At 71.6% G+C, this 114549-nt stretch carries 100 protein-coding genes, 3 tRNA genes and 1 pseudogene (2 of these 104 running past the window's edge); 47 read left to right on the plus strand and 57 right to left on the minus strand.

Annotation, left to right across the window (positions count from 1 at the left end; all coding sequences use genetic code 11):
* Positions 1–672: the start of a molybdopterin oxidoreductase family protein gene (locus tag AB0412_RS01010; protein WP_366400309.1), read on the minus strand. 1488 nt of this gene lie to the left of the window's left edge; 672 of the gene's 2160 nt are visible here — the first part of the coding sequence; its start codon is at positions 670–672; its stop codon lies beyond the left edge, outside the window.
* A gap of 105 nt (positions 673–777) precedes the next feature.
* Positions 778–1470 carry an ElyC/SanA/YdcF family protein gene (locus AB0412_RS01015; protein WP_366400310.1) on the minus strand — a complete coding sequence of 231 codons (693 nt, stop codon included), beginning with the start codon at positions 1468–1470 and terminating at the stop codon, positions 778–780.
* Positions 1471–1683: 213 nt separating this feature from the next.
* Here AB0412_RS01015 and AB0412_RS01020 point away from each other — a divergent pair, with 213 nt between their 5' ends.
* From AB0412_RS01020 to dnaG, 4 genes are all read left to right on the plus strand, one after another.
* Positions 1684–2514, plus strand: coding sequence for a sirohydrochlorin chelatase (locus AB0412_RS01020; protein WP_366400311.1), 831 nt, complete (start codon positions 1684–1686; stop codon positions 2512–2514).
* A 147-nt stretch (positions 2515–2661) separates the two neighbouring features.
* On the plus strand, positions 2662–3939 hold the full coding sequence (locus tag AB0412_RS01025) for a deoxyguanosinetriphosphate triphosphohydrolase (protein WP_366400312.1): 1278 nt from the start codon (positions 2662–2664) through the stop codon (positions 3937–3939).
* A 93-nt stretch (positions 3940–4032) separates the two neighbouring features.
* Positions 4033–5298, plus strand: coding sequence for an FAD/NAD(P)-binding oxidoreductase (locus AB0412_RS01030; RefSeq protein WP_366400313.1), 1266 nt, complete (start codon positions 4033–4035; stop codon positions 5296–5298).
* A gap of 46 nt (positions 5299–5344) precedes the next feature.
* Entirely contained in the window at positions 5345–7267 is a 1923-nt protein-coding gene (gene dnaG, locus AB0412_RS01035; RefSeq protein ID WP_366400314.1) for a DNA primase, read from the plus strand.
* Between the two features lie 10 nt (positions 7268–7277).
* On the opposite strand, the gene AB0412_RS01040 is transcribed toward dnaG, so the two are convergent.
* Positions 7278–7568, minus strand: coding sequence for a hypothetical protein (locus tag AB0412_RS01040; RefSeq protein WP_366400315.1), 291 nt, complete (start codon positions 7566–7568; stop codon positions 7278–7280).
* Positions 7569–7670: 102 nt separating this feature from the next.
* On the opposite strand from AB0412_RS01040, the gene AB0412_RS01045 reads away from it, so the two are divergent.
* Positions 7671–8948 carry an RNA polymerase sigma factor gene (locus AB0412_RS01045; protein ID WP_366400316.1) on the plus strand — a complete coding sequence of 426 codons (1278 nt, stop codon included), beginning with the start codon at positions 7671–7673 and terminating at the stop codon, positions 8946–8948.
* A 169-nt stretch (positions 8949–9117) separates the two neighbouring features.
* On the opposite strand, the gene AB0412_RS01050 is transcribed toward AB0412_RS01045, so the two are convergent.
* The 4 genes from AB0412_RS01050 to AB0412_RS01065 form a co-directional block, all read right to left on the minus strand.
* A complete protein-coding gene (locus AB0412_RS01050) occupies positions 9118–11046 on the minus strand; it encodes an ABC transporter ATP-binding protein (RefSeq protein WP_366400317.1) in 1929 nt (642 codons plus the stop codon).
* Positions 11046–12779 carry an ABC transporter ATP-binding protein gene (locus tag AB0412_RS01055; RefSeq protein WP_366400318.1) on the minus strand — a complete coding sequence of 578 codons (1734 nt, stop codon included), beginning with the start codon at positions 12777–12779 and terminating at the stop codon, positions 11046–11048. Before AB0412_RS01055 ends, AB0412_RS01050 begins: the two co-directional genes overlap by 1 nt.
* A gap of 131 nt (positions 12780–12910) precedes the next feature.
* On the minus strand, positions 12911–14362 hold the full coding sequence (locus AB0412_RS01060) for an FGGY family carbohydrate kinase (RefSeq protein ID WP_366400319.1): 1452 nt from the start codon (positions 14360–14362) through the stop codon (positions 12911–12913).
* A 174-nt stretch (positions 14363–14536) separates the two neighbouring features.
* Positions 14537–14842, minus strand: coding sequence for a YtxH domain-containing protein (locus AB0412_RS01065; protein WP_366400320.1), 306 nt, complete (start codon positions 14840–14842; stop codon positions 14537–14539).
* 167 nt (positions 14843–15009) lie between these two features.
* Between AB0412_RS01065 and AB0412_RS01070 the strand changes: the two genes are divergently transcribed.
* The 5 genes from AB0412_RS01070 to dapE all read left to right on the plus strand — a co-directional run bounded on the left by AB0412_RS01070 (position 15010) and on the right by dapE (position 18176).
* Positions 15010–15082 (plus strand) — tRNA-Asn (locus AB0412_RS01070).
* A 5-nt stretch (positions 15083–15087) separates the two neighbouring features.
* A tRNA-Asn gene (locus AB0412_RS01075) sits at positions 15088–15160 on the plus strand.
* Positions 15161–15337: 177 nt separating this feature from the next.
* Positions 15338–15411 (plus strand) — tRNA-Ile (locus AB0412_RS01080).
* 231 nt (positions 15412–15642) lie between these two features.
* On the plus strand, positions 15643–17118 hold the full coding sequence (locus AB0412_RS01085) for an amino acid permease (RefSeq protein ID WP_366400321.1): 1476 nt from the start codon (positions 15643–15645) through the stop codon (positions 17116–17118).
* The gene (gene dapE / locus AB0412_RS01090; protein WP_366400322.1) at positions 17115–18176 is read left to right on the plus strand and encodes a succinyl-diaminopimelate desuccinylase; all 1062 of its coding nucleotides are present in this window, start codon (positions 17115–17117) and stop codon (positions 18174–18176) included. The genes AB0412_RS01085 and dapE overlap by 4 nt, the downstream gene beginning before the upstream one ends.
* A 26-nt stretch (positions 18177–18202) precedes the next feature.
* Here dapE and AB0412_RS01095 read toward each other — a convergent pair whose 3' ends face one another.
* Positions 18203–19825, minus strand: a complete 1623-nt coding sequence (locus AB0412_RS01095) for a helix-turn-helix domain-containing protein (protein ID WP_366400323.1) — start codon at positions 19823–19825, stop codon at positions 18203–18205.
* A 158-nt stretch (positions 19826–19983) separates the two neighbouring features.
* On the opposite strand from AB0412_RS01095, the gene AB0412_RS01100 reads away from it, so the two are divergent.
* Positions 19984–20862 carry a chorismate synthase gene (locus AB0412_RS01100; protein WP_366400324.1) on the plus strand — a complete coding sequence of 293 codons (879 nt, stop codon included), beginning with the start codon at positions 19984–19986 and terminating at the stop codon, positions 20860–20862.
* Positions 20862–21977, plus strand: coding sequence for an o-succinylbenzoate synthase (gene menC / locus AB0412_RS01105; protein WP_366400325.1), 1116 nt, complete (start codon positions 20862–20864; stop codon positions 21975–21977). The genes AB0412_RS01100 and menC overlap by 1 nt, the downstream gene beginning before the upstream one ends.
* A 43-nt stretch (positions 21978–22020) precedes the next feature.
* On the opposite strand, the gene AB0412_RS01110 is transcribed toward menC, so the two are convergent.
* Entirely contained in the window at positions 22021–22716 is a 696-nt protein-coding gene (locus AB0412_RS01110) for an ANTAR domain-containing protein (protein ID WP_366400326.1), read from the minus strand.
* 183 nt (positions 22717–22899) lie between these two features.
* On the opposite strand from AB0412_RS01110, the gene AB0412_RS01115 reads away from it, so the two are divergent.
* Together AB0412_RS01115 and AB0412_RS01120 are read left to right on the plus strand one after the other, a co-directional pair.
* The gene (locus tag AB0412_RS01115; RefSeq protein WP_366400327.1) at positions 22900–23259 is read left to right on the plus strand and encodes an STAS domain-containing protein; all 360 of its coding nucleotides are present in this window, start codon (positions 22900–22902) and stop codon (positions 23257–23259) included.
* Complete coding sequence (locus AB0412_RS01120) at positions 23256–24218, plus strand: sensor histidine kinase (RefSeq protein WP_366400328.1); 963 nt, start codon at positions 23256–23258, stop codon at positions 24216–24218. Before AB0412_RS01115 ends, AB0412_RS01120 begins: the two co-directional genes overlap by 4 nt.
* Positions 24219–24251: 33 nt before the next feature.
* Here AB0412_RS01120 and AB0412_RS01125 read toward each other — a convergent pair whose 3' ends face one another.
* The 4 genes from AB0412_RS01125 to AB0412_RS01140 all read right to left on the minus strand — a co-directional run bounded on the left by AB0412_RS01125 (position 24252) and on the right by AB0412_RS01140 (position 29339).
* Positions 24252–25289: a rod shape-determining protein gene (locus tag AB0412_RS01125; RefSeq protein ID WP_366400329.1), complete on the minus strand. Its 1038-nt coding sequence runs from the start codon at positions 25287–25289 to the stop codon at positions 24252–24254.
* A gap of 269 nt (positions 25290–25558) precedes the next feature.
* Positions 25559–27256, minus strand: coding sequence for a carboxyl transferase domain-containing protein (locus tag AB0412_RS01130; protein ID WP_366400330.1), 1698 nt, complete (start codon positions 27254–27256; stop codon positions 25559–25561).
* The gene (locus tag AB0412_RS01135) at positions 27249–28697 is read right to left on the minus strand and encodes an acyl-CoA synthetase (RefSeq protein ID WP_366400331.1); all 1449 of its coding nucleotides are present in this window, start codon (positions 28695–28697) and stop codon (positions 27249–27251) included. The genes AB0412_RS01130 and AB0412_RS01135 overlap by 8 nt, the downstream gene beginning before the upstream one ends.
* A gap of 3 nt (positions 28698–28700) precedes the next feature.
* Positions 28701–29339, minus strand: a complete 639-nt coding sequence (locus AB0412_RS01140; protein ID WP_366400332.1) for a class I SAM-dependent methyltransferase — start codon at positions 29337–29339, stop codon at positions 28701–28703.
* A 170-nt stretch (positions 29340–29509) separates the two neighbouring features.
* On the opposite strand from AB0412_RS01140, the gene AB0412_RS01145 reads away from it, so the two are divergent.
* On the plus strand, positions 29510–30385 hold the full coding sequence (locus AB0412_RS01145) for a hypothetical protein (RefSeq protein ID WP_366400333.1): 876 nt from the start codon (positions 29510–29512) through the stop codon (positions 30383–30385).
* Here AB0412_RS01145 and AB0412_RS01150 read toward each other — a convergent pair.
* The 10 genes from AB0412_RS01150 to AB0412_RS01195 form a co-directional block, all read right to left on the minus strand.
* Positions 30363–30974, minus strand: a complete 612-nt coding sequence (locus AB0412_RS01150; RefSeq protein ID WP_366400334.1) for a hypothetical protein — start codon at positions 30972–30974, stop codon at positions 30363–30365. The two genes, AB0412_RS01145 and AB0412_RS01150, sit on opposite strands and share 23 nt — an antisense overlap.
* Positions 30940–31776 (minus strand): FkbM family methyltransferase, encoded by an 837-nt coding sequence (locus AB0412_RS01155; RefSeq protein WP_366400335.1) that lies wholly within the window; start codon positions 31774–31776, stop codon positions 30940–30942. The genes AB0412_RS01150 and AB0412_RS01155 overlap by 35 nt, the downstream gene beginning before the upstream one ends.
* Positions 31773–32000: a Trm112 family protein gene (locus tag AB0412_RS01160; RefSeq protein WP_366400336.1), complete on the minus strand. Its 228-nt coding sequence runs from the start codon at positions 31998–32000 to the stop codon at positions 31773–31775. Before AB0412_RS01160 ends, AB0412_RS01155 begins: the two co-directional genes overlap by 4 nt.
* A complete protein-coding gene (locus AB0412_RS01165) occupies positions 31997–32914 on the minus strand; it encodes a hypothetical protein (protein WP_366400795.1) in 918 nt (305 codons plus the stop codon). The genes AB0412_RS01160 and AB0412_RS01165 overlap by 4 nt, the downstream gene beginning before the upstream one ends.
* A gap of 28 nt (positions 32915–32942) precedes the next feature.
* On the minus strand, positions 32943–33680 hold the full coding sequence (locus AB0412_RS01170) for a class I SAM-dependent methyltransferase (protein WP_366400337.1): 738 nt from the start codon (positions 33678–33680) through the stop codon (positions 32943–32945).
* Positions 33681–35048 carry a condensation protein gene (locus tag AB0412_RS01175; protein ID WP_366400338.1) on the minus strand — a complete coding sequence of 456 codons (1368 nt, stop codon included), beginning with the start codon at positions 35046–35048 and terminating at the stop codon, positions 33681–33683.
* Positions 35045–39568, minus strand: a complete 4524-nt coding sequence (locus AB0412_RS01180) for an alpha-(1->3)-arabinofuranosyltransferase family protein (protein ID WP_366400339.1) — start codon at positions 39566–39568, stop codon at positions 35045–35047. Before AB0412_RS01180 ends, AB0412_RS01175 begins: the two co-directional genes overlap by 4 nt.
* Positions 39565–40242: a class I SAM-dependent methyltransferase gene (locus tag AB0412_RS01185; RefSeq protein WP_366400796.1), complete on the minus strand. Its 678-nt coding sequence runs from the start codon at positions 40240–40242 to the stop codon at positions 39565–39567. Before AB0412_RS01185 ends, AB0412_RS01180 begins: the two co-directional genes overlap by 4 nt.
* Before the next feature lie 176 nt (positions 40243–40418).
* Positions 40419–41567, minus strand: a complete 1149-nt coding sequence (locus AB0412_RS01190) for a glycosyltransferase family 4 protein (RefSeq protein WP_366400340.1) — start codon at positions 41565–41567, stop codon at positions 40419–40421.
* 227 nt (positions 41568–41794) lie between these two features.
* On the minus strand, positions 41795–42790 hold the full coding sequence (locus AB0412_RS01195) for a DUF3068 domain-containing protein (protein WP_366400341.1): 996 nt from the start codon (positions 42788–42790) through the stop codon (positions 41795–41797).
* 202 nt (positions 42791–42992) lie between these two features.
* Between AB0412_RS01195 and AB0412_RS01200 the strand changes: the two genes are divergently transcribed.
* Both AB0412_RS01200 and AB0412_RS01205 read left to right on the plus strand, forming a co-directional pair.
* Positions 42993–43145 carry a hypothetical protein gene (locus AB0412_RS01200; protein WP_366400342.1) on the plus strand — a complete coding sequence of 51 codons (153 nt, stop codon included), beginning with the start codon at positions 42993–42995 and terminating at the stop codon, positions 43143–43145.
* 3 nt (positions 43146–43148) lie between these two features.
* Entirely contained in the window at positions 43149–44381 is a 1233-nt protein-coding gene (locus tag AB0412_RS01205; RefSeq protein ID WP_366400343.1) for a helix-turn-helix domain-containing protein, read from the plus strand.
* Positions 44382–44433: 52 nt separating this feature from the next.
* Here AB0412_RS01205 and AB0412_RS01210 read toward each other — a convergent pair whose 3' ends face one another.
* Complete coding sequence (locus AB0412_RS01210; protein ID WP_366400344.1) at positions 44434–46299, minus strand: glycine-rich protein; 1866 nt, start codon at positions 46297–46299, stop codon at positions 44434–44436.
* 235 nt (positions 46300–46534) lie between these two features.
* On the opposite strand from AB0412_RS01210, the gene AB0412_RS01215 reads away from it, so the two are divergent.
* Together AB0412_RS01215 and AB0412_RS01220 are read left to right on the plus strand one after the other, a co-directional pair.
* Positions 46535–47308, plus strand: coding sequence for an IclR family transcriptional regulator (locus tag AB0412_RS01215; protein WP_366400345.1), 774 nt, complete (start codon positions 46535–46537; stop codon positions 47306–47308).
* On the plus strand, positions 47305–48165 hold the full coding sequence (locus tag AB0412_RS01220; RefSeq protein ID WP_366400346.1) for an SMP-30/gluconolactonase/LRE family protein: 861 nt from the start codon (positions 47305–47307) through the stop codon (positions 48163–48165). Before AB0412_RS01215 ends, AB0412_RS01220 begins: the two co-directional genes overlap by 4 nt.
* 209 nt (positions 48166–48374) lie before the next feature.
* On the opposite strand, the gene AB0412_RS01225 is transcribed toward AB0412_RS01220, so the two are convergent.
* From AB0412_RS01225 to AB0412_RS01245, 5 genes are all read right to left on the minus strand, one after another.
* On the minus strand, positions 48375–49775 hold the full coding sequence (locus AB0412_RS01225; protein ID WP_366400347.1) for an FAD-dependent monooxygenase: 1401 nt from the start codon (positions 49773–49775) through the stop codon (positions 48375–48377).
* The gene (locus AB0412_RS01230) at positions 49765–50973 is read right to left on the minus strand and encodes an MAB_1171c family putative transporter (RefSeq protein WP_366400348.1); all 1209 of its coding nucleotides are present in this window, start codon (positions 50971–50973) and stop codon (positions 49765–49767) included. Before AB0412_RS01230 ends, AB0412_RS01225 begins: the two co-directional genes overlap by 11 nt.
* 49 nt (positions 50974–51022) lie before the next feature.
* A complete protein-coding gene (locus AB0412_RS01235; RefSeq protein ID WP_366400349.1) occupies positions 51023–52306 on the minus strand; it encodes an MAB_1171c family putative transporter in 1284 nt (427 codons plus the stop codon).
* Positions 52303–52824, minus strand: coding sequence for a toxin (locus AB0412_RS01240; RefSeq protein ID WP_366400350.1), 522 nt, complete (start codon positions 52822–52824; stop codon positions 52303–52305). The genes AB0412_RS01235 and AB0412_RS01240 overlap by 4 nt, the downstream gene beginning before the upstream one ends.
* A 91-nt stretch (positions 52825–52915) precedes the next feature.
* Positions 52916–54145 (minus strand): DUF6545 domain-containing protein, encoded by a 1230-nt coding sequence (locus tag AB0412_RS01245; RefSeq protein WP_366400797.1) that lies wholly within the window; start codon positions 54143–54145, stop codon positions 52916–52918.
* 193 nt (positions 54146–54338) lie between these two features.
* On the opposite strand from AB0412_RS01245, the gene AB0412_RS01250 reads away from it, so the two are divergent.
* The 5 genes from AB0412_RS01250 to AB0412_RS01270 all read left to right on the plus strand — a co-directional run bounded on the left by AB0412_RS01250 (position 54339) and on the right by AB0412_RS01270 (position 60057).
* The gene (locus AB0412_RS01250; protein ID WP_366400351.1) at positions 54339–55685 is read left to right on the plus strand and encodes an extracellular solute-binding protein; all 1347 of its coding nucleotides are present in this window, start codon (positions 54339–54341) and stop codon (positions 55683–55685) included.
* The gene (locus AB0412_RS01255; RefSeq protein ID WP_366400352.1) at positions 55682–56623 is read left to right on the plus strand and encodes a sugar ABC transporter permease; all 942 of its coding nucleotides are present in this window, start codon (positions 55682–55684) and stop codon (positions 56621–56623) included. Before AB0412_RS01250 ends, AB0412_RS01255 begins: the two co-directional genes overlap by 4 nt.
* Positions 56620–57483, plus strand: a complete 864-nt coding sequence (locus AB0412_RS01260) for a carbohydrate ABC transporter permease (RefSeq protein ID WP_366400353.1) — start codon at positions 56620–56622, stop codon at positions 57481–57483. Before AB0412_RS01255 ends, AB0412_RS01260 begins: the two co-directional genes overlap by 4 nt.
* A gap of 2 nt (positions 57484–57485) precedes the next feature.
* Complete coding sequence (locus AB0412_RS01265) at positions 57486–58451, plus strand: arabinan endo-1,5-alpha-L-arabinosidase (RefSeq protein ID WP_366400354.1); 966 nt, start codon at positions 57486–57488, stop codon at positions 58449–58451.
* Between the two features lie 91 nt (positions 58452–58542).
* Positions 58543–60057: an alpha-N-arabinofuranosidase gene (locus tag AB0412_RS01270; protein WP_366400355.1), complete on the plus strand. Its 1515-nt coding sequence runs from the start codon at positions 58543–58545 to the stop codon at positions 60055–60057.
* A 6-nt stretch (positions 60058–60063) separates the two neighbouring features.
* Here AB0412_RS01270 and AB0412_RS01275 read toward each other — a convergent pair whose 3' ends face one another.
* Complete coding sequence (locus AB0412_RS01275; RefSeq protein ID WP_366400356.1) at positions 60064–62868, minus strand: beta-galactosidase; 2805 nt, start codon at positions 62866–62868, stop codon at positions 60064–60066.
* 267 nt (positions 62869–63135) lie between these two features.
* Here AB0412_RS01275 and AB0412_RS01280 point away from each other — a divergent pair, with 267 nt between their 5' ends.
* Both AB0412_RS01280 and AB0412_RS01285 read left to right on the plus strand, forming a co-directional pair.
* A complete protein-coding gene (locus tag AB0412_RS01280) occupies positions 63136–63789 on the plus strand; it encodes a DUF4360 domain-containing protein (protein WP_366400357.1) in 654 nt (217 codons plus the stop codon).
* A 187-nt stretch (positions 63790–63976) separates the two neighbouring features.
* Positions 63977–65020: a hypothetical protein gene (locus AB0412_RS01285; protein ID WP_366400358.1), complete on the plus strand. Its 1044-nt coding sequence runs from the start codon at positions 63977–63979 to the stop codon at positions 65018–65020.
* On the opposite strand, the pseudogene AB0412_RS01290 reads toward AB0412_RS01285, so the two are convergent.
* Positions 65001–65126, minus strand: a pseudogene (locus AB0412_RS01290) (DUF397 domain-containing protein); the annotation flags it as partial. The gene AB0412_RS01285 and the pseudogene AB0412_RS01290 overlap by 20 nt on opposite strands.
* Positions 65127–65294: 168 nt before the next feature.
* Between AB0412_RS01290 and AB0412_RS01295 the strand changes: the two are divergent.
* Entirely contained in the window at positions 65295–66263 is a 969-nt protein-coding gene (locus tag AB0412_RS01295) for an arabinan endo-1,5-alpha-L-arabinosidase (protein WP_366400359.1), read from the plus strand.
* Between the two features lie 24 nt (positions 66264–66287).
* On the opposite strand, the gene AB0412_RS01300 is transcribed toward AB0412_RS01295, so the two are convergent.
* The 8 genes from AB0412_RS01300 to AB0412_RS01335 form a co-directional block, all read right to left on the minus strand.
* Positions 66288–68018 (minus strand): histidinol-phosphate transaminase, encoded by a 1731-nt coding sequence (locus AB0412_RS01300; RefSeq protein WP_366400360.1) that lies wholly within the window; start codon positions 68016–68018, stop codon positions 66288–66290.
* Between the two features lie 147 nt (positions 68019–68165).
* Entirely contained in the window at positions 68166–69314 is a 1149-nt protein-coding gene (locus tag AB0412_RS01305; RefSeq protein WP_366400361.1) for an aldose epimerase family protein, read from the minus strand.
* A gap of 134 nt (positions 69315–69448) precedes the next feature.
* Positions 69449–70693: a multiple monosaccharide ABC transporter permease gene (gene mmsB / locus AB0412_RS01310; protein ID WP_366400362.1), complete on the minus strand. Its 1245-nt coding sequence runs from the start codon at positions 70691–70693 to the stop codon at positions 69449–69451.
* Positions 70690–72240: a multiple monosaccharide ABC transporter ATP-binding protein gene (gene mmsA, locus AB0412_RS01315; RefSeq protein ID WP_366400363.1), complete on the minus strand. Its 1551-nt coding sequence runs from the start codon at positions 72238–72240 to the stop codon at positions 70690–70692. Before mmsA ends, mmsB begins: the two co-directional genes overlap by 4 nt.
* 46 nt (positions 72241–72286) lie before the next feature.
* Positions 72287–73399: a multiple monosaccharide ABC transporter substrate-binding protein gene (chvE, locus tag AB0412_RS01320; protein WP_366400364.1), complete on the minus strand. Its 1113-nt coding sequence runs from the start codon at positions 73397–73399 to the stop codon at positions 72287–72289.
* 88 nt (positions 73400–73487) lie between these two features.
* Positions 73488–74456 carry a hypothetical protein gene (locus tag AB0412_RS01325; protein WP_366400365.1) on the minus strand — a complete coding sequence of 323 codons (969 nt, stop codon included), beginning with the start codon at positions 74454–74456 and terminating at the stop codon, positions 73488–73490.
* Positions 74457–74600: 144 nt separating this feature from the next.
* Entirely contained in the window at positions 74601–75605 is a 1005-nt protein-coding gene (locus AB0412_RS01330; protein WP_366400366.1) for an alcohol dehydrogenase catalytic domain-containing protein, read from the minus strand.
* Complete coding sequence (locus AB0412_RS01335; protein ID WP_366400367.1) at positions 75602–76765, minus strand: mandelate racemase/muconate lactonizing enzyme family protein; 1164 nt, start codon at positions 76763–76765, stop codon at positions 75602–75604. The genes AB0412_RS01330 and AB0412_RS01335 overlap by 4 nt, the downstream gene beginning before the upstream one ends.
* Before the next feature lie 498 nt (positions 76766–77263).
* On the opposite strand from AB0412_RS01335, the gene AB0412_RS01340 reads away from it, so the two are divergent.
* Positions 77264–77713 (plus strand): hypothetical protein, encoded by a 450-nt coding sequence (locus AB0412_RS01340; RefSeq protein ID WP_366400368.1) that lies wholly within the window; start codon positions 77264–77266, stop codon positions 77711–77713.
* A gap of 309 nt (positions 77714–78022) precedes the next feature.
* On the opposite strand, the gene AB0412_RS01345 is transcribed toward AB0412_RS01340, so the two are convergent.
* Positions 78023–78451, minus strand: a complete 429-nt coding sequence (locus AB0412_RS01345) for a MarR family transcriptional regulator (protein ID WP_366400369.1) — start codon at positions 78449–78451, stop codon at positions 78023–78025.
* Between the two features lie 95 nt (positions 78452–78546).
* On the opposite strand from AB0412_RS01345, the gene AB0412_RS01350 reads away from it, so the two are divergent.
* On the plus strand, positions 78547–79569 hold the full coding sequence (locus AB0412_RS01350; protein WP_366400370.1) for an NADP-dependent oxidoreductase: 1023 nt from the start codon (positions 78547–78549) through the stop codon (positions 79567–79569).
* 94 nt (positions 79570–79663) lie between these two features.
* A complete protein-coding gene (locus AB0412_RS01355; RefSeq protein ID WP_366400371.1) occupies positions 79664–80083 on the plus strand; it encodes an organic hydroperoxide resistance protein in 420 nt (139 codons plus the stop codon).
* Between the two features lie 38 nt (positions 80084–80121).
* Here the strand turns inward: AB0412_RS01355 and AB0412_RS01360 are convergent, their stop codons facing one another.
* Entirely contained in the window at positions 80122–81270 is a 1149-nt protein-coding gene (locus AB0412_RS01360; protein ID WP_366400372.1) for a serine hydrolase domain-containing protein, read from the minus strand.
* Between the two features lie 71 nt (positions 81271–81341).
* Here AB0412_RS01360 and AB0412_RS01365 point away from each other — a divergent pair, with 71 nt between their 5' ends.
* The gene (locus tag AB0412_RS01365) at positions 81342–82136 is read left to right on the plus strand and encodes an EI24 domain-containing protein (RefSeq protein ID WP_366400373.1); all 795 of its coding nucleotides are present in this window, start codon (positions 81342–81344) and stop codon (positions 82134–82136) included.
* Positions 82133–82747, plus strand: a complete 615-nt coding sequence (locus tag AB0412_RS01370) for a LysE family transporter (protein WP_366400374.1) — start codon at positions 82133–82135, stop codon at positions 82745–82747. Before AB0412_RS01365 ends, AB0412_RS01370 begins: the two co-directional genes overlap by 4 nt.
* Here the strand turns inward: AB0412_RS01370 and AB0412_RS01375 are convergent.
* From AB0412_RS01375 to AB0412_RS01385, 3 genes are all read right to left on the minus strand, one after another.
* Positions 82719–83975 carry a pyroglutamyl peptidase gene (locus AB0412_RS01375; RefSeq protein ID WP_366400375.1) on the minus strand — a complete coding sequence of 419 codons (1257 nt, stop codon included), beginning with the start codon at positions 83973–83975 and terminating at the stop codon, positions 82719–82721. The two genes, AB0412_RS01370 and AB0412_RS01375, sit on opposite strands and share 29 nt — an antisense overlap.
* A 51-nt stretch (positions 83976–84026) precedes the next feature.
* On the minus strand, positions 84027–84608 hold the full coding sequence (locus tag AB0412_RS01380) for a TetR family transcriptional regulator (RefSeq protein WP_366400376.1): 582 nt from the start codon (positions 84606–84608) through the stop codon (positions 84027–84029).
* Between the two features lie 192 nt (positions 84609–84800).
* Positions 84801–85715 (minus strand): SGNH/GDSL hydrolase family protein, encoded by a 915-nt coding sequence (locus AB0412_RS01385; RefSeq protein ID WP_366400377.1) that lies wholly within the window; start codon positions 85713–85715, stop codon positions 84801–84803.
* A gap of 260 nt (positions 85716–85975) precedes the next feature.
* On the opposite strand from AB0412_RS01385, the gene AB0412_RS01390 reads away from it, so the two are divergent.
* The gene (locus AB0412_RS01390) at positions 85976–86470 is read left to right on the plus strand and encodes a DUF3145 domain-containing protein (RefSeq protein WP_366400378.1); all 495 of its coding nucleotides are present in this window, start codon (positions 85976–85978) and stop codon (positions 86468–86470) included.
* Between the two features lie 131 nt (positions 86471–86601).
* On the opposite strand, the gene fabF is transcribed toward AB0412_RS01390, so the two are convergent.
* The 5 genes from fabF to fasR form a co-directional block, all read right to left on the minus strand.
* Positions 86602–87873: a beta-ketoacyl-ACP synthase II gene (gene fabF, locus AB0412_RS01395; protein WP_366400379.1), complete on the minus strand. Its 1272-nt coding sequence runs from the start codon at positions 87871–87873 to the stop codon at positions 86602–86604.
* Positions 87874–87961: 88 nt separating this feature from the next.
* Entirely contained in the window at positions 87962–88210 is a 249-nt protein-coding gene (locus tag AB0412_RS01400; RefSeq protein ID WP_004931691.1) for an acyl carrier protein, read from the minus strand.
* Positions 88211–88288: 78 nt separating this feature from the next.
* Positions 88289–89290, minus strand: a complete 1002-nt coding sequence (locus AB0412_RS01405) for a ketoacyl-ACP synthase III (RefSeq protein ID WP_366400380.1) — start codon at positions 89288–89290, stop codon at positions 88289–88291.
* 22 nt (positions 89291–89312) lie between these two features.
* A complete protein-coding gene (locus tag AB0412_RS01410) occupies positions 89313–90236 on the minus strand; it encodes an ACP S-malonyltransferase (protein WP_366400381.1) in 924 nt (307 codons plus the stop codon).
* 89 nt (positions 90237–90325) lie between these two features.
* Positions 90326–91531, minus strand: a complete 1206-nt coding sequence (gene fasR / locus AB0412_RS01415) for a fatty acid biosynthesis transcriptional regulator FasR (protein ID WP_366400382.1) — start codon at positions 91529–91531, stop codon at positions 90326–90328.
* 184 nt (positions 91532–91715) lie between these two features.
* On the opposite strand from fasR, the gene AB0412_RS01420 reads away from it, so the two are divergent.
* Positions 91716–92384: a pirin family protein gene (locus tag AB0412_RS01420; RefSeq protein ID WP_366400798.1), complete on the plus strand. Its 669-nt coding sequence runs from the start codon at positions 91716–91718 to the stop codon at positions 92382–92384.
* Here the strand turns inward: AB0412_RS01420 and AB0412_RS01425 are convergent.
* Together AB0412_RS01425 and AB0412_RS01430 are read right to left on the minus strand one after the other, a co-directional pair.
* On the minus strand, positions 92381–93196 hold the full coding sequence (locus AB0412_RS01425) for a serine hydrolase domain-containing protein (protein ID WP_366400383.1): 816 nt from the start codon (positions 93194–93196) through the stop codon (positions 92381–92383). The genes AB0412_RS01420 and AB0412_RS01425 overlap by 4 nt on opposite strands.
* An 18-nt stretch (positions 93197–93214) precedes the next feature.
* Complete coding sequence (locus tag AB0412_RS01430; protein WP_366400384.1) at positions 93215–93685, minus strand: GNAT family N-acetyltransferase; 471 nt, start codon at positions 93683–93685, stop codon at positions 93215–93217.
* Between the two features lie 97 nt (positions 93686–93782).
* On the opposite strand from AB0412_RS01430, the gene AB0412_RS01435 reads away from it, so the two are divergent.
* Entirely contained in the window at positions 93783–94250 is a 468-nt protein-coding gene (locus tag AB0412_RS01435; RefSeq protein ID WP_366400385.1) for a MerR family transcriptional regulator, read from the plus strand.
* Positions 94247–95263 carry an aldo/keto reductase gene (locus AB0412_RS01440; protein ID WP_366400386.1) on the plus strand — a complete coding sequence of 339 codons (1017 nt, stop codon included), beginning with the start codon at positions 94247–94249 and terminating at the stop codon, positions 95261–95263. Before AB0412_RS01435 ends, AB0412_RS01440 begins: the two co-directional genes overlap by 4 nt.
* A gap of 8 nt (positions 95264–95271) precedes the next feature.
* On the opposite strand, the gene AB0412_RS01445 is transcribed toward AB0412_RS01440, so the two are convergent.
* The 3 genes from AB0412_RS01445 to AB0412_RS01455 all read right to left on the minus strand — a co-directional run bounded on the left by AB0412_RS01445 (position 95272) and on the right by AB0412_RS01455 (position 98307).
* Positions 95272–96117, minus strand: a complete 846-nt coding sequence (locus AB0412_RS01445) for a DUF4429 domain-containing protein (RefSeq protein ID WP_366400387.1) — start codon at positions 96115–96117, stop codon at positions 95272–95274.
* Between the two features lie 66 nt (positions 96118–96183).
* A complete protein-coding gene (locus tag AB0412_RS01450; protein WP_366400799.1) occupies positions 96184–97356 on the minus strand; it encodes an alpha/beta hydrolase in 1173 nt (390 codons plus the stop codon).
* 288 nt (positions 97357–97644) lie between these two features.
* Positions 97645–98307, minus strand: coding sequence for a TetR family transcriptional regulator (locus AB0412_RS01455; RefSeq protein ID WP_366400388.1), 663 nt, complete (start codon positions 98305–98307; stop codon positions 97645–97647).
* A 110-nt stretch (positions 98308–98417) separates the two neighbouring features.
* On the opposite strand from AB0412_RS01455, the gene AB0412_RS01460 reads away from it, so the two are divergent.
* Positions 98418–100037, plus strand: coding sequence for an MFS transporter (locus AB0412_RS01460; protein ID WP_366400389.1), 1620 nt, complete (start codon positions 98418–98420; stop codon positions 100035–100037).
* Between the two features lie 263 nt (positions 100038–100300).
* Complete coding sequence (locus AB0412_RS01465) at positions 100301–100609, plus strand: small hydrophobic protein (RefSeq protein ID WP_366400390.1); 309 nt, start codon at positions 100301–100303, stop codon at positions 100607–100609.
* 68 nt (positions 100610–100677) lie between these two features.
* On the opposite strand, the gene AB0412_RS01470 is transcribed toward AB0412_RS01465, so the two are convergent.
* Together AB0412_RS01470 and aceE are read right to left on the minus strand one after the other, a co-directional pair.
* Positions 100678–101418 (minus strand): potassium channel family protein, encoded by a 741-nt coding sequence (locus AB0412_RS01470; RefSeq protein WP_366400391.1) that lies wholly within the window; start codon positions 101416–101418, stop codon positions 100678–100680.
* Positions 101419–101537: 119 nt separating this feature from the next.
* Positions 101538–104285 (minus strand): pyruvate dehydrogenase (acetyl-transferring), homodimeric type, encoded by a 2748-nt coding sequence (gene aceE / locus AB0412_RS01475; protein ID WP_366400392.1) that lies wholly within the window; start codon positions 104283–104285, stop codon positions 101538–101540.
* 411 nt (positions 104286–104696) lie between these two features.
* Here aceE and AB0412_RS01480 point away from each other — a divergent pair, with 411 nt between their 5' ends.
* The 6 genes from AB0412_RS01480 to AB0412_RS01505 all read left to right on the plus strand — a co-directional run bounded on the left by AB0412_RS01480 (position 104697) and on the right by AB0412_RS01505 (position 109105).
* Positions 104697–105134 carry a DUF3052 domain-containing protein gene (locus AB0412_RS01480; RefSeq protein WP_016826463.1) on the plus strand — a complete coding sequence of 146 codons (438 nt, stop codon included), beginning with the start codon at positions 104697–104699 and terminating at the stop codon, positions 105132–105134.
* A 122-nt stretch (positions 105135–105256) separates the two neighbouring features.
* Entirely contained in the window at positions 105257–105715 is a 459-nt protein-coding gene (locus AB0412_RS01485) for a peroxiredoxin (RefSeq protein WP_366400800.1), read from the plus strand.
* A gap of 113 nt (positions 105716–105828) precedes the next feature.
* Entirely contained in the window at positions 105829–106404 is a 576-nt protein-coding gene (locus AB0412_RS01490; RefSeq protein ID WP_159532298.1) for a calcium homeostasis/redox stress adaptation protein, read from the plus strand.
* Between the two features lie 94 nt (positions 106405–106498).
* Positions 106499–107074 carry a TerD family protein gene (locus AB0412_RS01495; protein WP_366400393.1) on the plus strand — a complete coding sequence of 192 codons (576 nt, stop codon included), beginning with the start codon at positions 106499–106501 and terminating at the stop codon, positions 107072–107074.
* A gap of 50 nt (positions 107075–107124) precedes the next feature.
* A complete protein-coding gene (locus AB0412_RS01500) occupies positions 107125–108264 on the plus strand; it encodes a DUF475 domain-containing protein (protein WP_366400394.1) in 1140 nt (379 codons plus the stop codon).
* 103 nt (positions 108265–108367) lie between these two features.
* The gene (locus AB0412_RS01505) at positions 108368–109105 is read left to right on the plus strand and encodes a Tellurium resistance (RefSeq protein ID WP_366400395.1); all 738 of its coding nucleotides are present in this window, start codon (positions 108368–108370) and stop codon (positions 109103–109105) included.
* 39 nt (positions 109106–109144) lie between these two features.
* Here the strand turns inward: AB0412_RS01505 and AB0412_RS01510 are convergent, their stop codons facing one another.
* Entirely contained in the window at positions 109145–109984 is an 840-nt protein-coding gene (locus AB0412_RS01510) for a TerD family protein (RefSeq protein ID WP_366400396.1), read from the minus strand.
* Between the two features lie 155 nt (positions 109985–110139).
* On the opposite strand from AB0412_RS01510, the gene AB0412_RS01515 reads away from it, so the two are divergent.
* From AB0412_RS01515 to AB0412_RS01525, 3 genes are all read left to right on the plus strand, one after another.
* Entirely contained in the window at positions 110140–111306 is a 1167-nt protein-coding gene (locus AB0412_RS01515) for an HpcH/HpaI aldolase/citrate lyase family protein (protein ID WP_366400397.1), read from the plus strand.
* A gap of 76 nt (positions 111307–111382) precedes the next feature.
* A complete protein-coding gene (locus AB0412_RS01520; RefSeq protein WP_366400398.1) occupies positions 111383–113986 on the plus strand; it encodes a phosphoribosyltransferase in 2604 nt (867 codons plus the stop codon).
* Positions 113986–114549 carry the 5' portion of an HAD family hydrolase gene (locus AB0412_RS01525; RefSeq protein WP_366400399.1) on the plus strand. Its footprint extends 249 nt past the window's final position, so 564 of the gene's 813 nt are visible here — the first part of the coding sequence; its start codon is at positions 113986–113988; its stop codon lies off the right edge, out of view. The genes AB0412_RS01520 and AB0412_RS01525 overlap by 1 nt, the downstream gene beginning before the upstream one ends.

A 114549-nucleotide genomic window follows, 5' to 3' on the forward strand; every position in this document is an offset into this window, starting at 1 on the left:
CAGCGCGAGATCGGTGCCCGGCCGGGGCGCGAGGTGCAGGTCGGCCTGCTCGGCCGTCCTGGTGCGGCGCGGGTCGATGACGATGAGCGTGCCGCCGTTCTCCCTGAGCTCGGTGAAGTACCGCAGCGACGGCGGCATGGTCTCGGCGGGGTTCGAACCGACGAGGACGACGCATCCGGTCCTCGGGATGTCCTCCAGCGGGAACGGCAGCCCGCGGTCCAGCCCGAACGCCTTGGTGCCCGCGGCCGCGGCGGAGGACATGCAGAACCGTCCGTTGTAGTCGATCTGCGAGGTCCCCAGCACGACCCGCGCGAACTTCCCGAGCGCGTACGCCTTCTCGTTGGTCAGCCCGCCCCCGCCGAACACTCCGACCGCGTCCGCGCCGTGGCCGGCCCGCGTACGGCTGAGCGCTCCGGCGATCCGGTCCAGCGCCTCGCCCCACGTGGCCGGCACCAGTGTGCCGTCCTGCGAGCGGACCAACGGCGAGGTCAGCCGCACGCCCGAGGACAGCACCGCCGGCGCGGTACGCCCCTTGCCGCACAGTGCCCCCCGGTTCACCGGGAAGTCCGCGCGCTCGCTCACCTCGACGGTCCCGCCGGCGGCGGGCGTCAGATTCATCCCGCACTGCAGGGCGCAGTAGGGGCAGTGCGTGGGCGTCACGGTGTTCTGCATAGGGTTCAGCGTGCGTCGCCGGTGTTACGCATCGCGCCGACCCCTGTTACACACCCGGTACGGCGACCTCCCCGCGCCCGCGGGCCGACGGTGAGGGCCGCCCGGTCACGACCTGCGGCTCTCCGCCAGCGCCCGCTCGACGCCCGGCTCCCGCGGCCCGAGGAAGCGCGGATCCGGCCGGAACAGAGCATCGGCGGCCGCCTTTCCCGCCGCGAGGACCTCCCGGACGGCCCCGTAGTACCAGGTGCCGTCGTGCGGTTCGTCGACGCCGACGCCGTACGGGGTGACCCCGGCCGCCTGGCACAGCGCCACCGCCCGCCGGACGTGGAAGCCCTGGCTGATCAGGACCGCACGGTCCACGCCGAAGATCTTCTTCGCGCGCACGCAGGAGTCCCACGTGTCGAAGCCCGCGTAGTCGCTGACGATGCGCGCGTCGGGCACGCCGTGCCGGGTCAGATACGCGCGCATCGCGTCCGGCTCGTCGTAGTCGACGCGGCTGTTGTCACCGGTGACCAGGACCACCTCGATCCGGCCCGCCCGGTACAGCTCGGCCGCCGCGTCCAGCCGGTGGGCGAGATACGGCGACGGCTCGCCCTGCCACAGCCCCGCGCCGAACACCACGGCGACCTCCGCACGCGGCACGTCCGCGGCGGTGTGCAGCCGCCCGTCCGCCGCCAGCCGCAGCCACGCTCCCGGCAGCAGCGCGAGCACACCCACCGCCATCACCGCCTGCACCAGCCGGCGCTGCCCCTTGCGGGTGCGCGGCAGACGCGGCGTGCGGACGGTGAAACGGCGCATCGGACGGCCCCCTCCGGGTCGGCTCTCGACCGTCAGAGACGTCCAGGCACCCCCCTCCGGTTCGTCCGGCGCCCTGTGACCAGCTTCACCCCGAACGGCGAAACCCCAGGTCACAACGGCTCACACCCCGCACGGGCGCCACCGTGAACCGCTGGAAAACACCCGTCATGACCGCGCAACGGGGAGGCAACGTGCCGCCGCCACCATCGGTGCATGACGGCGACGCACCTCGACAGTACGGCGGACCTCATGAACCGGATCACCACCAGGCTCGCGGGACAGCTCGGCCTCGTCACGCTGAGCGGCCGTCGCCGCCCGGCACCGCCCGCCCTCGTCGTGGTGGCCCACGGCAGCCGCGACCCCCGTGCGCTGAGCACCGTACGGGACCTCCTCGACCGCGTCCGCGCCCTGCGCCCCGGTCTGCCCGTCCACCTGGGCCACATCGAGCTGAACGCCCCGCTGCTGCCCGACACGCTCGCCGGCCTCGGCACGGCCGAGGCGATCCTGGTGCCGCTGCTGCTCAGCCGCGGCTACCACGTCAAACGGGACATACCCGAGATGGCCGCCGCGTCCGAGGTGCACGCACGCGTGGCCCCGGCACTCGGTCCCCACCCCCTCCTCGTCGACGCCCTGCACGCCCGCCTCACCGAGGCCGGCTGGCCCGGGACGCCCGCCCGGAACAGCGCCGTCGTGCTCGCCGCCGCGGGCTCCCGCGATCCCGAGGCGAAGACCGACACCCAGCGCACCGCCGACCTCCTCGCCGCGCGCCTGGGCGTGCCGGTGCTCCCGGCCTACGCGACCACCGCGACCCCCACGATCCCGGACGCCGTCCGCACACTGGCGGCCCGTGGCTTCACCAGGGTGGCCGTGGCGTCCTACTTCACGGCCCCCGGCCGCTTCGCCACGGAGTGCGCACAGGCAGCTCCGTGGATCGCCTCGTCCCCCCTGGGCACCCACGAGGGGATGGCCCACCTCCTCCTCCACCGCTACGACCAGACGCGGGCAACCCCGGCCGAGACGCTCCCCGAACTGGCCTCGGCTTAGAACTCCGGCACGGGCGAGTGGCCCAAGGGGCGCGGGGACCTGCGCGACAAGCCACCCACGACCCGCACCCGCAAGCTCTCATAACCCGGCGGACGAGTAGGCGAACCACACCCCCCATCTGTCAGCACCCCCTATTACTGTCGGTGCATGCACTACGACGAGTCCGCAGTGGAACGCTGGGCCCCGGAACCGGACAAGCGCCCCGGCCGCACCGCCTTCCAACGCGACCGCGCCCGCATCCTCCACTCCTCCGCGCTGAGAAGACTCGCCGGCAAGACCCAGGTGGTGACCCCCGGCACGACCAGCCAGGCCTGGGACCCCAGCCCCCGCACCCGCCTCACCCACTCCCTGGAGTGCGCCCAGGTCGGCCGCGAGCTGGGCGCGGCCCTCGGCTGCGACCCCGACCTCGTGGAGGCCGCCTGCCTGGCCCACGACCTCGGCCATCCCCCCTTCGGCCACAACGGCGAACAGGCCCTCAACGAGTTCGCGGAGGACTGCGGCGGCTTCGAGGGCAACGCCCAGTCCCTGCGCCTGCTCACCCGCATCGAACCCAAGCGGTTCACCCCGGAGGGCTCCGTCGGCCTCAACCTCACCCGCGCCACCCTCGACGCCGCCACCAAATACCCGTGGCCCCGAGGCGCCCACCCCACCGACCCGGCCTCCCCGAAGTTCGGTGTCTACGACGACGACCGCCCCGTCTTCGACTGGCTCCGCAAGGCCGCCCCCGGCACCCGCACCTGCTTCGAGGCCCAGGTCATGGACTGGGCCGACGACGTGGCGTACTCCGTGCACGACGTGGAGGACGGCCTGCACGCCGGCCACATCGACCCCGGCTGCCTGCACGCCGAGCCCGAACGCCAGGCGGTCTTCGCCGTCGCCGCCGGCCGCTACGCCGGACCCGGCACCGACCCCGCCGAACTCGCCGACGCCCTCGACCGCCTCCTCGCCCAGGAGTGGTGGCCGCACGGCTACGACGGCACCGCCGTCGCCCAGGCCCGGCTGAAGGACGCCACCAGCCAGCTCATCGGCCGCTTCTGCCTCGCCGCCGAGGGCGCCACCCGCCAGACCTACGGCGACGGGGACCTCACCCGCTACGACGCCGAACTCGTCGTACCGAGAAGCACGCGGCTGGAGTGCGCCGTCCTCAAGGCCGTGGCCGACCGTTACGTCATGCAGCGCGACGAGCAGGAGCGGCTGCGCGCCGACCAGCGGATCGTCGTCGTCGAACTGGCCGAGGCGCTCACCGCCCGCGCCCCCCACGGCCTCGACCCGCAGTTCCGCGCGCTGTTCGACGAGGCGCCGGACGACCGGGCCCGCAAGCGGGTGATCGTCGACCAGATCGCCAACCTCACCGACGCCTCCGCCCGCGCGCTGCACGCCCGGCTGACGGGACAGAGGCCGGGAGCAAAGTCCCCTCGAATGTGACGGCCGGTGGCCTGATCGGGTCACTCCCTCTTCCCGCGCCCGGTCGTGTGCGGGACGCTCGCAAGTGGCGGCACCCTTACGAGGAGGCATCAAGTGGTCGACGCGGATCAGACATTCGTCATCGTCGGAGGCGGCCTGGCCGGCGCGAAGGCGGCCGGGACGCTGCGTGAGGAGGGCTTCACCGGCCGCGTGATACTGATCTGCGACGAGCGCGACCACCCGTACGAACGTCCACCGCTGTCCAAGGGCTATCTGCTCGGCAAGGAGGAACGCGACAGCGTCTTCGTGCACGAGCCCGCCTGGTACGCACGCCACGACATCGAGCTCCACCTCGGCCAGACCGTCGACGCCGTCGACCGCGCCGCCCGCACCGTCCGCTTCGGCGAGGACGGCACCACCGTCCGCTACGACAAACTGCTCCTGGCCACCGGCGCCGAGCCCCGCCGCCTCGACATCCCGGGCACGGACCTCGCCGGTGTCCACCACCTGCGCCGCCTCGCCCACGCCGAACGCCTCAAGGGCGTCCTGACCTCCCTCGGCCGCGACAACGGACATCTGGTGATCGCCGGCGCCGGCTGGATCGGCCTGGAGGTCGCGGCGGCGGCCCGCGAGTACGGCGCGGAGGTCACCGTCGTGCACCGCGGCCCGACCCCGCTGCACTCGGTCCTCGGGCCCGAGCTCGGCCAGCTCTTCGCCGAGCTGCACCGCGAGCACGGCGTCCGCTTCCACTTCGGCGTCACCCTCACCGAGATCACCGGCCAGGACGGCATGGTCCTCGCCGCCCGCACGGACGACGGCGAGGAGCACCCGGCGCACGCGGTCCTCGCGGCGATCGGCGCCGCCCCGCGGACCGCGCTCGCGGAGGCGGCGGGCCTGGAGCTCGCCGACCCCGCGGACGGCGGCGGCGTCCTCGTCGACGAACGGCTGCGCACGTCCGACCCCGACATCCACGCGGCCGGTGACGTCGCGTCCTTCCCGCACTCCCTGTTCGGCACGCGGCTGCGCGTCGAGCACTGGGCCAACGCGCTGAACGGCGGACCGGCGGCGGCGCGGGCGATGCTGGGCCGGGAGGAGATCTACGACCGCGTCCCCTACTTCTTCACCGACCAGTACGACCTGGGGATGGAGTACTCGGGCTGGGCGCCGCCGGGGTCGTACGACCAGGTGGTGATCCGGGGGGACGCGGGGAAGCGGGAGTTCATCGCGTTCTGGGTGCGGGAGGGCAGGGTGCTGGCCGGGATGAACGTGAATGTGTGGGACGTCACGGACCCGATCCAGCGGCTGATCCGTTCCCGGGCCCAGGTGGACACGGAGGCCCTGGCAGACCCGCACGTACCCCTCGAAAGCCTCGCGTCCTGACATCACGCCGCACAGGAGTGTCAGTCCGCCCCCGTAGAATTCACGCGTGGCTGGACGGATCAACGACGAGGACGTGAAGGCGGTACGGGACGCGGTCCCGATCGACGCCGTGGTGTCCGAGTACCTCCAGCTTCGAGGCGCGGGCGGCGGCAACCTCAAGGGGCTGTGCCCGTTCCACGACGAGAAGTCCCCGTCCTTCCAGGTCAGCCCCAGCAAGGGGCTGTTCCACTGCTTCGGCTGCCAGGAGGGCGGCGACACCATCACGTTCGTGATGAAGATCGACCACCTCTCCTTCTCGGAGGCGGTCGAGCGCCTGGCCGGTCAGGCGGGCATCACCCTGCGCTACGAGGAGGGCGGGTACAACCCCGCCCACCAGCGCGGCGAGCGGATCCGCCTGGTCGAGGCCCACAAGATCGCCGCCGAGTGGTACGCGGAACAGCTCGCGGCCAGCCCCGAGGCGGAGACCGGCCGGATCTTCCTCGCCGAGCGCGGCTTCGACCAGGCCGCCGCCGTCCACTTCGGCGTCGGCTACAGCCCCCAGGGCTGGGACCACCTCACCCGCTATCTGCGCGGCAAGGGCTTCAGCGACAAGGAGCTGATCCTCTCCGGACTCTCCCAGGAGGGCCGCCGCGGACCCATCGACCGCTTCCGCGGCCGGCTGATGTGGCCCATCCGCGACATCGGCGGCGACGTCGTCGGCTTCGGCGCCCGCAAGCTGTACGAGGCGGACAACGGCCCGAAGTACCTGAACACCCCCGACACGGCGATCTACAAGAAGTCCCAGGTGCTGTACGGCATCGACCTGGCGAAGAAGGACATCGCCAAGTCGTCCCGCGCGGTCGTGGTCGAGGGCTACACGGACGTCATGGCCTGCCACCTCGCCGGCGTGACGACCGCCATCGCCACCTGCGGCACCGCCTTCGGCGGCGACCACATCAAGATCCTGCGCCGCCTGCTCATGGACAACGGCAGCGCACGCGTCATCTTCACCTTCGACGGCGACGCGGCCGGTCAGAAGGCCGCCCTGCGCGCCTTCGAGGACGACCAGAAGTTCGCCGCCGAGACCTACATCGCCATCGCCCCCGACGGCATGGACCCCTGCGACCTCCGCCTGGCGAAGGGCGACGAGGCGGTCGCCGACCTGGTCGAACCCCGCACCCCGCTCTTCGAGTTCGCCCTGCGCCAGATCGTCTCCCGCTACGACCTGGACACCCCGGCCGGTCGTGCCGCGGCCCTCGACGAGGCGGCGCCCGTCGTCGCCCGCATCAAGAACAGCGGCGCCCAGCACGAGGTCGCCGTCCAGCTCGCCGGGATGCTCGGCATCCTGGACACCCAGTTCGTGGTGAAGCGGGTCGCCCAGCTGGCCCGCTGGGCCCGCGACCGTGGCGGCAAGGGCCCGGCGCCGGACCGGCAGCAGCGCGGCGGCGGCCCCCAGCAGCACGCCCCGGCTCCGGCCGCCCCGCGCGGCCCCGCCCTCAACCTCCGCAACCCCGTCTACGCCACCGAGCGTGAGCTGCTGAAACTCGCCCTCCAGCGCCCCGAGTTGGTCTCCCCGGCCTTCGACGCGTACGGCGTCGACGAGTTCACCGCCCCGCCCTACGCGGCCGTACGCCAGGCCATCCTGGACGCGGGCGGCGCCGAGTACGGCATCCAGGACCCGCAGGAGTACCTGATCCGCGTCCGCGACGCCGCCCCCGACGACACCGTCCGCGCCATGGTCACCGAACTCGCCGTCGAGGCGATCATGCTGCACCGGGGCGTCAAGGAGGTCGACGACAACTACGCCGGCGCGCAGCTGGTCACCGTCCGCCGCCGCGCCGTGGAACGCCGCATCCGCGACATCACCAGCCGCCTCACCCGCCTCGGCAGCCACGCCGATCCGGCCGAACTGGCCGCCGTGCAGAACGAGTTGTGGGTCCTCCAGCAGTACGACCAGGCGCTGCGCGAACACGGCGCGGCGGCGCTGTAGGCGGACGGGCTCAGGTCTCCGCGAACGTCGGCGTCGCCGCCCGCACCAGCCGGTCGGCGAACTCCCGTCGGAGCCGTCCGTCGCCCATCGACACATCGCTGTCGTGCAGCACGGACTCCCGCTCCACGCCCAGCACTTCAAGACCGTCCAGGTCCGCCGGCAGCCGTCCCAGGACCCGCCCCGCGCCCTCGGCGTCCGCCCCGTGACTGCGCTGGGTGACGAACCGCTCGTGCCGCGCGCCGGCCCGCACCCGACGGGCGGACACCGGCGGATCGTCCCGGATCACACGGATGTTCGGCATCCGGGTTTCCGCGCCGCGTAACCGCGCGGTCACGGACCGGACGCAAAAAGTCATGGCACGCCCCTCGTGGGGACGATGTGTCGTACCCCACACTGGGGTGCGGTGCCTGAGTCCTCGGAGCGCGGCCGATCCGTCCCTGACGGGTCCCAGACCCCCGCGGTTCCGCTCATCGCGTACGGGACGGACAGCGGCGAGGCCGCCGACTCCGCCCCCGAAGTACCGCTGCCGTCCCCCCTGGCAGCGATCATCCTGGAGGTCGCCCCCGTGCAGACCCAGACCCTCACCCAGACCGACACCAGTACCGTCGGCACGCAGCCGGACGCGGACGTACTGCTGGCGATGCCCCCGCAGAGCCGCGTCATGCACCACCCCGGATCCGAGACCGAGTCCGACCCCCCGGCCGACGCGCCGGAGGCGGCCGAGCCCCCCGAACCGGCCGAGGCGCCGCCCCTCCGGCCCGAGACCGGTGGCCCGTCCTCGGACCTGTTCCGCCAGTACCTGCGGGAGATCGGCCGCATCCCCCTGCTCACCGCGGCCGAGGAGGTCGAACTCGCCCGCCGGGTGGAGGCCGGGCTGTTCGCCGAGGAGAAGCTGCGGCTCACACCCGACCTGGACAGTCAGCTCGCCCTCGACCTGGACCGGCTCGTGGTCATGGGCCGGATGGCCAAACGCCGTCTGATCGAGGCGAACCTGCGGCTCGTCGTCTCCGTGGCGAAGCGGTACGTCGGACGCGGGCTGACCATGCTGGACCTCGTCCAGGAGGGCAACCTCGGACTGATCCGCGCGGTCGAGAAGTTCGACTACGCCCGCGGCTACAAGTTCTCCACGTACGCCACGTGGTGGATCCGCCAGGCCATGTCACGTGCGCTCGCCGACCAGGCCCGCACGATCCGGGTGCCCGTCCACGTCGTCGAGCTGATCAACCGCGTCGTCCGCGTGCAGCGCCGCATGCTCCAGGAACGCGGCTACGAGCCCACCCCGGACGAGGTCGCCGCGCACCTCGACCTGCCACCCGAGCGCGTCGGTGAGGTGCTGCGCCTCGCCCAGGAACCGGTGTCGCTCCACGCGCCGGTGGGCGAGGAGGACGACGTCGCCCTCGGTGACCTGATCGAGGACGGCGATGCGGCGAGCCCTGTGGAGTCGGCGGCGTTCCTGTTGCTGCGGGAGCACTTGGAGGCGGTGCTGTCGACGTTGGGGGAGCGGGAGCGGAAGGTCGTGCAGCTGCGGTACGGGCTGGCGGACGGCCGTCCCCGGACGCTGGAGGAGATAGGCCGCATCTTCGGCGTGACGCGGGAGCGGATACGGCAGATCGAGTCCAAGACCCTGAACAAGCTCCGGGATCACGCTTTTGCGGATCAGCTGAGGGGCTATCTGGACTGACGCCGACTGCGGGTGCGTGGGGGCTGATCGCGCAGTTCCCCGCGCCCCTTCAGGGCGCTTAGCTGCGGGCAGTCGTGCCGCTGGGGCGGCACGGGTGGGCGCAGCGGCACCCCGCCAGCGCGGGTAAGCGACACCCACCCCCGCCCAGCCCCAGCGCCGGGCGCGTGACTCAGTCGACCTCGGCCACCGCAGAGGCGAACTGCGCCTGATACAAACGCGCGTAGGCCCCACCCCCGGCCAGCAACTCCCCGTGCGCCCCCTGCTCCACGATCGCCCCGTTCTCCATCACCAGGATCGTGTCCGCATCCCGGATCGTCGACAGCCGATGCGCGATCACGAACGACGTCCGCCCGTGCGCCAGCTTCGCCATCGCCTTCTGAATGAGCACCTCGGTCCTGGTGTCCACCGAACTCGTCGCCTCGTCCAGCACCAGAATCACCGGGTCGGACAGGAACGCCCGCGCGATCGTGATGAGCTGCTTCTCACCCGCGCTCACCCCACTGCCCTCGTCGTCGATCACCGTGTCGTACCCGTCCGGCAGCGTCCGGACGAACCGGTCCGCGTGCGCCGCCCGCGCCGCCTCCTCGATCTCGCCCCGGGTGACCTCCCGCGCGGCCCCGTACGCGATGTTCTCCGCGATGGTCCCGCCGAACAGCCACGTGTCCTGCAGCACCATCCCGATCCCGGCGCGCAGTTCGTCCCGGGACATACGAGCGATGTCCACTCCGTCCAGCGTGATCCGCCCGCCGGACACCTCGTAGAACCGCATCAGCAGATTCACCAGCGTCGTCTTGCCCGCACCGGTCGGGCCGACGATCGCCACCGTGTGCCCGGGTTCCACCTTCAGCGACAGATCCTCGATCAGCGGCTTCTCCGGCTCGTACCGGAACGACACCCGCTCCAGCGCCACCCGCCCGCGCAGCTCCGCGGGCTTCTCGGCCGGTACCGGGTCCGCCTCCTGCTCGTCGGCGTCCAGCAGTTCGAAGACCCGCTCGGCGGAGGCGACACCGGACTGCACCAGGTTCGCCATCGAGGCGACCTGCGTCAGCGGCATCGAGAACTGCCGGGAGTACTGGATGAAGGCCTGCACATCACCGATGGACAGCGCGCCGGACGCGACCCGCAGGCCGCCGACGACCGCCACCAGCACGTAGTTGATGTTCGACACGAAGAACATCAGCGGCTGCATGATCCCGCTGTTGAACTGCGCCCGGAACCCCGCCTCGTACAGCGCCTCGTTCTCCTCGGCGAACCGCTGCGCCGACTCCTCCTGGCGCCCGAACACCTTCACCAGCGTGTGCCCGGTGTACATCTCCTCGATGTGCGCGTTGAGTCTGCCGGTCGTCCGCCACTGCTGCACGAAGTGCGGCTGCGACCGCTTGCCGACACGCGTGGCGACCACGAACGACAGAGGCACGGTCACCAGCGCGACCAGCGCCAGGATCCAGGAGACGTAGAACATCATCGCCAGCACACCGATGATGGTCAGCAGCGAGTTGATCAGCTGGCCCATCGACTGCTGCAGGGTCTGCCCGATGTTGTCGATGTCGTTCGTCGCCCGGCTCAGCACCTCACCGCGCTGCCGCTTGTCGAAGTACGACAGCGGCAGCCGCGACAGCTTCGTCTGCACGTCCTCGCGCATCCGGTACATCGTCCGGTTCACGGCCCGGTTCACCAGCCGCGTCGCCACCGCCATCAGCAGACCGGCGACGGTGAACACGGCGAGCGCGAGCAGCAGGACGTTCCCCACGGCCGTGAAGTCGATGCCCTTGCCCGGGGTGAAGTCGGTGCTGCGCAGCATGTCGGCGACATCGCCGTCGCCGCGCTCCCGCATCGAGTCGAGGACCTGCTCCTTGGTCGCCCCGTCCGGCATCTCGCGTCCGACGATGCCCGCGAAGACCAGGTCGGTCGCCCTGCCGAGGATCTTCGGCCCGACCACGCTGAGCCCGACGCTCAGCACCACACAGGTCAGCAGACCGTAGAGGGTGAGGCGTTCGGGCCGGAACCGGGCGATGAGCCGTTTGCCCGATCCCTTGAAGTCCATCGTCTGCTGGTCGGGGCCGCCCCCGGCCATCATCCGCGCCGCAGGCCCGGCCATCAGGCAGCCTCCGCTTCCGTCAGCTGGGAGAGCACGATCTCCCGGTAGGTCTCGTTGTCCGCCATCAGCTCGTGGTGCCGTCCGGTGCCGACGACCCGGCCCTCGTCCAGCACGATGATCCGGTCGGCGTCCCGGATGGTCGCCACCCGCTGGGCGACGATCACCACGGTCGCCTCGGCCGTCTCCCGCGCCAGCGCCTCGCGCAGCGCCGCGTCGGTGGCGTAGTCGAGCGCGGAGAAGGAGTCGTCGAAGAGGTAGATCTCCGGGCGCTGCACCAGCGTGCGCGCGATGGCGAGGCGCTGGCGCTGACCGCCGGAGACGTTCGTCCCGCCCTGCGCGATCGGCGCGTCCAGCCCGCCGTCGAGCCGCTCGACGAAGTCCTTGGCCTGCGCCACCTCCAGCGCGTGCCACAACTCCTCGTCGGTGGCGTCGGGATTGCCGTAGCGCAGGTTCGTCGCCACCGTGCCCGCGAACAGATACGGCTTCTGCGGGACCAGCCCCACCGTCCGCGCGAGCAGCTGCGGCTCGACGTCCCGCACGGGCACGCCGTCGACCAGCACCTCGCCGTCGGTCGCGTCGAACAACCGGGGAACCAGCCCGAGCAGTGTCGACTTGCCGCTGCCGGTCGAGCCGATGACGGCGGTCACCTCTCCGGGACGCGCCACCAGGTCGACCGCCTTCAGCACCGGCTCCTCGGCACCCGGATAGCGGAAGCCGGCGCCCCGCAGTTCCAGATGCCCGTGCCGGCGCAGCTCGGTGACCGGCGCGACGGGCGGCACCACACTGGAGGACGTGTCCAGCACCTCGTGGATGCGCTCGGCGCACACCTCGGCGCGCGGCACCATCATGAACATGAACGTGGCCATCATCACGGACATGACGATCTGCATCAGATAGGCGAGGAAGGCCGTCAGATCGCCGATCTGCATCCCGCCGCTGTCGATGCGGTGGGCGCCGAACCACACCACCGCGATGGACGACAGGTTCACCACCGTCATGACCACCGGGAACATCAGCGCCAGCAGATTGCCGGTGCCCAGCGACACGTCGGTCAGCTCGGCGTTGGCCTTCCGGAAACGCTGCTCCTCGTAGTCGTCCTTGACGAACGCCCGGATCACCCGGATACCGGTGATCTGCTCGCGCAGCACCCGGTTCACCGTGTCGAGCCGCTCCTGCATGGTGCGGAACAGCGGACGCAGCCGCCGCACGATCAGCGTCACGCAGATGCCCAGCACCGGCACCACCGCGACCAGCACGCCGGACAGCGGCACGTCCAGCCCGAGCGCCATCACGATGCCGCCGACGCACATGATCGGCGCCGACACCATCAGGGTGAACGTCATCAGCGCCAGCATCTGCACCTGCTGGACGTCGTTCGTCGTCCGGGTGATCAGCGAGGGCGCACCGAACTGACCGACCTCACGCGCGGAGAACGACTGCACCCGGTCGAACACGGCCGCCCGCACGTCCCGGCCCAGCGCGGAGGCGGTCCGGGCACCGTGGTAGACGGCACCGATGTTGCACACGACCTGGGCCAGCGAGATCCCGATCATCAAGGCGCCGTAGGCCAGGATGTAGCCGGTGTCACCTTCGACGACACCGTTGTCGATGATGTCCGCGTTGAGCGTGGGCAGGTAGAGCGTGGCGCACGTCTGCAGGAACTGCAGCAGCACCAGAAGGGCGATGGGTCTGGTGTAGGGACGGAGATGGGTCCGCAGAAGTCGTATGAGCACGCTGCTTCTCTCGGGATGGTCGACGCGGGGCGGTTTGGTTGCCCGTGGCCCCTATCGTCGAACACTCCACCCGCGTTACCTCAAGCCATTTACGCCGACCGCGTGTGCTAGGGAGGCTGCCCGGCCACGCCCTACGGCCGGAACGCCCCCGGATGGGTCTGCTCCCGTACGGCCACGAACTGCTGGCGCACCGCCTGCCCCACCGCCAGCTCCTCACCCGGCTCCAGGACCTGCGCCACCGCGCCCTGCCACACCGGCGGGGTGCGCGGATCGAGGGTGCCCTGGGACACCCCGAGCGCCCAGGCCGCCTGCCGGGCGGCGCCGACCGCGGCGTAGTCGGCGGGCTGAGGCACCATCACCTGCGCCCCGAACAGCGAGGGCGCCGCCGCCTGCACGGCCGGCAGCTCCGCGGCCGGTCCCAGCAGGAACACCCGCCGCACCTCCACGCCCCGGCCGCGCAGCACGTCCAGCGCGTCGGCGAGTCCGCACAGCATCCCCTCGAACGCGGCCCGCGCGAGATGCTCCGGCTTCATCGACTCCCGTCTCAGCCCGGCCAGCGTGCCCGCGGTGTGCGGCAGGTTCGGCGTCCGCTCACCCTCCAGATAGGGGAGCAGCACCAGCCCGTGCGCCCCCGGCGTCGACTTCATCGCCAGATCGGACAGGGCCTCCAGATCGGGCAGCCCGAGCAGCTCCGCCGTCCCGCGCAGCGTCCGTACGGCGTTGAGCGTGGTGACGACCGGCAGGTGCATGCCGGTCGCGTCGGCAAGGGCGGTGATCGCGCCGGTCTGGTCGTAGAGCGCCTCCGGGTGCACGGCCATCACGGAGCCGGACGCGCCGAGCGACACCACCGCGTCGCCCAGCCCGATCCCCAGACCGAACGCCGCCGCCTGGGTCTCGCTGGTCCCGGCGGAGATCAGCAGCCCCTCCGGAGTCGTACCCGCCGCGTCCGCCGGGCCGATCACCTCCGGCAGCATCGCCTGGTGCCCGAGCGCCAGCTCCACCAGGTCGGGCCGGTAGCCGCCGGTGGCCGCCGCCCAGTAGCCGGTGCCGGAGGCCCCGCCCCGGTCGGTGGTCCGCCGCACCGGCCGGCCCAGCAGCTGCCACACCAGCCAGTCGTGCGCCTGGAGCAGGACGGCGGTGCGCGCGGCGTTCTCCGGTTCGGTGCGGGCCATCCAGCGCAGCTTGGTCACCGGCTGCGCGGCCTGCGGCACACACCCCACCGCCTGCGCCCACGCCTCGCGCCCGCCGAGCGCGTCGATCAGATCGGCGGCGGCGACCTGCGCGCGCTTGTCCCCGCCGACCATGGCGGGCCGCACGGTGTTGCCCTGCGCGTCCAGCGGCACCAGCGCGTTCGCCTGCGCGGAGACGCCGATGGCCTGCACGCCCTCCAGCAGCCCGCCGCCCGCGGCCTCGCCCAGCGACAGCAGCCAGGCCTGCGGATCGACGTCGGAGGGGCGGGCGCCGTCGGGGCCCTGCACCGGATGCTGGGCATACCCCTGCCTGAGCACGGCTCCGGTGTCCGTGTCACAGACGACGATGCGAGTGAAATCGGGCGCACTGTCCAGCCCGGCGACTATCCCCATGACCAAAATTCTGCCGTACCGATCCGCTTGGGTTGGGCCGTGGGCGCCGTCGGGGTGCCTGTACGGTCTCGGGCGCGGGTGGTCTGCGGCTGGTCGCGCCCCGCGGGGGAGCCGCATTCGGATACAGCCCCGCGCCCCTGGGTGGGTGCAGTGATCCGGCGTCGATCGTTGCCGTCACGTATTGCTGGTGCCCCAGTCGTCCTCTGCCTGGCCGTGGGTCGCGCGTTCGCGCAGGGTGCGGACGCGCTGGGCGACCGAGTCGGGCATGCGGTCGCCGACCTTGTCGCTCACCGCGTGGTAGGCCTTGCCGGCGAACTCGCGGCCCTGGTGGGCGGCGGTCTCCGCGGTGTTGCGGACGGCGGGGTTCTGCGCGAGCTGCTGCGCGGACTTCTTCAGCTGTTCGTAACGCTCGCGCCCGGCGCGCGTGCCGAGCACGTAGCCCAGGACGACTCCGGCGACGAACGTGAGCCGGTAACGCATGGTGGCCACCCTTCCCTTGCACGGTCTGCGTAGGTCTCCGGTGCGGCGACGGCGCCGGGGAGTACCGATTGGCGGAGCACCCCCCTGCTTGCGCTAATGTATGTGTCGCAGCGAGCGCGCGCCCCCTGGCGAATACCCAGGTAGGTACGTTCGATGCAACGAGGCATTCCTCCGTAGCTCAATTGGCAGAGCAGCCGGCTGTTAACCGGCAGGTTACTGGTTCGAGTCCAGTCGGGGGAGCTCGGTCCTCCGTAGCTCAATTGGCAGAGCAGCCGGCTGTTAACCGGCAGGTTACTGGTTCGAGTCCAGTCGGGGGAGCATGCTGAACGAGGACCCCTCAGGGGTCCTTTTTCATGCCCGCAGGAACCGTGCGGGGCTCGGCGCAGTCTCCATGGTCACGAGGGCCGTGCATGGTCGACCATCCGAGGCAGGAGATCGTATGAGCGGCTATGCTGCGGCAGACGGCGCGCACACATGTACGCGACACGCCGCTATGGGGCGGTAGCTCAGCCGGTTAGAGCAGCGGACTCATAATCCGTCGGCCGTGGGTTCGAGTCCCACCCGCCCCACCCATGCACCCCAGGGCGCAGCATCGATGTCGCCACAGCCAGGCGTGACAGGCCCGCCGCGCCCGTGGCCCCTGCGCTGCTCATGGCACCGAAGCCGACCCGCCTCCTTCCGGCATTGGCCGGAAGGCCAAAGCACCCCTCGCCATCTTGGCCGGCACGCACACCCCTCCTCCTCCCGCCGTTCCGCATCATCGTCGGGCCGGAGTGGGAGCTGTGAGAGGAGTGGGCGCGATGGACACGGTACGGACGAGCTCGCCGAGACCGCCGAGATCCGCGGGTGGGGGCGGGGCCACGAGCAGGCTGACGCGGCGGCGGGATGTCACCGATCTGGTGGCCGAGGCCGGTGGTGGCGAGCTGCGCCGGACGATGGGGCTCACCCAGCTCACGCTGCTCAGCGTGGGCGCCACCCTCGGCACCGGGATCTTCGTCGTCCTCGGCCAGGCGGTGCCCGAGGCGGGCCCCGCCGTCGTGGTCTCCTTCGTGCTCGCCGGGATCACCGCGCTGTTCTCCGCCCTGTCCTACGCCGAACTGGCGGGCATGATCCCGGGCGCCGGATCCTCGTACAGCTATGCCTACGCCACCCTCGGCGAGCTGGTCGCGTGGGTCTGCGGCTGGTGTCTGGTGCTGGAGTACGGCGTCTCGGTCGCCGCGGTCGCGGTGGGCTGGGGCCAGTACGTGAACGAGCTTCTGGAGCTCACCGTCGGCTGGACGCTGCCCGAGTCGCTGGCCGCCCCGCCGGGCGCGGGCGGTGTGCTGAACGTCCCGGCCGCCGCGATCGTCGCCCTCGCCATGGTGGTGCTGCTGCGCGGCGCCCGCGAGAGCGCCGTCGTCAACACGGTCATGGTGGCGGTGAAGGTGGCCGCCCTGGTGATGTTCTGCGCCGTCGCGTTCACCGCGTTCCGCGCCGGGAACTTCCAGCCGCTGTTCCCGCTCGGCATGGCGGGCGTGAGTGCGGGTGCCGCCTCGCTGTTCTTCTCCTACATAGGCTTCGACGCCGCGTCGACGGCCGGTGAGGAGGCGAAGAACCCGCAGCGGGACCTGCCGCGCGCCATCCTCCTCTCCCTCGGGCTCATCACCGCGCTGTACTGCGCGGTGGCCATCGCGGCGGTCGGCGCCATGCCGTGGCAGCAGTTCGCGGGTACCGAGGCGACCTTGAGCGAGGTGCTGGTCCGCTCGGTCGGCGGCGGCAGCCTGTGGCCGATCCTGCTGTCCGTCGGCGCGGTCGTCGCCACCACGAGCGTCGTCCTCGCCGTGCAGTACGGGCAGACGCGCATCCTGTTCTCGATGGCGCGCGACGGCCTGGTGCCGTCCGTGTTCGCCAAGGTCCACCCGAGGACCGGGGTGCCCCGCGCCAACACGCTCATCGTGTCCGCGTTCGTCATGGTGCTCGCCGCACTGGTGCCGCTGGGCGCGCTTGCCGACGCGACCAGCATCGGCACCCTGTTCGCGTTCGCGCTCGTCAACTGTGCCGTCCTGATCCTGCGTCGGCGCAGCCCCGAGGCGCCGCGCAGCTTCCGCGTGCCACTCGCCCCGGTGACCTGCCTGCTGGGCATCCTGTGCTGCGGCTACGTGATGTGGGGCCTCGGTGCCGACACCTGGATCGCGTTCGGCCTGTGGATGGCGGTCGGGTTCGCGGTCTACGCGCTCTACGGCATCAGACACTCCCGGCTCAACCGGCCCGCCCCGCAGGAGGAGACCGCCGTATGACCTCGCTGAACCCGGCCGGCGACCTGGTGGACCTCACCCGGGCCCTGGTGGACACTCCGTCCGAGAGCGGCCACGAGGCCGCTCTCGCCGGCGCCGTGGAGTCCGCGCTGCGCGCCTGCGCGCACCTGACGGTCGAACGCATCGGCAACTCCGTCGTGGCCCGCACCGACGCGGGCCGCGCCGAGCGCGTCGTCATCGCCGGCCACCTGGACACCGTCCCGGTCGCCGGCAACCTGCCCTCCCGGCTGGACGGAGAGCTGCTCCACGGGCTCGGGGCATGCGACATGAAGGGCGGCGTCGCCGTCGCCCTGCGCCTCGCGGCCACCCTGACCGCACCCGTACGCGACGTCAGTTACGTCTTCTACGAGTGCGAGGAGGTCTCCGGCGACCGCAACGGCCTGAACCGGATCGCCGCCGAACGCCCCGACCTGCTCAAGGCGGACCTGGCGATCCTGATGGAGCCGTCCGACGCGGGCGTCGAGGCGGGCTGCCAGGGTGTCCTGAACGCGGAGATCACGGTGCGCGGCGAGCGCGCGCACACCGCCCGATCCTGGATGGGCGTCAACGCCGCGCACCGAGCGGCCGCCGTGCTCCGGCGCCTCGACGACCACGCCCCCGAGCGGATCGTCATCGACGGCCTGGAGTACCGCGAGGGGCTGAACGCGGTGGCCGTCCGCGCGGGCGTCGCCGAGAACGTCGTCCCCGACACCTGTGTGATCACGGTCAACCTGCGCTTCGCGCCGAGCCGTTCGGCCGGGCAGGCCAAGGCGTATCTGCGCGGCCTCTTCCCCGAGTACGAGGTCGAGGTCACCGAGGTCGTGCCGGGAGCCCTGCCCGGGCTCGGACAGGGCCCGGTCGCCTCGCTCGTCGAGGTCCTGGGCAGGGCACCCCGCCCCAAGCTGGGCTGGACCGACGTCGCCCGCTTCGCCGCGCTCGGCACGCCCGCGCTCAACTACGGCCCGGGTGACCCGGCCCTCGCGCACACCGCCGGGGAGTACGTGCGCGTCGGGCAGCTGCGCGAGTGCGAGGCCCGGCTCGCGGCCTGGCTGAGCGGCTGACCCTCACGAGGCAGAGGCGGCTGACCTCAGCGGGACGTGCGGTCCCGGCCGGCGGACCGCGCGGCGCCGGCCGCCGGGGAGCCGCGCAGGCCTCCGAGCGTCCGCAGCTGCAGCCACAGCACCAGCCGCTCGTCCGGGTCGTCCAGGTCGATGCCGAGATGCTGCTGCGCCTGCCTGACCCGGTACCGGCAGGTGTTGGGGTGCACGGCGAGCAGCTTCGCCGCCCGCGCCATGTCGCATCCGCTGTCCAGCCAGCACACCAGGGTTCTGGCGTACTCGGTGCCGTGCTCGGCGTCGTACGCCAGGACCTCCCGCCAGGCACCCGCCGTCAACGCCCGCTGCTCGCCGATGAGTTCACGCAGCCGCAGCAGAGTGACACGGGCGCGTACGTCGGTCGCGGCGGCCACGTCCTCGTCCGGGCCGAGCACCCGCAGGACGAGGTCGGCGTCGTCCCGTGAGTCGCGTACGGCCGCCAGGTCCGGGACCACGTCGCCCAGCCCGGCCCGCACCGGCACCCGCAGCGCCTGTCCCGCGCGCCGCACGATGTCCTCGGCGAGCCGTCGGTGCCGCTCCCCACCGCGCTCATCGGTCACCGGCAGCAGCGCGTACACATGCCCGTCGACCAGCACGCACGCGTGCCGCCCGTACCGTGCCTCGCACTGGAGCCGCACCAGGTCGAGCAGCCGCAGCGCGGTCTGCTCCCCGTCGGGCGCGGACACCGCGCTGTCGAGGGTGAAGGCCGCGACGCGGACCGGGGTGCCGACGGCGAGGCCGAGGCGGTGCCCGGCGCCGGCGGGGTCGGCGGTGCCGTCGAGCAGACGGCGCAGCAGGTCGCTCGTCAGGTGCCGGGACAGTTCCTCGCTCGCCCGTGCCCGCAGCAGGAGCAGGGCGGCCGTGGACGCGCCCTGGGTGAGCGCGGCCTCGGCATCGCGGCCGAGCCGCCCGTCGTCGACGACCCATATCGACCCCAGCGTCTCGCCGCCCGCGCGGATCGCGACGGCGAGCCGCGGCAGCTCGTCGCCGTCGAGTGCGGCCAGGCGCAGGGGGCCGGGGGCGGCGAACAGGGCGCGGTACTGCTCGGTGTTCTCGGGGCTGCTCGGCACCTGCCGGCCCAGGATGCTCTGCCGCCGGGCCTCGTCGACGGCCTGTCCGGGGACGGTGGAGTAGGCCAGGATCCGCTGGCGGGCGTCCTCGACGACGGTCGCGCCGCCCACGGCCGCGGCCACCGCGTTGGCGAGCGCGAACAGGTCGCCGAAGGCGGCCCCGCCGCCCGCCGCGCCGGGCCGGGAACCGACCGCGGAGGCCAGCAGCAGATGCACGTGGTGCCAGGCGGCGTCCTCGTCGACGGCGAGCAGCGCGAGGCCGTGGGCCTGCGCCGCAGCCACCGTGTCGGGCTGCCCGTCCCCGTCCCGTACGACGAGTCCGGCCATCCGCGCCTGAGCGGCATCGCGTGCCAGCGGGCCGATGTCACCCGCTCGGGCCCCGACCGCCAGCAGCAGGGCGCCGGGGGCGCGGCGCGGGAACGGGGCCCCGGCGTCGTGCAGCAGGACCTCGGTGACGGGTGTGGTGAGGCCGGCCGGGGCCGCGAGCACCCGGAGCACCGGCTCGCCGAGGGTGTCGAGAAGTTCCTCGAGGGTGCGGGCGTCCATGGGCGTTCGGGCTCTCCGGTGGGGCGGGGCACAGGGGGATGAGGGGCGTTCTATCGGCCGAGAGCCGCTCGGAGCCTTGGCCGATCGGCACAGAAGCACGGGCTCTCATTGTGCCAGGCGACAAGGGGCGGCCGGCTGTGTCCCTGGAGACTCGGGGCATGACACCAGTGACGATCTCCGCCGCCGGGTCCGCGGCGGCGGCCGGCGCCCCGAACGCCGCCGAGGCCGCGGCCCGCACCGCCGGAGTCGCGGTCCGTACCGTGCACGACGTGCCCGGGATCCGTGCCGTGGCCGACTTCCTCGCCGATGTGTGGCAGACGCCACGCGCCACCCCGCCCTACCCCTCCGAGGTGCTGCACAGCCTGGTGCACGCCGGTGGCGCGGTGCACGCGGCGTACCGCGCCGGGCCGTCGGGCGAACGGCTCGCCGGGGCGGCTGTGGCGGTGTTCGGGACGCCCGACCAGCGGGAGGTGTACTCGCTCGTGGCGGCGGCGAACGCCTCCGGCCGGGGCGTCGGCTTCGCGGTCAAGCAGGCGCAGCGGCTGTGGGCGCTGGAGCGCGGCGCCACCACCATGCGCTGGACCTTCGACCCCCTGGTCGGCCGCAACGCCCGCTTCAACCTGGCCAAGCTGGGCGCCACCGGTGGCGAGTACCTGGTCGACTTCTACGGGCCGATGAGCGACGGCGTGAACAACGGCGACGAGAGCGACCGCCTGACCGTCGAGTGGGACCTGGTGACGGGGACCACGGGGACGGACGACCCCGCCGACGGCCGCTCGGCCGCCGACGTCGTCCGCCGCGCACCGGACGGCGGCCCGCTCGCCCTGCGCGACGGGGACCGGCTGTGGTGCCGGGTGCCCGAGGACATCGTCGCGCTGCGCGCCGCCGACCCGGCGCTCGCCCTCCACTGGCGGCACGCCGTGCGTGAGGTCTTCACCGAGGCGTACGCCGAGGGCCTGCGCGCGACGGCCATGTCCCGCGACGGCTGGTACCTGCTGACCCGCCGCGAGAACGCCTCTTCCCGCGAGGAGCACTGATGAAGCTCGAACGCGTCGAACTGCTCCACGTCGCCATCCCGCTCGTCACCCCGTTCCGCACCTCGTTCGGCACGATGACCAGCAAGGACACCTTCCTGCTGCACGTGGTGACCGACGAGTCCGAGGGCTGGTCGGAGTTCGCCGCCGACCCGGAGCCGCTGTACTGCCCGGAGTTCGTCGCCGGCGCCGAGATGGTCGTACGGGACTTCCTGCTGCCACGCGTCGCCGCTCTGCCCGCGCCGACGACCGCGGCCGTCGCCCCCGCCATGGCCGCCGTCAAGGGCCACGAGCTCGCCAAGGCCGCCCTGGAGACCGCCCTCCTCGACGCCGAACTGCGCGCCTACGGGATGTCACTGGCGACCTTTCTCGGCGCGGTCCACGAACAGGTGCCCGCCGGGGTCTCGGTCGGCATCAAGAACTCCGTCCCGGAACTGCTCGACGACGTCGAGCGGTACCTCGCCGAGGGCTACCTCCGCATCAAGCTGAAGATCGAGCCCGGCTGGGACGTCGAGCCCGTGCGCGCCGTACGCGAACGCTTCGGCGACGCACTCCCGCTCCAGGTCGACGCCAACACCGCCTACACCCTCGCCGACGCCGAACACCTGCGCAGACTCGACGACTTCGGGCTGCTGCTGATCGAGGAGCCGCTGGAGGAGAACAACCTCCACGCCCACGCCCGGCTCCAGAAGCGTCTGGCCACCCCCGTCTGCCTGGACGAGTCGATCCACTCCGCTCGCGACGCGGCGGCCGCGATCGCGATGGACGCCTGCCGGGTCGTCAACGTCAAACCGGCCCGCGTCGGCGGCTATCCGGAAGCCCGGCGCATCCACGACGTGGCAGCCGCCCACGGCGTGCCGGTGTGGTGCGGCGGAATGCTGGAGACGGGCATCGGCCGCGCCCCCAACCTGGCGCTCGCCGCCCTCCCGGGCTGCACCCTCCCCGGCGACACCTCCGCCTCCAGCCGGTACTTCGCCGAGGACATCACCGAACCGTTCGTCCTCCGGGACGGCCACCTGCCCGTGCCCACCGCGCCGGGCATCGGCATCGACCCGCTGCCGGACGCACTGGCCCGCTTCACGACGGCGACTCGGGAGCTGTACGCGCGACGGCGCTGACCACCCGGACGGCCGGGACGGGGGTGCTTCAGGACACGCGCCCCTACGGGGGACCGCCCCCTGTCCCGGAGCGTCGGCGGGACAGGGCGCGGGACAGGGCCTGCCGTAGCTTCTCCGGTGGGCGGGGGCCGTCGGGTGTGGCGCCCGCGGTGACCGCCGCCGCTATCTCGCGGAGCTTGGTGTTGGAGAGCTGGGAGGCTTCGCGCAGGACGTGCCAGGCCTCGTCGGACGTGCAGCCGTGGGTCGCCATGAGGATGCCGCGGGCCTGGTCGATGACCGGGCGGGAGGCGATGGCGTGGCGGAGCTGTTCGATCTCCTCCTGAAGGACGTGGAGTCGCTCCGCCCGCTCCTGGGCCACGGCCGAGGCGAGCGGCGCCGGCTGTGCGGGGGTGGGGGAGTTCAGGGGGTCCGTGGTGTTCAGGCCGGCCAGCTCCAGGATGCGGCGCGGCTGGCCGTTCCAGCGGGTGGCCGTCACCGGCAGGCGGCGTCGGCGGCCGAAGTCGCGCAGGACGTCCAGGAATTGCAGCGCGGCCGTGTCCATGAAGTGCACGCCGCTCATGTCCACGTCCACCCGCGCCGTGGTGGCGGGCAGTTGCGCCAGCTTCTCGGCCAGGGCGTCCGCGCACCCGTGGACCAGCTCACCGCGGGGCGTGAGCAGGGCCCGGTCCGCGTCGATGCGCCCGCCGATGACCAAGGTGTTCAGCCTTCCCGAGTAAGGGGGTGGTGCCGCGAAGGTCATGTCACCGCCTAAGGGCCTGTCGCTCTGGTGGGTCGTCGCCGGATCCGGGGCGGTAGGCTGCGGACCGTCCCGGCTGCGCTGGGGGTGCGCCTGCCCACCCCGCGGCGTACTACACGCCGGGGCGGGGAATGACCGGGATCCGACGGGGTACACGCGTGATCGTCCGGACGTGAGGAGACGGCGTTGAGCACTGACGGCACGGGCAGACCGCCGCCGTGCGAGACCGGACCACCGGCGCGTCTCACGGTACGTCCGCTGGACGGACGCCGGGGTGTCCGCGCGGCCGGCGAGATCGGCCTGGCCACGCGCACGATATGGAACCGCGTGCTGGAGCAGGCGGTGCGCGAAGGTGAGGGCGTGTACTACCTGGAGCTGTCCGAGGTGACGTTCGTCGACGTCGCGGGCGCCGGAGCGCTCGCGGCCGCGGCCGAGCGGCTGCCGGACGGCGGGCGGTTCGTGGTGCACCGGCCGCCGCCCGCGCTGCGACGGGTCCTGGAGATGTTCTGGCCCGACCTTTCGACGATCGAGGTGTCGATGTCATGAGTACAGCGGCCCATCACGTCGAAACCGGTCAGGACTCATCCGAGCCCTTCGTCCATCCCGCCCTCTTCTACCGGGACGAGCAGCAGTACCTCGACGGGACCGTCTCCTTCGTCCGCGAGGGCCTCGCCGCCGGCGAGCCCGTGGCGGTCGCCGTGCCCGGTGACAACCTGCGGCTGATCCGGGACGCGCTCGGCGACGACGCCACCTCGGTGCACCTGCTGGACATGCGGGAGGCCGGACGCAACCCCGGCCGGATCATCCCCGGCGTGCTGCGCAAGTTCTTCGACGCCCAGCCGGACGGGCGGCGCGTGCGGATCATCGGCGAGCCGATCTGGGCCGGTCGCTCCGCGACCGAGTACCCCGCCTGCGTCCAGCACGAGGCGCTCATCAACGCCGCGTTCCAGGGCCGTACGGCCACGATCCTGTGCCCCTACGACGAGCGGCGGCTGCCGGAGCACGTACTCGCCGACGCCTACGCCACCCACCCCACCGTCATCGCCGCCGGCTCCGGACCGGAGCGGGACAGCGCCGCGTACGCGCCCGAGGAGATCGTCGCCCGCTACAACGAGCCGCTGCCGGCGGCACCGGACGCGCTGGTCTTCCCGTTCGAGGCCGAGACGCTCACCCAGGCCCGGCACACCGCCGCGGACGAGGGGCGCCGGCTCGGACTGACCGGGATGCGGCTGGAGGACCTGGCGCTCGCCACGGCCGAGCTGACCACGAACAGCGTGGTGCACGGCGGCGGCACGGGAGTGCTGCGGGTGTGGGCGGACGACGGGCACGTGGTGTGCGAGGTGCGCGACCGGGGGCGGCTCACCGATCCGCTCGCCGGACGCCGGCCCGTGCCGCGTGAGCAGCGTGGCGGACGCGGGCTGCTGCTGGTCAATCTGATCGCCGACCTGGTGCGCGTCCACACCGGCGACGAGGGCACGACGATCCGCTGCTGGTTCGCGCGCTGAGAACCCCCTGGCCGGGGGCGGTCCCGGCCCGGCTCAGGTCGCCAGCGGGTCCAGCACCAGCGGGGTGATCTTGCCCTCGAGCATGGCGCCCAGGCCCTGTACGGCGCACACGTCCGGCCGTTCGGCGATGTGCACGGGCATGCCCGTCGCCTGACGCAGCATCTGGTCCAGGCCCGGCAGCAGGGCGCTGCCGCCGACCATCATGATCCCCCGGTCGGCGAGGTCGGCGACCAGATCCGGCGGGCAGTTGCGCAGCACCTTGCCGATGCCGTCCAGGACGGCGGTGAGCGGTGTCTGGATGGCCTGCCGCACCGCGGCCGTGTCCACCTTGACGGAACGGGCCAGGCCCGTGGCCACGTCCCGGCCGTGGATCTCCGTGGACTCCGGGCCCTGCGGGGTGAGGCCGTTGCCCGACAGGGCGAGCTGCAAGGGCCGTACGGACTGGCTGGGGAGCATCAGTTCGTGCTGGTGACGCAGGTGCTGCACGATCGCGTGGTCGACCGCGTCACCGCCGACGGGGATCCGCTCGGCCGTCACGATCGAGCCGAGGGACAGCACGGCCACCTGGGTGGCCGCCGCCCCGCACACCATGATCATGGTGGCTTCGGGGCGCTCCACCGGCAGACCGCAGCCGACGGCGGCGGCGATCAGCGTGTCCACCAGCTCCACCCGGCGGGCGCCGAGGCCGACCAGCGTCTCGATCGCGGCGCGCTGGGCGAGCGGATCGGCGTCGTGCGGGGTGCAGGCGGCGGCGCGCAGCCGGGGCTTGCGGCGCAGGTTGCGGCGGATCCGGTCGCCGAGCAGATGCCGGAGCATGCGCTGCGCCATCTCGATGTCCACGACCGTGCCGCCGGAGACGGGCCGGACGACCCGGATGTAGTCCGGGGTCCGCCCGGTCATCTTCTCCGCGAACTCGCCGACCGCGATCAGCGCGCCGGTGCGGGTGTTGACGGCGGCGGCGGAGGGCTGGTCGACGACCAGCCCGGCGCCCTTGACGTACACCCGGGTGCGGGCCGCGCCCAGGTCGACGGCGAAATGGCAGCGGCGCAACTGCTCCAGACTGGCGGTCACGGCAGATCCTCCCGAGTGCGCGGACCAACGGCCCACCGGACGGCGGACCTCACCGCCATCGTGCGCGGCGGCCGGGGTGGGCGCCCTTCGTGGGGGGCCGGGCGGGGGGCCGCTGAATGGGGGGTGCGGGGGGAGTGCGGGTGGGCGCACGAGAGCGGCGCCGGCTCCCTGGGACGGGGAGCCGGCGCCGCGGTCGCTTCGTGACTACGGTCTGCAGCTCGCCGCTCGCACACCGTAAACATCGTCAGGCGCACCGGCCTCATGCGTCCTCATGGGCGACGGTCACCCGTTCCAGGGAACAGCTGATCCCTTGTTCGGTCGGAGATCCCCCGCACCACTCCCAGCTCCGTCAGATCCTGTGGTCTCAGGCGGAGTTGACCGGCCGTGGACTCCACCTCGCCGGGCGGGCGCTTGAGGATCGCGGCGGCGAGCTCCGGGGCGATCACCGAGAAGTAACTGTCGGGCGTGGCCCAGGTGTTGCCGGGCGCGGCCAGGGCGAGCGCGCCACCGGAGCCGCCCTCGCCGATGACGAGCGTGGTGACCGGAGTGCGGGCGGCGGCCACGGCGCCGAACAGCTCGGCGATCGCCGCCCCCGCGCCGTGGCGTTCCGCCTCCGCGTCGTTCGCCGCACCCGGGGTGTCCACCAGCGTCAGCACCGGGATCCCGAGCCGGTCCGCGAGCCGGATCAGCCGTGCGGCGGTCCGGTACCCGGCCGGCCGCGTCGCCGCCCCGGTCTGCGCGGCATAGGCGACGGTACGGCCCTGATGCTCGCCGAAGCCGCACAGCATGCCGCCGGGATCGGTGCCCCCGCAGCGGTCGCCGCTGATCGCGAGCCGGTAGGTGAAGTAGGCGTCCAGGTAGGCGTGCGCGCGGGGACGCTCGGGGGAGCGCGCCCGGCGCACGGCATCCCATCCGGTGGCGGGCAGCTCCGCGCTGCCGAGAGCGGCGGGGACGGGGGCGGGGGCGATGTGCCGGTCCTGGGGGCCGGAGGCGGGGGGTGCGGCCCGGTCCGGGGCGGAGTGTTCGGCCGAGGGCGCGGCCCGGTCCGGGGCGGAGTGGCCCGCCGAGGACGCGGGGCCGGGAGGGCCGGCGGACGGGCCGGTCGTCCGCGCCTCGGTCGTGGCCGCGTCGGTCGGCGGGGCGTCGGTCGTCGGCGCCTCGGTCGTGGCCGCGTCGGTCGTCCGCGCATCGGTCGTGGCCGCCTTGGTCGTGGCCGCGTCGGTCGTCGCCGCCTCGGTCGTCCGCGCATCGGTCGTCCGTGTGTCGGTCTGCGCGTCGGCGGGCCGTCCGGCCGGCTCCTGTGACAGCAGCCGCAGCCAGCGGCCCAGGGTCTTCCGCAGTTCCTCCGGGGGGACCAGTGCGTCCGCGGCGCCCGTCGCCACCTGGGCCTCCGCCGTGTACGCCGTCGGGTCCGCGTCCGGGGGGCGGACCCTCGATCCGGCGAAGCCGACCTGGGCTCCGGGGAGAGCCAGGACGATGTCGGCGCCCGCGCCCAGGGTGGCCCAGCCGCCGCCCGTCGTCGGATCGCGGAGGACCGCGATCTGGGGAAGACCGGCCTCGCGGGTGAGCGCCGACTCGCGGGCCACGCGCTGGAGCTGGGTGAGTGCGAGCATGCCCTCCTGCATACGGCTGCCGCCGGTGGCGACCAGCGGCACCACCGGCAGCCGGTGCTCGCGGGCGTGGGCGTACGCCGCCACGAGACGGTCGCCGGTGCGCTCGCCGAGGGAACCACCCAGGAAGCCGAACTCGAAGGCGATCAGCACCGCCCGGGTGCCCTCGACCCGCCCGGTGCCGCAGACCACGGACTCCTGCTCGCCGGTGCGTTCGGCGGCCCGGGCGCGGGCCCCGTCGTAGCCCGGCCAGGCGAGGGGGCCGCCGGGAGCGGACTCCCGTATGGGGGAGGGGAGTTCGGTGAAGTCGTCGGTGATCAGGGCGAGGATCTCGCGGGCGGAGAGACCGTCAGCCATGGGTCAGCGCCCGCTTCATGATCTTCCCCATGCCGTTGCGGGGGAGCGTGTCGAGGTGGTGGACCACGCGCGGGCGCTTGTGCGGGGCCAGGCGGCGGGCGACATGCTCGGCCAACTCCTCCAGCCCGGGCGGCGACTGCGGATCCGCCGGCACGACCCACGCCACGATCCGCTCGCCCAGATCGGCGTCCGGTTCCCCGGTCACCGCCGCCTCCCGCACCCCCGGGTGTTCCAGCAGCGCGTTCTCGATCTCACCGGCGCCGATCTTGTACCCGCCGCTCTTGATCAGATCCGTGGCCTTGCGGCCGACGATCCGGACGTAGCCGTCGGGCTCGCGCACCGCCATGTCGCCGGTGCGGAACCAGCCGTCGGCGGTGAACGCGCCCGCCGTGGCGTCGGGCCGGTTGAGGTACTCGGTGAACAGGTTCGGTCCGCGCACCTGGATCTCGCCGACCGCCTCCCCGTCGTACGAGGTCACCGGCGAGCCGTCCTCCTCCACCAGCCGCAGCTCCACGCCCGGCAGCGGCACACCCACCGTGCCGGGGCGGGCCTCACCGTCCGCCCGGACGCTGGTGTTCATCAGCGTCTCCGTCATGCCGTACCGCTCGATCACGCGCCGGCCGGTCGCCGCCGCGATCCGCTCGTGGTCGTGCACGGGCAGCGCGGCGGAGCCCGACACCAGCAGCCGGGCGCCGGACAGCGCCTTGGCCAGCTCCGGCTCGGCGGGCAGCGCCTCCGCGATGCGGTGGTACATCGTCGGCACACCGAACAGCATCGTGGCGCCGGAGTTCAGCTCCCGCGCCACGCCCTCGGTGGTGAAGCGGCCGAGGTGGCGCACGGAGCCGCCGCGCCGGAGCGGGCCGAGCACGCCCAGCACCAGCCCGTGCACGTGGAACAGCGGCAGCCCGTGCACGAGGACGTCGTCACCGGTCCACTGCCAGGCGTCGGCGAGCGCGTCCAGGGTGGCGGCGACGGCCCGGCGCGGGATGACGGCGCCCTTGGGCGGGCCGGTGGTGCCGGAGGTGTAGACGATCAGGGCGGGGTCTTCGTCGAGGGCGCGGTCCTCGGGGAGGCGGGGTGACGTGGCGGTCACGTCGACATCGAGGCGGGGCACGTCGCCGAGCGGGGCGGGGAGCTGCGCGCCCGGCGCGGTGAGCAGGAGGCCGGGCGCGCTGTCGGTCAGGATGTGGCCGAGCTCCTTCTCGCCCGACCTGGGGTTCAGCGGCACGACGGGCACACCGGCGAGCAGCCCGGCCGTGACCGCGACGGCCGTCTCCAGCTCCGGTGTGGCCCACACGGCGACTCGCCGAGCTCCCCGCAGGCCGTCCGTCACGGCGGCGGCCGCCGCGCCGAGCTGCCCGTAGGTCAGCGCGCGGTCGCCGAAGCGCAGGGCGGGCCGGTCGGGCGGGCCGTCGGTCAGGGCGGGGAAGAGAGGGGACACGGGTCAGGCTCCTTGGGGTGCGGTGCCGGCCGCCGAGGCGGCACGGCGGCGTGTTCCGACCAGTGTGGCCAGGTCTTTCGCGAGGGGCAGTTCCACCGTGTGGAGATCGCGGTGCTCCAGCCAGTGCAGCCGAGCGTGATCGACCTCCCCGTCCAGCAGCGGGGGCCAGGCGGTGGCCGGGGTGAAGTCGTCGACGACGATCCGCCCACCCGGCCGCAGCAGCCGGTCCGGCTCGGCGGGTCGGTCACCGGCACGTTTGCCGTTGCCGCCCCCGTCGAGCACCAGCAGGTCGTACGGCGCGTGCTCCTCGATCCGTCGCCAGTCACCGGTGATGATCTCGACCTCGGGGACGTCGGCGAACACCTCCGCCGCGATCCGCGCCCGCTCCGGGTCCAGCTCCACGCTGACGAGCCGCACCCCCGCCCGCGCCCCGGAGGCCAGCCAGGCCAGCCCCACCCCGCAGCCCGTGCCGGTCTCCCCGATCGCCTCCTGCGCCCCGGCGGCCAGCGCCTGGAGCAGCCTGCCCTGTTCGGGGCGGCAGGACTTGGCGAAGCCCTGCGCCCGCGCGGCGGCCACGGCACGGGCGACCAGCGGCGGCAGGTGGGTCTCGGAGTCGTATGCGTCCGTTCCTGAGCGCGACATGCCACTGATCCTGCCCGGCTCACGACACCGCCGACACCACCCCCGACTGTGACATGCGACCACCTCACCCGACCTCGAGACGCGGAGTCGTGGTCGAGCGGGCTGTTCCCGTTCCCGGGGGCGTTGTTAGCCTGCGCGTCGGTCGGGTGTTCGTAGGAGGAGGGGGCGTCGTGGCTCGGATTGCGCTGGTTACCTGTCGGCCCGGGGACGAGGTGGCCGAGGACCGGGATCTGCCGGAGCTGGTGCGGGCGCTGGAGGCGGCCGGGGCCGAGGCGTCGGCGGTGGTGTGGGACCACGACGGGGTCGACTGGGGGCGGTTCGATCTCGCCGTCATCCGGTCGACGTGGGACTACAGCTGGCGGGCCGCGGAGTTCACGGCGTGGGCCGAGCGGTGCGGGAAGGCCACGCGGCTGGCCAATCCGGCGGACGTGGTGCGCTGGAACGCCGACAAGCGGTACCTCGGGGAGCTCGCGGCGGCGGGCGTGCCGGTGGTGGAGACCCGGTACATCGCGGCGGGGGATCCGCTCGGCCTTCCCTCGGACGGCGAGTTCGTCGTCAAGCCCACGTCCGGGGCCGGTGCGCGGTTCGCCGCGCGCTACACGCCCGACGAGCACGACACGGCCGTACGGCAGCTGCGGCGGATGCATGCCGAGGGGTTCACGGCGATGGTGCAGCCGTATGTGCGCAGCATCGACACCGCGGGGGAGCGGGCGCTGCAGTTCTTCGGCGGCAGCCTGCTGCACGCCAGCCGCAAGGGCGCGGTGCTGGCGCCCGGCACCGCCTACGACGCGCGCAAGGTGCCCCACCCGGGGCTGACGTCCTGGACCCCGACGGCCGCCGAACTCGCCGTCGCGGAGCGGGCGCTGGCGGCCGTGCCCGGCGCGCCCGAGCTGCTGTACGCACGCGTCGACCTGGTGGACGGTGACGACGGCCGGCCGCGGGTGATGGAGCTGGAACTGGTGGAGCCGAATCTGTTCCTGTCGCTGCACACCGAGTCGGTGCCGCGTGTGGTGGACGCGATCCTCAAGGCCGCCGAGGCGGGCTGACCGCCGTCCGTTGCAGCAGTCCCCAGGTGAATTCGGCGACGACCTCGTGGGGTTCGCCGTGCGCGTCCGGTGCCGTGAAGGCCAGGCCCCAGCGCGTGGGGGCGGAGCCCTGGAGGGGGCGGGCCGGGGCGTAGGCGCGGGCGGCCTCGTCGACCGTGCAGGACCAGGGGGTGAGGTCCTCCACCGTGCGCAGCCGAGGCGGCTCGGCGTGCGGGGCGCGGACCAGCCACTCGTTCCACACGGCGCCCCCGGGAGCGGTCAGCACCTCGAAGCGCAGGTCGGGCCAGAGCGGCAGCGGCCACTGCCAGGCCTCGCAGTCCAGGTCGCCGACCCTGCGCGGGGCGCGGGACTCCGGTTCGCCCAGCACGGAGCGGTAGCGCGAGAGCGCCGACCGGGAGCCCGGTGAGCGGACCATCGCCTGCCATCGTTTGTTGGCCTCGCGCATCTGTGCCAGGGAGACGCCGAGGGCATGACGGGCGTCCTCCACGAGGTCCGGGTTGTGGTCGGCCATGCGGCGCAGCAGGACCAGCTGGAAGTCGAGTCGGGTGAAGGGGCTAGCGGGGTGTTTTCCGGTGGGCACGGGCACCATCGTCGCGCACCGGGAGGCCGCCGGGGCGGCGGCCGTCCGGCAGGAACAGCACCGAGTTGACGTAGCGGGGACCCCGGAGGATCCCGTACGGCAGGACGCGGCGGAGCAGGCCGTGGGTGACGACGTAGGACGCCTCGGCCTGGTGGGCCTCCAGGGGGAAGCGGGACAGCGGGAGCCAGGCGTCGCCGGGCAGGACCCAGCCGTCGTAGCCGAGCAGCGACAGATACGTCACGACCGGGGCCACGGGCTGGATGCGCGACTCCAGTTCGACGAACAGGGCCGGGCGGTCGCGGGCCAGCAGACCCGTCGCCCCGCGCAGCACCGCCGACTCGCTCCCGTCGACGTCGATCTTGATGAAGCCGACGTTCTTCAGGCCGAGTTCGTCCAGCGTGACGCAGGTGACGTCCAGGGCCTGCCCGTGGATGTCCCGGCGGACCAGGGAGGACACGCCCCGGTCGCCGCCGTCGTCCGACGGCAGCCACAGGCGGGCGATGCCCGGGCGGTCGGAGGCGGCGGCGCGGATCACCTGCACGTTCGGCGGGGAGGTGGCGGCGAGCAGCCGGGCCAGGTGCGGGACCGGTTCGACGGTCACCACGCGCCGGGCGCGGCCGGCCAGCCGGCGCGTCCAGGGGCCGTACCAGCCGCCGACGTCCACCGCCGTGTCGCAGTCGGGCGGGCACAGGTCGGCCAGCCGCGCCAGCTCCGGTTCGAAGCGGGGGTAGACCGCGCGGGCCGCGGCGGCGACGAGCCGGGTGGGCAGGAGCGACGCGACGCGGGCCGCGAGGGTGGGACGGGCGGTCATGGGGTGGGTTCCTCTGGGCCGATGAGCGTCATCAGTTCCTCGTGCTCGGCCTCCGAGACCTGCTCACCGGAGGACGGCAGCAGCTGCGGGATGCCGTCGACGATCGGATAGCGGCGGCGCAGCCGCGGGTTGTACAGCGCCTCGCGGTCCCCGGACAGCAGGTGCAGCGGGCCCTTGTCGAGCGGGCAGGCCAGGATCTTCAGCAGCGGGTCGTCGGTTTTCACGGCGGGGTCAGCTCCTTCGCGCCGGTGGGGGAGGGTGGGGCGGCGGTGTCGTGTTTCGGCATGGCGAGGAGCACGGCGACCGCGAGGACGGTGCCCGCGACGCGCAGGGCCAGCCGCAGCGGCTCGTCGGGCAGCTCCTCGCCGAACGACAGGGTGCCGAGCACCGCCGTGTACAGGCAGGTCACGGTCGTGCACACCGGCACGATCAGCGAGGCCCGGCAGCGCTGCAGCGCCGCCTGCGACATCACCAGGCCGAACGCGCCGGTGAACAGCAGGAGATACGGATACGGGGAGCGCAGCAGATCCAGCAGCGCCCCGCCGATGCCGCTGGTCGTCAGATGGCTCGAGACCCCCTTGATGGCGAGGGAGCTCACGCCGTAGAGCAGGCCCACGGCCACGCCGTACTCGACGCCGGTCGTGGGCAGCCGGTGCCGGTGGCGGGCGTTGCGCTCGGCGGAGCTGTACAGCCACACGCCCGCCGCGAGCGACGGCACGCACACCAGCAGGATCAGCGGGTACGGCGCCTCCTGCCCGACCGTGTCCGCGCCGGGTCCGGCCTCGCGCAGCGACAGCACCACCATCAGCAGCGCGAGCAGGATGGCGCCGAGCGCGTACCGCTCCCGCCCGCTGGTCCGCTCGCCGAGCAGCCGCGCCGACAGCAGCACCAGGAGCACCAGGCCGGAGACGAAGATGCCCTGCGCGGCGGCGATCGGCAGCGTCGCGTACACCGCGAGCTGCGCGGCGAAACCGGCGGCGAGGGCCAGTGAGCCGCCGATCCACAGGGGGCTGCCGAGCACCAGCCGCAGCAACCGGGCCGGCTGCCGGATCGTTACTGCGGGCAGCGTGGCGAGCGCCCGCTTCTCCAGGACGAACCCGCCGCTGTACAGGACGTTCGCCAACAGGGCCGCGGCCACTCCCCACCACATGCTCCCCGTCCCCCCTTCACGTCCTTCGCGCGTGCAGCAGCAGGATCGACGCGAGCGGTGGTCTGACACAGGCCAGCCGGTCCAGCGGACGCAGGGGCCGCGGCACGCCGTGGAAGGGCGCGCCCTCCAGCCGTACGACGGTGAAACCGGACGCGGCGACGAACTCCCGCAGCGCGCGGGCGGTGTAGAGCCGCAGATGCCCGACGACCTCCGTGCCCGGCCGCCCGTGGATCCCGCGCAGGCTGACCTCGGAGAACACCGGCTGCACCCCCGCCAGCAGCAGCGCCCGGTTGTACCAGGCGGCGAGATTCGGCGTGGACAGCATCAGATGGCCCCCGGGCCGCAGCACGCGGCGGATCTCGTCCAGCGCCGCGTCGGGGTCCACGAGATGCTCGATCACCTCGCTGAACAGCACCGCGTCGGCCGACGCGTCGGCGAACGGCAGCCCGCCGCCGGTCAGTTCACCGCGCACCGCGTACGGGATGCGGGTACGGGCGCGGGCGAGCGCGTCCTGGGACCAGTCGACGCCGACGATGCGGTGGCCGCGCAGGAAGGGAGCGGCGGTCGCGGCGGCGGTGCCGTCGCCGCAGCCGATGTCGAGCACGGTCCGCGCGCCGCCGCGGTCCGCCGGGCCGAGCGCGCGGGCCAGCATGCGCGCCTGGCGGCGGCTGCGGGCGGGGCCGGAGGCGACGGGGACGGCGGGGTTCTCGTAGAAGTCACGCAGGTCGCGGGGCGCGGGTGCGGTGGCCGTCACTTAAGTCGCCTCCGTGGTGTGCAGATAGTGCTCGAACAGGTCGCGCAGATGGGCGCCGTCGCCGTGGCTGAGCAGCGCGCGGGACCAGCGCAGCGCCAGATGGAGCCGGCCCGCCGCGGAGGCGGTGGTGACGGTGAGGCCGCGCGGCATCCGGGCGGGCGCCGAGAACCACACGGCGTGCGCCCGGCCCGCCTCCTCGCCGAAGTCCAGCGGGTAGGGGACCCGGCCGATGTTGCTGAGCAGGGTGGTCGACGTCCAGGGCGCCGCCGCTCTGCGCAGCGCCCGGGTGAGGGCGGCACGGCAGGCGACCGGCGCCCAGGGCGCGGTGAGCAGGGCGGCACCGTGGCCGAGCTGGGGCCGGGGCAGGGACTTCAGCGCACGCGTCCGCAGGGCGGTCCGGCGCAGCAGCTCCGGCATCTCCGCCGGGTCCAGCTCCTCGGGCGCGAAGGGGACTTCGACGAGCCGGGTGCCGTTGCCGATGGGCATCGTGGCGTCGCGGGGCCGGTCGTCGACCGGCATGGTGATGCGCAGGGGGCGCGGCCTCGCCCCGTGCTCCCTGTTCCAGTGGGCGATCGTCAGCGCCGTGGTCACCATCAACTGGTCGTTGACGGTGTACGGCGCCCCCTGCGGCCGGCGCGGCAGCGGCAGCTCGGTGACGAGCAGCCCGTTCCCCGGTGACGGCTCGGGCGTTCCGCGTGCGACCCGTGCGGGCGGCGCCCAGTTGGAGGGCATGTCCGACGGTCCCTGCGGTGTCTCGGGGGGCCGCACGGGCGGCGCGGCGGCGGAGTTGTCCCGGCCGCCGTACAGCTCGCCGGCGGTCGCGAGCACCCGGAGACAGGCGGGGCCGTCGAGGGCGGTGTGGTTGATGGTGAGGAAGAGGACGGTGCCGCCGGTGCCGCGGGAGCCGACGGTGAGGGCGTCCGAGGGGAGCCGCACACCGCCGCGGCCTCCGCCCACCTCGGCGCCGACCGCGTCGCTCGCCTCGCTGCCCTCCGCCGCGTGGGCGCCCGCCACCACCTCCAGGCGGACCGGCGGGGACGCGGTGAGCGGGGGAGCCTGGGTCAGCGCGCGGGTGCGGGCGTCGCGGAGGGCGTCACGTCCCGGGGGCGGGAAGGTCACCACCTCCACGTCCGGGTCCTCGGTCAGCTCCCATTCGTAGCGGCGCCGGTACCAGGGGCCGGGCGCCTCGCGCATGAGGATGCGCGGGTGCCTGCGCAGCGCCTCCGTGAACGCCTTGCGCAGCCGGGCCTCGTCCAGCGGGCCGGGCAGGTGCACCTCGATGTGCACCGTCTCCGGCTCCTCCTCCTGGAGACAGTGCCGGGCGACCTCGTCGACCACCGGGAAGGGGATGCGCGGGGGTGCGGTCATGCGGAGCCGTCCCTCCCGCTGTCGCCCGGCGTCCGGGGCAGCCGCCGCGTGGGCGGGTCGGAGACGGCGGGCGGCGGCTGTTCGGCGCCGGGCGCGGATCCGCCCGCCGACGAGGCCCCCGGCGGCGGCACGGCACCGGGCGGCACCGAAGCCGAGGGTGACGCGGAAGCCGGTGGTGACCCGGGAGCCGGCGACGACGCGGAAGCCGACGATGGCCCGGAAGCCTGCGGCGCCCCGGAAGCCTGCGGTGACCCCGGAGCCGGCGGTGACGTGCGCGGCGGTTCCGGGGCCGGCCGGAATCCCGGCGGGTGCGGTCCGGCCGCCGGGGCGGGCGCCGGCACCGGAGGCAGTACCGCCGTAGACCCGGGGTCCTGCGCACCCCCGTCCTCCGCACGCCCCTCGCGTCCGCCCAGCTCGCCGATGCTCACCAGAGCCGCGAACAACCCGAGCAGCGCCAGCAGTTGGGCCACGTGCCCGAACGCGCCCTCGCCCGCGCCGACCGGCTCGCCCGCACCGAGCGCCGCCGCGACGCTCGCTCCCGCGAGGGCCGCGAAGGCGACCGGCACCAGCAGAGCAGCCCTGCGCCACGCCACCAGCGCCAGCGCCGGGACCAGCAGCGCCCACCAGCCCGCGACGACCACCCCGATCAGCGTCAGCGCCACCGCGCCCAGCCACAGACCCGGCGCCGGCGGAACCGGCTGCGGCTCGTCGGGGTTCTCGGCCCTGCGGCGCCACAGCACCAGCCCGATCAGCGCCGCGATCCCCACACCGCTGCCGATCAGCGCGGCGTCGTACGTCGTGGCCGGCTCGTAGGACAGCTTCACCGTGCCGCCCGCGCCCGCCGGGATCCGCCAGCCCTGCTGCCAGCCGTCCAGCCGCAGCGGGGTGAGCTCCTCGCCGTTCAGCGTGGCCTTCCAGCCCTCGTTGTAGTTCTCGAACGTCGTCAGGTACGAGGCCGCGCCCGAGCCGACGCTCACCTCCCGGCGGTCGCCCAGCCAGTCCCGTATCCGCAGCTCACGCCCGGACGTCGCCGCTTCCGGCACGGTGCCGCGGGTCAGCGTCACGTCGGTCAGCGCCAGCGGCCCGGCGTCACCGCCCTCGACCCGGTGCGGGCCCGCGGACAGCTCCAGCTGCTCCTCCCCGCGTCCCTCCTGGCACAGCGTCACCTCCACCGGGCGCCGCTCCACCAGGTCCCGGACCGTGCCCTTGACGCTCGTCTCGTACAGCTCGCCGTCGACCGCCAGCACCGGCCCCTTGCCGCACGGCAGGGAGAACTCCCGGTCGCCGGACGGCTGCGGGGTGCGGTACTGCTCGAGCGCCGGGACGTACGCCTCGGTCAGCCCCACCGGCAGCTGGAGGTCCTCGTCGACGACGGGGTTGTGCAGAGTGAGCGGCGCGGTCTGGGTGATGGTGATGTCGAGCCGGTCGGTGGTGATCGGCGGGAAGCGGACGATGCCGTTCTCGTCGACGCCCGCGATGGCCGCGCCGTCCGGGGAGCTGATGTGCACCTCGGCGGCCCGGGTGGACAGGCCGCCCGCCGGGGCCAGCACCACTTCACCGACGGGCTGCTTGCCCTCCCAGCTCAGGTGGATGGTCGGCCGGTCGCCCGCGATCCACGCCGTGGTCAGGTCGCCGTCGGTGAGGTTGCGGGCGGACAGCCCCGCACCCAGCCGGGCCACGGAGTCGGCGGTGGCGACGACCTGGTCCCGCTGCTCGGGCGCCACCTCGTACAGCAGCCGGTCCAGCGCCTCGCCGGGCACGGCCACCGCGTTGGCCCGCACCTCGTAGGTGCCCGCCGTGCCCGTGGTGAACCGGCGGTGCAGCCCGGCCTCGGTGCCGGTGGCGGACAGGCCGGTGGGGTCGGCGGCACGGTGCAGCGAGACGATCTGTGTGGCGGCGGTGGAGCTCTCCGCGTCGGTGGGCAGCCGCAGCAGCCGGGTCACCTGCACGTCGGGCAGGTCGATCTCGGAGAAGCCCGCGCCGGCCAGACCGGCGGTCCGCGCCACCGAGTCGACGATCGTCAGCTTCATCCACCGCGTCCCGCCCTCGGGCGCCTTCACCCGCTGCTTGGTGCCGTTGGCCTGGAGGAAGCTGGTCTCGGAGCCGTTCTCCGTCTCCACCCGCACCTTGGTCGCCGCGGCCCGCACGCTGTTCTGCGGCAGCGGGGTGATGCCGATCGAGTCCGGCATGTCGTAGCGGCCGTCGAAGCCGATTCGCAGCCACTGCCCGTCCGGCGAGCCCGCCGAACCCTCCGCCCACGCGGTGGCCGGGTCGCCGTCGAAGGCGTTCACCGGGTCGAACTGCGGCAGGTGGAACAGCCAGTTGCCGTAGGAGGAGGCCGTCACCGAGCGGGCGCCGCGCAGCTCGGCCACCGTCTGGTGCACCTGGCCCTCGGTCGGCAGGATCTGGTGCGGCGCCTCACCCGCGTCCTGCGCGGCGTCCGGCGCGTTCCGCTCGTCTCGCGTGTAGGTGTACGACGTGTTGGCGTTGACCAGCCCGAACCGGGTGTCCGCGCGCCGCATCCCGTCGCCGATCACCTGCACCGGCGGGGTGCCGAGCCCGGGGTGGTGGTCGCCGGTCAGCACGGCCGGCCGGCCACGCAGCTCGCCCGCCAGCGGCAACAGCGCCTCCGGGCCGCCGGAGACCACGGCGGTGTCCGCGACCGGTGCCAGCGCGGCCTGCCCCGGACGCGGCACGTCCTCGCCGGCCGGACGGTAGATCTCCACCGCCCGCTGCCGCGGATACAGCCCCTCGACCTGCAACGGAGTGTCACCGGCGATCCGTCCGCCGGTCGTCACCGGCCCGAGCCCGGTCACCCGCTCGTACCCGGACTGCTCCAGCGTCCGCTTCACCGTCGTCGTCGGTACGTACCCCAGCTGATCCGGGTCCAGATCATTGCGGACGACCACATAGAACACGCCCGCACGGCTCAGGTAGTCGGCGAGTCCTGGCACCTCGGCGCCCGTCATCAGCGCCTGCTCGACCGCGTCCATCGCCCGCCGGTTGCCCGGCGTGCCGAACGGCACGTAGTCGCGCTGCGCCCAGCGGGACTCGGCGACCACGTCCAGCGGCTGGTCGATGGTCGAGCCCCAGGTGTACACGCCGTGCGCGGTGGCCGGCACGACCAGGGCCCGCGCATCGGGGGAGTACTTCTCCAGCCAGTCGGCCGTGGCCTGCCAGTACTTCGGGATCTCCTGGAACGACCCCGGGCTGAGGAGCGACCCGTTGAGATACGGCCACACCAGCCCGGGAAGAATCAGCACCGCGGCCACCAGCGGCGCGAACCGCCGCCCCCGCACCGGCCGCCCCGCCCCGCGCCGCTCCGCGGCCACGCCCACCAGATGGGCGAGCCCCAGCACGAGCGCCAGCGCGAGCCCCGTCTGGAACTTGTAGATGTTCCGGAACGGCGCCAGCCAGCCGTCCAGCCAGTCCTGCACCACCGAGTGGAACGGCGCCCCGAACGCGCCCCCGTACCCGGCGAGCAGCACCAGCGCCGCCACCAGCACCGTCAGCACCAGCCAGCGCCGCTCCGGCATGTCGCGCCGGGCCAGCCCCGCGAGCCCGAGCCCGGCCGCGAGGGCCGAGCAGACGATCACGACCACCGAGGACGCCACCGCCCAGCCGGCCGGCAGCCACGCCTCACCGAAGTGCAGATACGCCACCCAGTTCCCGGCGCCGCGCAACGCCTCCGTCGCCGCCATGGTGTCGGTGGTCGTCTGCGCGCTCTCGATGTACGGCAGGAAGTTCTCGCCGTAGACGCCCAGCAACAGCAGCGGAATCCACCACCACGCCGTCGCCACGATCACCGCGGGCACCCACCAGGCGATCAGCTTGCGCTGCCGCGGCCCCGGCGGCCGGGACAGCAGATACAGCCCGACCGGCACCAGCGACGCCAGCGTCGACGCGGCATTGACCCCGCCCATGAACGGCACGAGCAGCGCCGACCGCAGGGCGGCGACCCGAGCCGCGTACCGCTCGTCGGCCAACGGCAGCAGCACCCACGGCAGCAGGGCACCGGGCAGCGCGGCAGCCGACGTGGAGCCGACCACGGTCGTGAACACCGGCCACAACGCGTAGGCGACCGCGGCGAGCAGCCGCGAGGCACGGCTCCCCACCCCCAGCCGCTCGGCCAGCCGCAGCGCGCCCCAGAACGCCACCGACACGATCAGTGACATCCACAGCCGCTCGGCCAGCCACACCGGCACCTGCACGAGATCGCACAGCCAGTAGAACGGCAGCATCGGCCACAGATAGCCGACGTACTGGTCGGATATCCCGCCGAACGACCCCCGGTCGTGCCACAACTGCCCCAGGTCGGCGAGGAACTGCCCCGGGTCGACGGTCACACCGAGCTTGGTGTCGAAGGTCTGCCGCCCCGGCTGCACCGCGACGAACAGGACGAACACCACTGCCCAGAACCCCAGCAGCCAGCGCCGCGACCGCGGGCCCTCGGGGGGACCGGAGGCGGTCGCGGTGAGAGGGACGGCTGCCGGAGGGGGAGCCTGGACCGTGGTCGTCATTCGGGACACCGCCGGAGGATGAGGAGGAGGTTCCAGGTGGCGAACTCACGCAGGACCGGCGCCTTGACGACGGCCTCGGTGAGGAAGGGCCAGTAGCGGGAGCGCGCCGAGACGATCCGCACGTCGTCGCGGGCGCGCACCTGCCGCAGCGTGGTGCCGATGTGCACGGGGAAGAGGTTCTCGCCGAGCGTGTGCTTGGCGTCCTTGCCGGTACGCCGCCGGTAGCGGGCGCGGGCCCGCTCGGCGCCGAAGTAGTGCCACGGGGCCCACTCGTGACCGCCCCACGGTGAGAGCCAGTTGGTGAACGACACGTAGATCAGCCCGCCGGGCCGGGTCACCCGGACCAGCTCACTGAGAAAGGTCTGCGGATCGGACACGTGCTCCAGCACATTGGAGGAGAAGGTGACGTCGGCGACCCCGTCGGCCAGCGGCAGTAGATACCCGTCGGCGATGACGGCTCCGTCGGGCGGCTTCTCCCCGAGCTCCCGCGGATCGGGCTCGAAGAGATAGGCGAAGGCCCCCCGCCGCCGGAACTCCTCGGTGAAGTACCCGTTCCCTCCACCGACATCCACGACGACCCGCCCGGCAACGGCCCGGTCGTACGCCTCGACCTGATCGACGGCATCACGGGCGAGCAGCGAGTAACAGCCCTCGGGATCGTCCTGCTCCCGCAGGAAGGCCCGGAAGAGAGCAAGAGACCGCCGAAAAGAAGGGTCCTTGTGAACACGGGCCCGATCAGCGCCCCGATAGGGGCGCGGGGCTGGATCCGTTTGCGGCTTCGCCGCGGGGCGCGACCAGCCACGGACAACCGGCACTCGCGCGACGACCTGACCGAAACGGCGTTGAGGCGTCACGCCCACCCCCGCACCGCTTCCGAAGCAACCGCCCTGAACTGCCGAACCGTCCGATCCCAGCGATAGCGTGCGGCCCGGTCCCGCGCAGCCTTCCCCATCAGCTCCCGCCGATGAGAGGACAAGGCCAACGTGCACCAGGCCGCGGCGAACGACGACTCCCCCCGAGCCAGCACCCCGGTCTCCCCGTCCACCACGGAGTCCCGAAGCCCCGGCACGTCGAACGCGATCGCCGGCGTCTCCCGGGCCGCCGCCTCCGTGACGACCAGCCCCCACCCCTCCACGGCGGACGGATGCAGCAACAGCCACGCCGCACACAGCAGCCGGTGCTTCTCCGCCTCGGACACGTGCCCGGTGAACTCGACGCCCGGACCGGCCATCCGCTCCAGCCGCTCCCGCTCGGGCCCGTCCCCGACGATCACCAGCCGGCCGCCGGTCACGGGCCGTACCCGCTCCCACAAGCGCAGCAGCAGATCGATCCGCTTGTACTCGACCAGCCGTCCCACCGCCAGGAATAGCGGCTCATCGGATCGCCCGGTGAACGGACCCGGCTCCTCGACACCGTTGTGCACAATCCGGATCCGCTCCCGTGCGACGCCGATCCCGCGCAGCGCCTGCGCCGTCGACGGTGAGACGGCGACCATCAGCCCGCTCGGCCGCGCAGCGCCCAGCGCCCAGTGTTCGAGTCTTCGCCCGAGCCGTGCGGCCGGGGCCAGCGGCCCGCCGAAGCGCATGCTCCACAGATCGGTGTGCACGTGGTTGACCAGGCACAGCGTGGGTCCGTGGTGCCACAGCGGGGCCAGGTACGGCATGCCGTTGCACACCTCGACCAGCAGATCGCAGTCGCCGACCTGCCGGGCGAAGGCGGACCGGGCGCGCAGGTAGTGGCCGTAGGTGCCGCCCGCCGACACGACCCGGTAGTCGCGGAAGGCGGCCGGCCCTCCGCACAGCAGGGTCACCTGGTGCCCGAGGCGGGTCAGCCCGTCGGCGAGTCGGTCGACCAGCAGCTCGGAGCCGCCGGCGGAGGGATTCCCCAGGTCGCGGTGGGCGAGGAAGACGATCCGGCGGGGATGCGGGGGGAGCGCCGGAGGGTGCTGCGGCGCGCTGGGGGACGCGGGGCGCAGCTTGGACGGTACGTGCTGGGGCATCGGTGCTCCAACTCGTGTCAGGGTGCGGAACTCAGCGTGGGGTCGGTGAGAACGGTGGGGTGGGTGAATGATGGGGTGGATGAGAACGGTGGGGTGGGTTTCAGACCGGTGAGGGTGGGGTGGGGACACTGTGTGCTCGGGTGGGGATTGGACAGTTTTCGCCCACGCGTTCCCCACGGCTACTCACCGGTGTGACAATTTCCCGCTTTGTTGTAGCTGACGTCACGTCATTTCGTGAGGGTCGGCTGGGGCACATCCGGCATCTCGGGTGTTTCCGGCGTTCCGTCTTCCTTCCGTCCACGTGCCACCAGAACCCCGCCCACGACCGCCAGGACGAATCCCGCCACCGCCGCCCCGATCGGCAACGTCTCGCCGACGAGCCGCAGTTGACCGCTGTCCCGCTCGGCCTGGCGCACCGCTTCCCGCTGCGTCTCGGTCGTGAACGCGATCTTCTCGGCGTCCAGCAGCACCGCCGCGTCCTTCTCCCCGCCCGGTGCGCGCAGCGTGCGCTTGGGGCCGGTCTGGGCGTAGATCACCCGGCCGGTGGCCTGGTCGACGACCAGCTCGATGCCGTGGTTGGAGTACCACTCCTCGGCCAGCACCTGCGGGCGGTCCGGCTGGTCGACGATGCTGCCCGGGACGAGCCGCGTGCCGGCCTTCGTCGGCGGGACGGAGCCGGTGAACCTGTAGCCGGTGTAGCCCTGGACCTTCTCGGTGCCCCGGTAGCGCAGCACGACCGTGTCGCCGAGGGTGTTGTCCCACCACTGGTAGGACCGTTTCTGCACGTCGAAGGGGAATTTCAGATACGCCTCGCCCTCGATGTACGGCTTCTCCTCGCAGCAGTGCACGGGCTTGGTGGTGCTGCGGTCCAGCACCCAGCGGTGGACGTTGACGTCCAGCGCGTCGTGCGGGTCGGCGGCCGGCAGGGACTTGTCCGTGTCGACCGTCGTGATCACGTCCCACACGGCGTTTCCGCTGCGTTCGCTGTCCTCGACGTTGCCGCGGACCCGCTGGGTGACGGTGATCTTCTGGTCGGGGACCGTCTCGATCTTCTCGGTGTCGAAGACGCTGCCGCGACCGGTGTAGACGGCGGTGGTGTCGATGTCGATCGGGTTCACCGCTGCACGCGGTTGCACGTACCACGCCAGCAGGGGCGCCAGCACCAGCAAGAACGTGCCGAGACCCAGTATGACCAGGGAGAAAGGGGAAGCTGTACGGCGCATCCGGGCACTCCAGAGGCTTGGGACGGCGCGACGGGTCAGGCCGGCGCCGTGAGGGAAAGTGCGCATCCGGTATTGGGGCGGGAACCGTAGGCGCCCCTTGACGGAGTGTCAATGTCATGTCGACACTGTGGGCACGACTGGCAGGGATGAGGACACAGGTGCCGGGGGTGGGGAACCTCCCGACAGAGAGGCTGACCCTGCGATGTCCAGACTGCTTGCCGCGGCGCTGACCGTCGCGCTCGGCGCGGCCCTCGCCGTGGGCGCCGCGCTCGGTGTGGTGGCCCTGCTCGAAGCCGGGCCCGACCAGCCGAACACACCCCTGATCACCTACGAGCAAGCCGGTCAGGGGAGCTGAGCCGTGCCGGCGTCCCGAACCCTCACGACCCGCTCGGCCTGGCACGACGTACCGCGCTACCAGGTGCGTCAGTTCGCCGAGATCGCCATGGCCGAGGCGCCCGCGCTGGCCGAGCAGATCATGAGCGAGATCCAGCGCGAGTACCCTCATCTGCCCGTCGTCCTGGACGACTCCGGCGAGCCCATGGCCCTGGTCGGCATCCGCCGCGCCATCGAGGTGTTCGTCCAGCACCTGGAGAACTCCGAGGGCCGGCCGACCGTACCGCCCGGCGTGTTCCAGGAGTTCGGGCGCGGCGAGGGCCTGCACGGGCGGTCGCTGGACTCGCTCCAGGCGATCTACCGGATGGGGGTGCGCCTGGCCTGGCGCTGCTTCGCGGAGATCGGCCAGCGCGTCGACATCCCGCCCCCGGCGATGTACGAACTGGTCGACGCGGGCTACGAGTACCTGGACGGCCTGGTCGACCAGTCCGTACGGGGATACGCCGAGGCCGCCGCCCGCCAGGCGGGCGAACGCCTGCGGCTGCAGCGCAAGCTGATCGAACTGCTGCTCGCCGAGCACCACCGGGGCGATCCGACCGACGCGCTCGCCGAGCGGGCCGCCCGGATCGGCTGGCCCCTGCCGACGAAGGTCGCGGCCGGTGTCCTGCTGCGCCCGGCGCGGGAGGCGATGGCACCGGCGGTCGGGCAGGGCGTCCTGCTCGACATGGAGTACGAGCAGCCCCGCATGGTCGTCCCCGAACCGGACGCCGCGGGCCGCCCCGAGCTGCTGCACCGCGCGCTCACCGGCTGGTCCGGCGCGATCGGCCCGCCCGTGCCGCTGGCCGACGCGGCGAAGTCGCTGCGCTGGGCGGAGGCCGCCGTACGCCTGATGGAGCGGGGTCTGCTGCCGGCCGGGGAGGTGCTGCACTGCACCGAGCACACCGAGGCCCTCGTCCTGCTCCAGCCCGAGGAACTGATCGACGACCTCGCCCTGCGATGCCTCGCCCCGCTGGCCCACTGCGGCCCCACCCACGGGCGCCGCCTCGCGGAAACGCTCCTGGCCTGGCTGGAGACCCGCGGCGGCGCCCCGGAGGTCGCCGCCCGTCTGGGGGTGCACCCGCAGACCGTCCGCTACCGCCTGCGCCAGATCCGCGAATTGTGGGGCGACGAGATCGACGACCCGGACCGCCGCTTCGAACTGGAACTGGTCCTGCGCGCCCAGCGTCTGCGCGGAGCCCTGGGCGAGGTGCGCCGCTGAGAAGGGCCGGGGTGCGCAACGCGTCACGCGTGCCGCGCCCCGGCCCGGAGGGTCAGCGGCGGCCCTGGAAGCGCGTGCGCAGCCGCGGGGAGAGACGGACGGCAGCGAATCCGACGGCGGCCAGGGCGACGGCCACGGTCACCAGCAGGGCGATGCCGCCCGCGCCTGTGTCGGCCAGACCGCCCAGGACGCCGGTCGCGGAGTCGCCGCCCCCGGAACCGCTGCCCGCGCCGTCACCGTTGCCGTCGGTACCCCCGTCACCGTCCGTGCCACCCGTGCCGGCGGAGGCACCCGGGCTGGGAGTGGCGGACGGGTCGCCCTTCTTCGCGACCTCGACCGTGAAGGTGGCGCCGGCGCCGCCGGTGACCTTCGCGGTGATGGTGTACGTGCCCGGGGCGTCACCGGCGACGATCTCCGGGGCGGTGGCGATGCCCTCGGCGTCGGCCGTCACCCGCGCGCCCTCGGCGCCGCCCTTGAACGTGGGACCGCCGTCGAAGCGGCTCGCCTCGATGCGGAAGTCCACCTCCGCGCCCGCGGACGGCTGGCCGTCGTCGGTCACCTGCGCCTTGAGGGCCTCGGGGAACGGCTGGCCCGGCTCGGTCCTCTGGCCGTCGCCCTCGATCACCTTGACCTCGTTGGCCAGGGGCTTCACCCGCAGCGTGAACACCTTCGTCAGCCCCGCGGAGGTGGCGCGCACGGTGAACTCGCCCTGGCGGGAGGTGGTGCTGATGGGCGAGGTCTGGGCGCGGCCCTGCGCGTCGGTGGCGATCGCGACCTTCTTGGTCTCGTAGCTGGGGTCGAAGACGACACCCAGTCCGGCCGGGTCCTCGATCGCGAACGTCACGGAGGCGTCCTCGACCGGCTTGCCGTCCTTGTCCCGGACCGTCACGGCCAGCGGTGCCGACTCGGAGCCGGGGTCGATGGTCTGGTCGTCACCGGAGACCGCGCTCAGCTCCGTGGGGACGGTGCCCTTCCACTGGAGCACCACACGGCCGGGGCCGCCCGGCGCGTTGGGGCCGCCCTCGGCGACGCCGGAGTCGATCGGGTTGTCGGAGGGCGCCCAGAACGGGTCGTCCTTGCCGGGCGCCTTGGTGCGCTCGCCGACCAGCAGCTGCACGTCGCTCACCCGGTCCGGGTCGGCGTAGCTGGAGCCGCCGCCACCACTGCCGGTGAGCCGGTCGTCGTCGGCGGACCCGGCTCCACCGCCGCCGCCCGCGTATCCGGCACCGCCGCCGCCACCGCCGTAGCGGCTGGTCTTCTCGCCGTCGCCGCCCGCGCCGCCCGCCGAGGCGTCGGCCCCCGCTTCACCCTTGCCGCCGCCGGCCCCGCCGACGCCCTTCACGGCGCCCTTGCCACCGCGCTCGCCCTCGGACGCGTCCTGGCCCGCCTCGCCGCCGGCGACACCGGCCTGGCCGGTGCTGACGTTGCTTCCGCCGCCACCGCCGCCACCGGCGATGACGAGCGCCTTGCCGTCGCTCGTGCGGATGGCGCTGCTGTTGCCGCCGCGGTTGGCCCAGCTGCCACCGCCTGCGCCGCCGAGCGCGTCACCGGTACGCGCCGGCCCGCCGACCGCCACGGACAGCGACTCGCCCGGCGTGACGTCGAGCGTGCCCCGGACGAACCCGCCGGCGCCGCCGGAGGCACCGGGGCCGCCGGTTCCGCCCTCGCCCCAGACCCGCACGTCCAGGGCGTCCACGTTCGCCGGGACGGTGAAGGTCGCCTTGGCCCCCGCGGTCGTGGGCGGGACGAACAGGCGGCAGCCGACGAAGCCCTCGGTCGGCGTGCACACCGTGCCCGTGGGCGCGTCGGCGGCCGCGGCCGGCACACTCGCCCAGCCACCCGTCGCGCCCAGCGCGACGAGGGCGACGGTGGCCGCACCGCGTCTGAGACGGGCACGGTGAGGAGACGTGTGCTTCATTCACCACTCCACAGCTCGGAAAGCTCCCCCCAGGGAGCTCATGAAGGTGATCAGACGGCGTCACCCTATCCCCCCGATCACTGGAGCATCAGGCCCCACTCCGGCCACACCTCGGGCCACAGCTCGGACGCACCCATTGCCCGCATCGACGCGCTGTGGCTAGCCTGTGTTCGTCATTCCGATCGTCTGTTGAAATATCGAACACAGGCAAAGACTCACAGGGAGGGGGCCGGCCGTGGGACGCCTCGTACCTGCCGTGACCCGGGCTCTCGACATTCTCGAGCTCTTTCTCGACGGGGACGGCACGCTCTCCGCCCCCGACATCGTGCGCAAGCTGCAGCTGCCGCGCACCACCGTCCACGAGCTGGTGACCACGCTCGCCGCCCGGAAGTACATCGTCCCGGTGGCCGGCCAGCCCGGACGCTACCGGCTCGGTGTACGGCCGTACCAGCTCGGCGCCCGCTACGCCGAGCACCTCGATCTCGCCGCCGAGGGCCAGCAGGTCGCCCGCTCCGTCGCCGAGACCTGCGACGAGACGGTGCACGTGGCGATCCTGGAGGACACCGACGTCATCTACATCGCCAAGGTCGACTCGACCCACGCCGTCCGGATGGTGTCCGCGGCCGGCCGCAGGCTGCCCGCCCACTGCACCTCCGTCGGCAAGATGCTGCTGGCCTCCCTCCCCGAGCAGGAACTCGCCGCCCGCATCCCCGACGGCGCCGAGCTGGCCGCGATGACCCCCAACAGCATCACCGACCCGGCCGCCCTGCGCGAGGCCCTCGCCGAGATCCGCACCCGGGGCATCGCGGTGGAGTCCCGCGAGTCCAACCCGGACGTCTCCTGCGTCGCCGCCCCGGTGCGCGACCGCACCGGACGGGTGGTCGCCGCCCTGTCCATCTCGGTGCCGATGATCCGCTGGAGCGAGGAGCGCCGCGCCGAACTGGAGCAGCTCGCCGCGAAGGGCGCCGCGGAACTGTCCGAACGGCTCGGCCACCGGAGCGCCGCATGACGAACTCCCCGGCGTACGAGGTCGCGGTCCGCGCGGAGGCCACCCTGGGCGAGGGCCCCACCTGGGACCCGGCGACCGGCCGCCTGCTGTGGATCGACATCCTCTCCTCCCGCATCCACACCTACGACCCCGCAACCGGCCACCGCACCCTGCGCCGCACCGAGCAGCACATCGGCGCGGTCAAGCCACGCACCGGCGGCGGTCTGGTCCTCAACCTGCGTGACGGCGTCGGCCTGCTCGACCCCGACGACACCTTCCGCTGGCTGCACCGCGAGGTCGTCCCCGGCCGCCGCGCCAACGACGCCGCCGTCGCCCCCGACGGCACCCTGTGGGCCGGCACCATGCGCTACGACGAGGCGCCCGGCGGCGGCACCCTGTCCCGTATCTCCCCGGACGGCCGGGTCACCACGGTCCTCGACGACGTCACCGTCAGCAACGGCACCGGCTGGAGCCCCGACGGCCGCCTGATGTACTACACCGACACCCCGACCCGCCGCATCGACGTCTTCGACCACGACCCGGCGACCGGCGCCGTCTCCGGCCGCCGCCCCTTCGCCGAGATCGAGGAGGGCGCCGGCTTCCCGGACGGCCTCACCGTCGACGCCGACGGCTGTGTCTGGGTGGCCCTGTGGGACGGCGCCGCGATCCGCCGCTACACCCCCCACGGCACCCTGGCCCGCGTCATCCCCCTCCCCGTCCCCCGCGTCACCGCCTGCGCCTTCGGCGGCCCCGACCTCACCGACCTCTACCTCACCACGGCCCGCGTCGGCCTGCCCGCCCCGCACCCCCTGGCCGGCTCGCTCCTGGTGCTCCCGGGCATCGGCAAGGGCGTCGCGCAGCCCGCGTTCGCCGGGTGACGCCGCCCTAGGGGGTGTCCGCAAAGTCCCGCCTGCCCTGCGACGCCCGGCACGCCCTCTCGCCGCACCGGGCGGACACCCGAGTACAACCAGTACGCGGATGTCCGCCCGGCACTCCCCCAGCCTCCGGCCGGGGGGACCCCCAGAGCACGCACCGGACGCCGCAGGGCCCGCCCTTCGGGCGGACGACGCGACTTTGCGGACACCCCCTAGGCCCCCGTACGGTCCAGCCCCCGCAGCAGGTCCCGCTCGCGCGGTGTCAACGGTGGCTCCGTCGACGGGGGCAGCGGGGATCCGGCGACGGCGGCCAGGACCGCGCTCGGGTGGAACATGCGGGTCGGGGGTGTGCGCATGCTGGTGACGTCCCAGATCGCGGAGGCCGCGGCGTAGGAGCCGGTGGCCGCCTTCATCATGCGCCGGGTGTAGGCCGTCACCACCCGGTCGGCGACGCTCGGCCGCCCCCCGCGCACCTCCGGATACAGCACGTCCTGACCGACCGCCATCGACCACGCCGCGTCCACCGACCGCGCCGCCCCGCGCAGCACCCGCCGGGCCAGACCCGGCGCGGTCGGACCGCTCCGCGCCAGCTCCCGGCCGAGGACCTGCGCGCCGAACGCGGCCACCGTCATGCCCTGCCCGTAGGCCGGGTTGAACGTGCCCAGCGCGTCCCCCAGGACGACGAACCGCTCCGGCCACCGCGGGGCCTTCTCCAGATACCGCCGCACATTGCTGGTGGACCGGCTCAGATGCACGTCCGTGAGCGGTTCCGCGCCGGAGATCAGCCGCCCCACGATGGGGTCCGGCAGGTCGAGCGTGTACCGCAGGAAGCCCTCCGGATCCGCGGGCGGCTCACCGCCCCGGGTGCCGCCGCAGCTCACCATCCACCGGTCGCCCTCGATCGGCATGACCATCGCGCTGCGCCCGGGCCGGGACACGAACGGGTCGGCCTGCACGATCGTCAGCGGGAACCTCTCCGCGCCGTCCGGTATCCGGAACACACGCGTCGCGTTGACCAGACCCGAGTCCACGGTCCGCTCCCGGACACCGGACACCCCGAGCCCGTCCAGCCAGGTGACGACCCGCGTCCCGCGCCCGCTCGCGTCGACGACCAGGTCGGCCTCGATGTCCGTGTCCCCGCCGGGCGCCGCGATCCGCACGCCGGTCACTGCCCGCGCGGAGCCGGTCAGTCTCACCGCCGTAGCCCTGCGCACCTCGACCGAGGTCTGCTCCAGCACCGCCGTCCGCACCGCCCAGTCCACCAGCGCGCGACTGCACGTCAGCATCACCGGCCCCTCGCGCTTCCACCGCCGCAACCAGCCCTCGGGCGTCAGCGCGAGCATTCCGGAGCTGAGGGATATCTCGTGCGCCCCGGCCGCCAGCAGCCGTTTGCGCAGGCTCACCCCCGGCACGAGCTCCTCCATGGCGTCCATGCCGCCGGCCATCAGCAGATGCGCATGGCGCCCCTGCGGCAGGCCCCGGCGGTGCTCCGGGCCCTCGGGCAGCTCGTCGCGGTCCAGCACGATCACCTCGTCCACACCGGCGGTGGACAGGACGGCCGCGGCCAGCATCCCGGCCAGTCCGGCACCGATGACGACAGCTCTACGCGACATGGGGCTCCTCGGGTTCTGCCATGGTTCCGGCCATGGGCGGCGGCACCGCGCCTTCGGGCGCGGCGGGTGCGGGGGGCAGGCGGTCCAGCGCCTGGGCCAGCTCCACCAGCCCGCTCGTGCCCGAGACCTCGGTGGCGTACAGCCGGTAGCTGCGGCCGGTCTCGGGCGGTTGCTCGCGGGCGGCGGCCCGGCGCGCGGCGTCGGCCAGCATGGCCGCCTCCGCCGCCAGACGGGCCTCGTGGGGGGAGCGGCCCGTGCGCAGGGCGGCGTCCCGCACCCGCTCACGGACCCGGTGGTCGAAGTAGGGCGCCAGGGTGAGCAGGGCGTCGTGGATGGACACCTCGCGCCACTGGAGCCGCGCCTGGGGCAGCTGCCACCAGGCGGTGGGGGGTCTGGGGGCGGTGGACACCGACTGCACCAGCGACCACAGCGGACTCAGCCGCCGGTAGTCGCCCAGCCCGCGCCAGTGGGATCTGACCGACGGCACCAGCCGCGGCAGCACGAACCCGACGGAGCACACCAGCGCACCCAGCGAGGCCATCGGCGGGGCGACGTCGGTGGACAGGAAGTCCAGGTCGTGACCCGACCAACGCGCCACGACCGCCGTGTACTTGGTCAGCTGGAACCCCACCACGTCCAGCAGCACGCCCAGCAGGATCAGCCGCAGACCGGTGCGCAGCAGACCGGTGACCTCGCGGCCCCACTTCACGCACACGGCGCACATCGCCAGCATCGCCGCGCTGTGCCCGGCGAGGTACAGCAGGATCATCTCCCGCATGAACGGGGTGTTCGCGTAGTAGGTGTCCAGATCGCGCAGCCGCTCGGTGTCCGCGTCGGCGAGCGCGAACAGCCCGACGATGGCCAGCACCAGCAGCCCGTACGCGGCGATGCTGCGCAGCACCAGGCGCCGCACCAGGACGCGGGGGCCGCCCCGCCAGTTGATCAGCAGAACGAGCACGCTGCAGCTGTACGCGGAGAGCATTCCGTAGGTCAGCGGAGCACCGAAGTTGGGGATGCCGGTGAGCGCGTTGACCGCGGACAGGGTGGGGGGCGCGGCGCACACGAAGACCAGGGCGCCGAGGGCGATCGCCACGCACGTGGACAGGTTCAGCGGATTCCGCACGGCCGTGCGCGGACGGCACAGCAGCACGGCGGACATGCCGAACACGAAGGCGGCCAGGTACACGACGAGACTCATGTCGGCCGACTCCCCTCAGCCGAACGGCGGTTCACCCCGGCCGTGCGCATCATCCGGTGCCCGTCGTCGTGACGCTCGGCACGGGCCCCGCCGGCGAAGCCACGGCCGGATCGGCAGCGGCAGCGGCGTCGGCGAGAGCGGCCGGCACATCGGCGGGACCGGCCGGAGTGGCCTCGGCAGGACCGGTCGGCACACCGGCGGCACCGGCCGGTGCGGCCAGTGCGTCGGCGATTCGGGCCAGGAGGGCCGTTCCCGGCACGCGGTCGGCAAGGCAGCCGGTGCCGTCGGGGTGTGGCGCCTGCCGCCCCGGGGCCGCCTCCTCCCGTGCCGCCGCCGCGATCACCGCGGCCCAGGCCGCCGCCACGGCCCCCTCCGGATCACCCGTCGCGTCGAGCGCGCTCTGGCGGGTCCGCTCGTACAGGGCACGGTCGAAATAGGCGTCCAGGTGGCTCAGCGCGTTGTGGATGCTGGTCTGCCGCCACACGAGCCGGGTGGCGGGAGAGGCGAACCGGGGCCGGGGCAGCCGCAGCGTACGGCGCGTGAGCAGCTCGTCGAGCGCCTGCTCCAGGGGTGCGAGACGCGCGTACGTCCGCCGCGCCTGCCGTACTTCCGTCACCCAGGGGGCGAGCAGCGGGACCAGCACTCCGACGACCGTCAGCAGCGCCCCGAGACCGGCGGCCGCCGGGGAGACGGCGGTGCCGAGCGCCGACCAGTCCCGCCCGGACCAGCGGGCGACCACCGCGGTGAGTTTGGCGACGCTGTAACCGGCGCCGCACAGCGAACCCGTGCCGAGCAGGGTCAGCCCGACCCGCAGCCCGCCCCGCACCCGGCGCGCCCAGCGCAGCGACGACACCGCGGTGACGGTGGCCGCGACGAGATGCGCGACCAGGTACAGCACGATCATCTGGGCGATGAACGGAGTGGTCGCGTAGTAGGTGTCCAGATCGGTACGGCGCTCCACCGGTGCGTCACCGAGGGCGAACGTCACCGCGATGCCGACGACGACACCGGCGTAGGCGAGGATCCAGCGGCGGGCGGTGCGGTGCACCCGGGGCCCGCCGCGCCAGTACACGATGAGGACCTGGGAGGCCGCGCAGTACGCGGTGATCGCCGCGTACGTCAGGGGCGCGGCGAGGTTCGGCGTGCCGCCGAGCCGGTTGACGACGCCGACCGTGGGCGGCGCCCCGAGGAAGAAGCACAGCCCCGCCAGTCCCAGCACCACGCAGATGGCCCGCAGATACGGGTCACGCCGGTGCCGCAGCAGGTCCGGGGCCTTGACCAGCAGGCCGAGCCACAGTGCCCCGCAGCTGAGGTAGTTGATCAGCCCGCTCATCTCTTCGTCCCGCGGTAGTTGAGCGCGGCGCCGATGCGTCCGGCGAGGTCCTGCGGGTCCTCCGGGTCACCGGCCTTTGCCGCGAGCACCGAGTCGGCGGAGGCGTCGAGCCAGGTGCGCAGCCGACGGCCCATCAGCATGCCGAAACGGTCCGCCTCCTGCTCCTCGGCCAGGCTGAAGTCGGTTCGCGCGGCGACGGGCCTGCCCGTGTCGTCCGAACTCCCGGCGGAGGGACGCCGGTTCATGTGCCACACCTCGTGGCACAGAATCACGATCTGGTGCCAGACCGCCGCCCGCTCGTCCACCACGATGTCGTCGTGGTGCTCGCGCTCCAGCCACAGCCCGCTCGCGGTGTGCGGCGGGAACGCCGCCCGGTGGACGACGACTTCACGCCCCCGCCAGGCGCTGACGGACGCGACCAGCGCCTCGAACAGGACCTCGGGGTCGGCCGGGACCGGCACCCGGATGGGGTCGATGAGGGCGTCAGCGAGACGACGCATCTCCTTCCTGGTACGCACCGCTGTCTCCCTGTTCCCCTGGGCGTCGCTCGGTCACCTGTGCAATATGCCAAGTCCGGTGCCGTTCCTGCCACTGTCCCCGCGTGCGGCGTCACTCGGTGACCGCCGCGGTGTCCTCGAGTGCGGCGGCGCGGGCGCGGACCGCCCGGATGTCGTCGGGGCGGCGCAGGGCCCGTGAGACGGCGCCGATCTCCCGGAGCAGATCGGTGGTGTCGCTCGTGCCGTCACCGTCGCTCGGGTCGGGGCGCCTGTCCACGGCGTCCAGGATCGCCACCGCCGCCGCGAGCGCCTTGGCACGCTCCGGGGCGAACCCCAGGGCGAGGGCGGCGTCGTACGACCGCCGGTGCAGGGGCTCGTCGATGCGCCGGACCAGCGGGAGCAGTACGTCCCGGATGAAGGTCTCGCGGCGGGTCAGGCGCAGTTCCGGGCTCGCGCGGAGGAGGAACGGCACCCCGGTGCCGTTGACACTCCTCATCAGCAGGTAGAGCGGACGCAGTTGGTGGTGGGCGAGGCGGATCCACCAGCGTTCGTGGAGGTACTGGCCGGCGTGCGGCAGGATGAAGCCGACCGCGATCGACACGGCGGACAGACACGCCAGCGCGGGTGCCACGTTCAGGTTGAGCCAGTCCAGGTCGTTGCCGGTCCAGCGGGCCACCACGGCGGTGAGTTTCGCGGCGTCGAAGCCCAGGTTCAGGGCGTAGCCGGCGCCCAGGAACTTCAGCCCGCCGCGCAGCCAGGCGTCGAGTCCGTCGGTGCGGATCCAGTTCCAGATCAGCTTCGAGGTGATGAGTGCCGCGGTGGTGTGGGCGAGGAGGTAGAGCAGGATCTCCTCGCGCATGAACGGCGTGTTGGCGTAGTACGTGTCTAGGTCCCGGGTGCGTTCCACGGGGACGTCCGCGAGGGCGAACAGCACCCAGAGCGCGACGATGACGCCGCCGTAGGCCGCGACGACCCAGCGGGTGGTGCGGCGGGTCGAGGCGGAGTGGTCGGACAGCCCGTTGCGCCAGGCGATGATCAGCACCAGGCAGGAGCCGCAGAACGCGGTCAGCAGCGAGTACACCCAGGGCGCGGAGATGTTCGGCACGCCGGTGACGCGGTTGACCCACACGATGGTCGAGGGCGCGACGAAGACGAACACCGCGCAGGCGAGCAGCAGCAGACCGCCGACCGCGCGCAGCAGCGGGTCGGTCCACAGCCGGATGATCGTCGGCAGTTTGATCGCCAGCGCGGCGGCCAGGACGCCGGCCGGGATCCACCAGAAGGATGTGTAGAACTCGCTGAGGAACGAGGCCGGACCCAAGGCCGCGTCCGCGAACTCCATCGCGCCCCTCGCTCTCATGTCCCGCTGTCCTCAGGGACGTTCGAGACTACGCGCCTGGATGTGTCCGCGTCATGCGCGCACGAGTTCTTGTCCGAACCATTGACGTGCCTGCCCTCCCCCCTTACGGTCCCGTTCGAAGTTACGAGCGTCATCCGAAATCTCGAACAATACCAGCGTATAGATGGGGCAGGGCATGGGACGACCTGGCCTGAGTCGCAGGCACCTACTGACCGCGGCCGGCGGCCTCGCGGTCGCCGGCAGTTTCGGATTCGCCGCCCTCGGCACCGGCGCCGACGCACTCGCGTCCAGCGCGAGCACCCGCGTGCGCTACTGGAACCTCTTCAGCGGCGGCGACGGCTACAACATGATCGCGATGCTGGACTCCTTCCGCGAGGACCAACCGAGCATCGACGTGAAGGACTCCACCCTCCAGTGGGGCAACCCGTACTACACCAAACTCGCGATGGCCGCCTCGGGCAACCGCGCCCCCGACCTCGCCGTGATGCACCTCGGCCGGGTCCCCGGCTTCTCCCCGGGACGCCTGCTCGACCCCTGGGACGTGAACCTGCTCGCCGAGTACGGCGTGCACGAACGGGACTTCAACCCCGAGCTGTGGAGGCGCGCCGTCGTCGACGGCAAGCTCTACGCCCTGCCCCTCGACATCCACGTCCAGCTCTGCTTCTACCGCAAGGACGTACTGAAGAAGGCGGGCCTGCTCGGCGACGACGGCCACATGGTCCCGGTGACCTCCACCGACGACTGGTTCGACGTCCTCAAGGAGGCCAGGAAGGCCACCAGGAAGGGACTGCAGACCCTCGGCCTGCACGTCAACGACCTCAACATCCAGTGGTGGATGTTCGTCGCCTTCTACACCCAGCTCGGCGGCACCTGGTTCGACGCGGCCGCCACCGAGGTCACCTTCGACACCGGCAAGGCCACCCAGGTCCTGGAGTTCCTGCGCCGCCACATCACCGACGGCTACGCCATCGCGGGCGCCGCCGACGCCGAACAGTTCGTCAACGGCGCCCCCTTCACCCTGGAGGGCAACTGGTCGGTGCCCGTCTTCGACGGCGCGGAACTCGACTACGGCGCCACCCCGCTGCCACCCGTCTTCGGCAAGCAGGCCACCCACGCCGAGTCCCACGCCTTCGTCCTGCCCCACCAGTCCGGCCGCGGCGGCGCCGCCAACGACGCCGCCCACCGGCTCGCCGCCTACATCGTGCGGCACGCCCAGCAGTGGGCCGGCGGCGGCCACATCCCCGCCTACACCCCCACCCTCACCTCGGCCGCGTACCGGAAGCTCCAGCCGCAGAGCGAGTACGTCTCCGCGATGGACCACCAGGCCACCGAACCCAAGGTGTGGTTCGCGGGCTCCACCGGACTGCTCGCCCAGCGCACCGGTCCCGTCGTGATGGCCTCCACCGCAGGCTCCGCCAAGCCCGAGGCCGCGGCCCGCCGCATCAAGGGCGTCCTCGGTCAACTCCTCGCCATGAAGAACCCGATGGACGGCAGGACCGCAGCAGAGGGAGGTGCGGCATGACCACGACCAGTGCCGAGACCGTCATCGCGACGGCGCCCGCGAAGACCGCCGCCGACACCACCACCGTCCGCCGCAAGCAGGGCTTCCAGCACGGCGTCTGGTTCGTCGCCCCCTTCCTCCTCCTCTTCACCCTCTTCATCATCTGGCCCCTGCTGCGCGGCCTCTACCTCAGCTTCACCGACGCCAACATCTCCGGCGAGGGCGCCCACTTCATCGGCCTCGACAACTACCGCGAGGCCCTCCAGGACGACCTGATGTGGGACTCCCTCGGCCACAGCGCCTACTTCACGCTGCTGGTCGTCCCCTGCATCACCGTCCTCGCCTTCCTCCTCGCGATGCTCGCCCACCACATCGAACGCGCCCCATGGCTGTGGCGGCTCTGCTTCTTCATGCCCTTCCTGCTGCCGTCCACCGTCGCGGCCAACCTGTGGCAGTGGCTGTTCAACCCCGGCACCGGCATGATCAACCACGTCTTCGGCATCGAGACGCCGTGGCTGTCCGACAAGTCGTACGCCATGCTCGCCGTCGTCATCTGCACCCTGTGGTGGACCGTCGGCTTCAGCTTCCTGCTCTACCTCGCCGCCCTCCAGGGCATCCCCGCCCACCTGTACGAGGCGGCCAAGCTGGACGGGGCGGGCGCCTGGCACCGCATGGTCCACATCACCCTGCCGATGCTCCGCAACATCACCGGCCTGGTGCTCACCCTGCAGATCCTCGCCTCGCTCCAGGTCTTCGACCAGGCCGTCGTCATGATGGACTTCGGCCCCGGACCCGAGGACTCCACCCGCACCTTCGTGCAGTTCACCCTCGAAGAGGGCTTCACCGCCTACCGCGTGGGCTACGCGTCCGCGATCTCCGTCATCTTCTTCGTGCTCATCGCGGCCGTCGCCCTCGCGCGGATGTGGCTGCTGCGCAACCGTGAGGAGGCCGGCCGATGACCACCGCCGCACCCCGGATCCGGGTCAGGACCCGCAGGCCCTGGACCCCCAGCCAGATTCTGCTCACCCTGCTCGGGACCGCCGTCTCCGCGGTGATCCTCTCCCCGCTCCTGTGGGCCCTGTTCACCTCCCTGAAATCGGAGACCGAAGCGGTCGAAGTCCCCCCGCACTGGCTGCCCAAGGACTGGACCGGCCAGGCATGGTCGGCCATCTTCGAGACCGGCAACATCACCAACTGGTTCGTGAACTCCGTCGTCGTCTCCGTCTGCGTCACGACCGTCGTCCTGATCGTGTCCGCCCTGGCCGGATACGGATTCGCCCGCACCGAGTTCCGTGGCAAGAACGTCCTCATGGGCATCGTGATGGCGGGCCTGATGATCTCCCCGGCCGTGCTCGGCGTGCCCCTGTTCACCACCGTCCAGCAGATGGGCATGGTCGACACCTACTGGGGCATGATCCTGCCCCAGTGCGCGCCCGCCGCCATGCTCTACATCCTCTACAAGTTCTTCCAGGGCATCCCCCGGGAACTCGAGGAGGCCGCCTTCATCGACGGCGCCGGCCGCTGGCGGGTCTTCTTCACCATCGTCCTGCCGCTGTCCCGCCCCTCCCTCGCGGCGGTCGGCATCTTCACCTTCATCAGCTCCTGGAACAACTTCCTGTGGCCGTACATGGTGACCAACAACCCCGACCTGATGACCATGCCGAACGGCATCGCGACCGTCATGAACTCCTACGGCATCCAGTGGGCCCAGCTCATGGCCGGCGGCCTCATGGCGGGCCTCCCGCTGATCATCGTCTTCGTCTTCTTCCAGCGCCAGATCGTGGCGGGCGTCGCCCACACCGGACTGGCAGGACAGTGACCATGCGCAGAATCCTCACAGCAGCGGCGACGGCGATGCTGGTGGCCCTGCTGCCCCACACGGCCCAGGCCGCACCGAGTTACCCGGACCCCCGCCCCATCACGGGCCAGGAGATCATCCACGACCCCACGGTGATGCGCCTCAAGTCCGGTGGCTACGTGGCGTATTCGACGGGCGGCATCATCGGCGCCCGCCTCTCCGACGACGGCACGCACTGGGACGACGCGGGCAACGCCTTCGCCGAACCGCCGAGCTGGTGGTACGAGTACAACGACACCGGCGACCCCTGGGCCCCCGACCTCACCTACCGCGCCGGCCGCTACTGGCTCTACTACGCGGTCTCCTCCTGGGGCACCAACCACTCCGCGATCGGCGTCGCCACATCGAAGACCGGCCTCCCCGGCACCTGGACCGACCACGGCAAGGTCTTCACCTCCGAGACGACGGACGAGTGGAACGCCATCGACCCGTCGATCATGCAGGCCGACGGCAAGCTGTGGATGAGCTTCGGCTCGTACTGGACCGGCATCCGCATGGTCGAACTGGACCCGGAGACGGGCAAGGCGAAACAGCACGCCACCGTCCACCACCTGGCCACCCGCCCCGACGCCCCCTACGCGGTGGAGGGCCCGGAGATCGTCAGACACGGCCGCCACTACTACCTCTTCGCGTCCTACGACGCGTGCTGCCAGGGCGTGAACTCGACCTACAAGATCAAGGTCGGCAGATCGACGTCCATCAAGGGCCCCTACGTCGACAGCACAGGCAAGCCGATGCTGGAAAGCGGCGGCGACCTGCTCCTGGAGGGCCATGGCCGCTACATCGGCACAGGCGGCCAGTCGACCTTCAAGGACAAGGGTAAGGACTGGCTGGCCTACCACTACTACGACGCAGAAGACGAAGGCACCCCGAAGCTGGGGCTCAACAAGCTGAATTGGTCAAAGAACGGCTGGCCCAACGTCCTTTAGGGGCGCGGGGCTGTATCCGATATGCGGCTCCGCCGCGTGGGCGCGACCAGCCACAAACCACCCGCACTCGGCAACGCATCGAAAGGACCCCATGCGTACCGCTCGCTTCACCCTCGACCCTGCTTTCACCACCGGCAAAGTCAACCCCCGCCTCTTCGGCTCCTTCGTAGAACACCTCGGCCGCTGCGTCTACACCGGCATCTTCGAACCCACCCACCCCACCGCGGACGAAGCCGGCCTCCGCCAGGACGTCCTCGACCTGGTCCGCGAACTCGGCGTCACCGCCATCCGCTACCCCGGCGGCAACTTCGTCTCGGGCTACAAGTGGGAGGACTCGGTCGGACCCGTGGAGGACCGTCCCCGCCGCCTCGACCTCGCCTGGCACTCCACCGAGACGAACCGTTTCGGCCTCTCCGAGTACATCGACTTCCTCAAGAAGCTCGGCCCCGAGGCCGAACCCATGATGGCCGTCAACCTCGGCACCCGGGGCGTCGCCGAGGCCCTGGAACTCCAGGAGTACGCCAACCACCCCGCCGGCACCGCCCTCTCCGACCTCCGTGTGACCCACGGCGACAAGGACCCGTACGGCATCAGGCTCTGGTGCCTGGGCAACGAGATGGACGGCCCGTGGCAGACCGGCCACAAGACCGCCGAGGAATACGGCCGCATCGCCGCCGAGACGGCCCGCGCGATGCGCCAGCAGGACCCCGGCGTGGAACTGGTCGCCTGCGGGTCCTCCGGCCAGTCCATGCCCACCTTCGCCGAGTGGGAGGCGACGGTCCTCGCCGAGACGTACGACCTCGTCGACTACATCTCCCTCCACGCCTATTACGAGCCCCTCGACGGCGACATCGACTCCTTCCTCGCCTCGGCCGTCGACATGGAGTCCTTCATCGAGAACGTCGTCGCCACCTGCGACCACATCGGCGCGCGGCTCAAGTCGAAGAAGAAGATCAACCTCTCCTTCGACGAGTGGAACGTCTGGTACATGTCCCGCTGGCAGGAGCAGGCGACGACCTTCGCGCAGGACGACTGGCCGGAGGCCCCGCCACTGCTGGAGGACAACTACAGCGTCACCGACGCGGTCGTCTTCGGCTCGCTCCTCATCGCCCTGCTGCGGCACGCCGACCGCGTCACCGTCGCGTGCCTCGCGCAGCTCGTCAACGTGATCGCCCCGATCATGACCGAGCCGGGCGGCCCGGCCTGGCGGCAGACGACGTTCTTCCCGTTCGCGCAGGCATCCCGGCACGGCCGCGGGGAGGTCCTCGACGTCCGCGTGGACTCACCGACGTACGAGACGGCCAAGTACGGCGAGACGGACCTGCTGCACGCCACCGCCGTACGCGCCGACGACGGCACGGTCACCGTCTTCGCGGTCAACCGCAGCCGCACCGAGCCGCTGCCCATCGAAGTCGCCCTGAACGGCCTCGATCTGAGCACCGTCGTCGAGCACAGCGCCCTCGCCGACGCCGACCCCGACGCCCGCAACACCCGGGAGAACCCCGAGCGGGTCGTCCCGCACACGGTCGACGGCACCACCGTCGCCGACGGCCGGCTCACCGCCGTACTCGAGCCGCTGTCCTGGAACGTGATCCGGCTCGCCTGAGCGCGCTCACCGGCCGGGGGAGTCCACCGCTTCCACCGGAACTCCTCCGGCCGCCGCGCCCAGCAGCGTCAGCCGTACGTCACCCGGCCCCGCCGGTGTGGTCCCGTCCGACAGGACGGCGAGCGCCAGTGTGTTGGAACCACGTGTGCGGAGGATCCCGTTCGGCAGGGCGAAGGTGTGCTGCGGGCCCACATCGTTGATGTACTGGCCCAGGTTCCAGCCGTTGAGGAAGATCTGCACCCGGTAGGCGCGCTCCCGGTCGTCGTCCAGCACCAGCCCCACCGAGGCATCGAGATCCTTCGGCACCGACAGCTTGAACTCGGTCCGGTACCAGGCCACTCCCTGCCGCCGGTCGGCGCGCGGGAACTCGACGGACTCCCAGTCGCCGTCGTCGCCGTCGTCGTGCCCGGGCAGATGCCAGCCGTGCCGCTCGCCGTACAGCCCGCCGTTGTTCAGCGGCCCCCGCACCCGGTCCGGCTCCCCGGCCCCCCGGATCCGCCAGCTGACCGACGGCGAGGCGCCCTCGAACTCGACGGCCATCAGCCCACGCGCCGCCTTGTACGCGCCCTCGGCCGCCTCGTCGCCCGCACGCTGCATCCGCCGCACCAGCACCGACAGCACATGCGTCCCCGGCTCGCGCAGCCGCTCGGGCACGTCGAAGGTGGCGGTGGCCGTCCAGGTGCCGCGGTCCGCCGTGTCCTCGTCCGGCTCCGGCATGCGGTGGGTGCCCAGCGGCTCCCCGTCCAGCCACGCCATCAGCAGGCCCTGCGTGCCGGTGCTGTAGGACAGCGACACCTGCTCGACGTCCCGCGCGTCCTCGAACCGTCCCCGGTACCAGACGTCGCCGTAGTGGAAGCCGTAGTCGTCCGCGAAGAGCACCGGCCCGCCCTCGGGCACGGGCGTGGAGCTGCGCGACGACGTGCGGTCCGCGGCCGGCCAGTCCGAGTCGTCGAAGTCCGGGTCGGACTCCGGGTTCTCGGTCCGCCGCCGCCAGCCGTCGAGCGCCGGGAGCGTGACGGTCGGCGCGGCCGGCATCAGCCCCTCCAGCACCAGGCTCCCGGTGCGGCCGACCTGGGTGCGCAGCAGCCGTCCGTTCCAGGTGACGGCCGTGACACCGCGCGGCGCCCACACCTCCAGTCCGGTCTCGCCGACGACGTCACCGGTGAGGTGGACGGTCGAGCCGCGCACGGTGGCCGTCCGCAGCAGGGCGGGGCCGTAGACCAGCAGGGAGCCGGACGGGGTCTCGCAGGGCCACAGCCGCAGCGCGGTCGCGTCGTCGGCGAACAGCAGCAGCATGGGCGTGTCGGAGTCCCCGCCCTCCACCAGCACACGGGCCAGCCAGCCCACGCCGAGCGGCACCACGACGTTCAGCCTGCCCTGCTGGTAGGACCAGGCGGGCTCCAGGTCCAGGCGGGTGGTGGTCGGCTGGGTCTCGCAGTCCAGGGCGAGCTGTGCCGTCTCGCCCTTGCGGCCGGTGAACACCACGATGTCCTGCCGCCCGGCGGTCAGACTCACCATGGGCTGCGCGGTCGTGTAGGCCAGCTTGCGCCGCCCGAGCTCCAGGTTGGCCGCGAGCAGTCTGGTGTCCCCGGCCGCCACCGTGACCGGCACCTCGATGCCGGTGTCCGGCAGGGTCGTGGTGACCGGCTCGTCGGCGTCGTTGCGCAGGACGTAGAAGTCGGCGTCGGTGTCCGGGTTGGTCAGGTGGCGCACCGTCAGCCGCTCGTCGTTCACCCGCACCTCCCGCGCCCGGTCGAGCCGGGCGAGCTCGGGCACGGTGCGCAGCAGATGCCCGAGCTGGTGCGTGGCGGCGGCCTTGGACGTCGGGCGGCGCCCCTCGTTCACCGGCGCCCCGTAGTCGTACGACGTGTAGACGCCCGGTCCGGGCAGCCATCCCCACGAGGTGCCGCCGAAGGCCATCCGGACGTCGTGGACGGTGATCCCGTCGGCGAGGTGGGTGAGGGCGGTGCGCCGCAGGGAAGCGGGGCCCTGGTCGGCAAACACCTGGGTGTACCCCTTGCCGCCGGAGCCGGCTCCGCCCCACGCGTCCGGCCGGCCGGTCTCGACGGCCTGCGGCGCCCACAGTCCGTCCAGTGCGCCGCCGCGGTGGAGCACCGGCACGTCGATACGGTCGTCGCGCATCTTGCGGGACAGGTGCTCCTGGTGGGCGGGCCCGCCGTGACCGTCCTCGACCCGATAGAGCAGTACGGTGCCGCCGCCCGCCGTGTAGAGGTGGCGGACGGCGATGGCGTTGACGGCGCTGAGCCACTCGTCGACGTGCCGCAGATACGCCGGGTCGGCGGTCCGCGCGGTGCCGTCGGCGACCGTCAGCCAGCCGGGGAGACCCCCCGCGTCCACATCGGCGCCGATGTACGGCCCCGGATCCAGCACGACGTACAGCCGCTCCTCGGCAGCCGTGCGCAGGAACAGATCGAGGTCACGCACCCCGCTGAAGTCGTACTTCCCCGGCGCGGGGGAGTGGTGGTTCCAGGCGACGGGCACGGTGACGGCGTTGTGCCCGAGCGCACGCAGCTTCTGCAGCACGTCCCGCCACAGGGACGGGCTGGGCAGCCGGAAGAAGTGCACTTCCCCGGACCACAGCACCAGGCGCCGCCCGTCGACCAGCAGCGAGTGCCGGTCGTGGCCGACCCGGTGCCGCCTCCCGTCCGCGCGCGGCGGAGCGGGCGGCGGACCCGTGGGCACGGTGCGGGCCGTGCGCGGGCCGGTCGCCGCCCCGCCGCTGCCGGCCAGCGCGAGACCGAGCGCCGCCGTACCGGCCAGGGCGGTGAAGGTACGCCTGCTGAGCTCCAAGGGAGCGCCTCCTGTTGGGGTGCCACAAGGGGTGCTGGTGGGCCATTGTCTACGAAGGGGCCGCACGCCGTTCACACGGGGACCCGATACGCACCTTTCGCCCGGGGTTGGCGTGTCGGAAGTGAATGGCCGGAGATGGCTCTGTCCGTGGCGCGCACCACTCCATACGATGCGAGCGCTCCCGGCCTTCACAGCGTCTTCATGCCTCCTTCACGAGGGCCGGGAGCGCATGCGTGACTTCACCCCCCACCGATTGGACGGAAACCCATGGCTACGGGCCTGCTCCTGACCGCCGCGGCGGCGTCCGCGCTCCTCACCGCCGCGTTACCCGCGCACAACCCGTCCTCCGGGTTCGAGGACCCGCCCCCGGACAAGATCGTCATCAAGGTCGCCACGGTGAACGGCTCGGGCTGCCCCCAGGGGACGACCGCGGTCGCCGTCTCCGAGGACAACACCGCCTTCACGGTCACCTACAGCGAGTACCTCGCCCAGGCGGGCGGGGACTCGGCCCCGACCGCGTTCCGCAAGAACTGCCAGCTCAGCCTGATCGTCCACGTCCCCCAGGGCTTCACCTACGCCGTGGCCAGCGCCGACTACCGGGGCTTCGCCTCCCTCCAGCCCGGCGCGAAGGGCACGCAGAGAGCGTCGTACTACTTCCAGGGGTCCCCGAACACGGAGTACCGCAGCCATCCCTTCGCGGGCCCCTACGAGAACAACTGGCAGGCCACTGACACCACCGACTGGGCCCAGCTGGTCTGGGCCCCCTGCGGAGTCCAGCGCAACTTCAACATCAACACGGAGCTGCGCGTGAGCGCGGGGTCGGACCCCGACGAGGTCAGTTTCATGACGATGGACTCGACGGACGGGGACATCAGCACGATCTACCACCTGGCGTGGAAGGAGTGCCCGGAGAAGTCCTGACGGTGTGAGAAGGCGGCCCGCGAGCGTCTGCGGGCCGCCCCGGCGTGCGCCGTCGAGCCCACCCGGCTTGCCGGGGTCCGGCAACGGGCTGGTGCGGGGCGCTGCCGTGCCGGGGCCTGACGTGTGTTGCGTGAAGGCAGGTACCTTTCCTGCTCCACCGACCGGCAGCCCGACCGTGGGAGGAACGTTGCCGAGAACGCCCCGCGCCTGGCAGACGACGCTGCCCGTCGTCCTCGGCCTGATCGTGCTGCTGGTCTCCGTCTGGATGTTCGTCATCGTGCCCGTGCGCCAGGCCGAGGAGCGCGCGTACGACACCGCCCGTGTGACCTCCGTACCGGCCACCGTCGAGGCCAGGGTCGACGAGCACCGCTACCGGAGCGTCCGGCACTGGCTGCACGTCACCGAACGCGGCTCGGACACCGAGCGGCGGCTGCGGATGGACGGCACCGGCAGCGAGGCCGTCTACGAGTCCGTGCGCCCCGGCGACCGGGTGACCCTCGCGTACTGGCGTGGCGAAGTCCGCGCCGTGACCTTCGACGGCCGCACGCAGCAGACCCACGCGTCCCCGCGCGGCGACTGGCGGATGCCGCTCGGCATCGGCCTGGGCCTCCTGCCCGCGGGGCTGCTCCTGGTGTGGACCGCGTGGTGGTACCGCCACCGCTTCCCGGCCGCCCCCAGAGGGCGGCACAGCCTGGGCCCCGCCGCGCTGTGGGTGGCCGGCGTCGTGGAGGGCACCTTCGCCTTCTTCGCGAGCGCCGCCGGGGACGGAGTGACCGACGTCCTCCTGGTCGCCGCGTGCGGCATCCCGCCGTCCGCCGCCCTCGGCGCGCTCAGCATGTGGCTGGTGTGGCGGCGGCTCCGCAAGGCGGACGACACCAGCGACATCGTGCCGGCCGTCCCGGCCGCCCGGGTGACGGTACGTGCGACCGTCCACGGCGACGTGCCGTACAGCCGCCCCGGCTACGGCCTCCTCGTGCTGGGCGACGGGCCGCCCGCCGCCACCCCCGACCCCGCCGGCCGCGTCGCCCGCGCGGCCCTGCCGGAGGCGCTCGCCGTGGAGCGGGTACGCGGCTGGCGGCTCGGCGAGGACCCCGACGACTGGCCCGGCATGTACAAGTTCAACGGCATCGTCATCGAGTGCCGCGACGGTGACCAGGAGGTCCTGATCGCCACGCGCAGGCGCGACGCGCCGCTGATCCTCGGAGCGCTGCTCAGCCCCGCAGCCGTGTGAGGACGTCCGTCCAGGCGGTGGGGGAGAGGGCCAGCTGGGGGCCGTCCTCGTCCTTCGAGTCGCGCACGTGGATGGTGGCGGGGCGGGCCGCTACCTCGACGCAGTCGTCGACGCCGCGCCGCCCGCCAAGACCGTCCGGCCGAGATCGATCTCAACGGGGGCAACGGCCACTGAGCGGGGTCGTGTGAACCATTGACGCGCAAGGGGTTCGATTCTACGTTCCCGTCCGATGTAGCGATCGCTGTTCGATATGCCGAACCGAACAGGAGCCCCCATGAGCCGCAAGAGGACCGCACTCCTCGCCCTCCCCGCCGCCGCCCTCCTCGCCCTCGTCCCGAGCACGGCGTCGGCCTACCCCGACCCCGGGCGCGTCACCGGATCCGTCATCACGCACGACCCGTCGATGATCCGCACCTCGTCCGGGCAGTACCTCCTCTACGCGACCGGTGGCGGGATCGCCCACAAGACCTCCGGCGACCGCATCGCCTTCTCCGCCGGTGCCGACGCCTTCTCCTCCCGCCCGAGCTGGTGGCGCACCTACTCGTCCGTCCCCGAGGCGTGGGCGCCGGACATCTCGTACCACGGCGGCAAGTACCTGATGTACTACTCGGTCTCGTCGTTCGGCTCGAACACCTCGGCCATCGGGCTGGCCACCTCCAGCACCGGCCGGCCGGGCAGCTGGAGCGACCACGGCATCGTCTACACCTCCGGCTCCTCCAGCGACTTCAACGCCATCGACCCGAACCTGTTCGTCGACGACGACGGCAAGTGGTGGCTGTCCTTCGGCAGTTGGTGGACCGGCATCAAGATGATCCGGATCGACCCGTCCACCGGCAAGCAGCTGTCCTCCCACACCACCCGCTACTCCCTGGCCTCCCGCCCGACCGGGACGAAGGCCGTCGAAGCACCGTTCATCGTCAAGCGGGGCGGCTACTACTACCTCTTCGCCTCCTACGACACCTGCTGTGCCGGCACCAGCTCCACGTACAAGGTCAAGGTCGGCCGCGCCACCAGCGTCACCGGGCCCTACCGCGACAAGAACGGCGTCTCGATGATGAGCAACGGAGGCACTGCGGTGCTGGAGTCGCACGGCAGCGTCATCGGACCGGGCGGTCAGTCGATCCTCGGGGACGTCGACGGCGACCTGATCGTCTACCACTACTACGACGGCAACGACAACGGCACACCCAAGCTGGGCATCAACCTGCTGAACTGGAGCAGCGGCTGGCCCGTCGCCTACTGACCGACGGCGGCAGCGGCACGCGCCTCAGCCCGCCTGCTGACCCATCCCGGCCGCGTTCGGCCACGTCTGCGCGCCGGGCCAGCCGCTCGCCGGGGCTGGGGAGAGGCCGTTGGTGCCCCGCACCTGCGCGGCCGTCAGACCACCGCGGGCGGGCACGCCGGGCGGGGTGGGACCGGTGGGCGGCGGCATCTGAGCGGGGGACGGGAAGGGGGCCGCGGCGGCCGGCGCGGGCACGGGCTCCGGTACCGGCACGGGAGCCGGAGCCGGTACCGGCTGGGGCGCCGACCGCGGCGCGGGCTGAGCATAGGGCTGCGGCACCCCCTGCATCCCCTGCGACATCCCTTGCTGCATCCCCACCGCGGCCGCCGCGGGCACCGGCGCCCCCGTCGGCACGGATGCTGCCGCCGGCATCGGCATCCCGTCGCCCACGCCCGCCGGTGCGGCGGACGCGGCGGCGGGGAGCGGCATGCCGGTGCCGGCGGCCGGGGCGGCGGCGAGCCCCGGGGCACCGGCACCGGCGGCTTGTGCGGCCAGCCCCCGCATGCCTCCCCCGTTGGTCTCGCTCACCAGGCGGTCCACCGCCGCCGTGCCCGAGCTGTAGCCGGTCCCTGTGCCCGGCTCGGGCACGGCGGCTCCCCTCCTGGACGTCCCGTAGAGCACCTGTTCCAGGCCGGACACCAGGCGACGCACGTCCACCTGGGGGCGCACCACGAGACGCAGGAAGCGACTGGAGGAACCGATCTTGTTGCCGCACTCGCGGACCAGGATCCGGTGCTCGGTGAGCATCCTGTCCCGCACCACGGTGCCCTCGGCGCCCACGGGGAGGCGCACGAAGAGGAAGTTGCCCTGCGAGGGGTAGACCGTCAGACCGGGCAGGGAGGAGAGCTGGCCGGACATGTCCATACGGTCCCGGCGGACCTGGTGGAGGCTCTGGGCGTACTCGGCGCCGTGCTCCTTCAGCATGAACACCACGTGCTCGGCGAAGGAGTTGAGGTTCCACTTGGGCAGCATCGCGCGGATACGGCCCGCCAGCGCCGGGTTGGCGACCAGATAGCCGAACCGTATGCCGTGCAGGCCGAAGTTCTTGCCGAGGCTGCGCAGCACGATGACGTTGGGACGCAGCATCGCCTCCTGCACCACCGACGGCTCGGCCTCCGCGTCGGCGAACTCCAGGAAGCTCTCGTCGATCACCACCAGATCCAGGTCGGCCATCGCGTCCATGAACTGCACGATCGCGTGCTTGTGCAGGAAGCCGCCGTCGGGGTTGTTCGGGTTGCAGATGACCGCGACCCTGGTGCCCCGCGCCCGGATGAACTCGGCGTACTGCGCGAGGTCGAGGGCGAAGCCGCTGGACTCCTGGAGCGGGAACATGTCGACCCGCTTGCCGGTCTCCATGGGCTGGTCGGTCCAGCGGCCGAAGGTGGGGACGGGGACGGCGAGGGACTCCCGCACCATCAGGTGGTCGATCCAGGTGATCAGCTCCGTGGAGCCGTTGCCCATGGCCACGCACTGCGGCGGCAGTTGCAGCAGGCTGCACAGCTCGGCCGTGATGGTGTCGGCGCTGCTCGGGTAGTACGTGATGATGTCCCGCAGCCGTACCGCCATCTCCTCGAACATGGCCGGGGTGGGGAAGTACGGGTTGCAGGGAATGCAGAAGTCCACCGGACCGGCCCCGTCGCTCTCCCGTGCCAGCGCCGCCATCGACGGGCTGTGCGCCGCCGTGGTGCGGAAGAGCGAGGTGACGTTGTCGGCCAAGGGAACCTCCGGGTGCGGCGGACCCGCCGGGGAGGAACGGGCCCGTCATGCGTGGGTGGCCCGCGCGGGGGAGCACGGGCCACCCAGGAGTACGGAGTCGGCCGGGAGACCGTTCAACTCATGTGAGGAAAATGTGACGGCTGCGGCTCACGAGCCGAACGAGTGAACCGTCGTCGTCCGGTAGGTCTCGCCCGGCCGCAGCACGGTCGACGGGAACGTCGGCTGGTTCGGCGAGTCCGGGAAGTGCTGCGTCTCCAGGCACAGCCCGTCACCCTGCCGGTAGACCCGCCCGCCGGTGCCCACGAGGGTGCCGTCGAGGAAGTTGCCGGAGTAGAACTGCAGGCCCGGCTCGTTGGTGCTGATCCGCAGGGAGCGCCCGGAGGACGGGTCGCGCAGGGTCGCGGCGTGCTCCGGACGGCCGGTGATGCCCTTGTCGAGCGCCCAGTTGTGGTCGAACCCCTGCCCGAACAGCACCTGCTCGTGCGCGCTGCGGATGTCCCGGCCGACCGGCTTGGCCCGGCGGAAGTCGAACGGTGTGCCCGCGACCTTCGCCAGCTCGCCCGTGGGGATGAGCCCCTTGTCGACCGGCGTGAACCGCGACGCGGCGATCGACAGCTCGTGGTCGTAGATCGTGCCGCTGCTCTCGCCGGCGAGGTTCCAGTAGACGTGGCTGGTGAGGTTGACGACGGTGGCCTTGTCGGTGGTGGCCTCGTAGTCGATGCGCCAGTCGCCGTCCCGGGTGAGCGTGTACGTCACCTTCGCCCTGAGGGTGCCCGGGTAGCCCATCTCGCCGTCGACGCTGGTGTAGTGCAGGCGCAGCCCGACGTCGGACCCCTCGGCGAACGGCTCGACGTCCCACACCCGCTTGTCGAAGCCCTGCGCACCGCCGTGCAGGCTGTTCTCACCGTCGTTGACGGACAGCTGGTACGCCGTGCCGTCCAGGGTGAAGCGCCCCTTGTCGATGCGGTTGCCGTAGCGGCCGATCAGGGCGCCGAAGTAGGGGCTGGAGGCGACGTAGTCGTCCAGGTTGTCGAAGCCGAGGGAGACGTTGGCATACCGCCCGCGGCGGTCGGGGACCTCCAGCGACTGCACGATGCCGCCGTAGGACAGGACCTTCATGCGGGTCCCGCCGTTCTCCAGCGACCACCGGTACACCTTCGTACCGTCGCCGAGCTTCCCGAAGAGTTCCTTCACCGGCTTCCTGCCTCCAGCGGCGTGTGCGGTGCCGCCCACAGCGGCAGCAGTGAGACCGGCGGCGGCAGCCCCGGCGATGACGGTGCGTCTGCTCAGTTCCATACGGCAGCTCCTAAACGGGGAGTCGGGCAACACCGCTCAAGGGCGCGGGGCAGTGCCGATATGCGGCTCCGCCGCGTGGGCGCGACCAGCCACAACCAGCCCGCAGCCACCCCACGACCGAAGCGACCTGCCCCCTATGAACCGACCTTGCGCTTGTTCCACACGTCGAACCCGACCGCCGCCAGCAGCACCAGTCCCTTGATGACCTGCTGCCAGTCCGTGCCGATCCCGACGAGATTCATACCGTTGTTCAGCACACCCAGGACCAGACCGCCGATGATCGCGCCGAGCACGGTCCCGACCCCGCCGCTCATCGACGCACCGCCGATGAACGAGGCCGCGATCGCCTCCAGCTCGAAGTTCAGGCCGGCCTTGGGAGAGGCCGCGTTGAAGCGGGCGGCGAACACCAGACCCGCCAGGGCCGCGAGCATGCCCATGTTCAGGAAGACCAGGAAGGTCACCTTCTTGTCCCGCACGCCCGAAAGCTTCGCCGCGGGCAGGTTGCCGCCGATGGCGTAGATGTGGCGGCCGATGACGGCGTTGCGCATCACATAGCCGAAGCCGACGAGCAGCACGCCCAGGATCAGCAGCACGATCGGCGTGCCCTTGTAGCTGGCCAGCAGCAGCGTCACCGTGAGGATCGCCGCCCCGAGCGCGACCAGCTTCAGCAGGAACAGCTTGGCCGGCAGCACCTCCAGGGCGAACTCCTGCTGCCGCCGCCGGTCGCGGACCTCCTGGAACACCACGAACGCGATCAGCGCGAAGCCCAGCAGCAACGTGAGGTTGTGGTAGTTGGTCTCCGGCCCGACCTCCGGCAGGAAGCCGTTGGCGACCTTCTGCAGGCCCTTCGGGAACGGGCCGAGGGTCTGGCCCTCCAGGAAGATCTCCGTCAGACCGCGGAAGGTCAGCATGCCCGCGAGGGTCACGATGAACGACGGTATGCCGCCGTACGCGATGAAGAACCCCTGTATCGCGCCCGCGAGGGCGCCCACGGCCAGGCACAGCACGACCGCCACCGGCCACGGCAGGTCGTTCCTGACCATGAACACCGCGGCCATGGACCCGACGAACGCCGTCAGTGAACCCACCGACAGATCGATGTGGCCGGCGATGATGACCAGCATCATGCCGATCGCCAGGATCAGGATGTAGCTGTTCTGCAGCACCAGGTTGGAGACGTTGCGCGGCAGCAGCAGGTCACCGTCGGTCCACACCGCGAACAGCGCCACGATCAGACCGAGCGCGATCAGCATGCCGTACTGCCGCATGTTGCGGCGCATGCCGTCCAGCATCAGCCGGAGCAGGCCGTCGCCGCCGGCCGGCCCGCCCTTCCCGGCCGGCGCGGGGGCCGGTGTCTTGGCGGTCACATCCGTACTCATCGGGATACCTCTTTGTCCTTCGTCATCTGACGCATCAGCGCTTCCTGGGAGGCCTCGGCCCGCGAGAACTCACCGGTGAGCCGCCCGGCGGCCATCGTGTAGATGCGGTCGCACATGCCGAGCAGCTCGGGCAGCTCGGAGGAGATGAAGACGACCGCCTTGCCCTGGGCGGCCAGCTGGTCGATGACCGTGTAGATCTCGTACTTGGCCCCGACATCGATGCCACGCGTCGGCTCGTCGAGGATCAGCACATCGGGACCGGCGAAGATCCACTTGCTGAGGACGACCTTCTGCTGGTTGCCGCCGGACAGCTTGCCCACCGGCTCGAAGACCGTCGGCGCCTTGATGTTCATGGACTTGCGGAAGCCCTCGGCGACCTGCCGCTCCTCGTGCTCGTCCACCACGCCCCGCCTCGCGACCTTCTTCAGGGCGCTGAGCGAGATGTTGCGGTTGATGGTGTCGATGAGGTTCAGCCCGTAGTGCTTGCGGTCCTCGGTGACGTACGCGATCCCGTGCGCGACCGCCTCCGGGACGGTCTTCGTACGGATCTCCTTGCCGTCCTTGAGGACCGTGCCCGCCGCGTGCCGGCCGTAGGTGCGGCCGAAGACGCTCATCGCCAGCTCGGTGCGGCCGGCGCCCATGAGACCCGCGATGCCGACGATCTCCCCGCGCCGCACCGCCAGCGACACGTCGTCGACGACCTTGCGCTGCTGGTCGATCGGGTGGTGCACGGTCCAGCCCCGGATCTCCAGCGCAGGGGCGGCGCCCTCCTCCGGCTGGTGCGGGGTCCGCTCCGGGAAACGGTGCTCCAGGTCGCGGCCCACCATGCCGCTGATGATCCGGTCCTCGGTGGTCTCCGGGGCCTTCACGTCGAGCGTCTCGATGGTCCGCCCGTCGCGCAGGATCGTCACCGAGTCGGCGACCCGGCGGATCTCGTTCAGCTTGTGGGAAATGATGATCGAGGTGATGCCCTGGTCCTTCAACTGCAGGATCAGCTCGAGGAGTTTGCCGCTGTCCTCGTCGTTGAGCGCGGCGGTCGGCTCGTCGAGGATGAGCAGCTTCACCTTCTTGGAGAGGGCCTTCGCGATCTCCACGAGCTGCTGCTTGCCGACGCCGATGTCGGCGACCCGGGTCTCCGGGTGCTCGTCGAGGCCGACGCGGCGCAGCAGTTCGGTGGCGTGCCGGAGTGTCTCGTTCCAGTCGATCAGGCCGCGGGTGGCGTGCTCGTTGCCGAGGAAGATGTTCTCCGCGATGGACAGATACGGCACCAGGGCCAGCTCCTGGTGGATGATCACGATGCCGTGCTGCTCGCTGGCCCTGATGTCCTTGAACCGGCAGACCTCCCCCTCGAAGAGGATCTCCCCCTCGTAGGTGCCGTGCGGGTGGACGCCGGAGAGGACCTTCATCAGGGTCGACTTGCCGGCGCCGTTCTCCCCGCAGATGGCGTGGACCTCGCCCTGCCGGACGGTCAGGCTGACGTCCGACAGCGCCTTGACGCCGGGAAAGGTCTTGACGATCGAGCGCATTTCCAGGACGGGTCCCGCCATGGTCGTGCCTTCCAGTCAGTGGTGAGTCGTCGGTCGATGGCGGGGGCTACTTGAGGTCGCTCTCCTTGATGTAGCCGGAGTCGACGACGACCTTCTGGTAGTTCGCCTTGTCCACCGCGACCGGCTCCAGCAGGTAGGCGGGCACGACCTTGGCACCGTTGTCGTACGTCTTGGTGTCGTTGACCTCGGGCTTCTTGTCGTTCAGCAGCGCGTCGACCATGTTCGAGGCCACCTTGGCGAGTTCGCGGGTGTCCTTGTACACGGTCATCGACTGCTCGTCGGCGATGATCGACTTCACCGAGGCGACCTCGGCGTCCTGGCCGGTGACGACCGGCAGCGGCTTGGCCTTGGAGCCGTAGTCGTCCGACTTCAGCGCCGACAGGATGCCGATGGAGATGCCGTCGTACGGCGAGAGCACCGCGTCGACCCGGTCGGTCTTGTAGGCGGAGGTCAGGATGTCGTCCATGCGCTTCTGCGCGGTGCCGCCGTCCCAGCGCAGGGTGGTGACCTGGTTCAGCTCGGTCTGGCCGGACTTGACGACGAGCTGCTTCTTGTCGATGTAGGGCTGCAGCACCTTCATGGCGCCCTGGAAGAAGTAGCGGGTGTTGTTGTCGTCGTTGGAGCCGGCGAACAGCTCGATGTTGAAGGGGCCCTTCTCGCTGCCGTCCTTCAGGCCCAGCTTGTCGACGATGTAGTCGCCCTGGAGCTCGCCGACCTTCTCGTTGTCGAAGGAGGCGTAGTAGTCGACGTTCTCCGTGCCGAGGATCAGGCGGTCGTAGGAGATCACCGGGATGTCGGCGTCCTTGGCCTGCTGGAGGACGTTGTTCATCGACTTGTTGTCGATCGCGGCGACGATCAGCGCCTTGACGCCCTGCGTGATCAGGTTCTCCACCTGGGAGACCTGCTGGTCCGGGTCGTCCTCGCCGTAGACCAGCTTGGTCTTGTAGCCCTTGGACTCCAGGTCCTTCTTGACGTTGTTGCCGTCGGCGATCCAGCGCTCGGAGGACTTGGTCGGCATCGCGATGCCGATGGTCGCCCCCTCCGAGCTTCCCTCGCCCTCCTCGCTGCCGCCCTCACTGCTCTGGCCGCAGGCGGTCAGCGTGAGGGCGAGGGAGGCGGCGGTGGCTATGGCGGCGAGGGCGGCTCTGCGGTTACGCATGATCATCATCCTTGATGAGAGACCGAGAAGAGGTGTGTGGGATTCTGCGCGGCTGTGAGCGCTTGTGTGAAGTCGAGTTTCCGGAACGTTATGACGAAGTTTCGAACCGGCACAGATCGCCCGGAAGCCGCGAACCGAGCGGCGCCATGTCGCCGTCGGCACCGTGCCGCGCCAGCAGGTCCAGGGCCAGCCGGCCGCGCCGCACCCGCTCCTTCGCGGTCGCCAGGGTCAGCTCGCGCAGATGGTGGCCGTACGGGTAGATGCCGGGTGCCTTGGACAGACCGAACTTCAGATACAGCGGTGCGCCCCGCCGGATGAGCTCGGCGACCTCGTACATCCGCACATAGCCGCCGAGGTCGTCCGGCGCCTCGATGTACATGTCCAGCGGTGCGGCCGAAACTCGCCGTATCTCGGTGAGATGGTCGAGCGTCAGATCGCTGGGCACGTTGATCGAGTCGGCGCCGAGCCGCTCGTACACCGCGTACGCCGCCGGATTGACCGGTCCGACGAGCGCGGAGACCTTCAGGGTGGTGTCGGCCGGGAGCAGTCCCTGCGCCCGTGCCCGGTGCAGCGTCCACAGCACGCCCTCGTCCGCGACGAGCAGGCACTTGACGCCCAGCTCCGTGGCTCGCACGGCGTCCTCGACACAGCCGGCGACCGCGTCGTGGCCACGGGCGCGCAGTCCGGCGCCCCGCGAGTCGGTGCGCGTCGAGCCGCCGATGTCCCAGGTGCCGCGCGGGCCGGTGAACAGGCACAGCTCGATGTCACGTGCGGCCGTGGCCTCCACCATCTCGGTGATCTCCGCGTCCGTCAGCATCCACACGCCGCTGCCCTGGCTGATCCGGTGGATCGGCACGTCCAGACGCGAGGACTCCTTGAGCACGACGGCCAGCGCCTCGGGGCCCTCGCACGAGGGGATCTCGGTGCGCCAGCGGCCACCGCCGGGGAAGACGTGCGGCGAGGCGTCGGCGGGATCGGGGGCGGGCGCGCCCAGGCCGAGCGCGGCGAGCACCTGCTCACCGGGCCTGCGGGGCGCCTTGGCGGAAGGGTCGGTCACAGGGTGTCCTTCGTGGTCGTGTCGTCGATGTGCCGCGTGCGGCGGCGTGCCGTGCAGGCGATGTTCGATATGTCGGACGAGGTTCGCGACGGTGGGTGTACGCCGGTACGGAGACCGTCAGGTCGCCCCCGTACCGGCGTACGGCTAGGGGCGGAGCAGGACCTTGCCGACCTTCGGATCCCCCGACCCCACCAGCTCGATGGCGTACGGGAATTCGGCGAGCGGCAGCTCGTGCGTGACGAGCGGCAGCGGATCGAGGAGCCCGGCCGCGAAGACCCGCACCGTGTGCGCCCAGGCGTCCGGCGGCGCCCCGAAGACGGTGTGCACCTCCAGTTGCCGTACGACGAGGTCCGTGGGGTCGAGTCCGTCGGCGCCGGGCGCGGGGATGCCGGTGAGCACCAGCCGGCCGCCGCGGCGGAGCAGGCCGGCGGCGGTGCGGGCCGCGTCCGCGGAGCCGGCGGTCTCGATCACCACGTCGAAGCCGCCGGGGAGGTCGTCGTCCTTGGTGCGGAAGTGCGTCGCGCCGAACTGGCGGGACAGGGCCTCGCGGTCGCGCCGGGTGCCCACGACGAGCAGTTCCGAGGGCGAGTTCGCCCTGAGGAACTGCACCGCGAACATGCCGAGGGTGCCGGTGCCGACGACCGCGACCCGCTCGCCGGGGCGGGCGTTCGCCTTGAGCGCCGCGGCCGCGATGCAGGCGGCCGGTTCGAGGAGGGCGGCGGCGGTGAGGTCTGCGGCGTCGGGGAGGGGGTGCAGGAGGCGGGCGGGGAGGGTGAGGGTGGGGGCCATGGCGCCCGGCTGGGTGAAACCGGTCTCCTCGTAGCCCGCGCCGCACAGCGTCGTCTCGCCCGCGTGACAGCGGTCGCAGACCTGGCAGTTGCGGAAGCCCTCTCCGACGACCTTGCGGTGGAGAAGGGAGGCGGGGACGCCGGCGCCGACCTGCTCGACGGTGCCGGACCACTCGTGGCCCGGCGTGAGCGGGTAACGGACGTAGCCCTCGGGGCGGTTGCCCTGGTAGACCTCGCGGTCGCTGCCGCAGATGCCGGCCGCGTGCACGCGGACCAGGGCCTCGCCGGGGCCCGGGTCGCGGGGGGTGTGCGGTGCGAGGCGGTGGACGCCGGGGGCCTCGATCAGGACCTGGGAACTCATGTCGTGCCCTTCGGCTTGCGCTGTTCCCAGCCCTCGGCCCACAGGTCGAAGCGGGCCTGCTGCTGCGGGAACTCGGCGGCGGCGTCCACGTCCAGCTCGACACCGAGGCCGGGGGCGTCGGAGAGGTGGAAGCAGCCGTCCTCCGGGTTCACCTGCGGCGCGCCCTTGACGACCTTCTTGATCTCCGCGTCGGCGAAGTCGTTGAAGTGCTCCAGGATCTTGAAGTTCGGGGAGGTGAAGCCGACCTGGAGGGAGGCGGCGGTGAGGACCGAGCCGCCGACGTTGTGGGGTGCGACCAGCATGTAGTGGGTCTCGGCGGTGGCGGCGAGCTTGCGCGTCTCCCAGATGCCGCCGATGTGGCCGACGTCCGGCTGGATGATGTCGACGGCCTGGTTCTCGAACAGCTCGCGGAACTCGATGCGGTCGTGGATGCGTTCACCGGTGGCGATCGGCATGTCGACCTTGGCGGCGACCTTTTCGAGGGCCTTGAGGTTCTCGGGCGGACAGGGCTCCTCCAGCCAGGCCGGGTTGAAGGGGGCGAGCTCGCGGGCGAGGCGTACGGCGGTGGCGGGGGAGAAGCGGCCGTGCATCTCCAGCATCAGCTCGGCCTCGGGGCCGATGGCGTCGCGGACGGCCTCGATGAGGGAGACGGCGTAGAGCGTCTGGTCGTGGTCGAGTTCGAAGTGGCCGGTGCCGAAGGGGTCGATCTTCAGGGCCCGGTAGCCGCGCTCCATCACCTGCTGGGCGGCCTTGTGGTAGGCCTCGGGGGTGCGTTCGGTGGTGTACCAGCCGTTGGCGTACGCCTTGACCTTGTCGGTCACCTTTCCGCCGAGGAGCTGCCACACGGGGACGCCGAGTGCCTTGCCCTTGATGTCCCAGCAGGCCATCTCGACGACCGCGATGCCGGACATCACGATCTCGCCCGCGCGGCCGTAGTCGCCGTACTTCATGCGCTTGACGAGGTCCTCGACGGCGAAGGGGTCGGAGCCGAGAATGTGGTTGACCTCGGCTTCCTTCAGATAGCCGAGGAGGGCGTCGGTGTGGCCGAGCATCCTGGTCTCGCCGACACCCGTGAGTCCCTCGTCGGTGTGCACCTGGACGTAGGTCAGGTTGCGCCACGGCGTTCCGACCACGTGGGTGCTGATTCCGGTGATGCGCACGGTTGTTGCCCCTCTGGGTGTTCGATATTTCGGCACGCGTTCGAAATGCTGGCGTGACAGTAAGGACGGGGTGGTGGGGGTGTCAATGGGTCACGCGCATAACGGTTTCGGCAGTTTCGAAACCATTGAGTCGGGGGTGGGTCCTCACCCCTACGAAACCTTCACAGCAAGGGCTAGGAAGACGACGTGAGCGGAACCTAACCTTCCCGCGTCATGGACTACTGCCACCCGTGCCGACGGCACCTGAACGGCGCCCTTGCCTGTCCTGGGTGTGGGGCGCCTGCGCCGGTTTCGGTTCATCAGCCGGTTCCTGAGTCTGTCGTGCGGATGGAGAGGGGGCAGGATGCCTCGGAGCCGGGGCGGGAGGCTTCGGAGCCGGAGCGGGAGGCTTCGGAGCCGGAGCGGGAGCGCGGGCCGGAACTGGAGCCGGAAGCGCGGGGGTTCAGTCGGCGGGACCGGAAGGCGGCGGCGCATCGGCGTCGGCGGCGGCGGACGTTGATGGTGGCCGCGGGGTTCGTGCTGGCGGCGGGTGGGTTGAGTCTGGCGGAGCTGGGGATCGACGCGCCGGGGTCGTCGCCGAAGCCGGCGGCGGCCGGGGACGAGACGGCGGACGGTGGCGCGACCGAGGTGGAGTCGGAGGAGTCACCTACGGTCGCGGGTGCGGGCGGTGGCTCGTCGAAGGCTCCCTCGGAGGGGGTGTCGGGGTCGCCCTCGGGGTCGGAGTCGCCGGGGGACGAGGAGTCGGAGACGCCGGAGAAGGACGCGCAGTCGGCCGCGCCTACGGCGGTTCCGGAGCCGGCCCCTACGACGACACCGGCGCAGCAGCCGCCGCCGGCCGAGGAGGCGCCGCAGGCGCCGGAGCCGGAACCGACGACGAAGAAGCCGGACGCGAAACCGAAGCCGACGCCGACGGAGACGTGTGACCGCTTCTTGTGGTGGTGCGCGTAGCGGGTGCGGCTTCGGTGGGGGTGCGCGCCTTATGCCTGCGGCGCCACCGCGGCTTCGGTGGGGGCTTGTGCAGCGCCTACGGGTGGTGGGTGGGGCGGGGCCGGGGCGGTGGTGTCCGTCCTCGGTCTGGCGCGGAATCGGTCACTCAGGAAGCGGGGGTGTTGACGCGCCAGCCGCTGCGGGCGGACACCACCGCCCCGTCCCCTCCCCGCCGTACGCGTGCGCGCCAGGCCCAAGGTCCGTCGCGCGTGGCCGCCGATCCCGCGACACATGCCCAGCACCAGCACCGGGCCACCAGGCAACCCCGGCTCAGCCCTCCAGCATCCGCCGCAGCGCATCCCGCAGTGCGATCCGCTCCGGCTCCGACAACCCCGCCAACGGCTCCCGGGCGAACCGCAGTGACTCCTGAAGGCTTCGGACCACTTTTCGCCCTTCTTCTGTGGCTACTGCCAGCTTCACCCTCCGGTCCGCAGGGTCCGGCCGGCGCTCCACCAGCCCCCGGGCCTCCAGGCGGTCCACGATCCCGGTGACGTTCGACGGCTCGCACTTCAGCCGCTGCGCCAGCTTCCGCATGGGCAGCGGCTCCAGCGACAGCAGGCTCAGCAGCCGCGCCTGCGCCCCGGTCAGCGCGTGTCCCGCCGCCGCCGACTCGTACTCCTCGTGGTAGCGGGCCACGACGGAGCCGATGAGGTCGACGACCTCCAGGGTGAGGGGGTCGGGGGTGCGGGATGTGGGCATGGTCTCCAGCCTACCCACTTGCTTGACAGCATGAAATATTCAGGCGCATCGTTGTTTCAGGTACTGAAGTATTTGCGACCAAGAAAGGCGCCCTCATGTCCGACAGCCCCGTACTCCCCACCCGCGGCCGCGAATGGCATCTGCTGAGCCGGCCCGTCGGCTGGCCGAAGCCCGAGGACTTCGCACTCGTCGAGGCCGAGGTTCCCGCGCTCGGTGAGGGTCAGGTGCTGGTGCGGAACGAGTACCTCTCCGTCGACCCGTACATGCGCGGACGCATGAGCGCCGCCAAGTCCTATGTCGCCCCCTTCGAGCTCGGCAAGGTCATGCAGGGCGGTGCCGTCGGCGAGGTCATCGCGTCCGACGCGGAGGGGATCGCGGTCGGCGATCACGTGCTGCACTTCTTCGGGTGGCGCGAGTACGCCGTCGTCGCCGCGAAGAACGCCGTCAAGGTGGACCCCGAGGTCGCACCGCTCTCGGCGTACCTCGGCGTGCTCGGGATGACCGGGCTCACCGCCTACGCGGGGCTGCTGCGTACGGCGTCCTTCAAGGAGGGGGACTCGGTCTTCGTCTCCGGGGCGGCCGGGGCCGTCGGCAGTCAGGTGGGGCAGATCGCGAAGCTGAAAGGCGCCTCGAGGGTCGTGGGGTCGGCCGGGTCCGACGAGAAGGTGAAGCTGCTCGTGGAGGAGTACGGGTTCGACGCCGCCTTCAACTACAAGAACGGGCCGGTGAGCGAGCAGCTGCGGGCTGCTGCTCCCGACGGTGTCGACGTGTACTTCGACAATGTGGGCGGCGAGCACCTGGAGGCCGCGATCGGGGCGCTCAATGAGGGGGGTCGTATTGCTGTCTGCGGAATGATCTCCGTGTACAACAACACCGAGCCTGCTCCCGGGCCCCGGAACCTCGCGCGTCTCATTCAGACGCGGGGACGGATCGAGGGCTTCCTCGTCGGGGATCACTACGACCTTCAGCCGCAGTTCGTGGAAGAGGTCGGGGGCTGGGTGCGGTCCGGTGAGCTGAAGTACCGGGAGACCGTCGTCGAGGGGATCGAGAACAACCTCGAGGCGTTCCTGGGAGTGCTGCGCGGGGACAACACCGGGAAGATGATCGTCAAGCTCTGACCGCTTCCCGGGGTTTTCGGTATGCGGTAAGTTCTTTCCGGAATCGTCGTGATCGTGGGCGCGAGTCACGGCGGACCTAGGAGGAACGCACCGTATGCCCATTCAGCAGTCCGACGTCCTGTACACCGCCGTCGCCACCGCCGAGAACGGCCGGGACGGGCGGGTCGCCACCGACGACGGCAAGCTCGACGTGGTCGTGAACCCGCCGAAGGAGATGGGCGGCAGCGGCACCGGTACCAACCCGGAGCAGCTGTTCGCCGCCGGGTACAGCGCCTGCTTCCAGGGCGCCCTCGGCGTCGTCGCCCGCCAGGAGGGTGCCGACATCTCCGGCTCGACCGTGACCGCCAAGGTCGGCATCGGCAAGAACGACGACGGGTTCGGGATCATCGTGGAGATCGAGGCGAACATTCCTGGCGTGGACGCCGGCGTCGCCCGCTCGCTCGTCGAGAAGGCGCACCAGGTGTGCCCGTACTCCAAGGCCACCCGCGGCAACATCAGCGTGACGCTGGTCTGAGAGGCCGGGTGTGAGGGTCGCTTCCGCGGAGGCGACCCTCATGCGTGGGTGGCCGCTCGGTGGACCGCCCTGACCAGGCGGTCGTTCTCCGGGGCCGCGCCCGGGGGGTGGGGGCAGCGGCGCCTGGTGTAGCCGTAGGCGAGACCGCTGCGGGGGTCCGCGAACGCCTGGGAGCCTGCCGTGCCGCTGTGGCCGAACGTGCCGGCACCGAGGAAGGGATGCCAGGTCTCAGCGGTGGCCTGGAAGCCGAGGGCGTAGGCCCGGTGCGTGCGGGTCACCAGGTCGTGGCCGGTCGCGTGCAGCTGGCCCAGCTCCGCGATCGTGTCCGGTTTCAGCAGCGCCTCGCGCTCACCGGTCTCGCTGATCGCCGCCGCGTACATCCCGGCGAGCCCTCGTGCCGAGGCGACACCGCCCACCGACGCCGGGCCCCGGGCGCGGATCAGCGGATCGTTCGGGAGGGTCGCCAGGTCGGTGGGGGCGGGGGCGTTGCGGTTGTAGGCGATCGCGTGCAGGGCGCCGGGGCCGTCCGGGCGTGCGTCGCGTTCGATCCGCTGGGTGGGGGTGGGCTCCGGCGGGCGCGTGGGGCGGAAGCGGGGCTCGTGGGCCGAGGGCAGGCCCAGGTGGACGTCCAGGGCGTAGGCAGCGCGGACCCGGTCCTCGTAGACCTGCTGGAGCGTGTGGCCCGTGGCGCGGCGCACCACCTCGCCGGCGAGTGCGCCGATCACCAGGGCGTGGTAGCCGAAGGCGGTGCCCGGGCGCCAGAACGGGCGCTGATCGGCCAGGCGCTCGGCGACGGCACGGTCGTCGGCCAGCTCGGCGACGGTGAAACCGGTGTCCGTGCCGACCACGCCCGCACGGTGGGTGAGCAGGTCCCGCAGGGTCAGCGCGCCCTTGCCCTCCGCGGCGAACTCCGGCCAGTAGTAGGTCACTTTGCGGTCCAGCTCCAGGGTGCCGTCCTGCACGAGCACGGCCACCACCAGGAAGGCGGCGCCCTTGGTGGAGCCGTGGACGGCGTAGAGGGTGTCGGGTCCGCTGCCGGCCGACCACAGGTCGACCACTCTCCTGCCGTGCACGTAGGCGCACAACTGGCCCTCGTAGTCCGGCCGTTCTGCCGCCACGAGCGCCGCGAACTCCTCCCGTGCCGCCTCGAAGCCGTCGGCCACGGTGCCATGGATCTCCTGCGTCATCCGCCACCTCCAGGGCTCTGTACACAGCGGTACGGAGGCGAGAGGCCGTTCGACTCACCTATGGTTCTCCCATGCGCGATCTTGGGGTGGGTTTCCGGTATCTGCTGAAGGGGCAGCGGTGGGTGGCCCGGCACGGCAAGCAGTTCGGGTTCGGACTGCTGCCGGGGCTGATCACCCTCGTGCTGTACGCGGCGGCGCTCGTCGCGCTCGCCCTGTGGGGCGTGGACCTCGTTGCCTGGGCGACACCGTTCGCCGACGACTGGTCCAGCCCGTGGCCGGGGCTGTTCCGCGGCTTCCTCACCGCCGTGCTGTTCGCCCTCGGCCTGCTGCTGTCCGTGCTCACCTTCACCGCGGTGACGCTGCTCGTCGGCCAGCCCTTCTACGAGAGTCTCTCGGAGAAGGTCGACGAGGACGTGTCGCCCGACGGTCACGCGCCCGAGTCGGGGCTGCCGCTGTGGCGGGAGCTGTGGATCTCCGGGCGGGACAGCCTGCGGATCGTCCTGCGGGCGCTGCTGTGGGCCGTGCTGCTCTTCGCGCTCGGCTTCATCCCCGTCGTGGGGCAGACGGTCGTTCCGGTGATCGGTTTCTTCGTCACCGGCTTCTTCCTCACCGAGGAACTCACCTCCGTGGCCATGCAGCGGCGCGGGGTCGAGCTGCGGGACCGGCTCGCTCTGCTGAGGGGCCGCAAGACGCTGGTGTGGGGCTTCGGTACGCCGCTGGGGCTGGCCTTCCTCGTCCCGTTCGTCGCCGTCTTCCTGATGCCGGGCGCGGTCGCCGGTGCCACCCTGATGGCGCGCGACCTGCTCGGTGAGGAGATCGCCGGGGACGGGGCCGAGGAGACGGACGAGGAGGGCGTCGCCCCGTGACCGAGGTGCTCGCCGTCGCCGTCATCACCGTTCTGGCCGTCATCGCGCCCGGCGCCGACTTCGCCATGATCGTGCGCAACAGCTACCTCTACGGCCGGCGGACGGGACTGCTCGGCGCGGTCGGTGTCGCCGCCGGCGTCCTCGTGCACGTCACCTACACGATGCTCGGCGTCGGCCTGCTGATCGCCTCCTCCACCTTCCTGTTCACGGTCATCAAGCTGGTCGGCGCGGCCTACCTGGTCTACATCGGCGTCCGCACTTTCCGCACCCGCGGCGAGGTCACCGTCGACCTGGAGAACGGGACCGGTCTGACGCCGCTCGCCGCGCTGCGCACCGGCTTTCTGACCAACGTGCTCAATCCCAAGACGACCCTCTTCGTCGTCTCCACGTTCGCGCAGGTCGTCAGCCCGGGCACACCGGTCGTCCAGCAGGTGGGCTACGGGCTGTTCATGTCGCTGGCCCACCTGCTGTGGTTCGGCGTCGTCGCGGTGTTCTTCTCGCACGACCGCATGCGCACCCTGATGCTGCGCGGCCAGAAGGTCCTCAACAAGGTCATCGGATCCGTCCTGGCCGGCCTGGGCATCAGCCTCGCGTTCGCTCCGTCGCACTAGCGGACGCGGCGACCGTCACGATCGACCGCACCTGCGCGACGATGTCGAGCCGGTTGCGCACGAACTCCGGATCGGTGACCTCGGTCGTGTTCCCGGCGCCGAACTGCAGCACGGGCGTGTGCACATGCCCGCCGGGCAGCGTGGCGCCCAGGCCGAGGCGGTCGCGCAGGAGGGTCGCCCGGTAGGCGATCTCGTTGGAGAGGTAGTCACCGCCGCCGCCCGCGCGGGCCGTCGAGCCGGGCGTGGGCCCGGCGGGGCGGACGACGGGCTCGGTGCCTCCCGCCGGGATCTCCGTCACGCCGGTGTTGTCGTAGACCGGGAAACGTCCGGTGTTCGCGGCCACGATGTCCGCGTACGGCAGGGTGGTCGTCGTCCACTGGGGCTGCGTGGCCGGGTCGGTGACCGGGATCGTCCCGGTGCGGGAGACGTTCTCGTTGTCCGGGAAGCCGCCGCGCCAGGCCCCGTTGGTCCGCTCCACGTCGAAGCGGCCGACCCGGCCCTGGCTGACCGTGGTGAACACATCCACCCGGGGCAGATGCGGCCGCAGCGTCCGCTCCACGGTCCCTTCGGCGAAGTCCCGCCAGCGCACCGGGAACACGGCCGTCTCGATGCGCGCCGGACCGCCGGCGGTCTCGATCACGGTGCCGTCGAGAGCGAGCGCGGTGGCGCCGGACGGGTTCGAGATGCGGATGTCCCGGTCCAGGGTGAACGGGTCGAAGCCGGTGAGCAGGACGCGCCGCAGGCCGTCGCCGTGCGGGTAGCGGATCGTGCTCTGCCCGCGCGAGGTGCGCTCCAGCTCCTCGATCAGCCGGGACCGCTGGTCGTCCGTCAGCCCGAAACGCGGCTCCCAGGTGCGTACTTCACGCGTCATGCCCAGCCGCGCCCAGTACAGCGGCCGGTCGTCGTCCCGGCTGAGATCCCCGCCCGCCGGGCCCCGCCCCTGCGCCCGCGCGACCGCCCGGCGCCACAGCTCCGTCCCCTCCCGTGCGACGACCCGGCGGGCCTGCGCGTAGGACCCCGCCCGGTCCAGCGTCCGGGCGAACTCCGCTGCCACGGAGTCGAATCCGGAGCGTCGCAGGATCTCCTGCGGGGCGGCTCTGTCCAGGCGCTGTTCCTCCACGGTGGGGGAGGGGGCGGCCGGCCGGGCGGCGGCCGCGGTCGTGGGGGCGGTGAGGGAGGTCAGCAGGGCCAGACCGAGGACGCCGATGCCAACGCGTGCAGGTATCAAGGGACTTGGGCCTTCCGTCGCAGTGGGGTACGTGCCGGAGGCCGCAGTATGTCAGTCGCCCGTCTCGCCGAGCAGGGTCAGGAAGTCACGGAAGGCGCCGGGCATGTCCACCGACTCGGGGTCGAGCAGCCACTGGTACTGGAGGCCGTCCAGCAGCGCCACCAGCAGGGGTGCGGCACGCTCGGGGGTCAGGCCGCTCGGGAGGGGGTCGCCGTACTCGGCGCGCAGCACCTCCGCCATGCCGGCGCGGACCTGGACGTAGCGCTCGGTGAAGTACGCGCGGGCCGGGTGCCCCTCGGTGACGCTCTCGCCGAGCAGGGCGGAGAAGGTCTGGATGATGGCGGGGCGCATCGCGTTGTACTCGACCAGCGAGGCCAGCAGGTCCAGCCGGAACTGATGGGCGGGCAGCGCGTCCCAGCGGTCGCGTTCCTCCAGGACGGCGACGAGCAGCGCCTCCTTGGTCGGGAAGTAGTGCAGCAGCCCCTGCTGGGTGAGCCCGACCCGCTCCGCGACCGCCGCCAGGCTCGCCGCCCGGTAACCCCGCTCGGCGATCACCCCCAGGGCGGCCTGCACGATCTCCGCACGCCGCGCCTCGCTCCTGGCCCTGGTCGTCATGTCGTCACCGTACGACATTCCGCAGCAGGCAATGTCACGCGTACATAACAAAACCTACCGTCTCACTGCGGCCAGGTGTGTGAAGGGTTCGTACGGATCCCGGCCACTGACCCGATCGCGGGCCGCGGGCCCAGCGCGGCGATTAACGTCGGTACCCCGGGGGCATCCCATGAGCAGCCCCGGTCCGGGACCCTGACCCCGGGCCGGGGCTCATGGACGCGGCGGCTGCTTCGCCGTGACCGTCCGATACGCGATCTCCGCGAGCCTCGCCTGCCCGTCGACACTGGGGTGGAACCAGTCCCAGCGGCTCAACTGCGCCGTCCCGAAGCGGTACGCGTGCACCGCGCCGCCGTCGTACCGGCACCGCCGGTCCTTCGCGCAGACCTCCGCCAGCACCTCGTTGTAGTCCTCCACCCGCTGGGCCACCGTCTCGCGCCGCGTGGTCGCCGCCGCGTCCAGCGCGTCCGGGTCACCCAGCATCGACGGGCAGATGCCCAGCTTCCACACCTGCTTGCCCAGCGCACTGGTCCGCCCCTGCGACCACAGCCGCTTCAGATCCGGCACGCTCGCCACATACACCTGCGCCTTGGGAAGCGCCTCGCGCAACGTGCGCATCGCCTCCTCGAAGTCGGCGCGGAAGTCGGCCACCGGCGTCATCGCCGAGGTGCTGACCCGGCAGGCGTCGTTGGCCCCGGCCATCACCGCCACCAGCTGCGGATCGCGCCGCACCGCCCGGGCCATCTGCGCCGGCAGATCCGCCATGCGCGCCCCGGTCACCGCGTAGTTCCAGCTCCGCTCGGCCGCCCCCGCCTTCCCCAGCAGCCGCACCGCGAGACTGTCCACCAGCTCGCTGCCGCCCGTCGCCCACGACACCTCCGGACAGTCCGTCAGCACCGCGCACGCGTCGAAGCCCCGCGTGATGGAGTCACCCACCGCCGCCACCGAGGACGGGCTGGTGTCCCACACCGGCGTGGGCCTCGGCGACGGCCTGCCCAGCTTCGCCTCCGTACCCGACGGGGCCGGCGCGTCACCACCGACGGCATCGCACCCCGCGACGCCCAGCACGCCGGCCGTCACCGCGGCGAGAACGGCCCACGAGCGGCGCCTCCGCGTCCCCTGGTCCAATTCCGTCGCCTCCCCGTGCGTCGTGACATCACCGTCCCCCACCCATTAACAACGCACAGGGGTTCCCGCTCGACCGGAGGGAACGTCTCGCACCCGTACAAGCGTCCTGCCGGGTGAATGGTGAAAGTTTCCGGGCACCGGGACCGACGGTACGTCACACTCCTTGCGCCGCCGCAGGGTAGCCTCGCCATCAACGTGGCCTGCCCGGTCACGGCCGTTCCGCCCGTTGTCAAGATGTCCCGCTCAGCCCGGAGGTTCCGGTGACGACACGTGGAGTTCTGTACGTGCACTCCGCGCCGCGCGCGCTGTGCCCGCACGTCGAGTGGGCCGTCGCCGGGGTGCTCGGCACGCGCGTCAGCCTGGACTGGATCCGCCAGCCCGCCGCCCCCGGGACCTGGCGCTCGGAGTTCTCCTGGCAGGGCCAGCCCGGCACCGCCTCCAAACTCGCCTCCGCGCTGCGCGGCTGGCACCTGCTGCGCTTCGAGGTCACCGCCGAGCCGTCCCCCAGCGCCGAGGGCGAGCGCTACAGCTGCACCCCGGACCTCGGCATCTTCCACGCCGTCACCGGCATCCACGGCGACATCCTGATCCCCGAGGACCGCCTGCGCGCAGCCCTGCAGCGCTCCAAGGCCGACGAGACCGACCTGGAAGCAGAAATCGCCAGACTCCTGGGCAAGCCCTGGGACGACGAACTGGAACCCTTCAGATACGCGGGCGAGGGCGCCCCGGTCCGCTGGTTGCACCAGGTTGTGTGAAACCCCCTAGGGGCGCGGGGAACTGCGCGACCAGCCACAACGGCGCAGCACTCGGCCGACAACAGACACCACCAACGGCGATGGCCCGAACTCCACCAAGGAGTCCGGGCCATTCTCAGCTGACGGCGTTCTCACACCGTACGGAACGCCAGCACCACGTTGTGCCCACCGAACCCGAACGAGTCGTTCAGCGCAGCGATCCTGCCCTCGACCGGCAGCTTCCGAGCCTCACCGCGAACAACATCCGCGTTCGCCTCGGCCTCAGGATCGATGTTCTCCACATTGATCGTCGGCGGAGCCACCCGGTGGTACAGCGCCAGCACCGTGGCCACCGACTCCACACCACCGGCACCACCGAGCAGATGCCCGGTCATCGACTTCGTCGCCGACACCGCCATGTGGTCGGCGTCGTCCCCGAACACCTTCCGCAGCGCCTTCAGCTCGGCGATGTCACCGGCCGGCGTCGACGTCGCGTGCGCGTTCACGTGGACGATCTCGGACGGGTCCAGATCCGTCCGGTCCAGCAGGTTCTGCAGGGCGTGCGAGATGCCCCGCCCCTCCGGCTCCGGCTGCACGATGTCGTGGCTGTCGGCGGACACGCCCTGCCCGACCGCCTCCGCGTACACCCGCGCCCCACGCTTCGCCGCGTGCTCCGCGGACTCCAGGACGATGACGCCCGCGCCCTCACCGAGGACGAAGCCGTCACGGGCCACGTCGTAGGGACGCGACGCGCCCTGCGGGTCGTCGTTGTTCTTGGACATCGCCATCATGTTGCCGAACGCGGCGATCGGCAGCGGGTGGATCGCCGCCTCGGTGCCACCCGCGACGACGACATCGGCGCGGCCCGTGCGGATCATCTCGATGGCGTAGCCGATGGCCTCCGCGCCCGACGCGCACGCCGAGACCGGCGTGTGCACGCCCGCGCGGGCGCCCACGAACAGGCCCACGTTGGCCGAGGGGCTGTTCGGCATCAGCATGGGCACGGTGTGCGGGGAGACGCGGCGGACGCCCTTCTCCTTCAGCACGTCGTACTGGTCCAGCAGCGTCGTCACACCGCCGATGCCGGAGGCGATGACCGCGCCCAGCCGGTCGGGGTCGACGCTCGCGTCCTCGCCGGCCTTCGCCTCGAAACCGGCGTCGGCCCACGCCTCCTTCGCCGCGACCAGCGCGAACTGCGCCGAGCGGTCCAGGCGGCGGGCCTGCGGCCGGGGGATGACCTCGGTGGGTTCCACGGCCACCGGGGCCGCGATACGGACCGCCTGCTCGGCGGCCCACTCCTGCTCCAGGGGCTTGACGCCGGAACGTCCGGCGACCAGGCCCTCCCAGGTAGAGGCTGCGTCGCCACCCAGCGGTGTGGTTGCGCCGATACCGGTGACGACCACGGTGCGATTGGTCGAGCTCACGGGAATTCTTTCTCCAACGGATACGAGGATTCGTACGGCGCCACCGCCGGGTGGCGGGGCAGTCAGCCCAGAGGCTTTGATCGGGTGATCAGGCCTGGTGCTTGAGGATGTAGTCGGTCGCGTCGCCGACGGTCTTGAGGTTCTTGACGTCGTCGTCCGGGATCTTGACGTCGAAGCGCTCTTCGGCGGCGACGACGACCTCGACCATGGACAGCGAGTCGACGTCCAGGTCGTCGGTGAAGGACTTGTCCAGCTGGACGTCCTCAACCGGGATGCCGGCGATCTCGTTCACGATCTCCGCGAGACCGGCGACGATCTCTTCCTGAGTGGCGGCCATGATGGCGCTCCTTCGTTGTGATTCCAGAGGGTGTGGCGTTTCCGACCGTGCCGAACCGAATGATCCGGCACGGAGTGCCTAGGGGAGGGTAACGACAGTCGCGGCGTAGACGAGACCCGCCCCGAAGCCGATGACGAGCGCGGTGTCGCCGCTCTTCGCCTCGCCGGTCGCCAGGAGCCGCTCCATCGCGAGCGGGATCGAGGCGGCCGAGGTGTTGCCGGTGGTGCGGATGTCACGGGCGACCGTGACGTGCTCCGGCAGTTTGAGGGTCTTCACCATCGAGTCGATGATCCGCACATTGGCCTGGTGCGGGATGAAGACGTCCAGGTCGTCCGAGGAGATACCGGCCGCGTCCAGCGCCTGCTGGGCGACCTTCGCCATCTCGAACACGGCCCAGCGGAACACCGCCTGGCCCTCCTGCGTGATCGCAGGGAACTTGTCGACCGTGCCGTCGCGGTAGTCCGTCCACGGAACGGTCTGCTTGATGGTGTCGGACTTGTCGCCCTCCGAGCCCCACACGGTCGGGCCGATCGCCGGCTCCTGCGAGGGACCGACGACCACCGCGCCCGCGCCGTCGCCGAACAGGAAGGCCGTCGCCCGGTCCTCCAGGTCGGTCAGGTCGCTGAGCCGCTCCACGCCGATGACCAGGACGTACTCCGCCGAACCCTCGACGATCATGCCCTTGGCGAGGGTCAGGCCGTAGCCGAAGCCCGCGCAGCCCGCCGAGATGTCGAACGCGGCGGCCTTGTCCGTGCCCAGCTTGTCGGCGATCTCGGTGGCGACGGCCGGGGTCTGCTTGAAGTGCGAGACCGTGGAGACGATCACGCCGCCGATCTGCTCGGCGGAGATGCCCGCGTCGGCGAGGGCCTTGCCGGACGCCTCCAGCGACATCGCGGTGACGGTCTCCTCGTCGGACGCCCAGTGCCGGGTCTCGATGCCGGAGCGGGAGCGGATCCACTCGTCGGAGGAGTCGATCGTCTCGAGGATCACCTCGTTCGGCACGACCCGGGTGGGCCGGTAGCCGCCCACGCCGAGGATGCGCGCGTACGGGGCGCCCTTGCTGGGCTTGATCTTCGCCATGCGGGTGGGCTCCTTAAGGCGATCAGGCGGCGTGCTCGGCGATGAGCTCGCGGGCCGCGTCGAGGTCGGCGGGGGTCTTCAGGGCCAGCGTCCTCACGCCGGGCAGCGCACGCTTGGCGAGGCCGGTCAGGGTGCCGCCCGGGCAGACCTCGATCAGGGCGGTGACCCCGAGCTCCTTGAACGTCTCCATGCACAGGTCCCAGCGGACCGGGTTCGCCACCTGGCCGACCAGACGCTGAAGGACCTCGGCGCCCGTCGCGACGGCCTGGCCGTCCTTGTTGGACACGTAGGTGACCTCAGGGTCGCCCGGGGTGAGGTCCGCGGCGGCCTTCGCCAGCGTGTCGACCGCGGGAGCCATGTGGTGCGTGTGGAAGGCGCCGGCGACCTTCAGCGCGACGACCTTGCGCACGCCCTCGGGCTTGTCCGCCTCCAGCGCGGCCAGCTGCTCCTTGGTGCCGGCCGCGACGATCTGGCCCGCGCCGTTGATGTTCGCCGGGGTCAGGCCCAGCCGCTCCAGGTGCGGCACGGTCACCTCGGGGTCGCCGCCGAGCAGCGCCGCCATACCGGTCTCGGTGATCGCGGCGGCGTCGGCCATGGCCAGACCCCGCTTGCGCACCAGGCTCAGCGCGGACTTGTCGTCGAGGACACCCGCGAAGGCGGCGGCGGTGATCTCACCGACGCTGTGACCGGCGACCGCGCCCGGCGCGATGTCGGCGATGTCACCGAGTGCCGAGGCGGACAGCAGTCCGGCGGCGACCAGCAGCGGCTGGGCGACGGCCGTGTCGCGGATCGCGTCCGCGTCGGCCTGCGTGCCGTAGTGGGCGAGGTCGAGGCCGATGACGTCGGACCAGGCGGCGACGCGGTCGGCGGCACCGGGGAGGTCGAGCCATTCAGTCAGGAAGCCGGGCGTCTGGGCGCCCTGGCCGGGAGCGACGAGTACGAGCACTCTCACACTCTCTCTTGGGGACGGCCGAAGCCGCCCGTGAGGACAAGGACGAAGAACACGAAGGGGTTTTGTGGAGCCCCGACAAAAGACTAGAGCTGAAGATCACCGTCGGCCAGACGCCCCAGGATCAGGGCGATGCGCAGTGTGAACGCAGAGCGTACGTCGGAGGGCGACCAGCCGGTGACGTCAGTCACACGTCGGAGCCGGTAGCGAACGGTGTTGGGGTGCACGAACAGCATCCGCGCGGCGCCCTCGAGACTGCTCGCCTGCTCCAGGTAGACGCTGAGCGTCTCCAGCAGCGCCGCCCCGGCCTCCTCCAGCGGTCTGTAGATCTCCTCCACCAACTGCTCGCGGGCGCTGGGGTCTCCGGCGATCGCGCGCTCCGGCAGCAGATCGTCCGCCAGCACCGGGCGCGGCGCGTCCTGCCAGGCGGAACACGCCTTCAGGCCCGCGGCGGCGGCCTGCGCGGAGCGGGTCGCGGCCAGCAGGTCCGGCACCACCGGGCCCGCCACCACCGGGCCGGGCGCGTACGGGCCGATCAGCGACTTGGCGACGGCCAGCGGGTTGTCGCTGCCGCCCGCGATCACCACGAGCCGGTCGCCGAGCACCCCGGTCAGCACCTGGAGCTTGGCGTGCCGGGCGGCCCGCCGGATCGCCTCCACGGTCAGCTCGGAGTCACCGTCGGGCGCCGTGCCCAGCACCACGCACACATGCTCGGGCGAGTTCCAGCCGAGCGCCGCGGCCCGCGACACGGCCCCCTCGTCGGCCTCGCCGCTCAGCACCGCGTTCACGACCAGCGACTCGAGCCGCGCGTCCCAGGCACCGCGTGCCTCGGCGGCCTGCGCGTACACCTGCGCGGTGGCGAACGCGATCTCCCGGGCGTACACGAGCAGCGCCTCGCGCAGCACGCTCTCGTCCCCGGGCGCCGCCACCTCGTCGATGGCGGACTCCATCACCTCGATCGTGGTCCGCACCATCTCCACGGTCTGCCGCAGCGTGATCGCCCTGGTCAGCTCGCGCGGCGCCGTGCCGAAGACGTCGGTGGAGATCGCCTGCGGGGCGTCCGGGCGCCGGAACCACTCGGTGAACGCGGCGATACCGGCCTGCGCGACCAGCCCGATCCAGGAACGGTTCTCCGGTGGCATGGCCCGGTACCAGGGCAGCGTCTCGTCCATCCGCGCGATCGCCTGCGCGGCGAGAGAGCCGGACGACTTCTCCAGCCGCTTCAGGGTCGCGGCATGCGGATGAGCGGACCGTGCGGCGGCATGGGTCTTGCTGGTCTCTGGTTCGGGCACGGGACAAGACTGCCTTATCGGGACGGGCAAACGGATAGCAGGGCTGTGCTTGACGGCTCGGTCGCCTCCCGGCGCGCCCCCTGCGGCTCCCTCGCGGCCGGCGCGTGGGTGACAGCGGGGGTGGGACGGCCCTTGCCCCTTGCTGGTCCGTGGCGGGCGCCGGCGGGGCTACCGTGGGTGCGTGATGGACGTACGGCGTGGTCGTGAGCGGTATCTGGGTGGGGATCCGGGGGCCGGGATCGAGTCCTGGCATGCCTTCTCGTTCGGGCCCCACTACGACCCCGACAATCTGCGGTTCGGGGCGGTGATCGCCTGCAACGAGGAGCGGCTGGCGCCCGGGGCCGGGTTCGACGAGCATCCGCACAGCCACACCGAGATCGTGACGTGGGTGGTGGAGGGCGAGCTGACCCACCGGGACTCCGCGGGGAACGAGAGCGTGGTGCGCGCCGGGGACGTGCAGCGGCTGAGCGCCGCGTCCGGGGTGCGGCACGTGGAGCGCAACGACGGGGCCGGGCCGCTGACGTTCCTGCAGATGTGGCTGGCGCCGCTGGAACCCGGCGGGGAGCCCTTCTACGAGGTCGTCCACGGCATCGCGGACTCCACGCCGTACGCCCTGCCGGAGGCGGGCGCCATGCTCCACGTACGCCGGCTCACGACGGGGGAGCGGACCGCCGTCCCGGACGCCGCGTACGTGTACGCCCACGTCGTACGCGGCGAGGTGACCCTCGACGGCGAGACCCTGACCGCCGGCGACGCGGCCCGCATCACGGACGCCAAGGACGTCGAGGCGGTCGCGGTGACCGCACCGGCCGAACTCCTCCTGTGGGAGATGCAGCCGGCCTCCGAGCCCTAGAGCTCCGCCAGCACCGCGTCCGTGAACGGGGGCCACGCCTCGATCGCCCAGGGCCCGAAGGCGCGGTCCGTCAGGGCCACGCACGCCGCGCCCGCGTCCGGGTCGATCCACAGGAACGTGCCCGACTGGCCGAAGTGACCGAAGGTGCGGGGAGAGGAGGAAGAACCCGTCCAGTGCGGGGACTTGGCGTTGCGGATCTCGAAACCGAGACCCCAGTCGTTGGGGTTCTGGTGGCCGTACCCCGGGAGCACGCCCTTCGTGCCCGGGTACTGCACGGTCATCGCCTCGGCGACCGTGCGGGGGTCCAGCAGGCGCGGCGCCTGCACCTCCGCCGCGAACCGCAGCAGATCCCCGGCCGTCGACACCCCGTCCTTCGCGGGCGAGCCCTCCAGTGACGTGGACGTCATGCCCAGCGGCTCCAGCACCGCCTGCCGCAGATACTCCCCGAACGGGATCTCCGTCGCCTTCGCGACATGGTCCCCCAGCTGCTCGAACCCGGCGTTGGAGTACAGCCGCCGCTCACCCGGCGCGGAGGTGACCCGGTGCTCGTCGAAGGCCAGCCCCGAGGTGTGCGCGAGCAGATGCCGCACCGTGGAGCCCTGCGGTCCCGCCGGCTCGTCCAGCTCGATCGCGCCCTCCTCGTACGCCACCAGCACCGCGTACGCCGCCAGCGGCTTGGTGACCGAGGCCAGCGGGAAGCGCCGGTCGACCGGCCCGTGGGTGCCCAGGACCGTCCCGTCCGCCCGCACGACACCCACCGCGGCGGCGGGAACCGGCCAGTTCTCGATCAACGCGAGGCTCTTCAACGACATGCCGTCGAGCCTAAGCGCTCACAGATACAGCTCCAGCAAGGGGTCGGGCTTCGGCCGGAAACCCAGCGACGCGTACAGCGGCTCCGCCTCCGCGGACGAGGTGAGACGCACCCGCCGCACCCCGCGCTCCCTGAACCACTCGAGAAGCGCCTCCATACAGGCCCGCGCATACCCCCGCCGCCGGGCGACCGGATCGGTCGCCACGCTGAAGACGAAACCCGCCGCGCCGTACGGATCGCGGGCGTTCCCGATCCGGTAGTCGACCGTTCCCGCGACCAGCGCGGCCAGCGCACCCGGCCGCTGCGGATGGTCGACCACGAACGCCGCGAAAACCCCGTCCGCCTCCGCCAGCTTCGCCCGCAGCAGCGGCAGCGACTCGCCGTGCCAGTCGGTGGACGAGCCGGAGCCGGCCATCGAGTCGATCATCACCTGACGCAGCCGCAGCACTTCCTCCGCGTCCCCGGGCACCGCACGCCGTACAAGACTCATGTCCCGCACGGTAGCCACGCCGTGCCCGCCGGGTCCTGCCGATTTCTTACCGCCGTCGCTTGCTTGGAGTGCACTCAAGGGATCTAGCGTTGAGGCCATGACGGTGATGGAGACCACGGGTACCAGGACCGACACCTGCGCAGGACCGCCGGAGCGCGGCAGCCGACGGCCGGACGGCGCGGACAAGTACACGATCAGCGAGGTCGCGGCCCTCACCGGGCTCACGGCGCACACCCTGCGCTGGTACGAGCGCATCGGGCTGATGCCGCACATCGACCGCTCTCACACGGGCCAGCGCCGCTACACCAACCGCGACCTCGACTGGCTCGCCCTGGTCGGCAAGCTCCGCCTGACCGGGATGCCGGTCGCCGACATGGTGCGCTACGCGGAACTGGTGCGCGAGGGCGACCACACGTACCCCGAGCGCTTCGAACTGCTCAAGGCGACCCGCGAGGACGTCCTCGCCCGGATCGCCGAACTCCAGGGCACCCTCGCGGTGCTCGACCGAAAGATCAGCTTCTACGCGGACGCCGGGCAGCCCCTGGCGTCGGAGAGGTCCCGATGACGGACGGCAGGATCAGCAAGGCACACCTCGGCACCGACGGCCCGGAGGTGGGCGTCCAGGGCCTCGGGTGCATGGGCATGAGCTTCGCCTACGGCCCCGTGGACGCGGACGCCTCCCGGGCCACCCTGGAGCGCGCCCTGGAACTCGGCGTCACGCTCTACGACACGGCCGACATGTACGGCGCGGGCGAGAACGAGCGCTTCCTCTCCCCGTTCTTCAAGGCCCACCGCGACGAACTCCTCATCGCCACCAAGTTCGCCCTGTCCCTCGACCCGGACGACCCGACCCGCCGCGTCATCCGCAACGACGAGCCCTACATCCGCCAGGCCGTCGAGGCGAGCCTGAAGCGCCTCGGCGTCGACGTGATCGACCTCTACTACATGCACCGGCGCGATGTGAACGTGCCGATCGAGGAGACCGTCGGCGTCATGGCCGACCTGGTCCGCGAGGGCAAGGTCAAGCAACTGGGCCTGAGCGAGGTCACCGCCGACGAACTGCGCGCCGCCCACGCCGTGCACCCCATCGCCGCGGTGCAGTCGGAGTGGTCGCTGTTCAGCCGCGACATCGAGGCGAGGGTCGTACCGGCCGCCCGCGACCTGGGCGTCACCCTGGTCCCGTACTCCCCGCTGGGCCGCGGCTTCCTGACCGGCTCCTTCACCGACGCCGCCCAGGACCTGACCCCCGACGACTTCCGCCGCCAACAGCCCCGCTACACCGGCGAGAACGCCACGGCCAACGCGGCCCTGCTCGCCCCGCTGCGTGAGATCGCCGAGTCCCATGGCGCGACCCCGGGCCAGATCGCCCTGGCATGGGTCCACCAGCAGTCACAGGTCCACGCCGTCCCGGTCATCCCGATCCCGGGCACCCGCAAGCCGGAAAGGGTGGAGGAGAACACGGCGGCGACACGCATCGACCTCACGAAGGACGAACTGGCCCTCCTGGACCCGATCGCGGCACAGGTGGCAGGCAACCGCTACGCGGACATGACGTTCACCTCTGCAGGCAGGGAGTAGAGCAGACGCTAAAGCTCCGCCAACAACTCCGCCTTCTTGGAAGCAAACTCCTCATCCGTCACCAGCCCCGCCTGATGCAGTTCCCCCAGGTGACGAATCCGTTCAGCAATATCCGCAGGGTCACGCCGCGGCGCGGCCGCAACCGCAGGCACCGGCTCACACGTCCGCACCGCCGCCAACACAGCCGCAGCGAACGGCAGTGACTCATGCACGGGCCCGTACCCCAACCCGAACACCACCGCCGCGGGATCCTGATCGGCCTGCGCCGGGGTCGCCCCCGCGTCCCGGCGCAGCAGCCGCAGATGCCCTTCGAACACCTCCGGCGACCGCCACTCCACCCCGCTCAACTCGCCGACGGCGAACCGCTGGTCCCCGGCCTTCCACTTCGCCGACGACGCCCCCGTCCAGAACCACCGGAAGGACACCGCCGAACCGTCGAAGGACGCCTTCGCGTCATACGCCTTGAACTGCAGCGGAGCCCCCGGCGCCGCCACCAGATGACGCTCGGCCGGCCCGGACTCGGTCAGCGCGGCGCGCAACTCCTCGGCGTAGTACTCCGCGAGCGTCTCGCGCTCACCCGGCAGCACCAGCCGGTACGGATCGCAGCTCTCCTTCAACTGCCCGGCCGCCGCCTCCATCAGCGGATCCGCGCCGGGCCGGGGCTCCATCCGCAGCACCACCGTGCCGCGCCTGCCCGGAGTGAGGGTCACCCCCTCCACGGCCTCCAGCGGAACACGACGCTCCCCGAGTGCCTGGAACAGCTTGGGTGTTCGAATCCCCCGTTCGTAACGGATGAGCACGGAGTCGGACTCGAACTCCCAGGCGGCATGAAATCCGGCCAGTACGTCACCCATGCGGCTCATCGTATGCGGCACGAGCTTCTTCGTCCCCTCCCCGCGCATACCGCAGTTTCTCCGTCTCTACGCGCGTCCGGACGCCGTCGCGCCGGACAAACCCGTCCGGCAGACCCCGTCGTCGTCGGCACAGGCCACCGCGCGGTACGCGCCAACACCGATCTCGGCGAAGTTCCGCAGGCTGTCCGTGTTCGGTTCGAAGTACCCGCTGTGCCCCTTCGCCTCGCGCGCCGACAGCACTCGCGCCCCGAAGCCCGTGGACACCGGGTCGGCGCCGTGGCCCAGCCCGCCGACCTCCAGGTACGGCACGTCCTGGACCCAGTCGTCGGCGTCGCGCATCGCCCACACCTGGGCGGAGGTGTGCAGCTGCGAGGCCCGCTCCACGCGCATGCCGGGGCTGCCCGCGACCGCGATGTCGGCGACCCGGCCCGGCAGTTCGCGGGCGGCGAGTCCGCACACCACGGAGCCGTAGCTGTGGCAGAACAGCGAGACCGGGGACGTGCCGGGCAGTCCGCGCAGCATCGCGTTCAGGCGCACCGCGCCGTCCTTCGCGCGCATCGCCGTGGCGGCGTCCATGCCGAGACCGCTGGGCGCGGTGTAGTCGGCCCACGCGATCACGGCCGTACGGGTGCCGGGGTCGGCCTCGCGTTCGGCCGCGTAGAGGGACTTGGCCATGCCGACGGGCGCCGAGTACTTGCGGTGGGTGCGCTGGAAGGTGAGCAGGTCGGTGTCGACACCGGGGACGACGACCGAGACGCGTTCGGCCTTGCGGAGACTGCCGAAGACCTCGGCGACGCGGCCGGAGCCGGACGGGTCGAAGGCGAGGATGTGGCGGCCGGGGCGCATCAGCGCCTCCAGACGGTCCAGCCGGCGGGCCGCCTGCCGCTGCCCGTCGGGGGTGAGGCGCTCGTCGTGGACGCGTGCGCGTTCGACCGTGCGTGCCTGCCCCAGCGCGATGCGGTTGGCGCGGTAGCGCAGCTCGACGGGGGCGCCGTTCATATTGCCCACGGCGAGCGGATAGCGGCGGGCGAGGGTGGTGCGCTGTCCTTCGGTGAGCGAGGCGAAGAACCGGGCGAGCCGGGCCGGTGCCGCATCGGCGTCCGGCAGCCGGTGCCCCGCTATCCGGCCGCGGTCCCAGGCCTGCAGGGATTTCTCCAGCTCGGTGGCCTCGCGATGGTGGCGCATCGCGGTCCAGCCGGTGGTCGCCAGCATCACGAAGACGACGGCGAGCGCGAGCAGCGCGCGCCAGACGTTGAGGGTCTGCCTCGGGTTCTCCCGCGGAGGAAGGAGCGGCGTTCGGTGCGTGCTCTCGGTGTGCCGGACGGCCTTCGGCGTGGCGGAGCCACGTCGGAGGACGGCCGGTGCAGCGAGAGTGCGTGCCGGGCGTCGCGACGCCGCGGGAGCACCCGAGGCAGGCCCTAGCGGGGTGGTGTCGAAGGAAGTCACTGGGAGGACACACTAGGAGAACGAGAGGGTCTCGCGTTAACCAAGTGACTGGGATCACGTTTCAGTGTGTCGATACGGGGATCAACCCGTACGCCAGTTCCCGGCGAGGGCCGGCCCCACGTGGTCCAGATACGTCGTCATCAGCTCGCGCATGGCCGCGAGGCTGAGGTCGTCACCGGTCGACCACAGCCGTTCGGTGACCCGGATCACCCCGCCGAAGGCGGCGACCAGGATGCGGGGCCGGGGGTCGGCGTCGATGTCGAGGCCCTCGCGGTCGGCGATGATGCGCGCCAGCTCCTCCTCCAGTTCCGTCGCCCGGCGCAGGTGGGCGGCGAAGAGCGGCGGCGTCGACTCGATCACCCGGTAGACCCGCAGGTGCAGTTCGAGGGGGACGAGCTGTTCGACGGTCGCGTTGATGTCGTCCCAGCTGTCCAGCACGGCCCGGCGCAGCGTCTCCAGGGGCGGCTCGCCCGGCGGGCGCCCGCGCACGGCCTCGACGACCTGCGACTCGGCGAGCCGCGGCACGAAGAACGCGACCTCCTCCTTGCTCGCGAAGTAGCGGAAGAAGGTGCGCTGGGAGACGTCGACGGCGGCGGCGATGTCGTCGACGGTCGTCCCCTCGTACCCGCGGGTGGCGAACAGTTCGAGGGCGGCGCGGACCAGGGCGTCCCGGGTGCGCTGCTTCTTGCGCTCCCGCAGACCCGGCCGCGGCAGCCCGCCCACGACGGTCCCGGCCGTCTCCATGGCTCCTCCTCGAACTGTTTCCCCAGTTCAGGCTATACGCGTATGTCGTGTCAGTTACCGACTAGTGAATTGGTTTGTCAACTGTCAGCGGCTGTCATTAGCCTCGAAGCATGACTAGTCAGACCACCATCGACAAGACGGGGCCGGGGGACAGCGCACCAGTCGCCCCGTCGGACGCGACGCCGGGCAAGGGGCTGCGCGGCCACCCCTGGTTCACGCTGATAACCGTCGCCGTGGGGGTCATGATGGTGGCCCTGGACGGCACCATCGTGGCCATCGCGAACCCGGCGATCGGCAAGGACCTGGGCGCCAGCCTGGCCCAGCTGCAGTGGATCACCAACGCGTACTTCCTGGCCCTCGCGGTCTCCCTGATCACCGCGGGCAAGCTCGGTGACCGCTTCGGCCACCGCCAGACCTTCCTCATCGGCGTCGTCGGCTTCGCCGCCGCCTCGGGCGCGATCGGCCTGTCCGACAGCATCGCGCTGGTCGTCACCTTCCGGGTCTTCCAGGGCCTGTTCGGCGCGCTGCTGATGCCCGCCGCGCTCGGTCTGCTGCGGGCCACGTTCCCGGCCGAGAAGCTCAACATGGCGATCGGTATCTGGGGCATGGTCATCGGTGCCTCCACCGCGGGCGGCCCGATCCTCGGCGGTGTCCTCGTCGAGCACGTCAACTGGCAGTCGGTGTTCTTCATCAACGTGCCGGTCGGCATCCTCGCCGTCGCCCTCGGTGCGTGGATCCTGCTCGACCACCGCGCGGAGAACGCGCCGCGCTCCTTCGACGTCCTCGGTATCGCCCTGCTGTCGGCGGCGATGTTCTGCCTGGTCTGGGCGCTGATCAAGGCCCCCGAGTGGGGCTGGGGCGACACCAAGACCTGGGCTTTCATCATCGCCTCGATCGCCGGCTTCGCGCTCTTCGCCGTCTGGGAGAAGAAGGTCGCGGAACCGCTGGTCCCGCTGGCGCTGTTCCGCTCCGTGCCGCTGTCCGCCGGTGTGGTCCTCATGGTCCTCATGGCCATCGCGTTCATGGGCGGCCTGTTCTTCGTCACCTTCTATCTGCAGAACGTGCACGGGATGGGCCCGATCGACGCCGGTCTGCACCTGCTGCCGCTCACCGGCATGATGATCGTCGGCTCGCCGCTCGCCGGCGCGATGATCACGAAGGTGGGCCCGCGCATCCCGCTGGCCGGCGGCATGGCGCTCACCGCGCTCGCCATGTACGGCATGTCCACCCTGGAGACGGACACCGGCAGTGGCGTGATGTCGCTCTGGTTCGCCGTGCTCGGTCTCGGTCTCGCCCCGGTCATGGTCGGCGCCACCGAGGTCATCGTGGGCAACGCGCCCATGGAGCTCTCCGGTGTCGCCGGTGGTCTCCAGCAGGCCGCGATGCAGATCGGCGGCAGCCTCGGTACGGCCGTCCTCGGCGCAGTGATGGCCTCCAAGGTCGACGGCGACCTCGAGGGCAACTGGAAGGAGGCCGGTCTCCCGCCGCTCACCCCCGAGCAGGCCGGCCAGGCCTCCGAAGCCGTCCAGGTCGGCGCGGCGCCGGTTCCCCCGGGCACCCCCGAGGCGATCGCCACGAAGATCACGGACGTCGCCCACGACACCTTCATCTCCGGCATGAGCCTGGCGTCCCTGGTCGCCGCCGGAGTCGCCGCCGTGGCGGTGCTGGTCGCGTTCCTCACCAAGCGGGGTGCGAACGCGGAGGCCGGCGCGGGCGTCGGCCACATCTGACGGACCCTCGGGACCGGGTTCGCCCATCAGGGTGAACCCACGCGGTGATCCCTCCCCCGCGGAGGGCACCGCAGGTCACAGTGGGTCAAGTCCTCCGCAGGGCTGGAGGACAGCGGCTGCGGCGCGCTGCTGGAGGGGGGCAGCGCGCAGGCAGCACCTCTCCTCCTGCCGTGCCCCCGGCGTGAATTCACCGCCGAAGCGGGGGTACCCGCCATGTCAAGAACCCCGAAACACCCCAACCGACTACGGGGATCAGGGAGTTGATGATGGCGAGCTTCGGACACGGCACGCGCAGGCACCCCCGCTCACGTGGCCGGACGTGGTCACGGACCGGGCCGGATCGCGCGACGCTCGGGATCATCGGACTCGTGTGCGCGGTCGCCGGATTCTTCGTCCTGGGGATCATTCTCGGCCCCGTGGCGATGATCTGCGGCTGGCTCGCGATGGGCCGCACGTGGGCGGGTTCGCGCCCGGTGCCGGCCCTGGTCGCCCTCGTCCTGGGCGCCATCGACACACTGCTGGCCATCGTCTGGCTGGCCGGGGCCACCGGTCCGGGCTACGGGATGTTCTGACCGGCAGTGAACACGGAGCGGGCCCCCGGCAGCGACAGCCGGGGGCCCGCCCGGCCCTCGCAGGCGCGCTACTCGACCCGCACCGCGGCCGACTTCAGCTCGGCCACCTCGGCCCTGAGCAGCCGCACCTCCTCGACCAGGGACGCGATCGCCTCCGTCTGCCGTCGCTCCTCGGCGTCGTCCTTCTCGAACCGCGCGATGAACCAGGCGGCGATGTTCGCGGTCACCACACCGAGCAGCGCGATGCCGGACAGCATCAGCCCGACCGCCAGCACGCGGCCCAGACCCGTCGTCGGGGCGTGGTCGCCGTACCCCACGGTCGTCATCGTGGTGAACGACCACCACACCGCGTCGCCCAGGTTCCTGATGTTGCCGTCCGGCGAGTCCCGCTCCACCGACAGTACGGCGAGCGAGCCGAACATCAGCAGCCCGACCACCGACCCGGCGACATACGTCGTGAGCCTGATCTGCGAGGCCAGCCGGGCACGCTGCCCGACCAGCAGCAGCGTGGACACCACCCGCAGCAGCCGCAACGGCTGGATCAGCGGCAGCAGCACCGCGAGCAGGTCGAGCCAGTGCGTGCGCACGAACGACAGCCGGTGCTCGGACAGCCCGAGCCGCACGAGATAGTCGAGCGCGAACGCACCCCACACCACCCACTCCACGGCGGTGCACAGCTCCACCACACCCTTGCTCGCGTCCGGCTGCACGATCGGCACGGCATAGGCAACGGCAAAGGCCAGGGCGAGGCCGAGGAGCGGCCGCTGGGTCCGGTGCTCCCAGCGAACCTGGGCGGTCGATTCCTTCATGCCTGGAATCGTAGGCCGCGTACCACGCGCCCCTCAGGGGCGCGGGGCTGTGCTCGATTTGCGGCTACCGCCGCGTGTGCGCGACCAGCCCCCACGCCCCCGCAGACGACACTCGATCCCTACGCGTCTCCCCCTGCCACCCCGGGATCCGCCGCGGCAACATCCAGCAACTGGTACCGGTCGATGGCTTGCTTCAGCACCGACCGATCGACCTTCCCCTCCTTCGCCAGCTCCGTCAGCACCGCCACCACGATCGACTGCGCGTCGATGTGGAAGAACCGCCGCGCCGCCCCCCGCGTGTCCGCGAAGCCGAAGCCGTCCGCGCCCAGCGACTGGTACGTCCCCGGCACCCAGCGCGCGATCTGGTCCGGCACCGACCGCATCCAGTCGGACACCGCGACCACCGGGCCCTGCGCCCCGCTCAGCTTGCGCGTCACGTACGGCACCCGCTGCTCCTCCTCCGGGTGCAGCAGGTTGTGCTCCTCGCAGGCCACCGCCTCGCGTCGCAGCTCGTTCCAGGAGGTCGCCGACCAGACGTCCGCCTTGACGTTCCACTCCTCGGCGAGGATCTTCTGCGCCTCGATGGCCCACGGAACGGCCACACCGGAGGCCAGGATCTGCGCCGGGGTGGCACCCGCGGTGCCCTCGCTGAAGCGGTACAGGCCCTTGAGGATGCCCTCGACGTCGACGTTCTCCGGCTCGGCCGGGTGCTGGATCGGCTCGTTGTAGACGGTGAGGTAGTAGAAGACGTCCTCGCCGTGCGGGTGCTCCTCGTCGCCCCCGTACATCCGGCGCAGACCGTCCTTCACGATGTGCGCGATCTCGTAGCCGAACGCCGGGTCGTACGCCACGCATCCGGGGTTCGTCGAGGCCAGCAGCTGCGAGTGGCCGTCCGCGTGCTGGAGACCCTCACCGGTCAGCGTCGTACGCCCCGCGGTCGCGCCCAGGACGAAACCGCGCGCCAGCTGGTCGGCCATCTGCCAGAACTGGTCGCCGGTGCGCTGGAAACCGAACATCGAGTAGAAGACGTACACCGGGATGAGCGGTTCGCCGTGGGTCGCGTACGCGGAACCGGCCGCGATCAGTGACGCCGTGCAGCCGGCCTCGGAGATGCCGTCGTGCAGCATCTGCCCGTTCGGCGCCTCCTTGTAGGCGAGCAGCAGATCCCGGTCCACCGCCTCGTACTGCTGGCCGAGCGGGTTGTAGATCTTCGCGCTCGGGAAGAAGGAGTCCATGCCGAAGGTGCGGTACTCGTCCGGCGCGATCAGCACGAAGCGCTTGCCGATCTCCTTGTCCCGCATGAGGTCCTTCAGGAGTCGGACGAAGGCCATGGTCGTGGCGATGGACTGCTGACCGGAGCCCTTCTTCACGGTCGCGTACGTCTTGTCGTCCGGCAGCGCGAGCGGCTTGGAGCGCACCACGCGCGTGGGCACGTAACCGCCGAGCGACTTGCGGCGGTCGTGCATGTACTGGATCTCCTCGCTGTCCCGCCCCGGGTGGTAGTAGGGCGGTACACCGGACTCGAGGTCCTTGTCGGAGATCGGCAGGTGCAGCCGGTCGCGGAAGCGCTTGAGGTCGTCGACCGTCAGCTTCTTCATCTGGTGCGTGGCGTTGCGGCCCTCGAAGTTCGGGCCGAGGGTCCAGCCCTTGATGGTCTTGGCGAGGATGACCGTCGGCTGGCCCTTGTGCTCCACGGCCGCCTTGTACGCCGCGTAGATCTTGCGGTGGTCGTGGCCGCCGCGGCCCAGGTGCAGGATCTGGTCGTCGGTCATGCCCTCGACCATCGCGCGCAGCCGGTGGTCGTCGCCGAAGAAGTGCTCGCGGATGTACGCGCCGGTCTCGGTGGCGTACGTCTGGAACTGGCCGTCGGGCGTGATGTTCATCTTGTTGACCAGGATCCCGTCCCGGTCCTGCGCGAGCAGCGGGTCCCAGGTGCGGTCCCAGATCAGCTTGATCACGTTCCAGCCGGCGCCCCGGAAGACCGATTCCAGCTCCTGGATGATCTTCCCGTTGCCGCGCACCGGGCCGTCGAGGCGCTGCAGGTTGCAGTTGACGACGAAGGTCAGGTTGTCCAGGCCCTCCCGGGCGGCGAGCGTCAGCTGGCCCAGCGACTCCGGCTCGTCCATCTCGCCGTCGCCGAGGAACGCCCACACGTGCGACTTGGAGGTGTCCGCGATGCCCCGCGCGTGCATGTAGCGGTTCATCCGCGCCTGGTAGATCGCGCCGATCGGGCCGAGGCCCATCGAGACGGTCGGGAACTCCCAGAAGTCCGGCATCAGCCGCGGGTGCGGATACGACGACAGGCCGTGGGGCGCCTTCGACTTCTCCTGGCGGAATCCGTCGAGGTGCTGCTCGCTGAGCCGGTCCAGCAGATACGCGCGGGCGTAGATGCCGGGGGAGGCGTGGCCCTGGAAGAAGACCTGGTCGCCGCCGTCGCCCTCGTCCTTGCCACGGAAGAAGTGGTTGAAGCCGACGTCGTACAGCGAGGCGGAGGAGGCGAAGGTGGCGATGTGGCCGCCGACGCCGATGCCCGGGCGCTGCGCCCTGGACACCATCACGGCGGCGTTCCAGCGCGTGGCGTTGAGGATCTTGCGCTCGATCTCCTCGTTGCCCGGGAAGAACGGCTCCGCGCGGGTGGGGATCGTGTTGACGTAGTCCGTGCTGCGCATCTCGGGCACGGCCACGCGCTTCTCACGGGCCCGCTCGATCAGCCGCAGCATCAGATAGCGGGCGCGCTCCCGGCCGCGCTCGTCGACGGCGGCGTCGAGGGAGTCGAGCCACTCCTGCGTCTCCTCGGGGTCGAAGTCAGGAACCTGACTCGGAAGGCCGCCAATGATGATCGGGTTGCGATCGGATGCGGAAGCCACGCTGTTCCTTACCTGTCAGAGGGCCGAAGGACGGCCGCTGCTTCGCTTTTGTCGCCGGACGGGGCCGGGTCTGCGCCGCTCCCATGGTCCACCTCGGGGCCGTAAACGTCATCTCTACTGCCAGGTAACCCGTGGTGAGAGCGGTGTGGGAACGTAGGGGGCGAACTCATTCGAGTCTCGTACCCACAGACGGTTCCCAAACGCCCAAACGGGGCACAAAGGTGTGGTGTATGTCACCGCGGGCCATGATGGTGTGCCTGGAGTTGCGGTGACCCGGCCCCAAACGTCACCGTTTCGGCGGTCTGGACGGCCGGGTACTTGCGCGATCCGTCCCGCCCGTGTGGACTACGGCCAATGCTTCGCGCACGCGCGTGGCTGAGTTATTCCCAAGACATGATCAGGAGGCAACCCGTGAGCGCGACCGCGGACCACGCGGAGGAGCGGACGAACCCTGCCGCCAGGCTGGGGTTCCAGCCCGGGCAGGTGGTCCAGGAGATCGGCTACGACGACGATGTCGACCAGGAGCTCCGCGAGGCCATTGAGGGCGTCATCGAGAGCGACCTTGTCGACGAGGACTACGACGACGTGGCCGACGCCGTTGTGCTGTGGTTCCGTGACGACGACGGCGACCTGACGGATGCGCTGGTGGATGCCACCACGTACATCGAAGAGGGCGGCGCGATCCTGCTCCTCACGCCGAAGACCGGCCGTGCGGGGTATGTGGAGCCGAGCGACATCTCGGAAGCCGCCACCACGGCGGGCCTGACGGCGTCCAAGAGCGTCAGCGTCGGCAAGGACTGGAGCGGCAGCCGGCTGGCCACGCCGAAGGCGGCCAAGTCGAAGCGGTGACCGTTCTCCCCACGTGACTGTTCGGACGGGCCGAGTTCACTCGGCCCGTCCGTCTGCGTTTCCTGATCGCTGCGTAAGGTGTTCATCGTCCGAACGGCCCACCGAAGGGGATGAACACGACGATGGCGATCCAGGTCGGCGAAAAGGCTCCCGACTTCGAGCTCAAGGACAACCACGGCGCGACCGTGAAGCTGTCCGACTTCCGCGGACAGAAGAACGTGGTCCTGCTCTTCTACCCCTTCGCCTTCACCGGCGTGTGCACCGGCGAGCTGTGCGAGCTGCGGGACAACCTGCCGCAGTTCTCCGACCGCGACACCCAGCTCCTCGCGGTCTCCAACGACTCCATCCACACCCTGCGCGTCTTCGCCGAGCAGGAGGGCCTGGAGTACCCCCTGCTGTCGGACTTCTGGCCGCACGGCAGCGTCTCGCGGGCGTACGGCGTCTTCGACGAGGACAAGGGGTGCGCCGTGCGCGGCACCTTCATCATCGACAAGGAGGGCGTCGTGCGCTGGACGGTCGTCAACGGCCTGCCGGACGCCCGCGATCTGAACGAGTACGTGAAGGCGCTCGACACCCTGTAATTCTTCGGCCTGCGGGCCTGCGGGGGCCGGGAACCCATCACTAGGATCGACTCGTTGATCCGACATCCAACGCACTACGGGGCTTCCCGCCCCTGGACACCAATGGAGGACTCGTGGGAGTCAGCCTCAGCAAGGGCGGCAACGTATCGCTGACCAAGGAGGCGCCGGGCCTGACGGCGGTCATCGTCGGACTGGGGTGGGACGTCCGCACCACGACCGGCACCGACTTCGACCTGGACGCCAGCGCGCTGCTGCTGAACAACTCGGGAAAGGTCGCCAGCGACCAGCACTTCATCTTCTTCAACAACCTCAAGAGCCCGGACGGCTCCGTGGAGCACACCGGTGACAACCTCACCGGTGAGGGCGAGGGTGACGACGAGCAGATCAAGGTCAACCTCGCGACGGTCCCGGCCGACGTCGAGAAGATCGTCTTCCCGGTCTCCATCTACGACGCCGAGAACCGCCAGCAGTCCTTCGGCCAGGTGCGCAACGCGTTCATCCGCGTGGTCAACCAGGCCGGCGGCGCGGAGATCGCGCGCTACGACCTGTCGGAGGACGCCTCCACCGAGACCGCCATGGTCTTCGGCGAGCTGTACCGGCACGGCGCGGAGTGGAAGTTCCGCGCCATCGGCCAGGGCTACGCCTCCGGCCTGCGCGGCATCGCGCAGGACTTCGGCGTGAACGTCTGAGGCCACAGCCTCGCAACGTCCGGCGCCGCACGGTTTACGTGCGGCGCCGGACGCGCAGGACCACCTGAGAAAACAGACCCGGGGAGGGACCAGCATGGGCGTCACGCTCGCCAAGGGAGGCAATGTCTCCTTGTCCAAGGCCGCACCCAACCTCACGCAGGTGATGGTCGGGCTCGGCTGGGACGCGCGCTCCACCACCGGAGCCCCCTTCGACCTCGACGCCAGCGCCCTGATGTGCAGCGGCGGCCGGGTCATGGGGGACGAGTGGTTCATCTTCTACAACCAGTTGAAGAGCCCGGACGGCTCGGTGGAGCACACCGGTGACAACCTCACCGGCGAGGGCGACGGCGACGACGAGTCCCTGCTGGTGAACCTGCCCAAGGTGCCGGCGCAGTGCGACAAGATCGTCTTCCCGGTCTCCATCCACATGGCCGACGAGCGCGGCCAGACCTTCGGCCAGGTCAGCAACGCCTTCATCCGCGTGGTCAACCAGGCCGACGGCCAGGAACTCGCCCGCTACGACCTGAGCGAGGACGCCTCCACGGAGACCGCGATGATCTTCGGCGAGCTCTACCGCTACCAGGGCGAGTGGAAGTTCCGTGCCGTCGGGCAGGGGTACGCGTCGGGGCTGCGCGGCATCGCTCTAGACTTCGGAGTCAACGTTTCGTAAAGCCGAGTACGGCAGCGGGGGAGACCCGTGCTTACACGATGGGGTAGCCAGTGGTTCTGAAAACCTTCGGCTGGTCGTTCGCGGTCACCGCGCTCGGCCTGGTCGCAGCGGTCTTCTACGGGGGGTGGACCGCCTTCGGCATCGTGGCGATCCTCTCCATCCTGGAGATCTCGCTGTCCTTCGACAACGCGGTGGTCAACGCCGGGATCCTGAAGAAGATGAATGCCTTCTGGCAGAAGATCTTCCTCACCATCGGCATCCTGATCGCCGTCTTCGGCATGCGGCTGGTCTTCCCCGTCGTCATCGTCGCCGTCAGCGCGTCCCTCGGCCCGATCGAGGCCGTCGACCTCGCCCTGACCGACAAGGACCGCTACCAGGAACTGGTCACCGACGCCCACCCGTCGATCGCCGCGTTCGGTGGCATGTTCCTGCTGATGATCTTCCTCGACTTCATCTTCGAGGACCGTGACATCAAGTGGCTGGGCTGGCTGGAGCGCCCGCTGGCCAAGCTCGGCAAGATCGACATGCTGTCCGTCTGCATCGCGCTGATCATCCTGCTGATCTCCGCGATGACCTTCGGCGCCCACGCCCACCAGCACGGCGGCGCGCACGTCGACAAGGCGGAGACGGTCCTGCTCTCCGGTATCGCGGGTCTGATCACCTACATGATCGTGGGCGGACTCTCCGGCTACTTCGAGGACAAGCTCGAAGAGGAGGAGGAACGCGAGCACGAGGAGGAGGAGAAGGCCGCACGCGAGGGCAAGCCGAAGTCGGCGATCGCCCTGGCCGGCAAGGCCGCGTTCTTCATGTTCCTCTACCTGGAGGTGCTGGACGCGTCGTTCTCCTTCGACGGCGTGATCGGCGCCTTCGCCATCACCAACGACATCGTCCTGATGGCCCTGGGCCTCGGCGTCGGCGCCATGTACGTCCGGTCCCTCACGGTCTACCTGGTCCGCCAGGGCACCCTGGACGAGTACGTCTACCTGGAGCACGGCGCGCACTACGCGATCGGCGCCCTCTCGCTGATCCTGCTCGTCACCATCCAGTACGAGATCCACGAGCTCATCACCGGCTCCATCGGTGTCATCCTGATCGGCTGGTCCTTCTGGTCCTCCGTCCGCCGCAACAGGGCACTGGCGGCGGCCGAGGGAAACGCGGACGCGAAGACTGAGGTCTCCTCCGGGGTGTGACAGCCGCCCTGGTGAGGAACGCTCTCGACGGGGCGGCCACCGAGGACCACTCCTCGCCGGCCGCCCCGTCGGCCGTATGCGGGTTCGACGACTTGGGGCGGGAATGGGTTTCCTCGACGGACTGTGGCGCGGACGCGAGAGCACGTTCGACTCGGGCAACGCGGCCACCAACGCCATCGAACTGACCAAACGGCACGGTCAGGTCTCCCTGACCAAGCAGGGCGCGGCCACCGGCCACCTGCGCATCAACCTCAGCTGGCGGATGCGCACCTCCGACCTCGGCGGCTCCCAGCGCGAGAGCCTGCTGCGCCATCCCTTCAAGGCGCTCAAGCCCCCGGAGGTCGTGGGCCACAGCCAGAGCATGGTCAACGTCGACCTCGACCTCGGCTGCCTGTACGAGCTCCAGGACGGCACGAAGGGCGTGGTCCAGCCGCTCGGGGGCTTCCTCGGCGACGTCAACGCACCGCCGTACGTCAAGCTCAGCGGCGACGACCGCTTCGGCTCGGCCTCCGGCGAGACGATCTACGTCAACCTGGATCACCGCGAGAACATCAAGCGCCTGCTGGTCTTCGCCTACATCTACGACCAGACCCCGGCGTTCGACCGCACGCACGCGGTCGTCACCCTCTACCCGAGCAACGGCCCCCGCATCGAGATCGGCCTCGACGAACGCCAGCCGCAGGCCCGCTCCTGCGCGGTCGTGATGATCGAGAACGTCAAGAACGAGATCATCGTCCGCAGGGAGGTCAAATTCGTCTACGGCTTCCAGGCGGAGATAGACCGGCTTTACGGGTGGGGCCTGCAGTGGGGCCGCGGCTTCAAGACCAAGGTGCAGAGATAGTCCCCGGCTCGGGGCGCCATGTGATCCTGGGCGTAGCCGTCAGCGCCCGATGAATTGCGGGCCCTGGGGCGGCAGGCGGAAGTCCGGGTCGGGGGTGGCGGCGGCAGCCGGTGGATAGCCGTACGCGGGCGGGCTGGTCGGCTGCGGGTAGCCGTACGCCGGCTGCGTGGCAGGGGGCTGCTGGGGATAGCCGTACGCCGGCTGCGGCGGCACCCCCGCCGGTACCTCCGGCGGAAGCGGCGCGGCCACCGGTGCCTGCACCTGCGTGGGCGGCTCAGGAGCCGGCGCCTCCGGAGTCGCGGAAGGCGCCGCAGGCTCCTGCTCGGGCTCGCCCTCCGACTCGTCCACCGATATGCCGAAGTCGGTCGCCAGCCCCTTCAGCCCGTTCGAATAGCCCTCCCCGAGCGCCCGGAACTTCCACCCCTTCCCACGCCGGTAGAGCTCACCGCAGATCAGCGCGGTCTCCTGGCCCGTCTCCGGCTTGACGTCGAAGTACGCCAGCGGTTCCCCGTCCGGGTCCTGCGCGTCGTACAGCAGAATGCGCAGGGCCCGTACGCGGTCGAAGGTGACGCCGTCCGCCGAGGCGACCAGCAGAATCCGGCCGACGCCGGACTCGACACCGGCGAGGTCTGTCTGGATCGTGTCGGTGAGGCCCTCGGCGACCCGCTTCTTGCCGAGCCGCCACACCTTCCCGGAGGGATGCCGGGGCTGGTTGTAGAAGACGAAGTCCTCGTCGGAGCGCACACGACCGTCGGGGCCGAGGAGCAGCGCGGAGGCGTCGACGTCCGGGACTCCCTGCCCGGGCGACCAGCGCAGCACGGCACGTACCGTGGTGGCCTCGAGCGGGACGTTGGACCCCTTCAGCATCGCGTGCGTCATGCGGTCATCCTGCCTTCTCCGTCCTGGTCACGACAATGCGGGGTAGGCGCCCGACACGGTGGGGTTACGTGAAGTTCATGCCCGGTGGGAACCTCGGACATCGATCTCTACGTACTATTACCGGCCACCTTCCGACACTTCACACGGGGAGTTCAATGCGTCATTTCGGGCACATCGCCCCTGAGGTGCGGAAACGTCTCTTCTTCCAGGAGCCCGGCGTCTTCACGCCGGATTCGCCGGCCCGGCTGCTCTCCGTGGCCCTCGGCGCCACCCTCTACAGCCCCGCCACCCGCCCCCGGCTCGCCGACGACATCGTCAAGCAGGCCCGACGCGGTGTGGTCTCAATGGTGCTGTGCCTGGAGGACTCCATCGACGACGCGGACGTGTGCGCGGGCGAGGAGAACCTGGTCCGCCAGTTCACCGACCTCGCCGGGCGTCCCGACGCGGATCTGCCGCTGCTGTTCATCCGGGTGCGCGCCGCCGAGCAGATCCCCGACCTCGTACGGCGCCTCGGGCCGGCCGTCCGGCTGCTGTCCGGATTCGTACTGCCGAAGTTCACCGAGGAACGCGGCATGCCCTTCCTGGAGGCGCTCACCGTTGCCGAGGCGGACGCCGGCAGCCGGCTGTTCGCCATGCCGGTCCTGGAGTCCCCCGAGCTGCTCTACCGCGAGTCACGCGTGGAGACCCTGGAGGGCATCCTGCGCGCGGTCGGCAAGTACCGCGACCGCGTCCTCGCCCTGCGTCTCGGCGTGACCGACTTCTGCTCCTCCTACGGGCTGCGCCGCGGCCCCGACATGACCGCCTACGACGTCCAGATCGTCGCCTCCGTGATCGCCGACGTGGTGAACATGCTGGCGCGCGCCGACGGCACAGGATTCACCGTGACCGGGCCCGTCTGGGAGTACTTCCGGGTCCAGGAGCGCATGTTCAAGCCCTTGCTGCGGCAGAGCCCCTTCCTCGAGGTCCAGGCCGTGGAACTGCGCCAGAAGCTGATCGAACACGCCATGGACGGCCTGCTGCGCGAGATCTCCCTGGACCAGGCCAACGGCCTGCTCGGCAAGACCTGCATCCACCCCTCGCACGTGCTGCCCGTGCACGCACTGTCCGTCGTCAGTCACGAGGAGTTCACCGACGCCCAGGACATCCTGCGGCCGGAACGCGGCGGTGGGGGTGTACTGAGATCGGCGTACACGAACAAGATGAACGAGGTGAAACCGCACCGCGCCTGGGCGGAGCGGACCCTGCTGCGCGCCGAGGTCTTCGGCGTGGCGAACGAGGACATCGGCTTCGTGGAACTGCTCGCCGCCGGTCTGGCGCAGTGACGCGGAGAATGACAGAGAAGACAGAGAAGACAGAGAAGGCCGGGAAAGCACTGTGAACGAGGGGGTGCACCGCGGGGTGCGTCGGGAAACGCGGGCTGACGACGTCTGGTCCGGCAGCTGGGTCGCCGAGCGGCTCGGAGTCGAGCTGGTCGGGGACGAGAACCTGACCGGGCTGCTGGGGCTGGCGCTGCGCCGCAACCCCAAGCGGGCGCACCTGCTGGTGTCCAACGTCCTCGGCAAGCACGTGCCCCAGTCGCCGTCCGTGGTGTACGGCTACGGCGTCCGCCTCGGCCGCCGGGTGCGCGAACTGCTGGGCGACGAGGCGCACCGGGCCGTGGTCCTCGGCTACGCGGAGACCGCGACCGGCCTCGGCCACTCGGTCGCCGACGGCCTGGCCGTCGCCCCCTACCTGCACTCCACCCGCCGCCCCGTGCCCGGCGTCGCCCCGGCGGGCGGCTTCGAGGAGTCCCACTCCCACGCGACGTCCCACCTGCTGCTCCCGGAGGACCCCGCGCTGCTGGCCGGTGAGGGGCCGCTGGTCCTGGTCGACGACGAGTTCTCCACGGGCAACACGGTGCTGAACACCGTGCGCGATCTTCATGAGCGGTATCCGCGGCGGTGGTACGTCGTGGTGGCGCTGGTGGACATGCGGTCGGCGGCGGACGCGCAGCGCCTGGAGGACGTCGCCAGGGAGATCGGCGCCAGGGTGGATCTCGTGGCGGCGGCTTCGGGGACGGTGCGGCTGCCGGAGGGGGTGCTGGAGAAGGGGCAGGCGTTGGTGACGCGGCACGAGGAAGAGGGTGCCGCGAGGGGTTCGTCGTCGGCTGCGGGTGCGTCGTGGCCGGTCGCGCGGTTCCCCGCGCCCCTAGGGGGTTGTCGTCAACACCCTCAAGGTGCGCGGGGCTCTGCTGAATCTGCGGCTACCGCCGCGTGGGCGCGATCAGCCCCCACCGGGCCGCAGTCGCCACACCCCCGCATCACCCCCATCGATCTGCGCTGGCCCCCCGGCCTCCCCGACGGCGGCCGGCACGGCTTCACCCCCGCCCACCGTGCCCGCCTCGAATCCGCCCTCCCCGACATGGCGGCCCGGATCGCCGCCGCCCTCCCCGCCGACGCCCGCCGCGTCCTCGTCCTCGGCTTCGAGGAGCTGATGTACGCCCCCCTCCGGCTCGCCGGCCAACTGGAAGAGCTGCGCCCCTCGGCAGAGACACGCTTCTCCACCACCACCCGCTCACCCGTCCTCGCCGTCGACGACCCGGGTTACGCGATACGCACCCGCCTCGCCTTCCCCGCCCACGACGACCCCGCCGACGGCCCCGGTGAGCGCTACGCCTACAACGTCGCCGGCGCCGGCTTCGACGCCGTCGTCGCGGTCGTCGACTCCGCCGCCGACACACCCGAACTGCACGCGCCCGGCGGCCTTCTGGACCGCCTCGCCGAGCACACCCCGCAGGTCCTCCTCGCGGTCGTACCGTCGTACGTCCCCGAGCCGGTCCCGGCTGCCCCCGAAAGGCCCGCCACCATGCTGCCCGAGCCCCTCCGCGGCCCCGCCTTCTCCTCGTACGCCCCGGAGGAGGTGGGCTGGCTGCTGCAGGACCTCTCGGACGTGACGCTGGAGGCGCCCACCGAGGAGCGTGAGGAGGCCATCCAGAGCGGCGGCGCACACTACGCGGAGTCGCTGCCCGTGGAGTACCAGCCGACCGAGCAGTACCAGCAGCTGTACCACGCGGCCCTGGAGGCCTCGGCGGCCCGTATCGCCCACGCGGTGGGCGTCGTCACCGAGACGGTCCTCGCCGAACGGTCCCCCCGCCCCGTCCTCGTCTCCCTGGCCCGCGCGGGCACCCCGGTCGGCATCCTGATGCGCCGCTGGGCCCAGTACCGGCACGAGCTCGACCTGCCCCACTACGCCGTCTCCATCGTCCGCGGCCGGGGCATCGACGCCAACGCGCTGCGCTGGCTGGCCGAGCACCACGACCCCCGGGACGTCGTCTTCGTCGACGGCTGGACCGGCAAGGGCGCCATCACCCGCGAACTCGCCCAGGCCGTCGAGGCGTTCGAGAAGGCGCACGGCGTCACCGGCTTCGATCCGGAGATCGCGGTGCTGGCCGACCCCGGCTCGTGTGTGCGCACGTACGGCACGCGCGAGGACTTCCTCATTCCCTCCGCCTGCCTCAACTCGACCGTCTCCGGCCTGATCTCACGCACCGTGCTGCGCGCCGACCTGGTCGGTCCGAACGACTTCCACGGCGCGAAGTTCTACCGTGAACTCGCCTCCTCAGACGTCTCGGTGGGTTTCCTGGACGCCGTCTCCGCCCGCTTCCCGGAGGTCACGGACGCCGCCTGCGCCCAGGCGAAGGAGCTGCTCGCCGCCGACCGCACTCCCACGTGGGAGGGCTGGGCGGCGGTGGAACGCATCAGCGAGGAGTACGGCATCCACGACGTCAACCTCGTCAAACCGGGCGTCGGCGAGACCACCCGGGTCCTGCTGCGCAGGGTTCCCTGGAAGGTACTGGCCAGGGCGGGGGCGGGCAGCGACCTCGACCATGTGCGACTGCTGGCCGAACAGCGGGGCGTGCCCGTGGAGGAGGTAGCCGAACTGCCGTACACCTGCGTCGGATTGATCCACCCCCGCTACACGCGGGGCGCGACCGGTGCCGACGGCAAGGCGGTGACCCTCTGATGACCGTCCTCGTCGCCAGCGACCTCGACCGCACGCTGATCTACTCCGCCGCCGCGCTCGCCCTGACCATGCCGGACGCGCGGGCACCCCGGCTGCTGTGCGTGGAGGTCCACGAGAGCAAGCCGCTGTCCTACATGACGGAGACGGCGGCCGGGCTCCTCACCGAACTCGGGGACGCGGCCGTGTTCGTCCCGACGACGACCCGGACCCGCAAGCAGTACCAGCGGATCAACCTCCCCGGGCCGCCGCCGGAGTTCGCGATCTGTGCCAACGGTGGGCATCTGCTGGTGGACGGGGAGACCGACCGGGACTGGCACGCCCGTGTTCTCGCCCGTCTGGCCGACGAGTGCGCGCCGCTGGCCGAGGTGCAGGAGCATCTGCTGCGGACCGCGGATCCGGTGTGGGTGCGCAAGCAGCGTGTCGCCGACGACCTCTTCGCCTACCTCGTCGTCGAGCGTGAGCTGCTGCCGGAGGAGTGGGTGAAGGAGCTGGCGGTGTGGGCGGAGAACCGGGGCTGGACGGTCTCCCTCCAGGGGCGGAAGATCTACGCCGTGCCGGTGCCG

The organism is Streptomyces sp. NPDC052012 (assembly GCF_040689265.1).
GTDB lineage: Bacteria > Actinomycetota > Actinomycetes > Streptomycetales > Streptomycetaceae > Streptomyces.

What these genes read in the sequence shown, in the direction of transcription:
- AB0412_RS01040 (WP_366400315.1), bottom strand. Translation starts at nt 7,568, where the DNA reads ATGCCGAACATCCGTGTGATCCGGGACGATCCGCCGGTGTCCGCCCGT.
- AB0412_RS01510 (WP_366400396.1), bottom strand. Translation starts at nt 109,984, where the DNA reads ATGACGCACGCGATGCTGAAGGGGTCCAACGTCCCGCTCGAGGCCACC.
- AB0412_RS01435 (WP_366400385.1), top strand. Translation starts at nt 93,783, where the DNA reads ATGACGGTGATGGAGACCACGGGTACCAGGACCGACACCTGCGCAGGA.
- AB0412_RS01460 (WP_366400389.1), top strand. Translation starts at nt 98,418, where the DNA reads ATGACTAGTCAGACCACCATCGACAAGACGGGGCCGGGGGACAGCGCA.
- AB0412_RS01295 (WP_366400359.1), top strand. Translation starts at nt 65,295, where the DNA reads ATGAGCCGCAAGAGGACCGCACTCCTCGCCCTCCCCGCCGCCGCCCTC.
- AB0412_RS01350 (WP_366400370.1), top strand. Translation starts at nt 78,547, where the DNA reads ATGTCCGACAGCCCCGTACTCCCCACCCGCGGCCGCGAATGGCATCTG.
- AB0412_RS01305 (WP_366400361.1), bottom strand. Translation starts at nt 69,314, where the DNA reads ATGGAACTGAGCAGACGCACCGTCATCGCCGGGGCTGCCGCCGCCGGT.
- AB0412_RS01330 (WP_366400366.1), bottom strand. Translation starts at nt 75,605, where the DNA reads ATGAGTTCCCAGGTCCTGATCGAGGCCCCCGGCGTCCACCGCCTCGCA.
- AB0412_RS01100 (WP_366400324.1), top strand. Translation starts at nt 19,984, where the DNA reads ATGACACCAGTGACGATCTCCGCCGCCGGGTCCGCGGCGGCGGCCGGC.
- AB0412_RS01095 (WP_366400323.1), bottom strand. Translation starts at nt 19,825, where the DNA reads ATGGACGCCCGCACCCTCGAGGAACTTCTCGACACCCTCGGCGAGCCG.
- AB0412_RS01470 (WP_366400391.1), bottom strand. Translation starts at nt 101,418, where the DNA reads ATGAAGGAATCGACCGCCCAGGTTCGCTGGGAGCACCGGACCCAGCGG.
- AB0412_RS01175 (WP_366400338.1), bottom strand. Translation starts at nt 35,048, where the DNA reads ATGACCGCACCCCCGCGCATCCCCTTCCCGGTGGTCGACGAGGTCGCC.
- AB0412_RS01365 (WP_366400373.1), top strand. Translation starts at nt 81,342, where the DNA reads ATGCGCGATCTTGGGGTGGGTTTCCGGTATCTGCTGAAGGGGCAGCGG.
- AB0412_RS01140 (WP_366400332.1), bottom strand. Translation starts at nt 29,339, where the DNA reads ATGTCGCGCTCAGGAACGGACGCATACGACTCCGAGACCCACCTGCCG.
- AB0412_RS01400 (WP_004931691.1), bottom strand. Translation starts at nt 88,210, where the DNA reads ATGGCCGCCACTCAGGAAGAGATCGTCGCCGGTCTCGCGGAGATCGTG.
- AB0412_RS01220 (WP_366400346.1), top strand. Translation starts at nt 47,305, where the DNA reads ATGACGAACTCCCCGGCGTACGAGGTCGCGGTCCGCGCGGAGGCCACC.
- AB0412_RS01340 (WP_366400368.1), top strand. Translation starts at nt 77,264, where the DNA reads ATGGTGGCCGCGGGGTTCGTGCTGGCGGCGGGTGGGTTGAGTCTGGCG.
- AB0412_RS01420 (WP_366400798.1), top strand. Translation starts at nt 91,716, where the DNA reads ATGGACGTACGGCGTGGTCGTGAGCGGTATCTGGGTGGGGATCCGGGG.
- AB0412_RS01380 (WP_366400376.1), bottom strand. Translation starts at nt 84,608, where the DNA reads ATGTCGTACGGTGACGACATGACGACCAGGGCCAGGAGCGAGGCGCGG.
- AB0412_RS01025 (WP_366400312.1), top strand. Translation starts at nt 2,662, where the DNA reads ATGCACTACGACGAGTCCGCAGTGGAACGCTGGGCCCCGGAACCGGAC.
- AB0412_RS01270 (WP_366400355.1), top strand. Translation starts at nt 58,543, where the DNA reads ATGCGTACCGCTCGCTTCACCCTCGACCCTGCTTTCACCACCGGCAAA.
- AB0412_RS01050 (WP_366400317.1), bottom strand. Translation starts at nt 11,046, where the DNA reads ATGGCCGGGCCTGCGGCGCGGATGATGGCCGGGGGCGGCCCCGACCAG.
- AB0412_RS01060 (WP_366400319.1), bottom strand. Translation starts at nt 14,362, where the DNA reads ATGGGGATAGTCGCCGGGCTGGACAGTGCGCCCGATTTCACTCGCATC.
- AB0412_RS01195 (WP_366400341.1), bottom strand. Translation starts at nt 42,790, where the DNA reads ATGCGCCGTACAGCTTCCCCTTTCTCCCTGGTCATACTGGGTCTCGGC.
- AB0412_RS01495 (WP_366400393.1), top strand. Translation starts at nt 106,499, where the DNA reads ATGGGCGTCACGCTCGCCAAGGGAGGCAATGTCTCCTTGTCCAAGGCC.
- AB0412_RS01465 (WP_366400390.1), top strand. Translation starts at nt 100,301, where the DNA reads ATGATGGCGAGCTTCGGACACGGCACGCGCAGGCACCCCCGCTCACGT.
- AB0412_RS01485 (WP_366400800.1), top strand. Translation starts at nt 105,257, where the DNA reads ATGGCGATCCAGGTCGGCGAAAAGGCTCCCGACTTCGAGCTCAAGGAC.
- AB0412_RS01015 (WP_366400310.1), bottom strand. Translation starts at nt 1,470, where the DNA reads ATGCGCCGTTTCACCGTCCGCACGCCGCGTCTGCCGCGCACCCGCAAG.
- AB0412_RS01440 (WP_366400386.1), top strand. Translation starts at nt 94,247, where the DNA reads ATGACGGACGGCAGGATCAGCAAGGCACACCTCGGCACCGACGGCCCG.
- AB0412_RS01225 (WP_366400347.1), bottom strand. Translation starts at nt 49,775, where the DNA reads ATGTCGCGTAGAGCTGTCGTCATCGGTGCCGGACTGGCCGGGATGCTG.
- AB0412_RS01505 (WP_366400395.1), top strand. Translation starts at nt 108,368, where the DNA reads ATGGGTTTCCTCGACGGACTGTGGCGCGGACGCGAGAGCACGTTCGAC.
- AB0412_RS01280 (WP_366400357.1), top strand. Translation starts at nt 63,136, where the DNA reads ATGGCTACGGGCCTGCTCCTGACCGCCGCGGCGGCGTCCGCGCTCCTC.
- mmsA (WP_366400363.1), bottom strand. Translation starts at nt 72,240, where the DNA reads ATGGCGGGACCCGTCCTGGAAATGCGCTCGATCGTCAAGACCTTTCCC.
- AB0412_RS01120 (WP_366400328.1), top strand. Translation starts at nt 23,256, where the DNA reads ATGAGTACAGCGGCCCATCACGTCGAAACCGGTCAGGACTCATCCGAG.
- AB0412_RS01345 (WP_366400369.1), bottom strand. Translation starts at nt 78,451, where the DNA reads ATGCCCACATCCCGCACCCCCGACCCCCTCACCCTGGAGGTCGTCGAC.
- AB0412_RS01235 (WP_366400349.1), bottom strand. Translation starts at nt 52,306, where the DNA reads ATGAGCGGGCTGATCAACTACCTCAGCTGCGGGGCACTGTGGCTCGGC.
- mmsB (WP_366400362.1), bottom strand. Translation starts at nt 70,693, where the DNA reads ATGAGTACGGATGTGACCGCCAAGACACCGGCCCCCGCGCCGGCCGGG.
- AB0412_RS01455 (WP_366400388.1), bottom strand. Translation starts at nt 98,307, where the DNA reads ATGGAGACGGCCGGGACCGTCGTGGGCGGGCTGCCGCGGCCGGGTCTG.
- AB0412_RS01230 (WP_366400348.1), bottom strand. Translation starts at nt 50,973, where the DNA reads ATGAGTCTCGTCGTGTACCTGGCCGCCTTCGTGTTCGGCATGTCCGCC.
- AB0412_RS01150 (WP_366400334.1), bottom strand. Translation starts at nt 30,974, where the DNA reads ATGGTGCCCGTGCCCACCGGAAAACACCCCGCTAGCCCCTTCACCCGA.
- AB0412_RS01265 (WP_366400354.1), top strand. Translation starts at nt 57,486, where the DNA reads ATGCGCAGAATCCTCACAGCAGCGGCGACGGCGATGCTGGTGGCCCTG.
- AB0412_RS01190 (WP_366400340.1), bottom strand. Translation starts at nt 41,567, where the DNA reads ATGCCCCAGCACGTACCGTCCAAGCTGCGCCCCGCGTCCCCCAGCGCG.
- AB0412_RS01250 (WP_366400351.1), top strand. Translation starts at nt 54,339, where the DNA reads ATGGGACGACCTGGCCTGAGTCGCAGGCACCTACTGACCGCGGCCGGC.
- AB0412_RS01515 (WP_366400397.1), top strand. Translation starts at nt 110,140, where the DNA reads ATGCGTCATTTCGGGCACATCGCCCCTGAGGTGCGGAAACGTCTCTTC.
- AB0412_RS01425 (WP_366400383.1), bottom strand. Translation starts at nt 93,196, where the DNA reads ATGTCGTTGAAGAGCCTCGCGTTGATCGAGAACTGGCCGGTTCCCGCC.
- chvE (WP_366400364.1), bottom strand. Translation starts at nt 73,399, where the DNA reads ATGCGTAACCGCAGAGCCGCCCTCGCCGCCATAGCCACCGCCGCCTCC.
- AB0412_RS01155 (WP_366400335.1), bottom strand. Translation starts at nt 31,776, where the DNA reads ATGACCGCCCGTCCCACCCTCGCGGCCCGCGTCGCGTCGCTCCTGCCC.
- menC (WP_366400325.1), top strand. Translation starts at nt 20,862, where the DNA reads ATGAAGCTCGAACGCGTCGAACTGCTCCACGTCGCCATCCCGCTCGTC.
- AB0412_RS01255 (WP_366400352.1), top strand. Translation starts at nt 55,682, where the DNA reads ATGACCACGACCAGTGCCGAGACCGTCATCGCGACGGCGCCCGCGAAG.
- AB0412_RS01360 (WP_366400372.1), bottom strand. Translation starts at nt 81,270, where the DNA reads ATGACGCAGGAGATCCATGGCACCGTGGCCGACGGCTTCGAGGCGGCA.
- AB0412_RS01445 (WP_366400387.1), bottom strand. Translation starts at nt 96,117, where the DNA reads ATGGGTGACGTACTGGCCGGATTTCATGCCGCCTGGGAGTTCGAGTCC.
- AB0412_RS01180 (WP_366400339.1), bottom strand. Translation starts at nt 39,568, where the DNA reads ATGACGACCACGGTCCAGGCTCCCCCTCCGGCAGCCGTCCCTCTCACC.
- AB0412_RS01020 (WP_366400311.1), top strand. Translation starts at nt 1,684, where the DNA reads ATGACGGCGACGCACCTCGACAGTACGGCGGACCTCATGAACCGGATC.
- AB0412_RS01430 (WP_366400384.1), bottom strand. Translation starts at nt 93,685, where the DNA reads ATGAGTCTTGTACGGCGTGCGGTGCCCGGGGACGCGGAGGAAGTGCTG.
- AB0412_RS01110 (WP_366400326.1), bottom strand. Translation starts at nt 22,716, where the DNA reads ATGACCTTCGCGGCACCACCCCCTTACTCGGGAAGGCTGAACACCTTG.
- AB0412_RS01085 (WP_366400321.1), top strand. Translation starts at nt 15,643, where the DNA reads ATGGACACGGTACGGACGAGCTCGCCGAGACCGCCGAGATCCGCGGGT.
- AB0412_RS01260 (WP_366400353.1), top strand. Translation starts at nt 56,620, where the DNA reads ATGACCACCGCCGCACCCCGGATCCGGGTCAGGACCCGCAGGCCCTGG.
- AB0412_RS01355 (WP_366400371.1), top strand. Translation starts at nt 79,664, where the DNA reads ATGCCCATTCAGCAGTCCGACGTCCTGTACACCGCCGTCGCCACCGCC.
- AB0412_RS01200 (WP_366400342.1), top strand. Translation starts at nt 42,993, where the DNA reads ATGTCCAGACTGCTTGCCGCGGCGCTGACCGTCGCGCTCGGCGCGGCC.
- AB0412_RS01405 (WP_366400380.1), bottom strand. Translation starts at nt 89,290, where the DNA reads ATGGCGAAGATCAAGCCCAGCAAGGGCGCCCCGTACGCGCGCATCCTC.
- AB0412_RS01245 (WP_366400797.1), bottom strand. Translation starts at nt 54,145, where the DNA reads ATGGAGTTCGCGGACGCGGCCTTGGGTCCGGCCTCGTTCCTCAGCGAG.
- AB0412_RS01065 (WP_366400320.1), bottom strand. Translation starts at nt 14,842, where the DNA reads ATGCGTTACCGGCTCACGTTCGTCGCCGGAGTCGTCCTGGGCTACGTG.
- dapE (WP_366400322.1), top strand. Translation starts at nt 17,115, where the DNA reads ATGACCTCGCTGAACCCGGCCGGCGACCTGGTGGACCTCACCCGGGCC.
- AB0412_RS01130 (WP_366400330.1), bottom strand. Translation starts at nt 27,256, where the DNA reads ATGGCTGACGGTCTCTCCGCCCGCGAGATCCTCGCCCTGATCACCGAC.
- AB0412_RS01210 (WP_366400344.1), bottom strand. Translation starts at nt 46,299, where the DNA reads ATGAAGCACACGTCTCCTCACCGTGCCCGTCTCAGACGCGGTGCGGCC.